This is a genomic window from Niabella drilacis (assembly GCF_900101395.1).
Taxonomy (GTDB): Bacteria; Bacteroidota; Bacteroidia; order Chitinophagales; family Chitinophagaceae; genus Niabella; species Niabella drilacis.
This window is the reverse complement of the sequence record NZ_FMZO01000013.1, coordinates 57,672-156,014: the sequence shown is the minus strand read 5'-3', so window position 1 is coordinate 156,014 and position 98,343 is coordinate 57,672. Positions and strand designations below refer to the sequence as shown.

The 98,343-nt window shown below is 44.7% G+C and carries 86 protein-coding genes, 1 tRNA gene and 1 pseudogene (1 of these 88 cut by a window edge); 33 read left to right on the top strand and 55 right to left on the bottom strand.

Annotation, left to right across the window (positions count from 1 at the left end; genetic code table 11):
- A pseudogene (locus BLS44_RS19830) lies at positions 1-233 on the top strand (hypothetical protein); the annotation flags it as partial.
- Between the two features lie 415 nt (positions 234-648).
- Here the strand turns inward: BLS44_RS19830 and BLS44_RS19825 are convergent.
- From BLS44_RS19825 to BLS44_RS19815, 3 genes are all read right to left on the bottom strand, one after another.
- Positions 649-3,351 (bottom strand): alpha-L-rhamnosidase, encoded by a 2,703-nt coding sequence (locus tag BLS44_RS19825; RefSeq protein WP_090391967.1) that lies wholly within the window; start codon positions 3,349-3,351, stop codon positions 649-651.
- A 95-nt stretch (positions 3,352-3,446) separates the two neighbouring features.
- Positions 3,447-4,457, bottom strand: a complete 1,011-nt coding sequence (obgE, locus tag BLS44_RS19820; protein WP_090391966.1) for a GTPase ObgE — start codon at positions 4,455-4,457, stop codon at positions 3,447-3,449.
- A 127-nt stretch (positions 4,458-4,584) separates the two neighbouring features.
- Positions 4,585-5,022 carry an SET domain-containing protein-lysine N-methyltransferase gene (locus BLS44_RS19815; RefSeq protein WP_090391965.1) on the bottom strand — a complete coding sequence of 146 codons (438 nt, stop codon included), beginning with the start codon at positions 5,020-5,022 and terminating at the stop codon, positions 4,585-4,587.
- A gap of 247 nt (positions 5,023-5,269) precedes the next feature.
- Between BLS44_RS19815 and pnuC the strand changes: the two genes are divergently transcribed.
- The gene (gene pnuC, locus BLS44_RS19810) at positions 5,270-5,875 is read left to right on the top strand and encodes a nicotinamide riboside transporter PnuC (RefSeq protein WP_090391964.1); all 606 of its coding nucleotides are present in this window, start codon (positions 5,270-5,272) and stop codon (positions 5,873-5,875) included.
- On the top strand, positions 5,872-6,951 hold the full coding sequence (locus BLS44_RS19805) for an acyl-CoA dehydrogenase family protein (RefSeq protein WP_245729294.1): 1,080 nt from the start codon (positions 5,872-5,874) through the stop codon (positions 6,949-6,951). The genes pnuC and BLS44_RS19805 overlap by 4 nt, the downstream gene beginning before the upstream one ends.
- 63 nt (positions 6,952-7,014) lie before the next feature.
- Here the strand turns inward: BLS44_RS19805 and BLS44_RS19800 are convergent, their stop codons facing one another.
- The gene (locus BLS44_RS19800) at positions 7,015-7,203 is read right to left on the bottom strand and encodes a hypothetical protein (protein ID WP_090391963.1); all 189 of its coding nucleotides are present in this window, start codon (positions 7,201-7,203) and stop codon (positions 7,015-7,017) included.
- Between the two features lie 111 nt (positions 7,204-7,314).
- Positions 7,315-7,815, bottom strand: coding sequence for a DinB family protein (locus BLS44_RS19795; protein WP_090391962.1), 501 nt, complete (start codon positions 7,813-7,815; stop codon positions 7,315-7,317).
- Positions 7,816-8,027: 212 nt separating this feature from the next.
- Here BLS44_RS19795 and BLS44_RS19790 point away from each other — a divergent pair, with 212 nt between their 5' ends.
- From BLS44_RS19790 to BLS44_RS19775, 4 genes are read left to right on the top strand one after another with little or no spacing between them, the layout of a single operon-like run.
- Positions 8,028-8,585 carry a thioredoxin family protein gene (locus tag BLS44_RS19790; RefSeq protein WP_090391961.1) on the top strand — a complete coding sequence of 186 codons (558 nt, stop codon included), beginning with the start codon at positions 8,028-8,030 and terminating at the stop codon, positions 8,583-8,585.
- Positions 8,586-8,638: 53 nt separating this feature from the next.
- Positions 8,639-9,229 (top strand): acyl carrier protein phosphodiesterase, encoded by a 591-nt coding sequence (locus BLS44_RS19785; protein ID WP_090391960.1) that lies wholly within the window; start codon positions 8,639-8,641, stop codon positions 9,227-9,229.
- 12 nt (positions 9,230-9,241) lie between these two features.
- Positions 9,242-9,802 (top strand): DUF2911 domain-containing protein, encoded by a 561-nt coding sequence (locus BLS44_RS19780; RefSeq protein WP_090391959.1) that lies wholly within the window; start codon positions 9,242-9,244, stop codon positions 9,800-9,802.
- A 9-nt stretch (positions 9,803-9,811) separates the two neighbouring features.
- Positions 9,812-10,450, top strand: coding sequence for a DUF2911 domain-containing protein (locus tag BLS44_RS19775; protein WP_090391958.1), 639 nt, complete (start codon positions 9,812-9,814; stop codon positions 10,448-10,450).
- A gap of 132 nt (positions 10,451-10,582) precedes the next feature.
- On the opposite strand, the gene BLS44_RS19770 is transcribed toward BLS44_RS19775, so the two are convergent.
- From BLS44_RS19770 to BLS44_RS19760, 3 genes are read right to left on the bottom strand one after another with little or no spacing between them, the layout of a single operon-like run.
- Positions 10,583-11,971 (bottom strand): RagB/SusD family nutrient uptake outer membrane protein, encoded by a 1,389-nt coding sequence (locus BLS44_RS19770; RefSeq protein WP_090391957.1) that lies wholly within the window; start codon positions 11,969-11,971, stop codon positions 10,583-10,585.
- 19 nt (positions 11,972-11,990) lie between these two features.
- On the bottom strand, positions 11,991-15,251 hold the full coding sequence (locus BLS44_RS19765) for a SusC/RagA family TonB-linked outer membrane protein (RefSeq protein ID WP_090391956.1): 3,261 nt from the start codon (positions 15,249-15,251) through the stop codon (positions 11,991-11,993).
- Between the two features lie 11 nt (positions 15,252-15,262).
- On the bottom strand, positions 15,263-16,507 hold the full coding sequence (locus tag BLS44_RS19760) for a TlpA family protein disulfide reductase (RefSeq protein ID WP_090391955.1): 1,245 nt from the start codon (positions 16,505-16,507) through the stop codon (positions 15,263-15,265).
- Positions 16,508-17,065: 558 nt separating this feature from the next.
- Here BLS44_RS19760 and BLS44_RS19755 point away from each other — a divergent pair.
- Complete coding sequence (locus tag BLS44_RS19755) at positions 17,066-17,389, top strand: hypothetical protein (protein ID WP_090391954.1); 324 nt, start codon at positions 17,066-17,068, stop codon at positions 17,387-17,389.
- Between the two features lie 287 nt (positions 17,390-17,676).
- Here BLS44_RS19755 and BLS44_RS19750 read toward each other — a convergent pair whose 3' ends face one another.
- Complete coding sequence (locus tag BLS44_RS19750; RefSeq protein WP_090391980.1) at positions 17,677-18,567, bottom strand: DMT family transporter; 891 nt, start codon at positions 18,565-18,567, stop codon at positions 17,677-17,679.
- A 95-nt stretch (positions 18,568-18,662) separates the two neighbouring features.
- On the opposite strand from BLS44_RS19750, the gene BLS44_RS19745 reads away from it, so the two are divergent.
- On the top strand, positions 18,663-20,081 hold the full coding sequence (locus BLS44_RS19745) for an aminotransferase-like domain-containing protein (RefSeq protein WP_090391953.1): 1,419 nt from the start codon (positions 18,663-18,665) through the stop codon (positions 20,079-20,081).
- A 116-nt stretch (positions 20,082-20,197) separates the two neighbouring features.
- On the opposite strand, the gene BLS44_RS19740 is transcribed toward BLS44_RS19745, so the two are convergent.
- From BLS44_RS19740 to BLS44_RS19730, 3 genes are read right to left on the bottom strand one after another with little or no spacing between them, the layout of a single operon-like run.
- A complete protein-coding gene (locus tag BLS44_RS19740) occupies positions 20,198-21,100 on the bottom strand; it encodes a hypothetical protein (protein WP_090391952.1) in 903 nt (300 codons plus the stop codon).
- A gap of 40 nt (positions 21,101-21,140) precedes the next feature.
- Entirely contained in the window at positions 21,141-21,833 is a 693-nt protein-coding gene (locus tag BLS44_RS19735) for a hypothetical protein (protein WP_090391951.1), read from the bottom strand.
- Positions 21,820-22,374 (bottom strand): RNA polymerase sigma factor, encoded by a 555-nt coding sequence (locus BLS44_RS19730; RefSeq protein WP_245729293.1) that lies wholly within the window; start codon positions 22,372-22,374, stop codon positions 21,820-21,822. Before BLS44_RS19730 ends, BLS44_RS19735 begins: the two co-directional genes overlap by 14 nt.
- Positions 22,375-22,883: 509 nt before the next feature.
- On the opposite strand from BLS44_RS19730, the gene BLS44_RS19720 reads away from it, so the two are divergent.
- Positions 22,884-23,339, top strand: coding sequence for an NAD-dependent epimerase/dehydratase family protein (locus BLS44_RS19720; RefSeq protein ID WP_218127791.1), 456 nt, complete (start codon positions 22,884-22,886; stop codon positions 23,337-23,339).
- A gap of 31 nt (positions 23,340-23,370) precedes the next feature.
- Here the strand turns inward: BLS44_RS19720 and BLS44_RS19715 are convergent, their stop codons facing one another.
- On the bottom strand, positions 23,371-24,375 hold the full coding sequence (locus tag BLS44_RS19715) for a hypothetical protein (RefSeq protein ID WP_143019860.1): 1,005 nt from the start codon (positions 24,373-24,375) through the stop codon (positions 23,371-23,373).
- A 714-nt stretch (positions 24,376-25,089) separates the two neighbouring features.
- Here BLS44_RS19715 and arr point away from each other — a divergent pair.
- A complete protein-coding gene (gene arr, locus BLS44_RS27215) occupies positions 25,090-25,494 on the top strand; it encodes an NAD(+)--rifampin ADP-ribosyltransferase (RefSeq protein WP_394332481.1) in 405 nt (134 codons plus the stop codon).
- Positions 25,495-25,571: 77 nt separating this feature from the next.
- Here the strand turns inward: arr and BLS44_RS19700 are convergent, their stop codons facing one another.
- From BLS44_RS19700 to BLS44_RS19675, 5 genes are all read right to left on the bottom strand, one after another.
- Positions 25,572-26,297 (bottom strand): hypothetical protein, encoded by a 726-nt coding sequence (locus BLS44_RS19700; RefSeq protein WP_090391946.1) that lies wholly within the window; start codon positions 26,295-26,297, stop codon positions 25,572-25,574.
- Positions 26,298-26,368: 71 nt separating this feature from the next.
- Entirely contained in the window at positions 26,369-27,184 is an 816-nt protein-coding gene (locus BLS44_RS19695) for a DUF4097 family beta strand repeat-containing protein (protein ID WP_090391945.1), read from the bottom strand.
- 20 nt (positions 27,185-27,204) lie between these two features.
- Positions 27,205-28,047, bottom strand: coding sequence for a HEAT repeat domain-containing protein (locus BLS44_RS19690; protein ID WP_090391944.1), 843 nt, complete (start codon positions 28,045-28,047; stop codon positions 27,205-27,207).
- A gap of 1 nt (position 28,048) precedes the next feature.
- A complete protein-coding gene (locus BLS44_RS19685; RefSeq protein ID WP_143019859.1) occupies positions 28,049-28,600 on the bottom strand; it encodes an RNA polymerase sigma factor in 552 nt (183 codons plus the stop codon).
- 421 nt (positions 28,601-29,021) lie between these two features.
- Positions 29,022-31,784, bottom strand: a complete 2,763-nt coding sequence (locus BLS44_RS19675) for a metallophosphoesterase family protein (protein WP_090391941.1) — start codon at positions 31,782-31,784, stop codon at positions 29,022-29,024.
- Between the two features lie 475 nt (positions 31,785-32,259).
- On the opposite strand from BLS44_RS19675, the gene BLS44_RS19670 reads away from it, so the two are divergent.
- The 3 genes from BLS44_RS19670 to BLS44_RS26655 all read left to right on the top strand — a co-directional run bounded on the left by BLS44_RS19670 (position 32,260) and on the right by BLS44_RS26655 (position 36,629).
- Positions 32,260-33,228: a hypothetical protein gene (locus BLS44_RS19670; protein ID WP_143019858.1), complete on the top strand. Its 969-nt coding sequence runs from the start codon at positions 32,260-32,262 to the stop codon at positions 33,226-33,228.
- Between the two features lie 475 nt (positions 33,229-33,703).
- Positions 33,704-35,947, top strand: coding sequence for a nitric-oxide reductase large subunit (locus BLS44_RS19665; RefSeq protein ID WP_090391939.1), 2,244 nt, complete (start codon positions 33,704-33,706; stop codon positions 35,945-35,947).
- 403 nt (positions 35,948-36,350) lie between these two features.
- On the top strand, positions 36,351-36,629 hold the full coding sequence (locus BLS44_RS26655; RefSeq protein ID WP_176954493.1) for a cyclin family protein: 279 nt from the start codon (positions 36,351-36,353) through the stop codon (positions 36,627-36,629).
- A 114-nt stretch (positions 36,630-36,743) separates the two neighbouring features.
- Here the strand turns inward: BLS44_RS26655 and BLS44_RS19655 are convergent, their stop codons facing one another.
- The 10 genes from BLS44_RS19655 to BLS44_RS19610 all read right to left on the bottom strand — a co-directional run bounded on the left by BLS44_RS19655 (position 36,744) and on the right by BLS44_RS19610 (position 54,146).
- Complete coding sequence (locus BLS44_RS19655; protein ID WP_090391938.1) at positions 36,744-37,925, bottom strand: LacI family DNA-binding transcriptional regulator; 1,182 nt, start codon at positions 37,923-37,925, stop codon at positions 36,744-36,746.
- 78 nt (positions 37,926-38,003) lie between these two features.
- On the bottom strand, positions 38,004-38,120 hold the full coding sequence (locus BLS44_RS19650) for an alpha-L-fucosidase (RefSeq protein ID WP_245729299.1): 117 nt from the start codon (positions 38,118-38,120) through the stop codon (positions 38,004-38,006).
- Positions 38,121-38,205: 85 nt separating this feature from the next.
- A complete protein-coding gene (locus tag BLS44_RS19645; protein WP_090391936.1) occupies positions 38,206-39,456 on the bottom strand; it encodes an SGNH/GDSL hydrolase family protein in 1,251 nt (416 codons plus the stop codon).
- 1 nt (position 39,457) lies between these two features.
- A complete protein-coding gene (locus tag BLS44_RS19640; protein WP_090391935.1) occupies positions 39,458-40,153 on the bottom strand; it encodes a GDSL-type esterase/lipase family protein in 696 nt (231 codons plus the stop codon).
- 4 nt (positions 40,154-40,157) lie between these two features.
- The gene (locus BLS44_RS19635; protein ID WP_090391934.1) at positions 40,158-43,118 is read right to left on the bottom strand and encodes a hypothetical protein; all 2,961 of its coding nucleotides are present in this window, start codon (positions 43,116-43,118) and stop codon (positions 40,158-40,160) included.
- Positions 43,119-43,124: 6 nt separating this feature from the next.
- Positions 43,125-45,521, bottom strand: a complete 2,397-nt coding sequence (locus tag BLS44_RS19630) for a hypothetical protein (protein ID WP_090391933.1) — start codon at positions 45,519-45,521, stop codon at positions 43,125-43,127.
- 27 nt (positions 45,522-45,548) lie between these two features.
- Entirely contained in the window at positions 45,549-47,213 is a 1,665-nt protein-coding gene (locus BLS44_RS19625) for a sodium:solute symporter family protein (RefSeq protein ID WP_090391932.1), read from the bottom strand.
- Positions 47,214-47,220: 7 nt separating this feature from the next.
- Complete coding sequence (locus BLS44_RS19620) at positions 47,221-49,491, bottom strand: FAD-dependent oxidoreductase (protein WP_090391931.1); 2,271 nt, start codon at positions 49,489-49,491, stop codon at positions 47,221-47,223.
- A gap of 33 nt (positions 49,492-49,524) precedes the next feature.
- A complete protein-coding gene (locus BLS44_RS19615; protein ID WP_090391930.1) occupies positions 49,525-51,012 on the bottom strand; it encodes a RagB/SusD family nutrient uptake outer membrane protein in 1,488 nt (495 codons plus the stop codon).
- An 11-nt stretch (positions 51,013-51,023) separates the two neighbouring features.
- Positions 51,024-54,146: a SusC/RagA family TonB-linked outer membrane protein gene (locus BLS44_RS19610; protein ID WP_090391929.1), complete on the bottom strand. Its 3,123-nt coding sequence runs from the start codon at positions 54,144-54,146 to the stop codon at positions 51,024-51,026.
- A gap of 336 nt (positions 54,147-54,482) precedes the next feature.
- Here BLS44_RS19610 and BLS44_RS19605 point away from each other — a divergent pair, with 336 nt between their 5' ends.
- From BLS44_RS19605 to BLS44_RS19580, 4 genes are all read left to right on the top strand, one after another.
- Positions 54,483-54,716, top strand: coding sequence for a hypothetical protein (locus BLS44_RS19605; protein ID WP_090391928.1), 234 nt, complete (start codon positions 54,483-54,485; stop codon positions 54,714-54,716).
- A 325-nt stretch (positions 54,717-55,041) separates the two neighbouring features.
- Positions 55,042-55,554 carry an RNA polymerase sigma factor gene (locus tag BLS44_RS19595; RefSeq protein ID WP_090391926.1) on the top strand — a complete coding sequence of 171 codons (513 nt, stop codon included), beginning with the start codon at positions 55,042-55,044 and terminating at the stop codon, positions 55,552-55,554.
- 1 nt (position 55,555) lies between these two features.
- On the top strand, positions 55,556-56,233 hold the full coding sequence (locus BLS44_RS19590; RefSeq protein ID WP_090391925.1) for a hypothetical protein: 678 nt from the start codon (positions 55,556-55,558) through the stop codon (positions 56,231-56,233).
- A gap of 561 nt (positions 56,234-56,794) precedes the next feature.
- Complete coding sequence (locus tag BLS44_RS19580) at positions 56,795-57,892, top strand: Fic family protein (protein ID WP_090391923.1); 1,098 nt, start codon at positions 56,795-56,797, stop codon at positions 57,890-57,892.
- 122 nt (positions 57,893-58,014) lie between these two features.
- Here BLS44_RS19580 and BLS44_RS19575 read toward each other — a convergent pair whose 3' ends face one another.
- From BLS44_RS19575 to BLS44_RS19550, 6 genes are all read right to left on the bottom strand, one after another.
- On the bottom strand, positions 58,015-61,032 hold the full coding sequence (locus tag BLS44_RS19575) for a DEAD/DEAH box helicase (RefSeq protein WP_218127790.1): 3,018 nt from the start codon (positions 61,030-61,032) through the stop codon (positions 58,015-58,017).
- Between the two features lie 70 nt (positions 61,033-61,102).
- Complete coding sequence (locus BLS44_RS19570; RefSeq protein WP_090391922.1) at positions 61,103-62,113, bottom strand: nucleotidyl transferase AbiEii/AbiGii toxin family protein; 1,011 nt, start codon at positions 62,111-62,113, stop codon at positions 61,103-61,105.
- A complete protein-coding gene (locus tag BLS44_RS19565; RefSeq protein ID WP_090391921.1) occupies positions 62,106-62,720 on the bottom strand; it encodes a DUF6088 family protein in 615 nt (204 codons plus the stop codon). The genes BLS44_RS19570 and BLS44_RS19565 overlap by 8 nt, the downstream gene beginning before the upstream one ends.
- A gap of 112 nt (positions 62,721-62,832) precedes the next feature.
- On the bottom strand, positions 62,833-63,411 hold the full coding sequence (locus BLS44_RS19560) for a hypothetical protein (protein WP_143019857.1): 579 nt from the start codon (positions 63,409-63,411) through the stop codon (positions 62,833-62,835).
- A gap of 13 nt (positions 63,412-63,424) precedes the next feature.
- The gene (locus BLS44_RS19555; RefSeq protein WP_090391919.1) at positions 63,425-64,354 is read right to left on the bottom strand and encodes a HEPN domain-containing protein; all 930 of its coding nucleotides are present in this window, start codon (positions 64,352-64,354) and stop codon (positions 63,425-63,427) included.
- Positions 64,306-64,764: a hypothetical protein gene (locus BLS44_RS19550; protein WP_143019856.1), complete on the bottom strand. Its 459-nt coding sequence runs from the start codon at positions 64,762-64,764 to the stop codon at positions 64,306-64,308. The genes BLS44_RS19555 and BLS44_RS19550 overlap by 49 nt, the downstream gene beginning before the upstream one ends.
- A 415-nt stretch (positions 64,765-65,179) precedes the next feature.
- Between BLS44_RS19550 and BLS44_RS19545 the strand changes: the two genes are divergently transcribed.
- The 4 genes from BLS44_RS19545 to dcd all read left to right on the top strand — a co-directional run bounded on the left by BLS44_RS19545 (position 65,180) and on the right by dcd (position 68,028).
- Positions 65,180-65,488 carry a helix-turn-helix transcriptional regulator gene (locus BLS44_RS19545; RefSeq protein WP_218127789.1) on the top strand — a complete coding sequence of 103 codons (309 nt, stop codon included), beginning with the start codon at positions 65,180-65,182 and terminating at the stop codon, positions 65,486-65,488.
- 430 nt (positions 65,489-65,918) lie between these two features.
- A complete protein-coding gene (locus BLS44_RS19540; RefSeq protein WP_090391917.1) occupies positions 65,919-66,230 on the top strand; it encodes a hypothetical protein in 312 nt (103 codons plus the stop codon).
- A gap of 18 nt (positions 66,231-66,248) precedes the next feature.
- The gene (locus tag BLS44_RS19535) at positions 66,249-67,415 is read left to right on the top strand and encodes a hypothetical protein (protein WP_090391916.1); all 1,167 of its coding nucleotides are present in this window, start codon (positions 66,249-66,251) and stop codon (positions 67,413-67,415) included.
- Between the two features lie 4 nt (positions 67,416-67,419).
- Positions 67,420-68,028, top strand: a complete 609-nt coding sequence (gene dcd, locus BLS44_RS19530; protein ID WP_090391915.1) for a dCTP deaminase — start codon at positions 67,420-67,422, stop codon at positions 68,026-68,028.
- A gap of 11 nt (positions 68,029-68,039) precedes the next feature.
- Here the strand turns inward: dcd and BLS44_RS19525 are convergent, their stop codons facing one another.
- A complete protein-coding gene (locus BLS44_RS19525; protein WP_090391914.1) occupies positions 68,040-68,945 on the bottom strand; it encodes an ImmA/IrrE family metallo-endopeptidase in 906 nt (301 codons plus the stop codon).
- Complete coding sequence (locus BLS44_RS19520) at positions 68,942-69,277, bottom strand: helix-turn-helix domain-containing protein (protein WP_090391913.1); 336 nt, start codon at positions 69,275-69,277, stop codon at positions 68,942-68,944. The genes BLS44_RS19525 and BLS44_RS19520 overlap by 4 nt, the downstream gene beginning before the upstream one ends.
- Before the next feature lie 380 nt (positions 69,278-69,657).
- On the opposite strand from BLS44_RS19520, the gene BLS44_RS19515 reads away from it, so the two are divergent.
- From BLS44_RS19515 to BLS44_RS19505, 4 genes are read left to right on the top strand one after another with little or no spacing between them, the layout of a single operon-like run.
- Positions 69,658-70,359 carry a multiubiquitin domain-containing protein gene (locus BLS44_RS19515; protein ID WP_090391912.1) on the top strand — a complete coding sequence of 234 codons (702 nt, stop codon included), beginning with the start codon at positions 69,658-69,660 and terminating at the stop codon, positions 70,357-70,359.
- On the top strand, positions 70,334-70,783 hold the full coding sequence (locus BLS44_RS26835; protein WP_218127788.1) for a DUF6791 domain-containing protein: 450 nt from the start codon (positions 70,334-70,336) through the stop codon (positions 70,781-70,783). Before BLS44_RS19515 ends, BLS44_RS26835 begins: the two co-directional genes overlap by 26 nt.
- Positions 70,784-70,785: 2 nt before the next feature.
- Positions 70,786-71,523 (top strand): ThiF family adenylyltransferase, encoded by a 738-nt coding sequence (locus BLS44_RS26830; protein ID WP_218127787.1) that lies wholly within the window; start codon positions 70,786-70,788, stop codon positions 71,521-71,523.
- Positions 71,504-71,845 carry a ubiquitination-like system serine protease family protein gene (locus BLS44_RS19505; protein ID WP_090391911.1) on the top strand — a complete coding sequence of 114 codons (342 nt, stop codon included), beginning with the start codon at positions 71,504-71,506 and terminating at the stop codon, positions 71,843-71,845. Before BLS44_RS26830 ends, BLS44_RS19505 begins: the two co-directional genes overlap by 20 nt.
- 153 nt (positions 71,846-71,998) lie before the next feature.
- Here BLS44_RS19505 and BLS44_RS27210 read toward each other — a convergent pair whose 3' ends face one another.
- Both BLS44_RS27210 and BLS44_RS26325 read right to left on the bottom strand, forming a co-directional pair.
- Entirely contained in the window at positions 71,999-72,319 is a 321-nt protein-coding gene (locus BLS44_RS27210; protein ID WP_176954492.1) for a PDDEXK nuclease domain-containing protein, read from the bottom strand.
- Between the two features lie 125 nt (positions 72,320-72,444).
- A complete protein-coding gene (locus BLS44_RS26325) occupies positions 72,445-72,756 on the bottom strand; it encodes a hypothetical protein (RefSeq protein ID WP_143019855.1) in 312 nt (103 codons plus the stop codon).
- 194 nt (positions 72,757-72,950) lie between these two features.
- Here BLS44_RS26325 and BLS44_RS19495 point away from each other — a divergent pair, with 194 nt between their 5' ends.
- Positions 72,951-73,988 carry a hypothetical protein gene (locus BLS44_RS19495; RefSeq protein ID WP_090391910.1) on the top strand — a complete coding sequence of 346 codons (1,038 nt, stop codon included), beginning with the start codon at positions 72,951-72,953 and terminating at the stop codon, positions 73,986-73,988.
- Positions 73,989-74,050: 62 nt separating this feature from the next.
- Here BLS44_RS19495 and BLS44_RS19490 read toward each other — a convergent pair whose 3' ends face one another.
- On the bottom strand, positions 74,051-74,350 hold the full coding sequence (locus tag BLS44_RS19490; RefSeq protein ID WP_090391909.1) for a helix-turn-helix domain-containing protein: 300 nt from the start codon (positions 74,348-74,350) through the stop codon (positions 74,051-74,053).
- Between the two features lie 84 nt (positions 74,351-74,434).
- On the bottom strand, positions 74,435-75,676 hold the full coding sequence (locus BLS44_RS19485) for a site-specific integrase (protein WP_090391908.1): 1,242 nt from the start codon (positions 75,674-75,676) through the stop codon (positions 74,435-74,437).
- 770 nt (positions 75,677-76,446) lie between these two features.
- On the opposite strand from BLS44_RS19485, the gene BLS44_RS19480 reads away from it, so the two are divergent.
- Both BLS44_RS19480 and BLS44_RS19475 read left to right on the top strand, forming a co-directional pair.
- Entirely contained in the window at positions 76,447-77,406 is a 960-nt protein-coding gene (locus BLS44_RS19480; RefSeq protein ID WP_176954491.1) for a tyrosine-type recombinase/integrase, read from the top strand.
- A 64-nt stretch (positions 77,407-77,470) separates the two neighbouring features.
- Positions 77,471-77,707 carry a hypothetical protein gene (locus BLS44_RS19475; protein ID WP_090391906.1) on the top strand — a complete coding sequence of 79 codons (237 nt, stop codon included), beginning with the start codon at positions 77,471-77,473 and terminating at the stop codon, positions 77,705-77,707.
- 199 nt (positions 77,708-77,906) lie between these two features.
- On the opposite strand, the gene BLS44_RS19470 is transcribed toward BLS44_RS19475, so the two are convergent.
- From BLS44_RS19470 to BLS44_RS19405, 14 genes are all read right to left on the bottom strand, one after another.
- Positions 77,907-78,479 carry an SHOCT domain-containing protein gene (locus BLS44_RS19470; protein ID WP_090391905.1) on the bottom strand — a complete coding sequence of 191 codons (573 nt, stop codon included), beginning with the start codon at positions 78,477-78,479 and terminating at the stop codon, positions 77,907-77,909.
- A 7-nt stretch (positions 78,480-78,486) separates the two neighbouring features.
- A complete protein-coding gene (locus BLS44_RS19465; protein WP_090391904.1) occupies positions 78,487-78,915 on the bottom strand; it encodes a hypothetical protein in 429 nt (142 codons plus the stop codon).
- Positions 78,916-79,217: 302 nt separating this feature from the next.
- A complete protein-coding gene (locus BLS44_RS19460; RefSeq protein WP_090391903.1) occupies positions 79,218-79,811 on the bottom strand; it encodes a hypothetical protein in 594 nt (197 codons plus the stop codon).
- A gap of 75 nt (positions 79,812-79,886) precedes the next feature.
- Positions 79,887-80,774: a hypothetical protein gene (locus BLS44_RS19455; RefSeq protein WP_090391902.1), complete on the bottom strand. Its 888-nt coding sequence runs from the start codon at positions 80,772-80,774 to the stop codon at positions 79,887-79,889.
- A gap of 168 nt (positions 80,775-80,942) precedes the next feature.
- Entirely contained in the window at positions 80,943-81,260 is a 318-nt protein-coding gene (locus BLS44_RS19450) for a helix-turn-helix domain-containing protein (RefSeq protein WP_090391901.1), read from the bottom strand.
- Positions 81,261-81,633: 373 nt separating this feature from the next.
- Positions 81,634-81,707, bottom strand: a tRNA-Asn gene (locus tag BLS44_RS19445).
- Positions 81,708-81,836: 129 nt separating this feature from the next.
- The gene (locus tag BLS44_RS19440) at positions 81,837-84,269 is read right to left on the bottom strand and encodes a TonB-dependent receptor domain-containing protein (RefSeq protein WP_176954490.1); all 2,433 of its coding nucleotides are present in this window, start codon (positions 84,267-84,269) and stop codon (positions 81,837-81,839) included.
- Positions 84,270-84,295: 26 nt separating this feature from the next.
- Complete coding sequence (locus BLS44_RS19435) at positions 84,296-85,426, bottom strand: PepSY-associated TM helix domain-containing protein (protein WP_090391899.1); 1,131 nt, start codon at positions 85,424-85,426, stop codon at positions 84,296-84,298.
- 8 nt (positions 85,427-85,434) lie between these two features.
- Positions 85,435-86,634 carry a hypothetical protein gene (locus tag BLS44_RS19430; protein ID WP_090391898.1) on the bottom strand — a complete coding sequence of 400 codons (1,200 nt, stop codon included), beginning with the start codon at positions 86,632-86,634 and terminating at the stop codon, positions 85,435-85,437.
- Positions 86,635-86,645: 11 nt separating this feature from the next.
- Positions 86,646-89,036 (bottom strand): TonB-dependent receptor, encoded by a 2,391-nt coding sequence (locus tag BLS44_RS19425; RefSeq protein WP_090391897.1) that lies wholly within the window; start codon positions 89,034-89,036, stop codon positions 86,646-86,648.
- A gap of 221 nt (positions 89,037-89,257) precedes the next feature.
- Positions 89,258-90,457 carry a hypothetical protein gene (locus tag BLS44_RS19420; RefSeq protein WP_143019854.1) on the bottom strand — a complete coding sequence of 400 codons (1,200 nt, stop codon included), beginning with the start codon at positions 90,455-90,457 and terminating at the stop codon, positions 89,258-89,260.
- A 52-nt stretch (positions 90,458-90,509) separates the two neighbouring features.
- Complete coding sequence (locus tag BLS44_RS19415; RefSeq protein ID WP_090391895.1) at positions 90,510-91,175, bottom strand: hypothetical protein; 666 nt, start codon at positions 91,173-91,175, stop codon at positions 90,510-90,512.
- A gap of 69 nt (positions 91,176-91,244) precedes the next feature.
- Positions 91,245-91,715 carry an RNA polymerase sigma-70 factor gene (locus BLS44_RS19410; protein WP_262492868.1) on the bottom strand — a complete coding sequence of 157 codons (471 nt, stop codon included), beginning with the start codon at positions 91,713-91,715 and terminating at the stop codon, positions 91,245-91,247.
- Positions 91,716-91,884: 169 nt separating this feature from the next.
- Positions 91,885-92,778, bottom strand: coding sequence for an aldo/keto reductase (locus BLS44_RS19405; protein ID WP_090391893.1), 894 nt, complete (start codon positions 92,776-92,778; stop codon positions 91,885-91,887).
- A gap of 201 nt (positions 92,779-92,979) precedes the next feature.
- On the opposite strand from BLS44_RS19405, the gene BLS44_RS19400 reads away from it, so the two are divergent.
- Both BLS44_RS19400 and BLS44_RS19395 read left to right on the top strand, forming a co-directional pair.
- Positions 92,980-93,429 (top strand): MarR family winged helix-turn-helix transcriptional regulator, encoded by a 450-nt coding sequence (locus BLS44_RS19400; RefSeq protein WP_090391977.1) that lies wholly within the window; start codon positions 92,980-92,982, stop codon positions 93,427-93,429.
- Positions 93,430-93,474: 45 nt separating this feature from the next.
- Positions 93,475-94,695, top strand: coding sequence for a glycoside hydrolase family 10-like protein (locus BLS44_RS19395; protein WP_090391892.1), 1,221 nt, complete (start codon positions 93,475-93,477; stop codon positions 94,693-94,695).
- Between the two features lie 56 nt (positions 94,696-94,751).
- On the opposite strand, the gene asnS is transcribed toward BLS44_RS19395, so the two are convergent.
- Positions 94,752-96,191, bottom strand: coding sequence for an asparagine--tRNA ligase (gene asnS, locus BLS44_RS19390; RefSeq protein WP_090391891.1), 1,440 nt, complete (start codon positions 96,189-96,191; stop codon positions 94,752-94,754).
- 298 nt (positions 96,192-96,489) lie between these two features.
- Here asnS and BLS44_RS19380 point away from each other — a divergent pair, with 298 nt between their 5' ends.
- Together BLS44_RS19380 and rho are read left to right on the top strand one after the other, a co-directional pair.
- Complete coding sequence (locus tag BLS44_RS19380; RefSeq protein ID WP_245729288.1) at positions 96,490-97,581, top strand: CapA family protein; 1,092 nt, start codon at positions 96,490-96,492, stop codon at positions 97,579-97,581.
- Between the two features lie 166 nt (positions 97,582-97,747).
- Positions 97,748-98,343: the beginning of a transcription termination factor Rho gene (rho, locus tag BLS44_RS19375; RefSeq protein WP_090391889.1), read on the top strand. 1,096 nt of this gene lie beyond the right edge of the window; 596 of the gene's 1,692 nt are visible here — the first part of the coding sequence; the start codon lies at positions 97,748-97,750; its stop codon lies off the right edge, out of view.

Genomic DNA, 98,343 nt, shown 5'->3' with positions numbered 1-98,343 from the left:
TAAATTATCTGGGAATGAAAAAAGTAAATACAAAAGGGATAGCACAGGCCAATAAATGTATGACGATGGCAGCCACTGCATACAATTTAAAGAAACTGCTCATGTATGCGGGAGGACCTAAAGTTGTAGCGAAGGCACAAGCGCTGATAACAAAGTTTGAACATTATTATTCCAATCTTTTTAAAAATATTTCTACACAACGGATATTTGCATTATGTATTATCATAATGTGAATGGGTCCAACAAATTTTTACTACGAAATTTACAGGTGCTGACCGTTCTGCTTATCTGCCGGCATTTTTAAGGTCTTGTTGTGCAACAGTCACTCAGGACAAAAGTGGAAATGATGGTTAAGGCAATTAATGATCGTTAATCAGCAGACCCTAAATAAGTTTGCCTATTATTTCCCAGACCACCTATAACGCTGTATTAAGCATACAGATTAAGCGTTGCTGGTTCTAAAGACCATGATTTTCCGGAGCTCCTAAGCCGGCGAGGCGCACTGCCCAAATTGATCAGTATTGAAACAGGCAATTGCGACAACCGTTTTTTGAGGAACATGGGAAAGCCTAAAATGCAGGAACCGATCTCCTGTCTGTTGACAGGAGGCATTGACATTATCGAATCTGATCAACAGGAACTATCCCGTTATTTGCCCGGAAACCCAAACCGGTAAGTACCCGATCCCGTTTCAATTTTCAGATAGCCATCTTCCGGTCCCAGCTGTTTGATCTCCTTTATTGAAGAAAGCGGTTTTCCGGATTCTGTAACCCCACCGGCGTCTGTAACCGGGAGGTATATTGTTGCCCGGGTATTTGCAGGTATTTCCACCTCCATCATAATTTTGCCATCGGCCACTTCCCAACCAGCCTTCGTGGTTCCATAATAGGTTTTTAACGATGCCGAAGCATTTTTAAAATCACCACCGATATGGGGCTTTACTTTTATATGCTTGTATCCAACACCATCATCCTCGGTATCCAGGCCCACCATTGTCCGGTACATCCAGTCTCCGATAGCACCATAGGCATAGTGGTTATAGGAATTCATAGACGCCGCCTGAAAACTGCCATCCGGCTTAATGCCATCCCAACGTTCCCAAATAGTGGTTGCCCCCATTTTTACCGGGTATAGCCAGGAAGGGTAGGTTTCCTGTAATAACAAAGTATACGCCATATCCGTATAACCAAAACGCGTAAGCACATGGCACAGGTACGGCGTTCCTAAAAACCCGGTGGTAAGATGGTTGTTGTAGCTTTTGATATTTTCAACCAGCCGCTCAGCAGCCTGCTTGCGCAGCGGCTCCGGCAGCATGTCAAAATGCAGTGCCAGCACGTAGGCCGTTTGTGTGCCTGATACCAACCGCCCGGACGGGGTCATATATTCTTTTACAAAGGCAGCCTTTATGTTCTTTAACAACCCGGCATATGCAGTGGCATCTTCAGTGTTGCCCAGCACGGTTGCCGCATTGATGAGCAATTGCACAGAATGGGCATAAAAACACTGGGCAATGAGGTATTTGTCGGTTACCGCTGCCCGGCCGTCATTATCATCCTGCGGGTGGTAAAACAACCAGTCGCCAAAATGAAACCCTGTATTCCAGAGGTCATTATTTGTCGTTTTGCGAACGCTCTCCACATAATTTTTCATGCTGCTGTATTGCGCTGCCAGGGTGCGTGTATCGCCATAAGCCAGGTACATCTGCCAGGGAATAATGGTAGCAACATCCGCCCAGCCCGCGCTGTTAGCCCCGTTGCCCAGGATATTGGGGATCACAAAAGGTACCCGGCCATCAATCTGGTCTGCCTCAAGATCTTTCAGCCATTTGGTAAAAAAATTGTTCACCCCCATATTAAAGGCTGCGGTGCGGAAGAAGGCCTGTGCATCACCTGTCCAGCCCAGGCGTTCGTCGCGCTGCGGGCAGTCTGTAGGCACATCCAGGAAATTTCCTTTTTGTCCCCACTGGATGTTGTGTTGCAACTGGTTGATCAGGGGGTTGGAGGTAGTAAAGGTTCCGGTAGGCTCCATATCGGAATAAAAAGCGATGGCCTCAAAGTTATCGGGCGTCAGGGTTCCCGGGTAACCCTCCACTTTTACATAGCGGAATCCCTGCCAGGTAAAATGCGGGTAAAAGGTCTCTTCTGTTCCGCCTTTGAGCACATAAGTGTTCTGTGCTTTTGCAGCTCTCAGGTTTTCTGTATAAAAGTTGCCGGCCTTGGTAAGTACTTCCGCGTGCTTCAGGGTTACTGAGTCCCCGGCCGATCCTCGTACCTTTATACGCACCCATCCTACCAGGTTTTGTCCAAAATCCAGCACCGTTTCACCCGCAGGTGTTTTTAATACTTTTACAGGTTTAAACACCTCATGCGCGGTGATCATTTCATTATAGGTCGCCAGCAGGTTCCCTTTATCAAAAGAGGCCGTTTTAACCGGCGTCCAGTCCTCATCCCGGTATCCTGCCAGCATCCAGCCGGTCCGGTCCTTTCGTGCATCGATGGTTTCCCCGTTATAAATTTCGGAATAGGTAATAGCCCCGGTAGCGGATTTCCATGAGCTATCGGAAACAATGGTTTCCTGTGTTCCGTCTGCATAGTCTACCCGCAACTGCAGCAACAGCGCAATGTCTTTACCATAAAAACCAAGCTGACCGGAAAACCCGATATGCCCCCGGTACCAGCCACTTCCCAGGGTAACCCCCAGCGCATTGGTTCCCTGTTTGAGCAGGCTGGTAATATCGTAGGTCTGGTATTGCAGTCTTTTCTTATAGGAAGTCCAGCCCGGGGTAAAATGGGCATCTCCCACACGGCTTCCGTTAATAGCCGCTTCATACATTCCGTGTGCAGTAATATAGGCCGTGGCCCGCACAACTTTTTTTGTAATGCTGAATTCTTTCCGCATCAGAGGACTGGGGCGTAGCGTGGCATCTTCCTCATAGCCGGGGGTGATCCAGGTGGCTTTCCAGTCGGATGGCTGTAGTAATGCCATTTGAAAAATCGCCGGACTGCTCCAGGAAGAAGCCTTTCCGCTGTTGTCCCAAACCCGCACCTGCCATTGATATTTTTCGCCGCTTTTTAATGCGGCGCCTTTATATGTTACATGCACGGAGGAGTCGGAGGATACTTTTCCACTGTTCCATACACCTGCTTTATCATGCGTTACCCTGATCTCATAGGCGGTCTGCATCACATTGCGTTTACCGTTTTCCAACTGCCAGCTGAACCGCGGCTGAATGATATCCAGCCCCACCGGGTCCACCCGGTTTTCAGTGCGCAGGTTCCCGACTTTTGATTGTGCTGTTACCGTTAAGGAGAAAAGAACGGCAATAAATGCCAGCGGTTTTTTCTTGTTCATGAGCAAGCTTTGTAATTGTTTATCAACAACATCGTTGCTCCGAAAATACTGTAAATAATTGGGGGAACTGTCCTGCACCTACCTGTAAGGGAATACTACTGGTTTGCTTCCGGCACAGTATTTAAGATCTCCCAGAGCTGGTCCTTTAACCGGGTCAGCCCCTGTTGTGCTACTGAAGAAATAAAAAGATGCGGAATATGATCAGGCATTTCTTTGCTGATGGCGGCTTTTAGCTCATCATCCAGCATATCGCTTTTGGAAATGGCAATCAGGAACTGTTTATGCAGCAACTCCGGGTTGTATTGTTCCAGCTCATTCATGAGCACCTCAAATTCTTTCCGGTGGTCTGCACTATCTGCCGGGATCAGGAACAGGAGCACCGGGTTGCGCTCAATATGCCTGAGAAAACGATGTCCCAGCCCGCGGCCCTCGGCAGCTCCTTCAATGATGCCGGGCATATCCGCCATACAAAAACTCCGGCCATCTCGATATTCCACAATACCAAGATTGGGTGTAAGCGTGGTAAAAGCATAATTGCCGATCTTAGGCTTTGCCGCGGTGATCACCGAAAGCAGGGTCGACTTTCCGGCATTGGGGAAACCCACCAACCCCACATCCGCCAGTACTTTTAACTCCAGTACCTTCCAGCCTTCCTCACCCGGCAGCCCCGGCTGTGCATACTCCGGCGCCTGGTTGGTAGGTGTGGCAAAATTGGCATTGCCCAACCCTCCTTTACCACCGGGCATCCAGATGATCTCCTGGCCGTCTTCCAGGATCTCTGCTTCTTTTTCCCCGGTTTCCTCATCCATGGCCACCGTACCCAGCGGTACTTCTATTACCACGTCTTTTCCGCTGCGACCGGTACAGTTATTATGCCCGCCGTTTTCTCCGTTCTCTGCCAGTATATTTTTGAAATAACGTAAATGTAATAAGGTCCATAAGTTGCGATTGCCCTTTAAAATAATATGGGCGCCTCTTCCGCCATCGCCACCATCCGGGCCACCTTTGGACGTAAATTTGTCCCGCAAAAAATGCTTGATGCCCGCACCGCCGTGTCCGCTGCGGCAAAATATCCGTATCTGGTCTACAAAATTGCTCTTTTCCATTATTCTGTAAACAAAGATAACGGCATTCCTTTAGAAGTCGGGAATTGAAAAAATATTGAAGCATTCAAACAATACCGGCCGGTATTTTATCACGGCCAGCATATACGTGCTTCGTCAGCAGGCTGGCTTATCGCCCGGATTTTTCTTTTGCAGCTTCACGGTCAAACCGGATGTTTTCCCGTACCTGCTTCCAGTACTGGGGGCCGTAGGAGACAAAAATCTCGCTTCCTGCGGGTATATCTGTTTTGGCTACCAGGTATACACGGGTGCCTTCCTCTATATACTCAGCGTTGTTCCGGATCCCTTTTACCCGCTGCAAACCCGCAGCATCATTGGCGTAGCGGCCAAAGGATTTTGGATGCCTGCTGGCATCAATAACGGCCTCATCGTTAATATGAAAAATATACCCGTTATCCGCATCATCTTCCACCTCCTTCCAGGTGAGCAGATCCCCGGTATACTCGGTAACAATCTCTTTTTTTGCAATAGCAACTTTTGTAAATAACCCTTTGCCGGCATTGGGCAGAGAGGAAGTTTTTACGAATAAACGCTTCGACGATGGCATGTAAAAAAATTAAGCGGAGCGAATATATTACAAATCATTGCGAAAGTATAAAACAGGGCCGAAATTATTTTTTGCTTACCTTCACCCCCAACAGGGGTGCCTTTCCTGCCGGTGGCGGGATGAAATCAAGGCTGAGATCATACCCATTGAGTTCTGCCGTCGGCGGACTCAGGAACCTGATCCGGGTAATGCCGGCGTAGGAAACAGCAGCTTTTCAGCCTGACCCTGTACCTGATTTTATAAAACTATGGCAAACTGGGTCACCGTTTTTGTTGAAGAGATAAAGCAAACAAGTGTGCTGGAATGGCTGGGCGCCGGTTTTGGCGCTGCAGAGGTTCTGCTGGCGAAGGCCAACAAAGTCTGGCTCTATCCCGCAGGGATCCTGTCTGTACTGATCAGCATCTATATATTTATGACATCCGGCCTGTATGCGGAAAGTGCGCTGAACCTTTATTACCTCGTCATGAGCATTTATGGATGGTGGTTCTGGGTATTTAAACGCACGTCCATTCCCCTGCCGGTAACAAGAGCTACTAAAAAGGACTGGAGCATCACAGCGGCGATCGTGCTGGGGGGCTTTGTGATCCTGTATCTGGCGCTCCGGTACCTTACAGATTCATCGGTACCGGTGATGGATGCTTTTGTAAGTGCAACTGCCTGGGCCGGAATGTGGTTACTTGCAAAGCGCAAACTGGAGAACTGGATCCTGCTCAATATCAGCAATGCTGTAGCAATACCGCTTCTATTTTATAAACAGCTTCCCCTGTACGCCCTGTTAACCCTGTTCCTGTTTATCATTGCGGTGCTGGGCTTTTTCGAGTGGAAGCGCATCCTGGAAACAGAAAAGAAATGATGGATCAACACATGGCAGCTGCATTGGCACACCCTGCAAAGGAGGCCGATGAACAAGCCCGGCTTACTCCGCAGCAACTGGACCTTATTTACCAACAGAAATGGTTCAAGCTCTTTGTTCCCCCCGAGCAGAACGGGCTGGGCCTGGGTTTACCGGAAGGGTTGAGGATGGAAGAAACGCTTGCAAGGATTGATGGCAGCCTGGGATGGACCATTACCCTTTGCAGCGGTGCCACACAGTTTACCGGGTACCTGCCGCCTGCCCTTACCGGTGAGATTTTCAAAAATGACCGGGTTTGCTTTGGAGGAAGCGGAGCCCTCTCCGGTATCGCCCGCGAAACAAAGGAGGGGTACGAGGTCAGCGGTTCCTGGAAATATGCCACGGGTGCACCCTATTGCACGCATTTTACAGCCAACTGTAAAATTGAAAAAGAAGGACGGCTTGTGACCAATGCACAGGGCGCGCCGGTTTACAGGTCTTTTTTATTTACCAGGGATGAGGTGCTCATTCATAACGACTGGGATACCATGGGGCTGAGGGCAACCGCCAGCGAAAGCTTCAGTGTTTCGGCCATACAGGTCCCTATGGAGCGGAGCTTTACCATCCTCCCGGCCGCGGCAACCCTGCCCGGCGTTATTTACCGCTATCCGTTCCTGCAGTTTGCAGAAACCACGCTTGCCGTAAACACCCTTGGGATGGCACTACATTTCCTGGAGGCGTTTCAACAGCTGGTGCAACAGAAACCCGGCAAGGGAATTTCCGGGGATGCATCCGTTTGGGCGATGCAGCAAAAAGGGCAACAGGCGGCTCAGCTTCTGCAAAAATTACGGGAGCGCTTCTACGCATCCGCCGATGAGTCCTGGAATTGTATCCAAAAAAGCGGCATCATTCCCGAAGCGCTGCTACAACAGGTTTCCCGGAACAGCCGGCTGCTTGCCCGGTTTTCGGGAAAGCTGGTTGCCGGCCTGTACCCCTTATGCGGTGTGGCCGCTACACGGAGGGGTACGGTGCTGAACCGCATCTTCCGGGATATTTTTACAGCAAGCCAGCATGCGCTGCTTAATACCCCGGCATAAAAATAAAGGCTCCCTGGCCGGGAACCTTTGTAAAGTATTAAAGGACGGTTGTTGTAACAGAGCTTAAGACGCGGACTGTGTATTTGGCTGCCCGGCCTGCTTTTTCAGATTTGACAGGCCATCTTTTAATTTATTTCCCCAATCAGATACTTTATTTTTTACATTCGACTTTTGTTCCGGGCTCATTTTATACCAGGCGGCAGCTGCGGCCAGCCCCAGTGCCAGAAGCCCGTTTCTTGTATTTCTATTCATTTTGGATAGATTTTAGATAGTTAATGAATAACAATCCATCTTTAAAAACTGTGCCATAATCCCCCTGCATTGCGCCGCCTGCAACAAATCGGTGTTAAATATCCGGCGCCGCTACGCAAACCGCTGGTCATCAGCAGAAGGACCATAGCTTCCCGGCAACGGTATATCCTGCAGCCGGTAATAAACCCCCAACTGCGCCCGGTGGTGCGCAATCTGGTTGAGCGAATGCCGGATGGCCCCGTATTTTGACCACTCAGCCAGCTTATGTCCGTTGTGGGCAATGCTCCAGTTGGGCAACAATGCATCCTCGGTTGCCCCCTCCAGCGCCTCCTTGCTGGCGCTATAATTTTTATCCAGCTCCTCCAGCAGCTGTTCTCTGGAACTGATGTCTGCAGGTTTATACGCTCCCTTGGCAAAATCCAGCGTTTCCGTTGGCAGGATAAAAGAAGCCCAGCCAAAGATCTCTGCAATATGCCCGGCAAGCTTATTTTGCTTCATGCTTTTTTCGTGCGGCGCATAATCCCCCCTGTCAGCAGGATATAATTCAAAAAATTTTTTTGTGGTACGGTACTCTTCCTCCAGCTCGGATCGCAATTGTTGCAGGGTGTCCATAATTTTAATTTTGAATAGAGGATGAAGATACGCCAATTTCTGTTTCTCTTCCCCATAAGCCTCCCTTTTTTCCGGTAAATGTTTAACAGATCACCGAGGATCCGCCGGCCAGGGCTTTTCCGTAAAACAGTACTTTTCAGAACTTTTTATGGAATTACACGTTTTATTGATACCCAACACGGTAAAAGATCATAAAAAACGGATTTAAGTATATGACTTTCGAGGAGTACTCAAATGAGTTCAGCAAAATTTTAACCGCCGCAGAACCGGCACCGCCCTATAACAATGCCGATTATTTTCAGTACACCAGGATGAACTGGTCGCGGATGAGCCGCTGGCTCAAACAAAACCCTTTAACAGATGAAACAAAAGCCCTGCTGTCCTCCATTGGCCGGAAGCAGCAATGGGTGGTTATTACCGAACCCTGGTGCGGGGATGCGGCACATATCGTTCCTGTCCTTTACCTGATGAGCCGGGAAAATGCGCACATCGGTTTCAGTATCCAGCTGCGGGACTCCGGCTCTGAAATTGAACAATACCTGACCAGCGGCAGCCGGTCCATCCCGATGCTGATTGTGCGGGATGAGAACGGAAAGGACCTGTTTCACTGGGGGCCAAGGCCAGCTGCCGCAAAAGAGGTATACGAAACCCTTAAAGAAAAAAAGGCTGATTTTGAAACAACGAAAATCGCCCTTCAGCACGCTTACAACAACGACAAGAGCATCGGTATCCAGCAGGAGGTAGGAGCGTTGCTGCAACAGCACCGCTAATTTGCCGGTGCTGCGCCCACCGCGATCTTTTTCTTTATTCCTACATTTGCGGCATGAATTTCCTGGCGCATGCATACCTCTCATTTGGTCACGAGGGCGTTCTTGTGGGCAATATGATCAGTGATTTTGTAAAGGGGAACCGCCAGTTGGATTATCCCCCGGCGATCCGCGCCGGCATCCGGCTGCACCGGGAAATAGACAGCTTTACCGACGCCCACCCCGCCACACTTGCTGCCAAACAGGTCTTCAGAACACCTTACCGGCTATACAGCGGTGCGTTCATGGATATTGTATATGATTATTTTCTGGCAAATGATGCACAGGAGTTTTCGCCGGGATCCCTCGCTGAGTTTGCACAGCATACCTACAAAACCCTCGACCGCTATTTTGAACAACTGCCGGAGCATTTCCGGCCACTCTTTCACTATATGAAACAGCAAAACTGGCTGTATCACTACAGTGAGCCTTCCGGCATCTATAAAAGTTTTGCAGGACTGGTTCGCCGGGCCCGATACCTGGATGACAGCCGGCCCGCAGAAAAACTATTTGAAGACAATATCAAACGTTTGGAGGAGCATTACCGTCTTTTTTGGGCAGACCTGAAGCCCTTTGCAGCGGAACAATTTAAAAAATTGACGAATTAAAACACGAACAGTATGACAAAGTACGTATTGACGGCTATTATTGCCTTTTCCTTCATGTTGCCGGTTCACGGGCAATCCTGGATACCGGTAGACAAATCACCTATGGACCAGATCTATTACCCGGTGGATTATCCTTCTAAAAAGATCCGGGGCACCAGCGAACCGCTGCGTATGCGGGTCATTTACAGCCGCCCTGCCAAGAACAACCGTAAAATATTTAACTCCGACATTGTTCCCTACGGCAAGGTTTGGCGCCTGGGAGCCAATGAAGCCACGGAAATCCAGTTCTTTGCCACGGCCACCATCGGTAGCAAAAAGATCCCTGCAGGACGGTATACCCTCTATTGCATCCCTACCGAAAAAGAATGGACCTTTATCGTGAATAAGGATACCGATGCCTGGGGCGCCTTTAATTATGATGCGGCAAAAGATGTGGTACGGACTTCCGTTCCGGTAGAAGAATTAAAAGATCCGATAGAATTCCTGACCATTGATTTTGAAAAAAGCGGATCAACTGTTAACTTGGCGATCGAATGGGATCAGAAAAAAGCATCCCTGCCTATTAATTTTTAATTATAACGAATGAATTGTCTAAGAGGCAGATCGTTCCTGCTTGCCGGCTTCGCCTTATTGGTTGCCTGTAATCAGCAACCCGAAACAAAGAGCAAACCGGTACCACAGGCCAATGCACCGGTGGGGATACAGCCGGCCAACACCAGCAACCCTTATGAAGCGGTGGACGTGTCGCCCCTGGACATGAGCTATTATCCCGTTCATTATCCGCTTCAAAAAATGAGCGGAAGCACCAAAGAAGGCCCCGTTATGCGCGTCCTTTACAGCCGGCCGCACCTGCAGGGCCGTTCCCTCTTCGGAACGGTGCTTCAATATGACCACCCCTGGCGGATGGGGGCGAATGAGGCTACCGAACTGGATGTTTTTAAACCGGTTTACCTTAATAATAAAAAAATAGAGCCGGGACGGTATACCCTCTACAGCATCCCACACGAAAAAAACTGGACCCTGGTATTAAACAATAACCTGGATACCTGGGGGCTTAACCAGGATAGTACAAAAGATCTCCTGCGGGTGGAAGTACCTTCTACCGATAACAACCCGGAGGTGGAATACTTTACCATGGTATTTAAACAGACGGATACGGGTGCCGACCTGTTGATTGCCTGGGGATCGACCCTGGTCAAACTTCCCTTTGTTATAAAATGACACCTTTCCGAAAAGGAGAATACGTTGTATCAGATCGGCCGGTACAAAAGGTTTACCGGCACCCCATTAAAATAAACAGGGGCTGAACATTGAGTTCAGCCCCCCAACACAATCCGATCAATCTATGGCCCTTCATTCGTCATTTTGCTGTATTTGAGCTAATTTAATAATATCCGTTGGCAATGGAAGCGCATAATAATTTGCGTTCGGTTGTAAAGTATAGGTATTACCCTCATAAACTCTTACAAGAACGATGCTTTTATTCTCTTTATTGAGCCTTTTCAAATCCATCCACCGTAGGTTCCTCGATATTAATTCTTTCCTTCGTTCTAAAAGAATTCGGTCTATAAGCCCCTCTTTAGTCAAAATTTCCAATGGCAAAAAGCTGCCGGATTTGTATCTGCTTGCTAAAAGTGTGTTCAAATCGAACAAAGCCTCTTTAATATTGTTTAATCGGGCGGCACATTCGGCTCGAATCAGAAAAATCTCATCGGTTGCTATCCCCGTAAAGTTAGTTGCATTCTGCGAGTAACTCCCTGTAAATGTATAATTCCCCTTGACCAACGAAAAGAAAGCCGTTTTTCTTAGATCATTCTCTTCATAGCTCTTGACTAAACCACTATCAATAAACATATAATTTGCAGCACTTAGAGCCGCCACCACCCATCCACTTCTTCCTGTATAATAAATTGTCTCCTTGTTGAATTTTGAAAACGGATATTTGCCCCCCAATGGCTTTACATCCTTGTCGCCGTTAAAATCCATAAGGTCACTCCTCAATTTTAAACACTCATCAGCATACTTATATGCACTGTCGTACTGCCTCATTGAAAGATAAGTGCGCGCCAGCAAACCATAAGCAGCCCACTTTGAGGGTCGGTATACATGAACGGGGAAATCAGGAAGATGTCCTACGCTTTCCATTACATCATTAACTATTTGATCATAACATTGTTTTACGCTTGACCGTTGAGAAGGAACGTTAAAATCAGAAGTTAACCGCAGCACAATCCCCAAATCTCTCGAGGATGCTTCTCTATCAAACGCCTTTGCATACTCCCAGGTCAGCAGTAAAAAATAATAAGCCCTCATGAATAAGGCGCTCCCATACACATTATCCCATTGATTTCGGTTGTCCGTCGAAGCCGGAATAGCTTTTATCATATCCAAACAATAATTGGCATTGTATATTTCCAGGTATGCTTTGGACCAATCATTTTGAAAGGAGTATTCATAAGGCCTTCGGATGTATACGTTTTTAAGTAGGGGGTTTTTATCTAAAACAGTCTTATAATCCGGATTCAGGAAATAGTCATCGGACGATGCTTCTCCATATACCGGCGTTATACTCTCGTTCAGACCCAATGCTTCATCCAACAGGGCCTGCAAATCGCTCAATTGGGTAGGGGTGGTGATTCCGTTCGTTATTTTTTTATCCAAAAATTTTCTGCATGAAACAAATGAAATCATGCAGCAAAACAGTAAAAGTATTATCCTTCTATTCAACTTATTTGTGTTCATAATATGTGTTATTGATGGATTAAAAATTGATTTTCATGCCCACGGTATATTGTTTGGTTGGGGCGTAGGAAGTTGGATAATCCGGGTCTATCTTCTGCCTATTTGCCATCCAGATGATACCAAGGTTGGAAGCATTTCCATATAACTGAACAGCTAATGGCATCTGACTGGCCTTCTTAAATAAAAATCTATATGAAACGTTTACAAACTGAAGTCTTATATTCCCGGCATTTAATACATTTGGCGAAGCGTATGAATAGAAAAAGTCCCGATAACTGTTTAATGGGTAATCCGGATAAACGAATTTTGGCACGGAAGTCCGGTTTTCATCACCTGGTTGTTTCCAACGTTCGTAATAATCTCCATACCCGATTCCATTATCGATGAGTGCCGCTGAAGTGAAAGACCTTTTTCTGAAATAATATCCCAATCTGTATGTAATATTAATAGAAACTGCCAGATTCTTCCACGCCAGGTTGTTGATCATTGAGCCAAAACAAACAGGAACAGACGGGCCCATAAAAACAATACTATTACTTTTGGATCCCTCTTGTGTAATCAGATTGATTATGCCGCGATAATCGGTACTGGCATTATCATTTAGATAGCCCTGAGGATCTCCTTCAGAGTTCAGGCCCGCCCATTTAAACGCAGAGATAGCATACAGAGGCTTTCCTACAATCGGGGTTATATATGTTCCGTCATTGGGGCCATAAATATCTTTGGAAGCATCAGCAAAGTATTTGGACGTCTTGCTCTTATTAATGTTCATAATAATCCCGGTCTCCCATTTTACGGCTCTGTTAATATTGTTTGACGTCAGGTTTATATCCCACCCTTTTCCTATCATATTAGCAACATTTTTGATTATTACATTGTTTTGCCCCCAGGTTGTATAATCATAGGGGGTTTCTCCATAAAGGTCGGTGCCTGTTTTATTGTAATATTCAACGCTACCTTTTAGCCAGTTTTCCTTTGTCTCAAATTCTATTCCTACATTTATTTGCCTGGATTTTTCCCATCTAAGCGAAGGGTTATTTAGATTTGTAATTTTCTCTACCGGTAAATTTGTTACAGGATTAGTAAAGACACCGCTAATTGGCAGCGGAGTTTTTCCAGGATCTACATTTCCGCTGACTCCAATGCTTGCCTTAATCCTCAACCGGGGAATAAAATGCAAGTGATAAAACGGTTCATTGGATAGTACCCAACTTGCTCCTGTTGACCATAACGGGTTCCATTTATCATTCGTTGTAGCGCCAAAGACATTTGAAGCGTCCTTTCGAAAACTACCACTAACGCCATACCTGCTTTTATAAGTGTATGAACCATTTGAGTAAACGCTGATATACCGAAGGTTTTTGTCTGCACTGATATTCGCCACCCCGGGGATCGTTTCAGTGTAACCACTTATTAGGGTAGGATACCTGTTATAAAAGTCTACAACGCCTTGCGATAAGGGGTCCTCCTGATAGCCATAAATAGTAAACGCCCCTGTCCCTGAGCTGCTCTTTGAATCTCTTAAATCAAAGCCCGAAAGTATATTGATCAAATGTTTACCAAGTTGTCTATTATATGAGGCCAATGCCCTGAAATTATTTGTGATAAGGTCACTTCCTGATTTGCTGAGCAGGTTCCCTTTAGGAATAGGGAATACGTCTGGCAACTTGGAATAACTGAGCTGAGTAAATCGATTAATAAGATCCCTAAGATAAAAACTGCTCATATCAGCCATTCGGGTAAAGCTCCCCCAGGCATTTTGATATTGATAATTTGCACTTACCTCCAATCCGGCGATCGGTGTATATCTAATGTCTACATTAGAAATGATATTTTGACTTTTTAAATTGGTGGCATCATGTTTATAATCTTCAAAAGGATAGTATTTCCAATCTAGCAAATGCCCTGCACCCAGTGTGTCTATAAATCCTCTTCTGTACTTGTCTATCGGCAGCGCTTCTCCTTTGACTCCCACAAATGTCTGATATGGTACGTAGCGGTTGTGTATATTATATATACTTGAAAAATCAGGCATTCCATTTTTATTTGTATTGCTGGCGTAGTAAGCATCGACGGCTATAGAGAGATTTTTTAAAAGCCGAAAACTATTCTTTAGATGTATATTGAGCTTATCAGAAAATGCGTTGTTAACGCCCAGTACTCTATTGTACCCACCTCCAAGCAGCCAAGCAATCTGATTGTTGCCGCCGCTAATATTTAATGAGTACTGTTGTGTAATACCTATACGCTGAAAGTATTTTGAATACTCTTTCCTGCTGTCAAGCTGTTTAAGTTGATTCACCATTGACAAAGAGTCTGCCACCGAAATAGCTCCACTTTTACGCTTTAATAAAATTTCCACTAACGGCGATAATGGATACCGAGCCTGTGTGTTGTTAATATCTCCGTTAAATTGGCCTCTTTCAAAAAGCTGCGCTTCTATATCTATATAATCCGAAACAGAAATTTGTGGAATTGAAGAAAGATCCGGTGGAGTTGACAAAAGATTGCTCGCATTTATTTCAACCTTTAGTTTTTTATTAAACTGACCATTCTTAGTTGTTATTACAATGACCCCATTTGCGGCCCGCGCACCCCAAATACTGGCAGCAGCGGCGTCTTTTAAAATGGTAATCGTTTCCACATCGTTTGGATTAATATCGTCAATGCTCCCATCGTATGGAAATTTATCCAATATTATCAGTGGCGCAAGAGGGCCATTTATGGTGCTCAGGCCGCGGATTGAAATTTCGCTGCCAGGATTTAATCTGCCAATATTGAACAATAAACCATTGGTTATGCCATTGAGACGCTGTAAAATATTGGTTCCGGTTTGCAGGTTTAGCATCCTACTATCTATCACTGTTACTGACCCATTGATTTCATTAGGTTTTACCTTTTGATACCCCGTATTAGCTTCAACAGTTACCTCACTATCTGTAGTTTCGTTTATCCTCAAAGTGATCCGTAGATAAACCGGCTCGCTCGGTATTTTAACTATTTTTGTTTGATAGCCTACATGAGAAATAATTAATTCATCCCCAGGCATTGCCTTTATTTCAAAAACTCCGTTTTTGTTCGAAATAGAGTGCCGCTCCTTATTCTTCAACATGACGGAAGCCCCATTTAATCCCAATCCCATACTATCCGTAATCATTCCACTGATGGAGATTCCGAATGCATTTTGCGCCTGAATATACCCCGGATATCGAAAAATCAATACGAGCAATGTTCCGGATACCAGTAAGAAGCACGCTGCTTTTATAGTTATTTTTATCATAATACAGTGTTTTAGTTTATGGTAGAGAATTCAAATACATCCAGTAACCGGGGCTCCTTCTCAATTACAAACCCCTTGCTGATAAGCCAGGCAATGAGTTGCCGCTCATCTTTAGGATTCAAACTCTCAGGAAAATTCAAATCGATCAGGGTCTCTCCCTGTCCACTTTCGTCCAGAAGCGGAATAGTTAGCTGATCCAGAAATAATACTGCCTCCTTTAACGAGTATCCCTTAATATATTTTTTACGACTATTTTTATTTAGATCCAAGGCCCGGTGTGCAGATGAGCTCAAGGATATAATATTTTGGATTCCTTTAATAATAAAGCACTCCCGGGTCTCTTTTTTGCCAACCCCTTTAAGATGAAACGTACGCCAAAGATCTTCTTTTAAATAAGGCACTATTACGGAACTATTTTTGGCGGTATTGGGTAGTATTACCTGATAACAATACTTTTGTGATTGGTTGGGAAAATTAATCAACCGGTTTAATGGCATTCCATTTATCTCATTTCCGTATGCCCGGTAAAGGATCGCCCTCAATGGCTGGTTAATGATACAATAAGAAGAACTACCAGTACTGTCATTTTTCCTAAATCCGGTTTTCAGATTAGTATATGGCTGATAACCAGTAAACATCGAGAAGCCAAGCAGATCTGCATCTTTTACCACTCCATCCCTTACAAGAGATAGAAGATCTTTAGAAAACTGTGGGGCATCTTTTACCGCCAAATGCAGCCGATCTCCCCTCACAAAATGGTCAATATTTTGTTCCGTAATCTCTTCCAGGCCTGTAATAGCAACAATTTGTTGCCTATTATTAATCCAGATATAATGCGGTACCCCAGTGTGAGGAAAATAGAGGTTCAGCAGCGTATCATTCAATGCCACCGGTAAGGAGGGGTAAAATCCTGTTCTTGTTTTAATACTCTTCAGCAATGCTATTACATCCCTTTCAAACCCTATGTCATGAGGGTTTGCGAGTATAAATTGAAGCAGATCCGAGTGTTTTTTTTGGTACTGCTCAATTTTTGGAAAAGCACCGATACAAGATGTACAATGCCGGCTCCACAGGTCAATAATAACGTTCTTATTTTTAAAGTGATAAAGATCTATTTTCCGTTGATTTCCATTTAGTATATGGCTAAATAGGATATTGGGTACGGTATCACCAATGGTTAATGCCCTGGTGTTTTCCTGGGCTGCTGCGTACAGGCATAAACCCGCCAGCACGCATGCCAGCGCAATTTTTTTCATATAAAAGCATTAAAAAGTAAAGCAATATTGTTTGGAAAAACGGGCATAGAAATAGGTATAGCACCTTAAAAGTGTTTGCGCCCAACAAATGCCGGGATTGGGGGAGGCTTAACATGAGAAAACCGCCTCCCGCCCGGCAATAAATTATACCGGCATCTTTGGCTTGCACGCAAAAAGGACCATAAATGCTATGGCATTGGCAACAATAGTGTAATATGATGTTTTAGCACTCATCCGTTTTGGGTTGGATGAGTCTCCCGGCATGCTGATCGACGCTACAAGCAATAAAAAAAGCGTGACGCTCAACTTACCGCTTTTGAGGCCCTGAGAAGCCCAGCAACGAATAAGAGAGCTCACGCCTTGACGTGAGCTATTCTACTCTTCATCTCGTTGCTACAGAAATTTCTCAGGTTTCAAAAGCGAGACTCAAAGCGAATGCTTCAAATATTTTTATGAAGTAATCGCAAAACTATATACTCTGATACAAATATAATAAAAAATCAATTAGACCTATTATAACAGGTCATAATTTTTTAAATTTTCTCCCAGCTTGCTTTGATGAAAGCGTATACAAAAGAAGAAAAGAGCAAAATCCTGTTTCAGTTTGCTGTTGGCCTCCATAAAGCCATGCTTGATGCTAAAACAAACCCTACAAGGCTGGCCCTGGACAGCGGTATTGAAAAATCGCATATGCAGCTGATCGCCAACGGAAACAAAAATGTAACGCTTACTACCCAAATGGCCCTGGCCGAGGGATTGAAAATTTCCTACACAGAGCTTGCCACCTATTATAATAACGTTTCCAAATCCGATGAAAAAAGGTTTATTGCCTACCAGGAAAAACAGCAGCAACTAAAAGCCCATAATAAGAAACAAAAATAAAACGCTGCCTTAATTATTGTTATGCCCCGGGACAAACGCACCTGATTGCAGCATTAATCAGCTCCGGGGAGCGTTGTGTTGATAGCAAATATGTCGTTTTACTCAACCGGGCTACTGCTGCAAACACAGGGCATTTACCGGCCTGGCTGCGCTCTTTTCACACAACTTAGGTATTATACCTGCCGTTCTCCGGCAACAGGGTAGCGGTTGACTATAAAAGCCACACCAGTCCTCTTTTACCAACAGCCCAGAAGCGCTGAATACGGGTAATGCCATTACTACACCCCTTAGCTGGCAAACCGCTTAGAGCCGGCCACGCAGAGGATAATGCCGGCCATTACAAGGATCATGCCCATGCTTACTGCCTCGTGCAGCAGTGATGCCGCCAGCGCCAGGCCCAAAAAGGGCTGCAGCAGCTGCAGCTGGCCCACGCTGGCAATACCGCCCTGGGCCAGGCCGCGGTACCAGAATATAAACCCGATGAACATGCTAAAGAGCGATACATAACCCAGCCCCACCCAGGCGGCGGCACTGATGGCCGCGGGTGCCGGCGGAAAATACAGCAACGCCAGCGGCAGCATAAGGGGCAGGGAAAAAACGAGCGCCCAGGATATTACCTGCCAGCCGCCCAGTGTTTTGGTAAGCCGGGCCCCCTCCGCATAGCCAAACCCGCAGAGGATAACGGCAGCAAGCATCAGCGCATCGCCCGGCAGAGAGGCCGTAACGCCCTGCGCCACTGCATAGCCGGCCACCAGCAGGCTGCCGATAACGGAAAATACCCAAAATACCGGCCGCGGCCGCTCACCGCCGCGCACAATACCAAAGATGGCGGTAGCCACCGGCAGGATGCCCAAAAAAATAATGGAATGGGCGGAGGTAATATGCTGCAGGGCCAGGGCGCTCAGCAGCGGAAAACCTACCACCACGCCAAGGGCCACCAGCAGCAGCGGCAGCACCTCCTTGCGCCGCGGAAATTTTTGCCTGAAAAGCAGCAGGGCCGCAAGCGCCAGCAGGCCTGCTACCGAGGCCCTGGCTGCCGTAAGAAAGAGGGGCCCTGTTTCCAGCACCGCTACCCGGGTGGCCGGTAGCGAGCCGCTGAACAATACCACCCCTATAAACCCGTTGAGCCAGCCCCTGGCCCTGTTTTCCGTTACTTTGCTTACACTTGCCGCTGCCATTGTTTTTACCATTTAAACCGCAAAGCTCTGTAACCCGGCTCAACAAACACAGTCACAGTTTTTGAAAAGATAAAGGACACAGTTAGTTTTGTCCTATGAAAAAGGAGTTTTTATACGCCACCCTTGCGGGCAACCTGGCCGATAAAATAAAAAGCGGGGTGCTAAAGCCGGGGGAGCGGGTACCCTCTGTAAGAATGCTGAGCACGGAGCACGGCATCAGCATCAACACCGCCAAACGGGTATTCCTGGAGCTGGAAGCCCGCTCCCTTATAGAAGCCAAACCCCAGTCCGGCTACTTTGTAAGCCCGCAGCACTATTTAAAGCTGCCGCTGCCCCTGGCCAGCCGCCCGGCGCCGGTGGCCAAAAGCACGGGGCCGGATGAGCTCATCAACGAAGTATACTCCAATATGGGGCGTAAGGACCTGACCCTGTTTTCCATCGGCATTCCCTCCGGCCATTTACTGCCGCAGGCAAAGCTCAAAAAGGAAGTAGTGCTGGCCACCCGGTCGTTAAAGGACGGGGGCACGGGCTTTGAGCCGCTGCAGGGCAATGCAACACTGCGCCGGATGGTGGCGGCCCGCTCGCTGGCCTGGAAGGGGCAGCTTAAGGAAAATGATGTGATCACCACCAGCGGCTGTATGAATGCACTGGCCCTTTGCCTGATGGCCCTAACCCGCCCCGGCGATACCCTGGCGCTGGAAAGCCCCTGCTACCCGGGCATATTGCAGATAGCCATGGGCCTGGGGTTAAAAGTGCTGGAAGTAGCCACCCACCCGGTAACCGGCATCAGCATTGAAGCGCTGCGGAAACTATTACCCAAAATAACGGTATGCCTGCTGGTGCCCAATTTTAATACCGCCCTGGGGTATTGTATGCCCGATGATAACAAAAAAGAGGTAACCCGCCTGCTGGCCCGGCACGGCATACCGCTGATAGAGGATGATACCTATGGCGACCTGCATTTTAGCGCCGAGCGCCCCGGTTGCTGCAAATCGTACGATACGGACGGGAACGTGCTGTGGTGCGGCTCTGTATCCAAAACCCTGGCCCCCGGCTACCGCGTGGGCTGGGTGGCGCCCGGAAAATATAAAGAGCAGCTGCTGAAGCTGAAGCTGGTGCACACCATTTCCTCCACCGCCCTTGTGCACGAGGCGGTGGGCAATTTTTTGCTGACGGGCGGGTACGATAAGCACCTGCGGCAGCTGCGCCAGACCCTGCAGGAAAACTACCGGCAGTACGCCGCCGCCATTGCCGACTATTTTCCTGCCGGCACCAAAATAAGCCAGCCCCGGGGCGGGCTGGCCCTGTGGGTGGAGCTCTCCAAACAAACCGATACCACGGAGCTTTACCACGATGCGCTGAAGCAACACATCAGCATTGCGCCGGGCCGCATGTTTACGCTGCAGAACCAGTTTCAAAACTGCCTGCGTCTTTGCCTGGGCCTGCCCTGGACGGAGGAGCTGCGCTTTAAAATAAAACAGCTGGGCGGCCTTGCCAAAATGATTGCGGGGTAGGGAAGGGGTTAGCCCGGTTTCTTTTTCACTGTTCACCGGCGGGTTCCAGGTTTAACATTCAATGTTCCCCGTTGGTTCCATTGACTATTGACCATTGCCAATGGTCAGATCCCGCTTCATTGCAACAGCAGGCTTCCGAGATTGCCGGAGATCTTTACCGGCACTTTACCCGAGCCGGACCGGCCGGAATATTTGCGGGTAACTAAAAAGCCAAACTGTTCTTCCGGCGTATCTTGGGTTATTTTAACCGGGCTTTGGTTGTTAAGCTTGCTGTACTTTGTTTCGATATCAAAACTGCCGCTAAAGGATGGAGGCAGGTTTAGGGCCGTAGTGCAATATGCCAGCTTAAGGTCCAGCTTTTCGAGGGCATTGGTAGCCCCCAGCTCCAGTTGCCTGCAAAGCAGGAAGTCGCCGGTAATGCTGCCCGACAATGCTTTTATGGTTACCGACGAATGGGCTATTTTAATATGTGCATTTTTTAAAGAAGCGATGGTTACATTGCCCAGTTTGGATTCGATGGTACTGGCAGCCGATAAATCCCCTGTCTTCAGATCGCCCATAAACTGCATGACCGTTACAGCCCCGCTGCGCCCCGGGATTATGATATTGCCCAAACTGTTATTGATCGTTAGCTTATTCCCCGGTGGCAGGTACACCGCGTAGTTTACCGAGATCTTCTTTTTATCTGTTTTTGTGTTTTCCTCGATGTGGGTGGCAAAGCTTACCGGGTTACCCTCTTTGCTTTCAATAATGATGGCATTAAGGATCTCCTGCGCAATGGCGGCGTCGGCAGCCCGGACCATGATGCTCACTTCTACTTTTACTTCGGCCCGGTTCCAGTTATGCACTTCCACATTGCCAAATGCGTTAAAAACAGAAACCGCCTGGTTCTGCGCCAGGGGGTAGGTTTTGCTAAACTGTTTTTCCTTTCCTGCCTGCTGTGCCCGGGCATTCAAAACCATAGCCAGTACCATAAGAACCGGTAAAAAGCACTTCTGTTTGTTTATAAAATTTTTCATGTTTCCTGGTTTTAATACTATTGAAAAACCCAGCCGGGTATCACAAAAAAGAACGCTTCTTCTGCGCCGTACTATCCTGTTTCTTTTTGTGCCCTTCCTTATAGACCTCCAGCTGGCTGCTGAGTAAATGAACCTGCATTTGCAGGTTGTTGAGCATCGCTTGCAGCAGTGCTTCTTTATCATCATGTTGTTTTAACTGCTTTTTTAGTTCTTCATAGGAAGTTTCCAGGATCGCTGCATCCTGCTCAAACGCCTGGTATAACCGCGGCTCATGTTGCGCTACTGCCTTTAGCTGGGTTTGTTTCATTGCAACCAGGCGGGTATAATGGTATAGCGCTTCATCTTCTGCATTACCCTCCTTATAGGGAGCGGCCTGTTTTTCTTTTTTGAACACCGGGGTATCCGTATATGCCGGCATGGATGCCACATCCCTGTTAAGAGCGCTATCGCCGGCAGTGGCAGGATTTGTTTTTACAACAGGCGGCTCCTCCCGGCTATGCCCCGCTTTGCCGGTGAAAAAATAAAAGACGGCGCCCCCCAGCAGCACCAGTACCGCTGCGGCGGCCCCATAATACCGGGCGCGCAAAGAAAAAACGCCCCGCGTTTTGGGTTGCCTTCCGGAATCAAGATCCCTTTTAACCCGCAGCCACAGAGCAGGCCCCGGCTCATGGGCGTTAAAAAGATCTTTATGGCCCGCAATAAACTGCTCCAGCTCGTCTTTATCCCTGTTCATTTTGTAAGATCTCCTTTATTTTAAGTTTTGCCCGGTGATAAATGGTGCGCACGTTGCCATGGCTGATCTGCAGCATTTGGGCAATATCCTCCTGCGGAATTTCATCCACGGCGTACAGGTTAAAAATGATGCGGTAATTTTCCGGTAACCGGTCAATAGCCTCCTTTACCTGCTTTCCGGAATACCGGAACCCATGATCCCCGGCCGCTGCGGACCCGTCCTGTTTTATTTCGATAGCATCTACATCAACCCAGCGTATTTTCCTTTTTTGCCGGAGCAGCTCCAGCGATTTATTAATGGAGATACGTACGAGCCAGGCCTCCAAAGAACTTTTATAAGTAAAGGTGTCTATTTTGTTAAAGGCTATTGCAAATGCTTCCTGCACCGCATCTTCTGCATCTGCTAAATGGTTTAATATGCGTATACTGCTGTTCAACATGGTTTTTGCATACCGGTGATACACTTCGTAAAACGCCTGCGCCTCTCCGCTGCGGCAGCGCGCTGCCAGATCGTCCCGTTGTATTGCATTTGTAATCTCCAAACGTATTTGCTTCTATTTTATAATGACAAAAACGCTGGAATGTTACACGCAGCCAGCCAGCCCCGGTTTAAAAAAATTTACCGGGTAGTGCTACCGGGCCTGCGGCCCCTTAAAACCTATCGTACGGGACCTGTTTTCAAAACAGACAAAGAGGTCTATCGGAACCACAACTGCGCCCAGGGCAGAGCCAGCCCCATCTTTTCATCTATAAAGAGGGCCGGTGGGCCCTGAGCAGCAATCGGGCCATAATTTTTTTTCTGCCAGATTTGGGAAACTTATTAAGGCAAAAGCCATTACCCGGCCTGGTGTATGGCCCCCTTTGCTATTTATGACGCGGCACTGATATGTGCCTTTAAATTGCAGTAAGCCGATGCCCCTCCGTTCATAAAGGGCCTGTGCAGCGGTCCTTTGCAGGTTGGCTGAATGGGGCGAAGGAGTTCTATCAACAGAGATCCTGTTACAACTTATCCCGATACGTTTACGGGGGTATTTATGCAGAACTTTGCCCTATGCAAACAATATTAGGCGCCAACGGGCAAATCGGCGAAGAACTGGCCTGGGAACTGAAAAGGAATTTTACTTCCGATATCAGGATTGTAAGCAGGCTCGCAAAAAAGGTGAATGATACCGATAAGGTTTTTTCGGCGGACCTTTCTATTAAAGAAAGAGCCATTGATGCCGTCAAAGGAAGTGAAATTGCCTATTTTACCCCGGGGCTTCCCATCAGTTCCGGTTTATGGGAAAAGCAGTTCCCGTTGATCACCGGGAATGTGATCGATACCTGTAAGATCAATGGCACAAAGCTGGTTTTTTTTGACAATACCTATATGTACCCGCAAGATGGCAGGCCCCTTACAGAAGACACCCTATTTGCTCCGGTGGGAAGGAAAGGAAAAGTGAGGAAAGAAATGGCAAAGGTTGTGATGAAAGCACTTGAAGGCCTGATGCATGAACCCGGTAGTTAATACTGCATTTTACCAAAACCAACCAGGTCCGCTATTGAACGAAAAGAGCGCTGCAGATGCCCTCTGCTGCCAAAACTACTTCCTTTTTGTTTTTCCAGTACTTGGGAATATTGTAATAGCCGGCCGGAGACTTTGTAAAGGCGTAACCGTATACATAAACATCCCCGTTATGTACAAAAATGCCGTTAGTGAAGTTTCCCGTTTCCTGTTCACTCAGTACTGTTAACTGGCCGTTTTTCCAGTACCGGGGCCTTATCAGGTATTTATCAGGCGTTGAACGGAACTCATGACCGGAGACATAGACGATACCCTTTTCCACGAATATACCGGTGGCATAACAAGATAGGAACGGATCTGTAACGGCCAGCCGGTTCAGTTCTCCGTTTTTCCAGAATACCGGCTTATTATCTGCATACCCGCTTACATATACATCCCCATTGTACACAAAAATACCGGTTGTGCGGCCCGGCGTTGTTCCTAACAAAACTTTATTCCCGTTTTTCCAATAGAAGGGAATATCCCGCTGGGGATCTTCATCCAGCACCGTTTCATAACCAGAGAGGTAAACAGCACCCTGGTCAACAAATATTCCGGAGGTCATTAAATGTTGCTTTCTTTCATTTGTTAACGGATACATAGTGCCATTATCCCAATACCAGGGCATAAAATAAGCCTGCTCCAGGTTCTCATTCCCGGCAAAAAAAACATGCTGACCGCTAACGTACAGGCCGCTGGCCCTGCTGTTATTATTGGCTGCGCTGAATATTTCCGTGCCGTTTTTCCAACATTTGACCCTGCTGTTTTCCCTGCCGGAGATGTAAACATCCTTCCCCTGCACAAAAATATATTCGCCGGTTGTTAACGGGCCTCCTTTATATACCACTTTGATGTTCCCGTTCTCCCAGTATTTTACCTGGTTGTCGTTTCCCTGTACCACCGCATAAACAGTTTGTCCGGAGTTACTATGCTCTTTTTTACAATTGCTGAAAAACAGCAGCAGCAGGTATAAGATAGCGGCGGATCGCACTTGTTGCATACGTGTAAGGTTTCAATATTTTCCCGGGCACCGAAAATAAAGAATTGTACTGAAAGCACCCGCCGTTTTTGCCGGACCCCATTTGTTCTCTTTCCCGCGCTAAAGGAGGCCCGGGACCGGTTGCGGCGGCTTTTTTCGGAAACACTTTTACCCCCGCCGGTTTCAGGTATTGCCCAAATGTAGCAGGCCTGTTCGCAAACCACAGGGCTAAAATGATCGTCTGAAGGGGTCGTTGCACATCATTGAACATTTGCCCAATGGCCTGGAATCAGCAAAAGCTACGTACATTTATGCGCCAGCATCGCTTGTAACACGGCGCCCGGCCCTCAAAAAAACAAACGGGTTTTAGATAATAAACCGGCAAAACAATTAAAAATGGAATTTTCACCGTTCAATACTATTGTTAAATACTGTCTTCAGGGTATGGAGATGGAAGAAAAAAGCAACCCTGAAGAAGCCGGCAAACTATTTCTGCAAGGCTGGAACGAAGCCACAGATGACTTTGAAAAATTTCTTGCAGCTTATTATGTAGCCCGGCATCAAAAAACGGTGACCGACAAGTTAAAATGGCTCGAAACTGCTTTGACGCATGCGTTAAAAATAAATGACGACACCGTTAAAAGTGCTTTCCCCGCGCTTCATACAGCTATTGCCCGATGTTATGAAGACCTGCAGGATCAAGAAAAGGCAAAAGAACATACGGAGCTAGCCCTTTTGTTTCACGAAAACCCCTCCGACAAAGGCCCATTTTACCATGGCACAAAAGCAGCGCTGCAGGTTGGCGATTTACTGACAGCAGGCAGCAGTTCTAATTACAAATCGGAGCTCGTAATGAATCATATTTACTTTACAGCGCTGGTGAACGGAGCAGGGCTTGCGGCGGCCCTGGCAAAGGGCGAAGGCCGCGAGCGGGTATACATTATTGTACCAACAGGCAGTTTTGAAAATGATCCCAATCTTACAGATAAAAAATTCCCCGGCAACCCAACCCGTTCCTACAGATCCCGGTCGCCATTGAAAATTGTTGGAGAAGTTACAGAGTGGATCCGGCAAACTCCCGGAGAGCTTCAAAAGTTTCGCGAAAAATTAGCGAACAACAAGGGAGCAATCATCAACTGATTTCTGAAAACCCACTTCGTGTTGCAGATGGGGCAGAGGACCTTTAATAGTAAAGACCCCTGCCTTCAAAACTGTTATTATTTTGTGTTGCGCAAATAGATATTCCCAAATTTGGAAGACAGGTCATATGCCGGTCCCCTGCCCGGAGCAGCGGTGATGGACGTATAAAATGATTTTTCTTCCTTCTTCGTTGGTTTCAGATTAAAATCGGAGTAGATCTTTCCAAACTGGTTCGTCAGTTTAATTGTTCCAACATTGGATTCCTTTAGCCTCGCATCAATCTTTCCGAACTCCGTTTGCACGGTCAGCGGGCCGGCATAGTCCTGCACTTCCACCAATCCGAATTTAGATCTGACTTGTATATACTCTTTTACAGGCAACACAACTTCAAGGTCAATAACTACATTGTTGGTCGAGTAGGAGCTGATCTTTTCATTTTTGTGCGCGGTTTTATAGTTTTCAAAATCGGCCTTGCTTTCAAAATGTTTTTTGATGCCATCCACCTCAATGTAATACTGCTGGTCGATATGCTTGAAATCAATCGTATCGGTAATATGCAATTTGCCGTCAACGGTTTGATCCCGCAATTCAAAACGGTCATTCTGCTTATTGTCGTTGATATTGACCGTTGCTTTGATATAGATCTCATCCCTGTTCCAGCTGCGGATCTTTATCTTCGGAAAACCAAACTGTAATAGTACGGGCTGGTTGGGCGCTGTTTTATATGTTTTTTCAATCACCCTTTGTGCAAACAAAACCGGTGTAATGCCTGTCAATAGCAGGCAAAGCAATGCCCTCTTCATAGCTGTATGAATTTAAAAGGAAGAAATAAAAGTTAAAAACGGCGGGTGCCTTATGATCCTGTTTATACGGTTTAATTTTTACGCAGGTAGATCTTTCCATAATTGGTCTTCAGGATCAGATCAACGCCGCCGCCATTGAGCGTTCCTTTTATATCGGAAGACCTGCTCCATTCGGTTAACCCGGTAAGATCTTCTCCATCATTGCTCTTTTTCTCCTTAGGCTGTTCCCTTTTGATATCCAGGCCATCAGCAGCATAAATATTCCCGTTTTGCGAAGAGATATTGACATTAGCTTTAAGGCCGGAAGGAATGCTCACATCAACAAACTTATAGACCGAAACCAGCGATACCGGGCCTTTTACCGTAGATACAAATTTTGCACTCAGCTCCCCGTAGATCGTTTTTGCGTTAACAGGACCTGTAATATTCTGCAGGGAAATGGCATTGTACATGGTACTGATTTCCAATTCTCCTTTGAAATCTTTTATATCCACAGGACGGTTACCGTTCATAACACCGGTTGTTGCTACCTTTACAGACATGGTGTTGGGCACTTTAATGGCAATGCGTTCCCTGTCCATTTTGCCTACATAGTCTACATCAATGGTACCGCCATTTTCCCGGACACTCAGGTTCAGACCTGTATTGTCCGTTAAACCGGAACCGGTTACCAGCTTAAGCCCTTCTGCTCTTTCGTCTTTGGCTTCCCGCTTAAGTTCCGGTGCGGAAAAAATAACTTCATTGCCATCGTACCCTTCAATTGTTACACCCGGGATATTAACCTTCAGCGTACCTGTCTTTTTAGATAATTTGAATTGCCGCTCCTGCGCACCGGCCAGGGAAACTAATGCTACAGACAAAATAATGGTTACTACTATTTTTTTCATTTTTTGATATCTTGTTATTTTTAAAAATTGGATTTTGAACGAAGCAGTGCCGCATAGGCCTCGTTGCGCACTCCATCCATATTCATCGGATCCTGTGTTATATCTAACAACTGTTGTTTGATTGTTGTAGCTTCCCCGGAAGATAAAGAAGCCAGCAATTCCATTTGCACAACCGGGTCATCCTGTTTGGACACCGATTGCAGGAGCAACTCCTTTACGGTCTCCCGGTTCTCCTGTTTTTTCAGCACATCCAGGGCAGCCAGACGCACATTGCTGTTTTCGTCACTGTTGAGGGTATTGGAGAGGGTTTGCAGATCGCTGCTGGACAACGCCGCGTTTTCTTTCCCCGAGGCCAGGATGGCTGCCAGCCGGGCGGAAGAGCTTTCGTTCTGCAGCCCCTTTCGCCAGTCGTCCGCCACGGTGTTGGACGCTGCCAGTTCTGCTTCAGCATCTATACCGGGGGTTGTATTTTTTTCTGCCACTATTCTCCTGCTCTTTTTTACAACTGCGTTTCTTTGTACCGGCTCCGCAATGGCCGCCACCATGGACTGCACTACGGGTACCGAGTCTTTTTTTCCTGCTCCCATCATGGGTTTTACGGATACCGGCGCTGTATGCGCTACGATAGAATGGTCAATTGCCTCCTTTTGGTGAAACAGCGCAGCAACTCCGATGATCACCACAATTGCTGCGGCAGCGGCCCACCAGTACCGGAACTTTATAACCTTTGCCCCGGGCACAACAACAGGTTGTTCCAACCCCAGCCTGGACTGGATCTTGCCGAGCACGTCCGAACCAGGCTCCTGGTCGTCAAAATCATCCCTGTTTTCGACTACAAATTCTTTTAAAATATCTTTCTTCATCTTATACGGCCTCTTTTTGTAATAGCGACAATATTTTCTTTTTGGCACGATGGTATTGCGTACGCACCGTTGCATGGGAAATACCCAGCAACCCGGCGATCTCTTCCTGCGGTAACCCATCCATCACATAAAGGTTAACAATGGTCCGGAACCCTTCCGGCAGGGAACTGATGGCCTTTTTCACCTCCTCCACCCGCATTTCAAAAAGACCCTCATCTTCCGCTTCCTCCTCCACAATATTTTCATGACTATCCTCAAAAACCAGCGTATACTTTTGCTTCCGCAGGAAGCTGATGGCCCTGTTAGCCGCAACACGCCTCGAAAAACCACCGAAATGCTCGATCTGCCGGTCCTTCATAATTTCCTGGTAAAGTGTAATGAACACTTCCTGCAGCAGATCCTCTGCCTCGGCAAAATTATCCACCAAACGCAGGATGGTATTAAAAACCGCCTTTTTATAACGCCGGTACAGTTCGGAAAAACAGTCCGCTTTGCCCTGCCGGCACAGCTTCATCAGCTCCTGGTCCTCTAAATCCTTCGGTAGTTGCAACACGTATACGCTGTTTTCTTTTTTTCCTGAACTATTTTATTGTCCCGGCTTCTGTATTTAGGGCGCGGGACGTTTTAAAATGTTGCATAAATTAGAAAAAAAATCAGAAATATTTTGAAAACACGCTTTTGGCGGCTTATTTCATCCGGGCCTATTACTACCGGGGAGGGGCATTCTCTGGTCCGGAGGGTCAGCATATGCTTTATAAAGGACAATCGGGAAAAGAATGAAGATCCGCGGGAAATCAGGCGTTTGATCCTGTTAAATGCCTTTTGATTCTTCTTGCCGGGTATCCCCCGGGAAAACATAAGGGGCCGCAAAACGCGACCCCTATAAACAGCTGGTTCTCAAACTAACATGGCCATTTAAACACAAATGGAAAAGAAAAAGCACCGCAATTGCTCATGAGATGCTTTTCCATTTTTTAATAGTATGCCCAATAGATCTCGTCCTTGTCCAGCCCGCGGTAAACCAGTACCCCTCCGCCAACGGTGATCCCGATCTGGGCCACAAATTTACTCCGGGCGGTATCCGTTTTAATCGTTCCGTCTTTTGTATATTCTGTGGCAGGTCTTACGGTATTGCCTCCGATCCAGGTTCCCAGGCTGTCTTTTCCGGTGCCGCTCAGCGCACACTGTGTTAAGTTGCCGTTCGATGAGGTGTACACCATGATGAAAGCGCCGCTGGCATATGCTAAACCCATCCCGCTTTCAGTATAGTGCTTCTCATCAATAGTCCCCATCTGTTGCCAGGAAATATTATTGTGATACCGGTCCGGCGCAGGCCCGGAGGGCGTGCCTACGGCCCATTTTATGACCGTACCGTCTTTTTTCCGGTAGGTCATATACAGATGATAGGCGTCGGCCGCAAGCGCCGGTGTATTGGGCGATTCCAGCACAGCGCCCTTCGTGTCCTGGAGCCTTCCAAAATCCTTCCAGTCACCCATCGAACCCGGGTTCAAATCGTAGTATGCCCAGCAAAGGTTGTTCTTGGATCCCTTCTCCCGGTACACCAGGTAGATCCGGCCCTGGAAGAAGCAGACAACAGGGGCCGCATCGCCTGTTGCTTGTCCACCTACATTTAATGATGTCCACTCGCTGCCATTTACCGCCCTGGATATTCCCTGCAGGGTACTGTTTTTATCAATATAGAATAAATAGAGGATGCTGTTGACCGCAATTATGGCCGGCGAATGCCCGGTGGTAATTTTGCGGCCCCCGGCCTGGATCGATTGCGGTCCGTTCCAGTTCGCCTTCAGTCGTTTATTTTCTAAATGAATGTCACTGATCTTTACGGAGCACAGGCTCAGCCCATCGTCCAGGTCGTTTCCATTTACATATACCATGTATAAGGTCTCGTTCCACACGGCCACCGCAGGACTATGGTTGGTGACCACCACCTTCTCTTTAACAGGTACATTTCCTATCCAGTAGGGTTTAAGGTTCATAAACGGAGCCGGTTTAATGGTTTCGGCCACCTGCGGAATTTCCTTCAATTGCGCATTGGCAGGCATTTCAACCAGCTGTGACCATGCCGGGAACTGGTAGTACTTTACGTCGATCTCCGTATCTTTTAACGACATAATGGCCCCCACATGGGAATACAGTTTTTTCTTTTCATCACTACCTGTTTGGTCAACAAGATGCTCATTCATATTGGGAGCAAACGCCACCATGGGATAATTTTTTTCATAGGGATCGTCTGCTTTGTCCGTTACCTCGTAGCTGCTGCTGCCCAGCAGGCGCCCTTTATTCAACCCCAGCAGGCCATCGTAGTACACGGCAAAAGCATGTTCGTGCCCCCAGTACCAGGCGGCAATCTGGTCTTTAAAGTAGGGACTAAAATGAGCATCCAGCCAGGTATTCTGGTATTGCGGGGATTTGTGATCGATCATCGCCTTGCGGGAAAACAGCTGGTGATGCGAGAGCATGATCGTCTTGCCGCCGAATTCGTTTAACCGGTCCTTGATCCATTTGAGTTCATTATTGCGCAATTCGGGTTCAAAAGGCCCCACAAAATCTTCGTAGGTGGTTACTACCAGGTTGGAAACCCAGGTAACCCAGTTCCAGTGGGGTAATTTGTCCAGGACCGTGCTTTTTACAAAATCGCTAAAACTTTGCAGGAAGGACAGCAGTCCGTTTCCATCGGCCTGGCCGGTGTCCATACCCAGGAACTGCCAGTGATTGTTTTCGGTACGCAGGCAAAAGAAACTGCATTGTTGCCCCTGTTTTAAATTATCGAGTAACTCGAAATATCCATACCCATAGGAATAGTATTCATGATTGCCGGGTATGGTAAAGATGGGAGGGTGCGGATCAAATTTATTGGGATCGATATCCCGGTCCTGCTGCAGCTCCGCACTCACCCGGGCAAATACATCCTGGAAGTTATAATAACATTCATAGGGTAATCCGCAATAGTAGATATCGCCGAGGTGCAGGAAAACGATCTTGCGCCCCGGGTATTGCCGGTAGGCTTGTTTCCAGAGGGCTTTTAAAAACTCCCGGGCATCGTCCATCGAAGTGCCCCAGTCCCCGATCATCACGATCTGTGCATTATCCGGGATCCGCCAGTTGATAACGCCATAATTTTTATAGGCGGAGTCCCCTGCATCCCGGTACTGCATTTCGGTAAGGCCGTAGTGAGGCTGATCCCAGAAAGCCTGGACCTTATCCCGCTGCTCCTGTGTTAGTTTGGACGAGTTCAGAAGGCTGTTGAGCAGGGCTTCTTCGAGCCTGCTCAAATTTTCCGGGCCACCCAGCATCCAGATATATACCAGCACGCACAATGCAAAACCGATCAAGTCATCGGTACTAAAATCTACGGTATTGTCCACACTATGACAGAGTTCCAGACCCGCTATATACAGCTCATATATTTCATCCCGGGAATTTTCTTTGTACGCAGCACCGGTTACTGCAACATCAAAGAACGCCTGGGAATAATACGCCGCCCGGGCGATACTCAGCGCATTGCCCGTTTCTTTTGCAGCTGCCTGGTCCGGTGGTTTTGGCACCCGTTTTTTTTGTTTCAACTGGTCCAGGTGTTCAAATACGCCCTGCATGAAGGGCAGTTGCCGGATCTCCCGGATGCTGAGATCGGGATGTTGCCTGCGCAGGTACGATTCGGTGGCGGAGGCCCATAAGGCGGCAAGAGGGTTCCTGGGATTTTGAAAGCTTGAAGACATTGTGGTTTATTTTTGAGGGTTTTAAAATAAATGTTCCGCACATCAATATTCAAACAACATTGACCATCCGCTAAAAAGATTGTTTTTTGAACATTTTTTAAAGGGGTTGAACAGGCAACTACAGTAAAGAGGCTCCCTAAGCACATCGTCTCATTCAGGCGGCAATTGGCAACAATCATTCCGGTCAGAGGTTTAAATCCATCGCTAATATACATAAAACTTTTTAAAACAAAGTGTTAGGAGGCAGATCAGCTTTTGCAGAAGAAGAAAACAAGACGTATTTTAAAGACAGCGCCCACCTGCAAGCGGATGATGGTTAGCTGCGGGAGCCCGTTACGGACCCGGCTTAAAAATTACGGCAGGAACGAAAACGCTTATCTTCAAGCTGCTGTTTTGCTTTATCATCAACCCCTGAATTTTATGTATATTTAGCAGACCGGGTACCGAACTCCGTCGGAACGTTCTATCCCTATTTATGACAGTGAAACAACTTACCTGCACCCTGGTGGTCCTGGCCGCTATTGCCGGCTTCAAACCGCCGCACGGGCCTGCCCGGCACTACCCCGGCGGCTCCCTGGCGGCACAATATCCTAATGACAGGGGTATTGAGCAGGATCCCGATGTACTTTATGCAGAAAAATTCAGCGATGGTATGTCCAATATACTGGCCCGGTATACCGATGTTGTCAACAGCGGAGGAATGAGCCTGGATAGCGTTGATGTTCCGGCCAAAGGCTGCATTGCTCTTAAAATGACCAACCAGGGAGGAAAAAACGACGGAGGGCATTTATTCCGGATGTTTGACCCGGGGTTCGATAGTGTCCTCTACATAAGGTATTATGTGAAATACCCCTCCGGTTCGAAAGGATACATTCACCATGAATCGGTTTGGATCGGCGGCTATCGCCCCGCCACCCGGTATCCTAATCCCCGGGCCGGTACCTGCGCGCTTGGAGATCAGCGGATTTCCATAGCCTATGAACCCGTTGGCCCCCTGGATGATATGGACACCTATCTTTACTGGGGCGATATGCGGGCAGGCGCCCGGGGCAAATGCTATGGCAATGATATGATAAACGGCAGCCCGCAGTCGAAAAAGATTCCCTGGGATCAATGGATGTGCGTGGAACTGATGATCCGCCTCAACCACCCCGCAACCGCATCAAACGGGGAGCTGCAGGTTTGGCAGGATGGCGCGGTAGTGGGGCATTGGGGCCCCGGTTTTCCAAACGGGAAGTGGCTGGCCGATTCCTGGATGAACGACAAAACAGGCCCGCCCTTTGAGGGATTTCGCTGGAGAACCAATGAAAAATTAAATCTCAATTATATCTGGATCGAGTTTTACGACGATACCACGCCCGAAGGGGCCTCCCATCATATCAAATTTTCCAACCTCGTCATTGCAAAAAGATACATCGGGCCCATTAAAAGCGGAAAAGGGTGAAGGGACCGGCATAGCATCTTTTTCCTTCAATGCGCTGTATCGTTGTCTTGTACACTCATCTGCGCGCTAAAGCTCCCGGCGAATATTCATTGCAATGACTTTGACATCAGAAGAAAGCAACAGGAAATACTTACAGGGCAAGGGGCCTTTGCCGGACCCTGAACAACAGGACTGTGCTGACTGCCTTATCAATAAGCCAACCAGGAATACGCCCCACAAATACAACGGATGTTATATCTTTTTTTTAACTTAGTACCCTGTAAACGGAATTAACAAAGGGTGAAGAGGATCGTTCGCTCTTATACAAGCCTTATATTGATGTTAAACATTCCGAGCGGTTGTACTCGTGCTGAATTTGTTAAAGGTTGCAAATACGTGGTTTGACTATAAATAGTTTGCACCCATTTATGTGAAATGATGCCTGGTTCTCTGGGAAGAAAAGATATTAAGTTCATCATATAAAAATTCAAATGCCATGACGCCCAAAAAACTCTGGATGGGATTAGCTGCTGTTATTATTGGTTCTTTTACGATTCTCATCTTTTTTGGAACCGAAATCTATAGAACAGCGCCTCCTGTTCCAGAGCGGATTGTATCCACAGATGGTACCGTTTTGGCAACAGGCCAGGATATCAGGGAGGGTCAAAACGTATGGCAATCAATTGGCGGACAAACTGTTGGCAGTGTTTGGGGACATGGCGCCTATATAGCACCCGATTGGACGGCGGACTATCTTCACCGGGAATCCCTTCTTTTACTGGAAGAACTGGCAAAAAAAGAGGGCAGGGTCTATAAGGATCTTAGCGATGAAGAACAGGCGCGCTATCTGGTACGTTTAAAGTCAGCACTTCGGACAAATACGTTCGACGAGTCCAAGAATGAGATTTCATTTAGCGCTGAAAGAGCGCGCGTATATAATGCCCTTGGCCGGTACTATGCCAGCCTGTTCATGAATGACCCCCAAATGGCCCAGCTCCGCAACCAGTACGCAATTGCTGAAAATACCGTAAAGGACACGGCCCGTATGGCCAAGATGAGTGCTTTTTTCGCCTGGGCCTCCTGGGTTTGTATTACGGAACGTCCGGGTAGTAAAGTGACCTATACCAATAACTGGCCCCACGATGAGCTTATAGGGAATATTCCGTCTCCATCCTTACACTTATGGTCAGGATTCAGCGTATTACTGCTGCTGACCTGTGTAGGGCTGCTGGTATTCTATCATGCAAGAAATAAAGAAGAGGAAATAAGTGAACAGATGCCGAAGGAAGATCCACTGCGTAATATGAAGCCGACTCCTTCTATGAGGGCTACTTTAAAATATATCTGGATCGTTGCTTTTCTTATTTTAATACAAATGCTTTCCGGTGTCATTACCGCCCACTATGGTGTGGAGGGGAGCGCTTTTTATGGGATACCCCTGGATAAGGTATTGCCCCAGGCCGTTTCCAGGAGCTGGCATGTGCAGCTGGCAATATTCTGGATTGCAACTTCCTGGCTGGCAACCGGGCTGTATATTGCCCCGGCCGTTTCCGGGCATGAGCCTAAATTCCAGAAGCTGGGGGTAAATATCCTGTTTATTGCTTTGCTGATCGTGGTGTTGGGGTCGTTAGCAGGCCAATGGCTGGGCGTGATGCAAAAGCTGGGACTGACAGAAAACTTTCTTTGGGGGCATCAGGGATATGAATATGTTGAGCTGGGACGGGTATGGCAGATCCTTTTATTGATTGGCCTGGTTCTGTGGCTGATCCTTATGATACGGGCATTACTTCCGGCATTAAAAAGAAAAGACGGGGACCGGCATTTACTACTATTGTTCGTTCTATCATCTGTTGCTATTGCTTTGTTCTACGGTGCAGGCTTAATGTACGGGCAGCAAACAAATATGGCCATTGCAGAATACTGGCGCTGGTGGGTGGTCCATCTTTGGGTTGAAGGCTTTTTTGAAGTATTTGCTACGGTTGTGGCTGCATTTCTGTTTACCCGGCTGGGGCTGTTGAGGCTCAAAACTGCAACAACAGCCGTGCTTTTTTCAACAATCATTTTTCTTTCAGGGGGCATTGTGGGCACTTTTCATCATTTGTATTTTAGCGCTACCCCCACTGCGGTTTTAGCATTAGGTGCCACCTTTAGCGCTCTGGAAATTGTGCCACTAGTACTGATCGGATATGAAGCCTATCAAAATTACCAGCTTAGCAAATCCACCAAATGGATTAAAGCATATAAGTGGCCTATTTACTGCTTTATAGCAATGTCCTTCTGGAATTTCCTGGGAGCAGGTATCTTTGGCTTTGCGATCAATCCGCCGATAGCGCTCTATTACATACAGGGCTTAAATACTACAGCTGTTCACGGTCATGCGGCACTTTTCGGTGTATATGGCATTCTGGGAATGGGGCTGATGCTATTCGTCCTGCGGGGATTATACCCCGAGCGGCAATGGAATGACCGGTTAATCGGATGGGCCTTCTGGCTGATCAATATCGGGTTATTAGTGATGGTAACCGTTAGCATGCTGCCCATCGGTATCATGCAGGCGGTAGCTTCCATACAGGAAGGATACTGGTATGCCCGCTCCGCTGAATTTATGCATACCGATATAATGCAGGTGTTAAGATGGCTGCGTGTTCCGGGTGATGCCATACTTGCTGTGGGAGAGTTGTTACTGGTAGTTTTCATTGTAGGGTTAAAAACCGGTTGGTCCTTAAAAGAACAACGTTAAGTAGCCGTATTTGAAAAGAATATTTTTTCTTTTTTAAACCACATTCAATGAATGATAACAGGTACAGCGGGCATTGCTTCCGTTTGGTCCGTAATTTTCACTGGGGAACTTGCTTTCATACTCTCAACCGCTTAACAGGTTATTGTTAAAACCAATAAAAAATCGAAACCCTTTGCCACACGAGGATTATGTGATATTGACGGATGGGAAAATCCTCCTGTTTACGGATCATATTGGGCCCGTAAAAGCTCGGGAGGAACCGCGCTTCCTGTTATTTCCAGTTTTCAGTTGTGTTAAGCCACAGATAACAAATGCGTTATTCATGAAAGAAAAAAGTATAACATGCCGGGCTGTTTGAAGTACCCGCCCGGGCTATAATCACCGTAGATTCTAATACCACAGCATGTTAAATAGAACTTTTGCACCTTGTCCAATTTTGAAAATGGAAAGGCTTACTCTCAGACAACTGGCAATTAATGACGAACAAGAAATTTTCATCCTGTCCCATACGGTTTTTATGCTCAAACCCTTTGAACGCTTGCACTCCCGCAAAATAGCTCCGGTTAAAACCGCAGTGATGTACCTGGTAACGAAGTGCTGCCCCGATGATAAAAAGCTCAGCAACAAATATTTTTATCATAGCCCTTGTGGACTTACGGCTGGCATTTTCTCAAATCTGTAATAGAAAAAGCTACCATTGACTATTTTGTTACTATAGTCAATTCCAGGTATTGTTATTGACCATCACTATCGGACCCGGAACTACCTTCGGAAAAAACTCCGGCCAGGGATTACTTTAGCTTTTTGAGTGCCTGTCCTTTGAGGAAGAAGCCCGCTGAATCAGCTGGGTTTTTAAAACAGTTGAAGAAGGAATAATAAATGCCGGATTGCTAATTTTACTGGTCAGCAAATGAATGCAGGACTCTGCCATCTTTCCAATAGGCTGTTCGAGCGTTGTCAGCGGAGGGTCGATTATCGCGGAACGGGAATCGTTACTAAAGCCCACAATGCCCAGCCCCCGGCCTATTTTAATCGCTCTTTTCTTTGCTTCAATTATTACCTGGATTGCAGCGGGATCATTCACTGCAAAAACAGCATCGGGCCTTTCTTTCTGATCGAGCAATTGCACGGCACATTTTTTTGCGCCCTCATCGCTCAGGTCATGATAGAAAACCCATTCCGGGTTAAACGTTAAATTGTGTTTATGCAAAGCATCTACATACCCTCTTAACCGGTTTTTGCTTATTTGTAAATGTTGCGGACCGGCAATATGTGCTATTTTATAATAGCCGTTTTTTATTAAATGTTCTACACCAGTAAAAGCTCCGTCATGATCGTCAACCAATACTTTGGGCAGGCCCGGTTTATTAAGAACACGATTAAATAATATAACAGGAATGCCTGCGCGCGAAAAGGCAGTTAAGTGATCCAGGTTTTTTGTTTCGCTTGTTACGGATAATAGTATACCATCGACCTGGTAGGCAAAAAGCCTCTTGATAATATCTACTTCATTACTATAACATTCATTGGAATGACAGATAACCACCTCATAACCCGCAAGGGCAGCAGCATTTTGTGCTGCAATAATAAACTGTGGAAAGAAGTTCGTGATCAGTTCAGGAACCACAATGCCAATAGAATGGCTTTTCTTTTTTACAAGCGCCGAAGCAAAATGATTAGGTACGTAGTTGAGTTCTTTAGCCAGCGATAAGACGGCTTCCCTGGTTTCCTTTTTTATATCAATGCTGTTCCTGAGTGCCCTTGATACTGTAGACTTTGAGATTTTTAGTTGACGGGCAATATCTATAATAGTCGCATGATGCCTTGGATTATTATTATTATTATCGGTATTACCAACTTCATGCCGGGGAATTGTAAAATAATAATCACAGTGGCGGCAATGATAACGTTGCCTCCCTCTTAGTTTACCAGATTTGGAAATGCCGCTTACTTCGTTACATTTTATGCACTTGATCATCGATAATCAGTAGTTCCCTAAATTAACGATAATTTTGGTACAGAACAAGTGTTACTGGTTATACCTCCCCCGTTAAAATTAAATGCCCCAGTGTATAAATATCCCAAACTTGGCATCCCTGAACCATTGCGGAGTTGAGCGCTGATCTAATGAAGCCCAATTGGCCTGGTAAGATTGGGCCTTTGTATAGGGCATAGCCATACAGGTCATACAGCATGTAATTACAAAAATTCGAAATACAGATCTGCGATTCATCATAACAATGGTCGTATATAGATAATTAGTATAAAAGAGCTCCTGCATAAAGAACCTCGTTTTTATAAGGGCTCCAGTCTTTAATATTGTTGTTTCTTGTTTTTAAGATCCCGGCCTTATTCAACCGTCCTTTAACCAGTCTTATTTTGGCGGTATGCTTGCCGGGGGATAATCCCGGGATTATGAAAAAGTTTAACCGATAGTACGTACTGAAAGCATCAAACCGGTCAATAATTTTTGGAGGTTGATTGTCGATGGTAATTTCAACGGCCGCAGTTCCGGGTCCCATAATATCGGCCATACCAAATCGGGTACCGTTAAATGTTGCAATGATAACCGCATTGGTGTCGTTTGTTACATATACCTGGGGAAGGAGGGAGTAGTATTCTTTTCCTTTAGTTACGGAATCTGTGGTTGCCCAATGCCCCGAGAATTGAACATTTTTTCCAAGGGATAACATCCCGGCATCGCTCCAGTTTTTCGCTTCCAAAGGTATCCGGAGCCTATGTTTGCCCGCTTTGCCGGAAGTAGCCAATCTTCCCAGGTTTTTTAAAAGAACGCTGGTATAAACACGGTGCCCGGTTTCTGGCAGCGGGTGTACGCCATCATAAGAAAATAATGGCCTGCTATCCGTTTCATCTTTTTTGCCCATGATCAGCATGCGGCCTTTGCTGATCTCGTCTACCACCGTCAGGCCCATATGAATACTGGGTATTCCGTAATGCCCGGCTACGGCTTCCATTGCGGATACCGAAGGAGGAAATAATCCTTTTTGCAGCGTAGAAAGATTTTCACTGGAAAAAGTATAGATAAAACAAATATCTGTGGCTGCATTTGCCTTCCATGTTTTGCGAACGATGCCCTCCATGGTTTCTCTTACCAGCTTCATAAGCATTTTATTATCATTTACCGCAAACTCCACAAAAAGAAGGTCGGGATGATGTCGGATCACATGATCGTCTACACGGCAGGCGCCAAAATCGGAACCGGTTCCACTTACCGCGGCCATGATCTCTGTAATTGTGTTGGATGGATTTTGTTCACGTATGGATTTTAATAGCTGGTCGCGGTAGCCGTTACCGGCCCTGGTGATGCTTCCGCCCAGGAAGGCGATCTTTACTGGTTTTCCTGCTTTCAGCTTTTTATAAAAATTGGGCAACCCAGCCCTGACCGTCATTTCCCGGGCAGGCAGCAAAGAGTCTGTTTGGGCAAAAGAGGAAATACTGATACCTGAAAAGCATATAAAAGCTGCAAGGATCATGTTCAACTTATTCATATCAGTTTTTGTGTTTTTTGATGGCGGTAAACCAGTTTTTTGCAATGTGGATCGCTCCGGCGGCATTGGGATGTACGTTGTCCGATATCGTATACCGGGTCCAGTCCCAGTCCTTTTGCTGATTAACGAATATAATACGGGAATTACGCCGGGATATTACCATGTTTTTTATTTCCCTGTTAAGCCGGGGTATATAAGAATACTTCGGAAGCTTGCCGCTGGTAATAACAGCTGCCACAAAAATGATCGCGTCAGGATTCTTTTGCGTAATAACATCAATGATCTTATTTTGAGCAGCAATAATCCCTTTAACGGGCTGCTCCTCCGCAAAGTGATTGTGACCGGAGTGCAGCAATACGATATCTGCCGGAAAAGCTGTATAGATACTGTCTATTTGCTTGGCAATGTATTCGGCGGTTTTGCCGCTAAACCCGGCATGGTGTAGCGTTTTGTTATTGCGGGTCGTTTGCCTGGGACCGGTAAAAACTACTGGGTATCCTGCTGCTTTTAGCATAGAATCCAGCGGAAAAAGATAGCTGTCAAATCCCGGGCCGCCTTCCGTTATAGAGTCGCCCAACCCTAAGATCGTGATCTTTTGGGGAGAGGTTGTTTTTGCAGACCAGGATGAACCGGCACATGCGGGCAAAAAAAACAACAGGAAGAACCAGTAACAGGAGGTTTGAAATTGTTTGTTCATGCGCTTATGGCTTATTAATTTGTTGTACAGGGAATGTTACTGCATTCCCTTTTTGATCGGTACCTGTCAGCTCAAAGCTGATTACATCGGAAACCCGTGGCAGTTCCACATCAAATTCAAATGGATAGCTGTAATCTGTTTTGGAGATCCAGTTTTGTTCGTTGTTGATGCGATAACGCAAACGGCATTGCCTCCAGTTCTTTTCTGTCTGATTGCTGTACAAATAAAATACCGCCACCTGGTTTGTTGGCTGAATAATCATTGCGGTAGCTTTAGCCTGGCTATCTGATACTGCGGCATACCGGATAAATCTGTTTTGTGGCACAGGCTGGTTGGAATGAAGGGTGCCGGGGTCTTTGCCCAGCCCGGCTATTTGTATACACACCAGCCCATTGGCGGGCACTGTTATCATGAATTTTCCATCTTTCATAATGCTGGTTTGCTTTGTTTGGGAACCTTGCCGGAGGATCGCATACCGGTGCTGCCGGTTGTAGGCGATGACTTCAGAATTGAGCTGAAACGTTTCTTTTATGCTTGTTTTTGAAGTATTGGCAAAGGCTATAAAAAGCCCTTCCTTATTGTATCCCATTAAATAATTACAGGCAATACCATCAGATTGCAGCGCGTTGCGTGGCATCCAGAGCCTTATATTTTTATGCCCCATCATTTCACCTGTTTTGGCACCGTAAACGTTACTGGTCAAAAATGCGTAGCCCGGCGCATAGGTTGCGGGAAAGTCAATGGCTCCCTTAGAGCGGTAATAAAAGTCGCTTACCAGGAAGTCGAAAAGCAAGGCCAGGTGCGGCCACACGTGGTTATAAAAAATGGCGTTGTACTTCACCTGCTCATAGGGATGATTGGAGTAGCCGGCCTGCTGGTATACATTTGTATGCAGCGAGGTAAAGTAGTAACCCGGAAAGTTGGCGTATCTGCCTATAACACTATTGTATGCCGCATTCCTCAACAGTGTATCTCCGGTGTATTTTGCTAATCGCAGCAACCAGGCCGCATGATGGGCCAGCATAACCGGGCCAAAGGCATAGGTGTTGGGTGCTTCGGGAACAAGACCGTTTAACGACGTTCTCCAGGCTGGTATCATTTCCTGTTTTACATCACTGACCACATTCATGGGTACAAAACCAGCGCCTTCAATACCGCTGGTCCTTCTCCCCGGAAAGATACCTGGTACAGAGCCTCCTTTATTTACAATGATATTTCCGGCGGGAGGTAAGGGAGTGCTTCTTGTCCAGAGCAGGAACTGTTGGGCTCCGGCTGTAGCTGCCTGCAGGTACCGCGCAATTTTTGTCTGCTCGTATAACTCCAGTAAATCATAAATGCGGAGACCATAGTCGGTAGTAAAGCCTGCGCCTTTGTCTCTGAGCCCGGGGCTGTCAAAAAATGTATGCGAATACTGGTCGTAAACTAATGCCAGGTATGCATTCGCTCCCTGAACAGCTTTTTTCAGATCGCCGGAATCATGAAGCATGCGGAACCGGGCAAGGTAATCCTGCCAGCTGCCGCCGCCTGTTTCCGTATTCATATTTAGCTTACGGCTTACACCAAAAATGCGGGAGGCCTCCTGTATAAAGGCCGGCGTTTGATGATGGGTCAGTTCGTTCAGCCCGGCCAACTCGCCAATATCCACGCAGGGCCCGTTTAGCAAACGGGATGGCGCCTGCGCCTGGTGCGGTGTATCGCTCGTGGTGTACAGGAACTTCTCCCGGCTCATTACATATTCGATCATTGGGATCGCCCTTCTTTTTAATATATCGGGGTCGCCGGTCACCAGCGCAATACTTAGCGGGTGCAACGCAGAAACATTTTTTACGGTGCCCGGAACATCAAACTGGTAGTTGGAGGCCTTGAGTTCAGCATTCCATCCGCTATAAAGATCGTTCATTGCAAATTGCAGCATATTGTTGATGGTTCCATTTAAAGAGGTGGTGGCATTTTCCCGTTCATTCTTATACTTAAATACAGAAGGCAGTAGCCGGGCCACACCATCCTGCCAGTTTCCCGGGTAAAGGAAGTATACTAAAGAGCACCGGTAGTTTTGCCCCTGCTGCATAGCGGAAGGCATTGTACCCGGGAGCGGTGCGTAGATCCTGGGTTGTGCCTTACCCTCAGGATTCCTGATCGCCATGCCAAACAGGCTGTTACCTTTGGGGCCATTGGAAGGAAACACAGACCAGAAAGCATTTTTAGGATCTCCGGAATTGTTCCATTGGGCAGACAGTGCATACCGGTAGGGGATAGCTGCAGGAGACACGGCAAGCCCCTCCGTGATATGATGATGGTTGGTAAACACCGCCGCTGTATTGGCAAATGCCTCCTCGGTTAAAGCAAATTTTGTGGGGAACCGCTTCCAGGTCCAGGTTAAAGGCTGGTATACGAAGTCGATGTCGGAAGTATCTATCTTCGGCATACCGGTAAATCCTAAGGAATAATGCCCAGGCATCCGGGCTGTCATCGACATGGTTAGTATGGGTTCCGTTTGTTGCGGCAGCAGCTTAACCACCAGCGAAACGTTTGCCCGCGGCGTTGGCTTAAAAAGAAATTCGATCTGGTTTTTGCCGACCCTGTAGGATGAGGCTACCCGCTGTTCCGATCCTAATTCCCCGATATCGGTTGTGCTGCCTTGCGCCGTTTCCCATTGTACAATGCCCGGTTGACCATCCATTAAGGTACTAGTAATTTTAGGCTGCAGGGCTGCATAAATGAGCTGCAGGGTCGGAGTTAACCGCCTTTGGGTATGCGAAGCTTTATGTTCAATGATAAATGCAGGGCTTGTTTCAAAATCAGCAGCAGGACGAATACGGTAAACGGGGTTTTCAATATATGTTTGTGACTGGCCCTGCAGCGTTGCTAAACAGATCAGGAGCAGCACGATGCAGGACACCTTTGGGGCTTGCTTTCCTGTTATCCCAAATGACCGTTCTTTATTATTGTAGGGTTGGATCATCATTTCATTTTATTTTCCGGTGTCGGCTTCAATTTCGATCAATTTCATACCGTAGGCATCCAGGTTAACGGTTAAAGACAGATCGTCTTTTGAAGAAGCGGTAATCACCGTTGATGTCTTGTTGATTTGATTCAATGTTGCTGCTTCGGCGAGCGAGAAATTTTTTGTATAACGGTCGGCTCCCCTTGTCAATGGTAAGGTCTGGTATTTGTCCTGTGATAATATACCGGTAAAAACAGGATCATTGGGAGTGCTATACCATTGCGTGACCCTCAGTTTCTTTTTTTGAAAACTAACGGGCAGTTTTTTTAAAGAGATATTGATTGTTTTATATTCCAGCGGTGCCGCCTGCTCATAAAAGATAGAAGGAGCGGCGGCGGATACGAGTATGCTTATTTTTTGATCCGTTTTTGTAGCTACTGCATGAAGCCCGAATCCCTGGTCATCCTGCGGACCTGCTTTCACAGGTATCTTCATATCGCCCAGTCTGTTCCTTAAAACCATACCTTTAGTGTAGGCAGAAAGTATGTTTTGCTGCCCATAAGTTAATAATGCAAAATGCCAGCCGGCCCCGCTAATGGGTATAAAAGGCCCTTTTTCTTTTTCATAGTAATCCTGCAAAATGGCTGAATAGCTGGCCATTGCCGCTTCTTTTTTCATCGCACCACTTAAATCACTCAGGTCTTCAATAGTTGATGGTTCTGCTAATCCCATTTCATCCACTATCACTTTTAGTTTTTGATCTGATTTGTATTTTGTTAATAGTTTTTGCAGGCTATCATTTACGCCTTTCATCATCGACGGATAATTGCCGGGGAACAGGTACGTATGCCAGGTTATATAATCCAGTTGCTTATCAGGATCATGATCCTGGCTATAGCGGCGTAAAAAGCCCTCAATAAAGTCCCACCTGCTGTTGGCGTTATTGGCGCCTAATCCTGCAACAAGAAGTTGCTGACCGGCCGGCAACTCTTTGTTAAGCACGGCCACCGCTTTATATAAACATTTATAAAACCGGTAATGTGCATCGCTGTGCACTTCGGTATGGGCAATATTATCCAGCTCGTAGGGCATTTGCACAATCTTCAGGTTGGGGCAAACCTGCCGGGCGAATCGTAAAGCAGTAATATAGCCCTGTGTTATTTTACTCCACTCTGCGCCGGGTATGCCTTCCGGCGGAAGCGCTGATTGTCCCATTTTGCTGTATTGCTTATATAGCTTGATAACGGGTGATAGCTGGAAGTCGAGCATTACCGTATCCGCAAAATTATTGGCGGTTGTTAACCATTGTTCCAGGTAAGGTATTTGCGTGCTGTCTAACGTTGATGGATCTTCGGCGCGCCAGGGCAGATAATGGTGCTGGTACCTGAACAGGGAGAAGCGCCGGCCCAGGGCTTTTGTTACAGCTGCAGCTATTTCAGGGATCTGTTGTGCAGGTGCCCCATATTGAAAATCTTTTACAGGATTTCCGGAATAAGCCATTACCCTCAGTTCGCCTCTGTTACGTGGCATCCCGGGCCCGCTGCAAAACACTTCAATGGTTGCCTTTTGCTGCAATTGCTGAGATAGGGCTGCTGTTGTTTTTCTCCAGTTCTCCAGCTTTTGTGCGTGATGCTGCCGGGCTTCCCGGAAAAAGATATCTGCGGGCTGGTAATTGTTTTGAAGCGGATAAGGGCTTGGTAGTGGTTGATGATTGAAAATTGAACCTAATACCAGGGAAGACTCTACATCCATGTGTTGGGTAGTGGAACTAAAAATAAATTCCATCCGATCACCATAGTTAAGCAGGGTGGGATATACGCGAACATGCAACAGCCCTATTGCCGTTATAATGGGTTTTGTACCTGTTGGCTCGGATAGCTTCAGCGTGATAAAGTTGGCCTTTATCATACCTCCGGTAAAGGCCGCCTGTGCTTTTGGTTGTAATTTACAGACCAGGGTTTCCTCTGTTTTTCCCTTAACGGTTAAGGCAAAAGAAATATTTTCCTCTGAGCCGATGGTATACATATAGGGGATCAGGAAGGAAACCGGTTCACCTGCTTTGCTATAAGGAACTATTGAACTGATGCATTTAACCTGCCGGGCATAAGGAGAACCTCCCCTGAATAGTAATTGTACCCCGTGTGTGATGCTGCTATCCCAGGACTTATAGGCCTGCGACCAAAGTGTGCCATCGTACCAGCCATAGATACCTCTTCCGGCATCCTCCTGTGCGGCCGGTGATCCGGATGGAAAGGGGAATTCGCTATAGCCAAAGCGCCAGTTAAACAATACCTGTTCGTCGCCCCGTAAAAAAACAAGCTCAGGAGGTTGAGCGGTACCCGTAATGCTATAGACAGATAACAGTGACAAAAGTACTTGCCTGGCCAGGAAATAGAAAGTATCAGCTTTTTTGAGCAGAAGCATTTCTTACTGTTTTATTAAAAAAACCCGTCAGGAGGTACCTGCCACCGCGGCAGCCCTTTTTTGACGGATTAAAATTAAGGCTGAAATAATGACGATGCCTGCGCCAACAACAACGGCAACACTTCCGTTTTCGGCCAGAAATCCTAAAAGGCTGATGCCAACGCCCACAAACCCCGCACTCCAGGCAATTACCCTGGTGCCGAATATATTTTGTTTTGCAGATTCAATATCCGGCGACAGCCCGCTTTCTCCTGCTTCGGTGATAAAATAAGGTACTTTTATTCCTTTTATTGCAGCATATAATTCAAAAAAAGCAAGCAGTACCAGGGGCAGGCCAACACCGAGGATCGTTTCTACCGTCCGGGAAAGTTTAATGTCCAGCAGGGAAGGAGCCAGTGCTTTAAAGAAAAGACTTACAACAACCGAGACGATTGAAATAACGATGAGGGAACTTTCTGTTTGACGCCTGGAGAACAATGAAAATATGACCGGCCCAAACAAACTGCCACCGGCAATAGCGGCCGTGCTCAATACTACTTCTACAATACCACCTGCAGCGGGAACAAGAATAGCCAGAAATACTGTAGCAGCGCCGAAAAGTATAGTAAAAATGCGGGCTACCAGTATTTGCTTTTTATCAGAGGTGTGCTTAAAGAAAACGCCTTTATAAATATCCTGCGCAAAGATGATTGCAGCGGTATTAATGGTTGTATTTGCTTTGCTTGATGTGGCAGCAATCATACCTGAAAGTACCAGGCCTATTAAACCGGCCGGCAATACTTTTTGGCATAACATCATATAAGCACCTTCTGCTCCGGCGCCATCCAGGCCCGGGTTGATGACCCGGTAGATCATCGGTGGAAGCATCCAGATAATGGGCGCTACCAGGTAAAGCCCGGAGAAGAGCCAGGCTACTTTTTTGGCATTCCTGGCAGAAGATACGGAAGTGTAACGTTGTACATAGCTCCAGTTGCCGGCTATATAAACTACCTGGTATATAAAGAAGGAGCACATAAAGCCGAATGTGTATTCATCATTTACGGGGTCAAAGAACCGGTCGGGTGTTTTTTGCAGAAACTGCGTCATACCGCCCACTTCACTTAAAGAAAGAGGAATAATAATGATGACGGCAGCCGAAAGAATTACAAATTGTACCACATCTGTAACCAATACCCCCCAAAGGCCACCGCCTGTTGTGTACACAATGATCGTGATGCCAATGGCGATAATACAGGTTTCTAAAGAAAACGGGGTGGCTACATACACAATCTTTCCCACTGCATAGAGTATGGCTGCTGTACTAACCAGGCTATATAACAGTACCATATAGCTAAAGTACTGTTTGGCCGATTTCCCGTATCGTTTGCCCAGGTATTCGGCGGCTGTTGTGGCGCCTGTTTTTTTCCACCGGCCTGCTATCCACAGGGCGGTTACGATGCCACTTAAACACATGGTAAATTGTATGGTATTGGCTACCAGGCCATGTTTATAGGCAATGGACCCCCATACTACAAAGGTTGCTGCAGAGAAATAGGAAATAAATAAGGACAGGCCATTGATCCACCAGGGCGTACTGCCGCCCGCCTCAAAAAAGGATTTGGAGCTTTTACTGCTTTGAGCTGTAAACACCAGCCCGATGATGACCATTAAAATGGCAAAAACGCAAATTACTATAAAGTCAAGTTTACTCATAATGGTCTTAATAGCATCTGATTTCAAAAATAGCGGCCGGAACCTGTTCGTTTGGATGTGCTGCTTCAATAACCAGTCGGTCGGTTACAAGAGGCGCTTCTAATTTAATGATATTTCTTGTCTGGTAATTACCGCTAACTTTTTGTACCAGGTTGCTTTTACCATCCAGTATTTTATAGCTGCGTATACAGAACGGCATAACCGTTTCCGGGTGCTGCATAAGCACCGATTCCATAGGATGATCGAAGTCTGTATCAAAGCTTAACAGGATGGTGCGGATGGTGACCGTTTTTTCCCATTGCAGCGTAATGCGGGGCGCTGCATCTTCTTTTTTAGCTACCCATGCATTGGGGATGATAAAGGGCCTTGCATAACCGTTCTTTATACTTTCTGCCCTGAAAGAGTAGACAGGAGCGGCAAATGCAAAAGCCATATTCTGGCCGGAAGGCCTTCTTTGTGGTGTCCAAAATTCAAAGCTATCCATTCCGATATCTGCCGGAGGAGTTTGTACCCCGCTATTGGATACTGCTTTATTCTCTGCCTGGAAGAGTGATAATACCCCCGTCAGCCTTTCGTCAGATAACACGATTTTAATGTGAGGGTTTTTCCTGAAGATGAGAAAAATATATCCGTTGCTTCCAGGATCGGTGTTGAATTGTAAACTTAGCGTACTGCTCCCCTCCGCTACTGCCAGTGTTTTTTCTTCCAGCACGATATCCGGCGTAAAATTACCGTTGCGCGAGGATACGGCCAGTTGTACAACAAGGCTGGTAGATGCAGTTGCAACAACAGCCAGTTCCATTACCGGAAGCAAACCCGCAACAGCCGGGATCATTTGCGCCATCCCTATTTCCAGGTGATGCAACTGATCGCTTTGCGATAAGGCTTTCAGTTCGTATTCGCTGCTGGCGGTAATGCAGGCTAACTGGACCAGGTCCTGCTCATCCCGCGCCTTTACACCGGGAATAAACTGGCCTGTTTTCATCAGGCTTTGCTGCAGTTCCGTGATGTGATCATTGACCTGCCGGGCAGATATTCCATATTTTACAGCCAGTACGGCAGCCATAGCTACCGCCTGCGCGCTATTGGCGGATGTAGCCATTACCCTGGTAGAGCCAAAAGCCACATGTGAAGCGCTGATGATGCGCCCGGCAAGAAACAGGTTAGAGATGCTATTGCTGTACAGACTTCGGTAGGGGATCTGGTAAATACCCTTACTATGCCATTGGTTACAACCGGGCAGTTCGCTAAATACGCCATCGGCAGGATGAAGGTCAATAGACCATCCTCCGTAAGATACGGCGTCCGTATGCATCCGTTGTTCAACAATGTCCTGCTGTATGAGCATATAATCGCCGTTGAAACGCCGGCTTTCTCTTTTACCCGGAATGGTACCAACCCATTCAAGTGTATAATCAGCCGCCTCGGGAAAGTTACCGGAATTTTTGATATAGTCCCATACACCATACACTACCTGCCAAAGCTGCCATTTGATGGTTTCGGTTTCGTGCACGGTGTCCAGCCGTCCTCCATATTCAATCCACCATAGCTTGCATCCCTGATCCTTTACATTAAACATTTTGTACCGGGGAATGGACGCAATATCAGCAATCGCAAAGGAAGGCGGCACAAAGCGTACCGGTTTGCCTGTATCTTTTGAGTAGAAGTAGATACTATGCCCCAGCAATTCACCATATTGTTGAGAAGGGGCAAATCTTTCACCAAACTCTGCTTTAGATTCAGCGCCCATTCTAAAGGGAGCACCGGCTAAAAAGGCCACCACGCCATCGCCCGAAGCATCACAGAAATAGGGCGCCGTAAACGTATAGAGCGTCTGGTTCTGGCTGCAAAATGCATTTACCGTTTGTATGGTATCGCTATCACCTTTTATCACTTCATGAACAGCTGTATTGAGGAAAAGCCGGATGTTGGCCTCCTGCATTACTTTTTCCAAAAGGACGGTGTCAAAAATTACCGGGTTGCCTTCCGGATTGCGATAGATATTTTCTACAAGCAGCTCATCCATTACACCACCCTCGCGGGACCACCGGTTGTTATTACCCATATGTGAAGTAGCACCGAGTATCCAAAGCCTCACTTCGCTTGACGCGTTGCCACCCAATACCGGGCGGTCCTGCACCAGCGCTACCTGTACCCCTTCACGCGCTGCAGTAATAGCACAGCATACACCGCTTATACCACCACCAATAATTACCAGGTCAGCGTGGACGGTATGGCTGGGAAAGTTTCTGGCATGACCGCCTTTGTCTTCTATCATAAAATATATATCTGCAAAATTTTTGAATAGCGTTTATTTCCAATCCGGGTTTTGTTCCAGTTTGGGGTTTGCATTAATTTCTACCTGCGGTATCGGGAAGTATTTATTCCTGGCCGTTACTGTTCTTTCCGGGTAATCTGCGTTTACAGCCGTAGATATTACGGTAAGGAATTTACCGGTGCGTGTGAGGTCATACCAGCGGTCGCCTTCTCCATAAAACTCTTTCGATCGCTCCACCAACACCGAATCAATAAAGGCCTCTTTGCCCAGGCCCTCAGTAAGATTCGGCAGGCCGGCTCTTGTTCTGATAGCGTTTACATTGGTATACGCACTGGTAGATGGCCCGGTAGCACGTGCTTCCGCTTCTGCGGCAATCAGATAGGCATCGGCCAGTCTTAACAGGTACAGATTATTGCTGGCATAGGCACCTACAGAATTAGGATCTTTGTATTTACCCATCAGTACAAGGTCTTTGGTTGCCAGCCTTGTATCAATATTTGCCTGCGGCACTACCACGCCGCTGCCATTGGTATAGCTGGTAGCCAATAGTTGCTTCCTGGCATCATTTGCGGCGAACGAATTATAAAAGGCACTGAATACATAAATACCACCGGCGCCGCCTTTATTGTAGTCCGACACTCCTAAAGGCGCATAGAAATAATGTACCTGCGATTGCCGGATGGGGTTGGTCGTATTGTTCAGCTCCACATCAAATAAAACCTCCTGGCGCGCCTGGTCTTTTTTTGCCGCGGTAAAAAGATCAACGAAGGAAGGCATCAGCGTATATTTCCCTGAATTGATTACAGCCTGGGCGCTCTTCTGGGCCTCATCCCATCGTTCATTGTACAAGGCTGCTTTAGCATGAAGTAATTGTGCGGATTGCTTAGATACACGGCCCTTTACAAAAGAAGCGCTGTAGTCGGACAATAGCCTTTCTGCTGTTGACAGGTCTGATATGATCTGGTTATACACTTCGCTGATCGGACTGCTTCCTACAAAAGCGCCATCAATAGAATTGGTGGGCGCCGTTTTTACAACGATACTACCGAAGTTTTTAGTCAACATCCAGTGATAGAACCCACGGAGAAAATAGGCCTCTCCCACAATGCTGTTACGTCTCACGGTGTCCATTGTAATGGCCGGTACTTTGTCGATTACCCAGTTAGCGCTTTCGATCCCCTGGTAAGCTCTTTTCCATATTTCCATCGGGGATTCATTAGATCTGCCGAAACTGGTTTGTACAGAGTAGGGCGCATCATAGGTAAACATGGGCAGACTATTCCTGCCGACCACATTACGGGGGAAGGTTTGGTCGGCCGACCAGTCTGAAGCAAACAGGGGCGCGCCACTGCTGTACATCACATAAAGGCTGCCATATGCGGCCGAGATGGCAGCTTCTGCGTCGCCGGCGCTTTTATAAAAGTCCTGTGTATAAATAGCCGAAAAAGCCTTTTCATCGAGTGATCTTTTACAGGCTGTAAAAGATGCTAATAATAGTATAAGATAACTAAAGCGTTTCATATATGCCGTTTTTAGAAAGTAATTTGTACGCCACCAAGAATAGAGCGAGAAAGAGGGTAAACAATATTGTCAACACCAAACTGAGTATTCGAATTACCAAAAGAGCCAACCTCCGGATCAAACCCGGTATACTTGGTTATGGTAAACAGGTTATTCCCGCTTACATATGCCCTTATGTTGTTAAACCCTTTCGGCTTAAAAGTGTAGCCCAATGAAATGTTTTTACAACGCAGGAAGGATCCGTCTTCAAGATAACGATCCGATAAAGGGAGCCGGCCTCCCTGGCTTCCTACGGCCACCTGGTATTGCCCGCCGGTATTGGTAGTGGTCCACCTGTCGGCCAGTCCTGCCAGCACATTGCGCCCGCCTACGGGATTTTCGAGTGACCATCTGGCCAGGTTGAAGATCTTGTTGCCCTGCACACCGGAGAAAAAGGCATTCAGGTCAAACTTGTAAATGTTCAGCGTGGTGGAAAAACCATAAATGAACTTGGGGTTGGCGTTGCCGGTTATAACCCTGTCCGCATCAGATATCTTACCATCTCCATTCACATCCTTCACACGCTGGGCGCCAGGGCGGGGAGCGGTCACCGGCTGACCGGGAATGATGACATCACCTTCCTGGAACTGACCATCATATACATAGGTTTTGAACAAGCCCAGAGGTTCTCCAATTTTAAGGATATTGTAGTTATTAATGGCCACTTCCCTGGTAGAATCACCCGCCAGTGCCAGTAACTTATTGCGGTTAATGGTAAGATTGGCATTCAGGTTCCACCGGATATCATTTGACCGGATGATGTCTCCGCCTAATGATAGTTCGATCCCTTTGTTCAGGATGGATGCGAAGTTGCCGGTAACCGTTTCATAGCCGGAAGATAACGGCAGGTTTTTCTTAAAGATGAGATCTGTAGTCTTTTTATTATAAACATCTGCTACGAAATTCAGCCGGCTATCAAACAGGTCAAGCTCCAATCCTATATTTGATTGAACAGATGTCTCCCATCTTAAGTCAGGATTAGGTACGCCCACAGGTAAAATAGCTTTAGTAAGCGCATTGTTGAAAATATAATCATTCCCGGCTGATACAATAGCAAGCGACTGGTAAGGATCAACAGCCGCCTGGTTTCCTGTTTTTCCAATACTCGCTCTAAGACGTAAATTGGAGATGGCCTCCTGGTTCGCCAGGAAGCTTTCGCGCGATACGTTCCAGGCAATAGCCGCGGCCGGGAAAAAACCATACTTATTGTTAGCGCCAAACTTACTGCTGCCATCCGCCCTGGCCGTCAGATCGAGAAAATACTTACCCCTGAAATTATAGTTGATCCTCCCGAGGTAAGAGATGAGGTTGTCTTTTGTTCTGCCCGAGTTGACCGAAAAATTTCTTGCTAACTGTAATGCTTCATTCGTAGTAGCATCATTGGCAAAACCATAGCCGATGGCATAATTGTAATTGTTATTATTTTCCAAAGCGCTGAAAACACCGGTGAATTTGAAAGCATGATCTTCTGCAAATGTTTTATCATAAGTAAGAATGCTTTCGTGCATCAGCCTGATAAAATTGGTATTCATCTTCATGCCGTAGCCACCAAGACCTCCTGCCACTGAAATTTCGCCCGCAGTAAAAGCAGAAGCCGGGAAATAATAATCATTTAAGGCGTTATTGGTATTGGCGCTTAGGTTCATTCGGTATTTAAGCCCCTTTAAAATGGACAGGTCTATGTAGAAATTACTTAATAACATGTTGGTTCTGGTCACATCCATGGTTTGCAGGCCCTGAACCGGGTTTCTCAGCTCACTATAAAACGAACCATAAGGCTGCTCGCGCCACATATATACACTCCCGTCGGTATGATAGGGCTTCAATGTAGGCGGTGCACTTAAAGCAGCGCCAATCAACGATTGGGTAAGGCCCCCTCCATCGTTATTGATAGAGCCGGTTTGTACACGGTCATTTACAGAGCGTGAAAACGTAGTCGTAGTTCCTACTTTCAGCCAGCTTTTAACAGCATGGTCAATATTGAGCCGAACAGAATAGCGGTCAAATTTAGACTTCTGTACAATACCCTCCTGGCCAAAATAGTTCAGGGCCATTAATACCTGGGTTTTATCAGTACCTCCGGAAAAGCTAAGCTGGTGGTTTTGGATAGACGCTGTTCTGAAAAGAACATCCTGCCAGTCGGTTCCTACTCCAAAAGAATCGGGCTGGGTAAAACGATTGGTTTTATAGATTTCGTTCTCGATTTTTGCAAACTCGGCAGCATTCAGAACAGGAATCGTTTTAGTGATGTTTTGCACCCCATAATAACCGTCATAGTTAATCAAAGAAGATCCTGCCTTACCTTTTTTTGTGGTGATGATAATTACCCCGTTGGCAGCCTGTGAACCATAGATTGCGGCTGCAGAAGCGTCCTTCAAAACCTGTATCGATTCAATGTCATTAGGATTCAGAAATGAAAGGGAACTCACCTGGTTGGCAAATCCACCTACACCACTGATGTTACCTAAAGTAGGAGGACCTGTAACACCGCTTGCTGTTGAGTTCTGGATTTGTACTCCATCTACAATATACAATGGCTCTGACGATCCATTAATAGAATTGGTACCCCGGAGACGTACACTAATGCTGCCACCCGGCGCGGCATTGTTTTGTGTAATTTGTAATCCCGGCACCCTGCCTTGTAAACCCTGAGCCAGGTTAGCAATAGGCGTTTGTGTGAGCTCGGAGGCTTTCACAGACGTGATGGCCCCGGTAATCTCACTTTTTTTACGGGAACCATAACCAACCACCATGACTTCATCCAAACTGATATTGGCCCTTTGTAGCTGAATAGACGTTATTCCGGCGCTTTCAGCATTGACCTCTTTTTCCAGGTATCCTGAATAGCTGATCAATAATACGCTTCCCGGGGAAACGTTATTTAAAGTAAAAGAGCCATCGCTCTCAGACAGGAGGCCTATTGATGTTCCCTTTACCCGGATTGTAGCGCCACTAATAGGCAGGGCATTTTCATCGATAATCTTTCCTTTTATGGTCTGGTCTTGACCATAGGAGGCTGCTGCCAGAAAAACAACCAGTAAGGTTGATAATACGGCACGGAAAATGCCCGGCAAGTTTAAGTTTGTTCTTTTCATAAACAAAATCGTTATATACTTTAGGTTTCGTTGTTATCACAACTAAAAGCAATTTAGTTGGAATTAGTATGCAAATTTGCTAACCAATAAACAAGATGTATCGGGAACGTTGCCGAAACCGTTCCCGGAACGAAAAGTACACAAGAGCAGACCGGCTGATGGAATTCTTTCCTGTAAACAGCAAAGAAGATTCTTTAAAATAGTATACTTTAATGTGAAGTATGATTCATGCTCGTTATAGCAGGTTTTTCCTGGCAGTTTGAACCAGCAAAAACACAATCCATTCGACAACATATATTGGCCGGTTGTGACGTGGATATGATTTTTGATCACATAATGGCTGAATTAAGTTATGATGTAACAGCCACGGACAACTCGGGTTACGGAATGACGGAAGTACATCAGAAAGACGTAACTTACGATAACCGGGTACATTCATTTGCCGCCCTTGTACATATAGCAACAAAACGGGATTATAAAAAGTCGATATGCTATGAATTCCTGGGCGAATTGAATAGCCTGAAAGGACTACGATACCCGTTAAAAGAGCGGAAAGCGGTGTATATTTAATCGTTATGTGCATGCGCAGGACCGGCCCTGACACACATCAGGACAGTCGCTTGAAAAATATTTTTTGCGGACTGTGATATTTTGACCACTTGTGCGAATAATTAGGAAAATAGAAAGTTGAGCATCCAATTATTTAATCAAATGGGTAGCAGAAAAAACAGCGCCTTTGTAATCGCAATTATCTCGACACTGACCCTGGCAACAGGATGTGGAATAACCATCACAAGAAACCACTACTATGCTTATCCGGATCAAAGTGTAAAAAAATCAAACAAGAAAGAAGCACAAATCAACGGCTTTGTTAATACACCCATAGATAACAAGAATGGACGAAACTGATAAATCCGACATATTTCTCTCCGTTGTTCAATCTAATAAAGGGATCCTTTACAAGATAGCAAACTCGTATTGCAAAAATGCTGAAGACCGAAAAGACCTCGTTCAGGAAATCATTGTTCAATTATGGAAATCGTTTGACGATTATGACGACCATTTCAGGTATTCAACCTGGATATATCGAATTTCATTGAACGTTGCTATATCATTTTACCGAAAAGAGAATAGCAGGAAGAAAATAGCAACTCCTTTAACAGACGGAATTATCAATTTCCCGGACAATGACGGTTTTGGAGATAAAGAAACTGATTTGGGTGTTTTACAACGGATGATTTCCCAACTAAAAGATTTGGATAAAGCATTAATGCTCCTTTATTTGGAAGAAAAGAGTCACAAAGAAATTTCCCAAATCATAGGTATTTCAGAAACCAATGTTGCCACCAAAATAAACCGCATCAAAAGCAGCTTCAGACAAAAATTTATGCACCTTAAAAATCAATAAAATGGAAAATACAGAATTGATTAACATTTGGAAACAACAAAATGCCAAAATCGAAAAAATAGTAGCCATTAATGAGTTTCTATTGAAAGAAGCCATTAATGACAAAGCCCGGACTTCTTTGACGTCATTGATAAAATTAAAAACAGCAGGAATTATTGCTTTTGCACTTTACCTACTTCTTTTAAGTTACGCATTGGTTTATGCTTTGTTCCACTATTCCTCTGCCTGGAATTATTTTATTGTTTCCATTTCAGTAATCACTTTAGTGAACATAAAAGGCTTTGCAGACTACGTTAAACATCTTGTTTGGGCTAACCATATCAATTATAATGGCAGCATAATAGAAATTCAGCAACAATTATCACGATTGCAATTATCCATAATCAGCCACGCAAAAACAATGTGTTTTCAGTTCCCCTTTTACACCACGTTCTATTTAACCAATAAATGGTTTCCGCAGGAAGTCGGATTGGGATACATAGTTTTTCAGGCAGTCCTGACAGGCTCCTTTATTTATTTCAGCTTTTGGTTATACAAAAACCACAAACCGGAAAACTTAGACAAAAAATGGTTCAGGGATCTGATTGCAGGTTCGGGCGGTAAATCAGTAATAAAAGCAATGACATTTTATAAGGAAATGGAAGCGTATAATAGCGATGATAAGAACGCCGGCAGATAATAAGGTATTGCCGAAAGCGGGGATAAGGGCACGATTAACAGGCATGAAATCGCAAATAAAATAAGAGCGCTCTTTATACATGACTTAGAGTTGGAAGAAAGTACATGGGCAAGAGAAGCAAAATTTGGTTGATTCTGGAGCAAGAATTATTAGACGCAAAGTATTAAACAGAAGTTAACCCCCACTCAGCCCCATAAAATCTCGAAATTTTATTCACAAAAGTCAACATGTCTCAAATGAAAAAAGCAGCTACACTTTAATATGTAACTGCTTGATTTTTTGCTCCCCCTGCTGAGGAAACATTCTCTCTGATAATCAAAAACTTATGAAAAACTGGCCAATAATTCAATTTCTGCCAAAATTGCGGAAAAATGGGGATGAACCAGGCAGTTTGAACCAGTGAAAATACGTCCCTTTTGGCGGGCAATCTGCTAAATTTTCCGAAGATATTTTCTTTAGGTGGTATTTTCAAATTCAACACCTGCGGAGATTAGCTACTCTATTCTCCGCAAATTTGCGGAGAATAATTAGTATATTTGCCGCATCACCATTCTATCAAGCGTGGCAAAATATATTTATCAGCACAAGAACTGGACAAACTTTACCTGGAAGGATGAAGTAATCAACCCAGTATTTGGTGAAGTACGCCATTTGCAAGGGAAGATATCCGGACAGATGAGCGGTCTTGGATTCTCTTCAAAAGAGGAGGCAGCACTCACTACGCTTACACTTGATGTGGTAAAATCCTCGGAAATTGAAGGGGAGCAACTGAATTATGAACAGGTTCGATCTTCCATCGCAAGACGATTGGGCATAAATGCAGCCGGGCTTGTTCCTTCCAGCAGAAGTGTTGAAGGTGTTGTAGAGATGATGCTGGATGCCAGCCAGAACTATAAAAAACCAATGACCGAAGAACGATTATTTGGCTGGCATGCGGCCCTATTCCCAACAGGTTATAGTGGTATGTACAGGATTGAGGCCGGGAAATATCGTACAGAAGAAATGCAGGTAGTTTCGGGGGCAATGGGTAAGGAAAAAATTCACTATGAAGCAGTGGCGGCCAACCTGGTAAAACCGGAAATGGATAAATTCATTCAATGGTTTAACGATGATACGGCCACTGACCCGGTACTGAAGGCGGCAATCGCCCATTTTTGGTTTATCATCATTCACCCATTTGATGATGGCAACGGAAGAATAGCAAGAGCTATTACAGATATGTTCCTGGCCCGTGCAGAAAATAGCGCTGAACGATTCTATAGTATGTCAAGTCAGATAATGATCGAAAGAAAACAATATTATGCAGTATTACAAAAAGTTCAGCACAGCAGCGGAGACATTACGGAATGGTTAAGCTGGTTTCTTCATTGTCTCAAAAATGCGTTGTCAGCTACGGAAAAAACAACACAAAAAATTCTGCAGAAAGCTACGTTTTGGAAAGTACACGAGCATATCAGCTTAAATGAAAGACAGCGCCTTGTATTGAACAAGCTCCTGGATGGGTTTGATGGAAAATTAAAATCTTCCAAATGGGCTAAAATAGCAAAATGCTCTCCGGATACCGCTTTACGGGATATAAAGGACCTAATAGAAAAAGGAATTTTACAGCAAGAGCAGGGAGGTGGCCGCAGTACAAATTACGAACTGGCAGCATTTTAAGCATTGATCTTCCTGCTAAACATTACAGGCAAAAACCTGTAAATCAATTAAAGCCCCTGTAAAACGATTAAAACCCAACGATTTTACGGTAAAATGTTTAATTTATAAACATTCGCGACCATTTAAACCAACTGCTCTTCCAACGCATGTTTCCAAAGGACAAATCCCTTTTGCTCATCAGCATAATCATGCAATACCCGGCTGAAATTTTCCGGCGGAGCCGTCAAAAATCCCTGTCGCCCTTGCTTCCGGATAATATCCAGGTTTCTATCGATCTCTGTTAGTCGTTGTGGTAATTCCGAAACGCTTTTTGGAAAATGCCAAAGATAACTTGCCTCTTCTGTATCCAGTGTTTCCAGGATCATATGAAATTGCTCCATACCTTCCAAAAGAAATACAAAGGAGAATGGCTGCAATACAAACCGGATCTTTACCAAATGTCCCGCGTGATTATCGGCAAGGTACCGAAGATGCTTATGGTGTTTGTATTGAGTATATTTTAATGCATCGTCCAGCAGCTCTTCGCCTGATTCGTATAAAGGATGTTTCGTTTGTAACTGCTGCCCTAACCCATTTTTATTATCCGGGTTTGCTTTTCCAAAAAGTGGTTTAGCAATGAATTGAAATCGAACACCATCAATAATTTGCCGGTTTATCTTTTGAAGATCATCTGAAGATGCCAATTGTGCTACCAGTTGTCCTTTTTCTATCTCTGCGTAAATAGCCACTCTAATATGTTTTGACTTCAGCGCTTTTTCAAAATAGGGCTTCAGCACTTCAAATTCAGGTCGAATATCATCATGCGGTATTTCCAACTCCATTTTTATAGCTGCATCGGTTGTATATGAGAAAGCAATGCTTCCATATCTGAATTCCAGCGACTCAATCGGCACACTTATTTCCTTGTCGATCGTCACCAATTCACTTTTTTGGGGAACAGGAGCTTCGTCCTCTACCGGATCATCAAACAAAGTTGACTGGCGGATTAATTTCCTGTAATAAGTATTCCGCTTCAGGAACATTCTGTTCAGGTAGTCAATTTTAATATCACGATAATCGTATACGATTGGCGTAAGTTCTGATCGTTGCACCCGGCCTATATACTGTATCAATTTCCCTTCAAAAGAAAAAGGGTACACCAGGAATAAGCAGTTCGCATTCTGGAGGTCCGTTCCTTCACCGAAGAATTGCCCGGTTGTTATCAAAGCCTGATAACTACCGGCATTTAATAGTTTCCATTTCGCGGCGCGACTGCTTTCCATATCGTCACCACTTAATGTAACAACTTCGTAAGATTGCTTCAGGTATTGCTCTAAAGAATCAATATGTTCTTTTCGCTCTGTAAGAATAACTACCTTCTTGCCTGTGTTCAATTCACTGGTAATATCCTGTAAAACCAGTTTGTTCCGGGCAGAATCATGTACCAGGATTCTGGACAGCGTTTCAAACCGGTCTGTTTTTGAATTGAAGGGCACGTCCAGATCTGTATTTCGCACAATAATGGTGGCATGTTTGTGTTTGCCCGTTTGTTGTGCAGTTATTTCTGCAATAATTTCTCCCAGGTGAATAAAAATTAATCGACCATCATTGTATTTTCTAAAAGGAGTTGCTGTAAATCCATACAAGTAATAGCTATTGAATTGTTGGATGGTATTTCGGTAGGTCTCGGCAGGAATATGATGACACTCATCTATAAGTATTGTGCCAAATGCGTCTTTAATTTCGGCACTTTCATTTTTCGCTAATTCTTTAGCAAGACTTTGAATAGTAGCAACTGTCACATGTTCTCCAATTTTCAATTTCCCCTGGCCAATTTTCCCGATTTTTTGCCTTGAGATACCAAGAAATGCTTCAATCCGATCCATCCATTGATCCATCAATTGTTTCCGGTGCACAACGATTAAAGCCGGTTGCTGCTTGTCTGCAATGATCTTTAATCCCATAATTGTTTTGCCTGCGCCAGGAGGAGCCACAATTACGCCCATATCTTTTTTGTCAGCAGCTTCCACGGCCGGAGCCTGGTAATTTCTTAACTCCGCTTGAAAGTTGAATTGTAAGGATGCTTTCTTTTCTCTACGGTCTTCAAAACTAAAAGTAATGCCGGCATTTCTGCAAAACCGCAATAACCTGCCAGCAAATCCCTTTGGTACAATAACATCGTTTTCTGTTTCTTCAATAAACCGAAAATACCGCTCCGTGCCAAATGTATTCTTGCCGATCTTCTTTTTGATGAGAAATGCCGTGTTCGTAAAATTCAATTCTTCTTTAAGAAAGTTGATAAGTGAAAGTGGTATTGCTGATCGGTTCAATTGCAGCGTATTGTTTAGAGATATGGTTAAATGATCAGTTGCTTCTTTTTTAATAATAGTTGTATCAGCGGGTTTTCCAGCAGATATCGAATGATAGATTTCATCCAGCGTTTCACTATCCACTTTTTGAATCCCTGACAAAAAACTCCATTGATCAGGAAATGGCAACAAGGTCTGCGGATCAATAAAGCAACTGTTTCCCTGATCCCAAGCGGTCTTATGTAACGGCAATGCTATCAGGTTACCCAATCCTTTCCCCGAAAGCGTATCCTGGTTTGGGAATAACCGGTCAAAGCTTGAGTTTTTATCAAAAACAGAAACCGCGCCCGATTCATTGAGGAGCAACAGGAATATCTTTCTGCCTTTGATGGCAGGATAAGGCTCCTTGAAAAATATCCATACATGCCCGCCCTTTCCTGAGCGGGAACGCTCCAGGTAGACCGGTATTTTTTTTGCTTTGCAGCATTCCAAAAATTTTTTACTATCGGCTATCCAGTTCTGTTCATCAAAGTCCGCAGCAATAAACCAGGAGGTGTTGTTTTGCAATAAAGGGTATATTCCAATAAGTTGCTCTCCGTTTAAATGTTTAGTAAGCTGATCATCTGTAAGCTGCAAATATTTTTTATCTGCGTAATTTTGAAAAGTGCCGCCTTTCATTTTATGCGCCCGATACCGATAGGGGTCATATAAATAAGCGGGCATGTAACCACTTTTGACTTCATCGCCTGGTGAACGGGCTGGGATCTCCCAACGAGTTGCAAATACATCATCCCGACCTTTAAAAAGGGAACGGAATAATGCAATTTTTTTATTGATCTCCTGTTCAGACAAATTCAGTGATGCATTTTTAATCAACCTTTATAGAACTTGTACACGGCTTATACACTCCCTTGTGTATAAGTTAGCCTATCTCATTTATTCTTTTTTGCAATTGGATAAGTCGTTTTATGAGTTCATCAAAGCGTAACGGATTATCGTAAATCATTGTCTGAGTCATTGTTCCATAATCCCGCTCCCAATGTTTTATTATTTCCGTGGGTGGAATAAAGTTGATTTTATCCGGCGAATGATTGGCATAGTCAATTCCTGAAATTGGTGTAAATTTACTACGATGCACAACTATTGTATTATATAGTTCCGCGTTTTGCAAAGCAATTTCAGCATATTCCGTCCTGCTTAGTTTCTCAATATCGTAAAGGTGTCTGCTTAACCGTTCCACGCGTATTTTATCGGGTGCTTTCTGAAATTCTTCATGCAGCAAAAATATCTTTTCCAAAAATGTTCGTTCAGGATTTACAACAGGAATAGTTATCGGCATATCCGAAAAAGGCCGATCAGCAAATACTTCTGAAACGATGGTACCAAAACTTCTTTTTGAAAACGGCTCTTTCAGAGACCGACTACCTAATTCCACTAATACCGCGGGTTTTAAATAGCTGTCTTTTGCAATTACCGTAGGATAATAAATTTCAATAATCAATGGATCCTGGTCATGATTCTCTACCTCCCGGTATTTTATCAAAACATTGTCAAAACCCAATTCAGCAAACTTTTCTTTCAGTTCTTCAGTAAAAGTTTCTGTTATGAACTCATAGGATTTTCTCCTTAGCTTTTTGATATCACCCTTGCTCAATTTGCCTGTAAAGCCAAGAAATTCCCTATCCAGCGCCAAATCAATATCTTCCGAAAAACGTTGTATTAAATTCCACCCTTTGCTCAACGATGTGCCGCCTTTAAAAACCAAAACATTGGCATAGCTCATTGAAAAGATCATGGATAATGTTTGCACCACCCACCAATCTTTTTCTATTGCTGCTGCGGACAATCCCTTTTGTGTTGCCGATTCTTCAAAAATATCCTGACGATCTTGCTCCGATAACTGAAGCCAATATGATATTTTATTTCTATCCATCCACTAACTGTTTTAGAACAGGTAACATTATTTCTCTAATCCAGGCTGGTGCAAGGCGTATATCGTGCTCAAGCCGTGTTGGTTTTTCTTTTTTCAATAGATGCTGGATGTGTTTTATCTCCGCGTCAAGAACATTATCTTTTCCGATTGCTTTTAATGCCTGAATGGCCAAACCGCTTATTTCACCAACAGCGGCCACATTTTTGGGGCTTGCCTTTTTGAATAAGATGCTTCGCTTGCCGATTTTTATTTTTCGTGCAGAGCCGTCTGTAAGATAAACAACGTTCATAGGTACTTGTGTGGAAATCCCTAACCGGTTGAGTGCATACGCGCCTGTCGGAACAATTCTTGCCCTATCCCGCCTGGCAATAGCAATCGCAACCGATTCAAGATTTGGTGTTAATTTTCCTATCAAATCGTTCGTTGCGGGACGATAATAAATTCCCATAGCAAGGCGTTCTAATTCTCCCGTATTCACCAATCGTTCCAATGCTTTATTGGCTGATTTTGCATTTGCTATGTTGACAAAATTTTCCACGAAAAACAGCGAACCCCTCTTGGCTTTTTTTATTTTATCAAGTATTTGTATTTCAATACTTTCAGGCATTATTCTATTATATTGTTGTCGCAAATTTAGTAAAAATTTGCGACAACTTAAAAAACGCACGGATCGATGGTTTGCTTATGCATTGACTATAAAGCATAATAATTTAATACTTTTATACCTTCCTTTTATGTTTACAAGAGCCATACGCCAGCCTTACTAAACAATGCAAATGCTCATAGAATAGTACCAGGTTTCCTTTATATACTTCTTTATATCCCTTATAGGTAATCACCGCGTCCAGCATATCCAGCAGTTCCATTTGCACATATGACTGGCGAAAGGTTTTGCAAAATTGGGTAATGACTTGCCCCGGATCTTTCTTTTCATTGGCGGTCAGTAAAACCGGAGTGCTCATTTTAGCAATCATTTGCCGCGCCTCTTTTGACAATCCTTTTTGCTGCCTGCGCTTTTTGCCGGAATTTTTACATTCATTCAATATATAATAGGCTTCAATAAGCCGGAGCAGGTGCCGGATAAAATCCATCAGGTCTTCCCTTGCGCCCTCTTCACTATACGCACTATTGTCATTACATAAAGCACACTGCTGCCAGCATTGAAGCTCATCCCGCAGTTCATCCAGGTGATAATTATAAAATACTTCCCATAGGATGCGCAACGGCCGTTTACCTCCCTGGTTAAGAAAATGCCAGGATTTGTAAAAACGCTGTCTGCCGGTGGTGTTGGCTTTCATAAATTGGGTGTTTTTATTGGGAAGTATTTTGTAATTCAGACTGTAACGGTGCATTTTTAAAGCAGTTTCTGGCATCGGATAACAACTCATGTACGCACCGGACCTTTCCGGTAAGGGTCAACAATTCTTCATCCGTAATTTTATAATCTTCCTTATACCGCGTGTCTATATAAGCTTTTTGCAAAAGATTAAACAGGCGCTTGTCCTGCTCCGTTTGCCGGGGAAATATTTCCGGCAGTTGATGCGCCACCAGGCTGCTATAACGGAGCAGCCGGTCAATACTATGCGTATTTGCATGGTAACCGGTTCCCGCTTTCAGCAGCGCCCGTAATGCCTGCTCCGCCGATTGATGCAGCATAAAAGCCGCCATTTTATGCTGTTTGCGCACTCGGTATAGTTCTGCCCCCGCCAAAAACTCCCTGGCTTTTGATAATCCATCCTCCCATTGTTTAATCGCGTCCTTATTACTGATGGGGGCTTTCAGCTCCGGGATATCCTCCCGGCAAATGTGCCCAGTATCATACAGCACAGGGGCGTGTCGCCATACGGACAGAGCAAAGGGCAGACAGGCCTGCAGCCACTCCACAAAAGTGGGTGTAGCCAATACAAGTGTGGTAACCGGCAGAATGGCGCCGCAATGGTTTTCTATTTTATCCTGCCATTCATGCAGCTCTTTATTGGCAAGGTTGGGCAGCAAAATGAGGAGAGTACAATCAGACAGTTGCTGGCTGTATGGGGCCGATTCATTAAATATGCTTTCGCTTCTTTTACGGTGCAGCATTGCTCCCAGCAAAAAGATCATATCCGGAGTAGTAGTTTTTATGATCACATCCGTAAGCTGCTGTTGAAAACGGGGAAATCCCTCCGGGCACAGGTGGTAAATGCTAAACGGGTTCATTGCGCCTCCTTTTTTAATGGTGTATGCCTGGGTTTGCGGTACCATTTTTTAAACCACCAGTTTTGGTGCTTATCCCGCCATTTAGCGTACCGGTCTACCATTTTACCATTGCTTTCTCGTGGAAACAGCAGGCCAACGGCATCCATTTCCTTAAAAATTTGGCGAATGTTGGCTTCTGTATAATGCTCCTGTCCGTAACCGTGTGCAATAAAATAATTGATGAGGTGTTCTTTGGCTGAGTCCCGGCCCTTACGGTTCCAACTGCCGCAGGACAGGTTATCCATAAAATCGGTTAAAGCCTCCCGGGGCGTTACGTCCATCAGGCGGCAGAGCAGCAGGAATTGATATGGGAGAATGAAGTTGAAATCAGCAAAACGCTCATAGGCACCGGTTTGCCATTTTAGTTCCGGCTTGGGCTTGTGTTGTTTTTGTTTGCGGGTGGATGTCTTTTGCATGGCGGAAAGCATTTAAAGGTGAAGAATATGCATACAGACCAACCAAACATGCATAAAAAAGACGTGGGTTGGTCCTTAATGATTCTGAGGGTTACGACACCCTTGATCTCAAATAAGAACGCCCACGCCTGAACCTTAAAAATAAGGAAAACGCGAGCGATTTACCTTATCCTCCCGAGATCAATGATTTGTCGTAATTTCAGAATCGGGAATAAAGCAAATACGCTTTTATACGTTATTGTATAATTTTCTATGTCATAAAAAAGTTTTTATAAAATTGTTATGCAATATAACACAATTGTTACACAATAACAATTTTATTTTTCACAACAACTCTTTTAGTTAAAAATCAATTTGTTACAATCTTGTAAATTGTGTTCCATAAGAACAATTTATTTACCCGATGAGTAAAATAATGACCCCTAAAAGAAAATCTGCCCATCTGGTCATGAACAGGCTGGCTGTTGTTTTAAAAGAGGAACGAGTATCTAACAAGGATCTTGCAGAAGCGTTAGGTTATGAGCCGGCAACCGTATCAAAATGGGCTACAAATACCATACAACCCCCACTTGCTACCTTCTTCCGCATTGCGCTTACCATCAACCGGGATCTGAAGGACTTTTTTATTTCCTCTAAAGACATCGAGGGCGAGGAAAAGAAAAAACTGCTTAAAGAGTTGGCGGTAATTGCTGAAAAGGGAAAGAGGACGGGGAAGAAAAATTGATATGTTAGAAAATCTGATCAGGCATTACTAAAAAAGCGGCTGTAGCGTTCTATGAAAACTCAATACAACTAAAACCAGACAATCGGGAATCAATCGACAAAGTGGATGTCTTAAGACAAAAGGATAATTCATTATACCCACAATCTACTTTTCTTAAACTCAAAAAAACTTTTGGGCGTGCCTATTCAGCTGTTTACATATGTTCATCAAATTAGGAACAATAGCTAAATATATGAAATACTGCTACATATACAAGTTATTAACACCTGTTAATTATTTTGCGTTATTTATTCTCCTATATTTGATTATTAATTATAACTTAACATCAATCTTGTGTACTGTGCCAATTTAATAGCCACTACTGAAACCAAATTTGGCGTTTATAATCTTATTGCTCTTTCTAAGTTATTTAATCTGAAAAATAAGCGTTATGTTGTATTCGCATAATCAAGAAAACGAAAAACTTAAACTGTTTACTATTTTTCTTACCCATGCTGTGGAGGGAAATATTAACTATGCTTCTGCTGTTAATGATGTAATTCATGAAACGCATCAATATACAGTCGGGGAGAAGAGCTTATATGATATCAATAGAGATGCCATTAATATTATTTTATTATTGACAGACCTAGACAAATCATACTTTCAGCAATTATCGATTAGTCCTCACGATTACAATAAACAAACATATTCTAAAGTGTTAGATATTATAGCTAGCTCAAAAGAAGCTACTTATTATTAATGCGTAATAGAATTGCCAATGCTACCAAAACTATTTGAGCTTCACTTTTCGCAGCTTCTTGCCGAGTGGAAAACATCAAAATACAATAGCTATTCGGACGTTAGAAAAAAGGAATATCATGATAATCTCGCTATAATTATACAAAAACTAGAACTCGAAGATTTTTCGAGCATGACTGGAAGCGAATTAAGTCAAAGGTTTTACATAATCAACTTTGTCTTCAAAAGCTTAGAGTTTCTTAACCATAGTACAACATCAACAATTCCTTTCGAGCTAGTTTATGTATTAGAGCTGGCATTAAATGACTGGTCGTCATCAGATCAATACCTCATTGTCACTTCCTTAGTTAATGAATTAAATGGATTCAGCTTTGATAATACTTTAACTTCTGCTGACCTTCTTTATAAAGTTATTGAATTATTGTATGGAGTGACGTTCAAACAAAAACTAATACAAATAAATCTTCCTAAAACAATATCTAAAGACTACTTAGCTAACGTAGTGTTGTATCATGAACTTGGTCATTTTATAGAAAAGACGTATGTTATCGGTAGAGTAATTTATCTAGAATTGCTTAAGGCTATGAAAAGCGGACTACCTCCTAACGATGAGAGGGATGTTATCCAATATTTTCCATATCTAAGCGATCCTGATCTTGTAGATGAGCTTGAAAAAAACTATGGACCAGGAAATATCTTTGCAATGCACATATGCGAATATTTTTGTGACCTTTTTGCCAGCCAATACATCAAGGATTGCGCTAACTATTATCTCGAATACATAACCTTAAACAGTGTCAAATATAGCTCTTCACACCCATCAACTGTAAATCGGATTATATTTATTAATAACCACTTAACTGGCAAGTCAGGATATGTCATAAATGAGTACAAACGAATAATAAAAGACATAACAGGCCGGGAAATTGAAAACAGAAGCAAAGATTTTTCTTCACAAAATTTTGAAAAATTGATTCCTTTCGATGTAACAGATCCCCAAGAGCTTCATGGTTTGTTTATATATGGGTGGAAGGTTTGGCTTGATGATTGGAAGAACATCAACTCCGCTTCTGGAATAAAATTTTCTTTATCAAGCTTTAATGTATATGAGGTAATAAACAATCTGATAGAAAAATCGATTGGTAATTTTATCATTACCAAAGAATGGAACAGCATACCAAAATAAGTTTATGACATTGACAAAAACACAAATTAAGGCGCTTATAAAAAGTGAAAACTTGTCAATAAGCCCTCTATTAGAGGAAGATCAAATCGGCGATTTAACTATCGATTTTCGAATTGGCACAGATTTTTTAGTTACCATTAATGGAAGTAACCCGTTTATTGATGCCTCGTTGAACAATAATGACAAATTTCCAATTAAGAATAGCTTTCAAGAAACTCGGAGAAAACTGGGAGAAACTTTTCTACTCCACCCAAATCAAACAGTTTTAGTCAGTAGCTTAGAATACATAAAATTGCCATCAAACACATATGCCGAACTAACTCTTCGCAGTTCATATCTAAGACTAGGCCTAACAATTTCAGCAATTGTACAACCCGGCTATTGCGGGTGTATTTCAATGGAGTTAACCAATATAAATAAAGTCCCCATTAATCTAACAGTGGGCGCCGCGATAATTCAAGCAAGATTGTTCGAAATAAGCGAATCGATTAATTACTTTGAAAAAAAGAGAAAGTATATGTGCCAAGTTCGACCTGTAATGTCGGCGGTTGCAGCAGACAGTGACTTGAAACGTTTACAGTCAATTTGGAAGCAAAATAATTATGTTACTTAAATCTGTCCGACTTATACTTTTCCTACAGAAGAACTTTCAGTAATAATGATGTTTGTTCTTGATCTCTGTTTTTCTCCATTAGGATACAAAAGAACAAATCCGTTATATGAGTTGTTAAAAAATTGATAATTAAATTCTGTATTACCATTTAATGTTTGCAACTTTATACTATCGGAAAGAACGCCCTTCCTACCAATCAAATAAGAACTGGCAAAAGCCCATTTAAAATCAAATGTAGCGGGCCAATCTATATCGCCAAAGGTTTCGATAAATTTAGTAGAGGCGAAAAAAGCTTTTTTAAAACAACCCCGATTCGAATTCAACGATGATTTGTTTTCCAAAACTAATAAAGCGCACCTTTTAGGAGAGCATTGAATATACCTTCTCAAGGTCGCATGTATAGAACCTCCAAACAATTTCGCAAGTTGCATGTTGGACTCCATACTTAAATTCAGTTTCTTAAGTTCTTCTATGAAGATATCATGCTGAAATAAAGTTACGGAAGCGAAATAGTTTGCTTCTGCTTCAAACTCATCAATAACATAAGGGCTTAAGCTATCATCGTCGTCGTCCAGTACGTCATGCACTTTCGCTTGCCAAGGCAGAATACCATGTCCCACTTCATGAAGTTTTACAAAATTTCTCCGTGTCGGAAGCTGAGACAAATCTAAGTAAATTGTTTTTTTTCTTCTATCTAGTAAACCACGCACCTTTGACAGCGCTTTGAATAATGCATTAGTAGCTTTGCTCAAATAACTATCGTGAATCCTTGAGATATCAACCTGATTATTGACGATCAACTCAGAATAATCCACAATAGTATCTATTGGCGTCGGAAAAACCCCAAGCCCCTTGCAGCTTTTTAAAATATCATATGATATTTTCTCGATGTCTTTAGAGGAATGAAGCTCCGTCATTTTTTACTAAATCTTAGATACTTCAAATAATCTAATAAAGCTTGCTCCTCGTCATTTGTTAATTTTTCCGCCGACAGTGCTATTGTATTCAATAGCTTATTTTTTTGGGGGGATTCTTGCTCGATTATTCCGGCTGCATAAAGAAGACTATCCAGCTCAACATTATACAAGCTTGCTAATTTATATAAAACATTGGCGGACGGTTTCTTAATCTTGTCATTCTCCAATTGACTTAAATAGGCATTTGAAATACCAGTAGCTTCTTCAACTTGCCTTAATGTAAGAGAAATCAATTCGCGAGAATCCTTTAAGGTTTTTCCTAACGATTTCATGGAATTAATTTTTCGCAAAAATACACACTTCTGCGTTACAAAGCAAATATTGCTAAGTTTTTGGTAAATTTATCTATCTTTGCTTGATATATTTAGATTTTTGTTTTACTTTTGTTCTGTTCTCAATAGAAAATAGTATGCCGATCAGAAATAAAAACCCCAATCAACTGATACAGTGGTTGATTGGGGTTAAATAAGGGACTAAAGTTTTAGCGGACTCATCTCAGGCTGATCACCTGATTCTCCCCTTTTATTCGATTGCGAAAGTATAAGTTTCTTTTTATTATACCATACATCGAATTATTGCTGTATCGATGATTTAATAACTCCCATTAAGTTCATCGCGGTTTTATTGGAGAAAAAACAAAAAAATAATTAAAATGAAAAAAGAGACTTTTGAAAATGAAAAAGGGCATAATGTAGGCCTCCCCCCACTTCAACTAGTAATTGAAGCAAAAGGCTATAGCTGGAGCAAGCAGTATATAACTGGTGTAGAATTGAAACAACTGGCAGGAATCCCGTTGGATACGGATTTGTATTTGTCAGTTCAAAAGCCATACAGTGACGAACTGATCGAGAATGAAAAGCAGGTAAACCTTGCTCGGCCGGAGATAGAGCATTTCTTTGTTAAAAAGAAGCTTCAGTTCTTTATAAATCATCAGCCTTTCACCTGGTACAAGCAGTATATCAAGGGAAGTGAAATCCGGGAATTAGGTAATATTCCTCCGGAACATGAAATTTTCCTAGATATCAAAGAAGGTTGGCAGGATGACCCGATAACGGATGATGAAGTAGTGGATTTAGCTCGACCAGGTAAAGAGCGCTTTTATTCTAAAGAAAAACAGACTGAGGTTACTATTATTATTAACGGAACTCCACACAAATGGGATAAAAAACAAATAAGCTTTGTAGAAATCATTGTATTGGCATATAATGGTTACGTTGATAAGCCCACAATGGTTTATACAGTTGCCTATGAGGATGGACCAAAAGAAAACCCCGAAGGGTCTATGATTAAAGGTCAAAATGTCGTTGTAAAAAATAAAATGATTTTCCATGCAACAGCAACTGATAAATCTTAACCCCGACCTAAAGCAACTTTGGGACGAAGGCTATGACCTGGAAATATGCGGTGGACATTTACTTGTCCATCGCATCCCTTTCGTCAATTCTGATAAGCAAATTAAATATGGCATATTCGTTTGTGCTTTAACGTTAGCCAGTTCCACTAGAGTTGGTCGACCACAAGACCATACCGTATATTTTTGTGGAGAGACTCCCTGTAATATAAACGGCGTTCCGTTGACTGCTATTATTAATAACAGTACGACCCAGAGATTAACTGAGACCATTACCGTTAATCATTATTTCTCAAGCAAACCCCCTTCGGGCTACTACAACAACTACTATGATAAAATAAGAACCTATGCAGAAATATTAAGTGCGCAAGCAAAAAGCATAGACGGTGGTGTAACAGCAAGGCCCAAAAGGATAAAAGCAGCATAATTATGAAAAAGGAAATATTTAAATATCCCGACACGAATTCATCTCGGGCAAACATTGAATATCTTAATAGAAAATTTAGAGATCAAAAAATCGCAATTATTGGCATGGGAGGCACCGGTGGGTATATTCTGGATCAGGTAGCCAAAACGCCAGTTAAAGAGATTCATATTTTTGATGCAGATTATTTTCAGCTACACAACGCCTTCAGAGCACCAGGTGCAATATCCGCAGCAATGCTGGATTTGCCGGGCGGACTGAAAAAGGTAGACTATTACTATGGAGAATATTCTCGTATGCATAATGGAATAATAACGCACGATGAGTTTGTCTCAGAAAGCAATACGAACCTATTTCGAGAATTTGATTATGTATTTATCAGCGTTGATAAAAATAAAACCCGGCATCTGTTATCACAAACCTTTTCGAGCATGGGAATTAGTTTTATTGACGTGGGTTTGGGTGTAAATATGCTTGAAGACAACCTTATCGGTACGCTAAGGGTTACTACGGTTACGAAATCAAAGCAAGATCATATTGGCAATAGAATCGGATCGGAAGAGTTTGATGAAAACGATTATAGTACCAATATTCAGATCGCCGATTTAAACGCTCTTAATGCAATGCTGGCGGTGATCAAATGGAAGAAACTTAGCGGATTTTACCAGGATTTAAAGAAGGAGCATAATACCCTTTATTTTATCAATACCAGTAAATTGTTAAATGAAGACTATCCAATATAAATTTGTTGAATTCATTCCTAATACAATACAAGAAGAAGTATTGTACATTTCAATGGAGTACCGAACCGCAGTACATAATTGTGTTTGCGGCTGCGGTAATAAAGTTGTAACGCCGCTTACGCCTACTGACTGGAAGCTGATTTTTGATGGCAAAACGGTTTCCCTTTGGCCATCCATTGGCAATTGGAGTTTTGAATGTCAAAGTCATTATTGGATAATTAATAATGAAGTAAAATTTGCAAATAAATGGAGTAAAAAGAAAATCAAAAACGGAAGAAAAAAGGATAAAATATCTAAGGATAGATACTACAAAAGAAAATAGAAATTCTAAATAGGTTGATTTAAAAGTATTTCGGAGATTCGGAGACCAACATCTGGTTCACCAGCCCAATGAGCAAATTAAAAATATTTTGCAGTAGCAAGAAACAAAAAAGGAAGTAAAATGAAAAAAATTGCTGCACCATCTGTCCATTAATTAATAATAGCGCTGCCTAACATTACAGGCTGCTGATTTTATGTAAACGAGTGTCTTTGGGCTTAACAGCAAATAATGTTTGCGGGCCTTTCTTTTGTATGCGATTTTTCGGAATGTTAATATGACGCAATGCAAATTCTGCTTCAATATTATTTTTATCCCGGCATATTCAGGAATAAACTTTGTATTTTTTAGCTCTATAACCACGTAGCATTTAAGGTGGGTATGGTAAAACAACAGGTCAATATAATAATCAGTTTCCCCAACGGGTACCAGGGATTGACGACCGACAAAAGCAAATCCTTTCCCCTGTTCCGGCATAAATTCTGCATCCTTATTTTCCGGCGGCTACTGCTGCTCTTGCAGTTTAAAAGTCTTCGGGTTTTTCATATTTCGCCTGGTGTTACTTCACAGGATGTGCTGATTTTCTTTTGGACTTTCTATCGCTAAATGCCAAAACCCGGTTTTCTACTACGTCCATACCAACGGAACAAAAATTTAATTGTCAGCAATTGTACCTCTTGCTGAACGCGCTTACCTGTGTTCGCAATAGTTACTGCACTGACAAAAAAGCCGACACCGGAGGCTTTTTGCCACGCCCGCTCCGAAGGCGTGGAATTATAGTTGTGCACAACTACACATCTTGCTGAATGCGTTGAAGCGCGTTCGAAAACGCTGCCAGAACCATAAAGAGGAACAGTTACCGCATATCTTGTCATAATGGCAGCAATAGAGTCTTTTTTAAGGGTTATTTCCATTGCTAATTTTCCGGGGTTTATTTTCGCTCAACAGGGTTTTATTCCGGCCGGGTTAGTTTACCATTAGGGATATTTGTTGTTGTTGTTGTTGTTATCTATTATGTGCTTCCTGCATCCGGGTAAATAGTTCTGCGGTTGTTTCTAAATTTGATAATAAATTCGCAATTATATTAGTAAAAGTATTCAGCATTTCTATGAAACATTCCGTATTTATAGCAGCAGCGCACCAATATCAATCTCCGGAAAAGATATCGGGCTTTACAGTTGGTAATAATAAAATACTGGCTATTACTAAGGACAAACCCGAGATCATTGCGCTCAATAATGATCTTACATTTCTTTGGAAGCGTAATTTTTTATTGCATTGGGGTAAATATGTTCCGCCACGCATTACCATTAGCCCGGATGATTTATTAATCGGAATTGCGGAAATAAATGCCATACGTTTGGCCACCATTGACGGAACTGTACTCTTCCGGCAGGAGCACGAGGCCTGGGATGCTTTCCTGGGAGGCGATCTGTTTTTTACGGAAAACCATGTGCTATTTGTAACTCCCGGACCGGAAAAAGACCGGCTGACAATGATGGAGCTTTCCAATTTTAAAATTATTTCCACCATTGAGCTTCCAGGTAGGCAGGAAAACAATTATACATTCCATCGCACGCCACATCCTGAAATGATATTGCTGGAAGCTGCCGCTGGGCAGGATGATTGTACACTGTTTCTTATTAAACAATCCACGGGGAATATAACAATTGAGGAACTGAAGGTGTGCAATGACCGGATCATGGGCGGCTTTTCCCCTGATGGAGGCCTGTTTGTTACTGCCCCACATTATGATGAAGGAATTGAATGGTTTTCCTTTCCATTGGTAAACCGTGCAGGAGAAATTTCCCAGTCCGAGATCTTTAATAATGTAGATCCGCTGCCGGCAGAAGAACCTGATTCATTAAATTACCAAACCCTTTTTATTGCAGATAAGATAATCGCGGTTTTAACAAGATTTGGCCGGATACTGCTAATAAATATCGACACCGGAAAGATTGTAACAGAATTAACCCTGCAGGAATTGGAACCAAAAGGTTATGATGAAGGCGGACAAGAAACCCGGGATCCTGAAAAAATTTATGATTATGCATCGGATCTTACAGAATTAAAATTTGTTGCTCCCAACCGCTTACTGGCGCGCCACAGCTCCGGAAAACTGTTGTCGTATTCCTTATCATTATAGGGGAAATCTTCAACCACTATACTGCTAAAGAAAGAAATTTGTTCAAAATAAAAGATGGATCGCTAACGAATATCCGGATCAGTAAAATACCTTTTTACTTCCGTGGCAAGCACATATAAATGCCTGCTTTTCTTCACCGTCTTTATTTTGTTTTCAGCAATCAGCTCATATAATTTGCTTTTTTTAATGCCCACGGCTTTCATAAATTCCGTAGCAAGGATATAATCGGCAGTAATTCCTGGTTCTTTATATTGTTCCCTTTGATGGCGCAGTTCTTCCCGGATTTGCTGCAGCAGATCCTTCTGGGCCTGCCATTCTTCCGCAGGGATCATGACCAATGTATAAGGCTTTACCGGGTTCATCTTTAGGTTTGCATTTAAACCCGCAAACTATTCCCTGTCAAATGTTAAAACGGTGAGATACTGTTATGTGGGAATTTTGATCATTTATATACCCAGCGCAGCAAAGCTTACATTTTCGGTTCCTGCGATTACCTCTGCAATATTTACCTTATAATAGTTTTCGGTAGTGGCTTCTTTTTCATGTCCGGCCATTTTAGAAACCACCGGCCGCTTAGCACCCAGGCGTATCCACATTTGTATATTGGTGTGGCGCGCAATTTTATTGGAGATCTCTCTGTTAATTCCCGCCGCCTTTGCGATCACCTTTACGTTCCGGTTATACACCTGTGGGTCTACAAAGATGTTTCTTCGGAACCAATACTCGCTTTCGGTATTGGGATCCATAAATTCTTCCAGCGTGGCAACTCCATCCGGAAATTTCCACAGCGGGATGATGGTGGCGTTCCCGTTTTTATCCCGCTCCCCAATGATATAATACCCGTGTTCGAAATCCTTTCTTACATGCTTTCGCTTAAGCGTTTTCAGGTCGTTATAGTAGTATCCGGTATAAATTTGGAAAAGAAATAGTTTTTGATCTCGTTTTTGCGCCGGGTATTGCTTATCTGTTACCACTTTTTTGAAGGCCTGGATCTCGGTGATCTCCAGATGCAGCCCTTCTTCCTTATCCGGCACTGAAATTTTTACATCTTCAAAGAAAGACTCTACCTGTTTAATATCCAACATTCCATCCCTCTTGGCGGCATATTCCAGCACCACTTTAAACTTGTCGAAGTAAGATTTGATAGTAGCAGGGGCCAGGAGCTCATTTTTCCGTCCGCGCTGCTCAGCCAGGTAATTGCGGATGCGGGCGACCATTTCCCAATCAATTTCATCAAAGCGCAGGGCAGGGTTGAACTTATCCAGATGCTTAATAAACGCGTCATACTTTTCCCAGGTGATATCGGTAAGAACCACCGTTGGTGGCGGTTTTCTCATATAGTTTTTGAAATAATCGTTGAAAATTTCCCGGTTTCCTTTAAAACCCAGTGCCTTATCAACATGATAAAAAGAGAGCTTCCTTTTCTGGGAATACAGGCTTCGGTGGATATCGATGATCCTGGTGCGGGTTTGATTAATGGCTTCGTTGATTTCAAGGTTATACGGATTGGTTTCGGCCACCCAGAAAAGGTCATTGCCGGTCCAGTCTTCCATGCTGACCTTTACGGGAAGAGGTACCGGATAATACCTGTGCACGTTGTCAATCGTAACACGCATATGGACAGGGTAGAGCCCTTTCTTGTTTTTCCGATTCCGATAGTTAATTATAATACCGATAGATACTGCCATGATGTCCTCCCTTTTGGTTCACAATCGCTGATATTACTCCAGCATTTTCCTGACAGGGAGTATCAAAACCCGTGCAAATGGCAAACAAAATGGCAAATAAAAGTGCAAACAAACCAACGGAAATGGGCGGATTTCGGCGGAAATTACATCGGGTGTCAAAATGACGAAACCCGCTATAGTAGCGGGTTTCAGCGTTCATTGACGTCTTTTCGATTCGTCTTCAGCTCCCCCTGCTGGACTTGAACCAGCGACCCTCTGATTAACAGTCGGAAAATAGCGCATAAAAATTCATAAATAAAAATACACAAAACATAGGCCGGTGCCCGTAATACCAGTATTTTCAATACTTTCAGGACAATCCATTTTTATACATTTTTACCTCCTTTTATAATTTTTGTTTGCAATTTGTTTGCAAGTGACCTAAATTGCAAACAAATTCAGCTATGGCAGTCGCAAAAATCATTTTGGACAAACGTTATGAAAGTCCGGACGGCGGGTATGTGGTTAAACTCCGGGTCACAGATGATCGGAAAAGCAAATATTTCTCAACCGGCCACAAAAAGGACGCATTAAAAGGGAATAAAATCGCTGACACCCTCGAATTGAACCGGAAGTTCACCCAAAGAGAATTTGAGGCCATAATGAACGGAAAACGCCTTACGGACAAACAAAAAGAATACCGGCAGGCATTTGCCAGCTTTGAAGCAAAGGCCGTCGAATGCATCAATGCTTTGCCGGTTTTCAGCTTTGAAGGATTTGAAAAACTATACATGATCAACCGGGGGGCCAAAGATTCTTTGAAGATCGCTTTTGACGAAAAGGCAAAAGAGTTGCGGGCAGGCGGAAAAGTAAGCAGCGCGGTAAATTTTGAATGCTGCATTAGAAGCATTGAAAAACACAAAAAAGGATTGAGGCTCGCGGATGTTACGCCGGCATTTCTGAAGACATACGAAAGGCACATGTTGGATAACGGAAAAAGCAAAAGTACCATCGGCATTTACCTTCGTTCTTTACGGGTGATAATGAATGAAACTATAGCCGACGGGCGGCTTGACAAATCATTGTACCCATTCCGAAAAGCGAAATCAGAAAAGGGAAAGTATACAATCCCTACAAGTCGGAATATTAAAAAGGCTATGTCCGCAGAAGACCTGTCGAAATTGTTCTACTATCGAAGCGAAATAAAAGCGATACAGCAGGCTGCCGATTTTTGGAAGTTATCATTCCTTTGCAATGGTATGAACATAAAAGACCTTTTGACCCTTAAATGGAAAAACGTTGATGGAGACTTTATAAAATTTGAACGTTCCAAAACCAGCGACACCAAGGATGTTTCTGAACCTATTATAGCCCACCTAAAACCTGAAGCAATGGCGATCATTCGCAAATACGGCGTTAAAAGCCTGTCGCCTGAAAGCCTTGTATTCCCTGTCCTTTCTGATAAAATGGATGCCGAAAGACAATACATGAAAATTCAAAATTTCGTTCACCATATCAATAAAAATCTTGCGAAGATTTGTAAGGACTTGAAGATTCCCAAAATCACAACATACGCGGCGCGGCATTCATTTGCAACGCGCCTTATGCAAAACGGGGCCAATGTCGCGTTCATACAAAAGTCATTGGGGCATACTTCAAGCAAAACAACCGCGGCCTATTTGGGCAGCTTTGAAAACGACGCAATTAAAGATCTAACAGACAAAATAATTCCAATACGCGAGGTGAAATAAAGCATCTCACGGCATCACAAACATCGCATTGCGATAAATGCGACAACCTAATTCAACTTTATTTATGAAAATAAACCTTACTAAAGAAATTATAGCCCGGATTAACAAGGCTGATAATACAGGTCATTTAAGAAGTATGACAGTCGAAGAACTGGAAGTTGCCATTCGCCGCGGCCTCGATTTGTTCCATGCAAACGGGGGAGCATGGGATAATCTGGACCCAACAGGTAAAGCTGATTGTCTGGCGTTGGGCGCCCTTACTTTGTATAACTTGGTGTCTGATGAAAAGAACTACAAATAAAAACCGCTTCAAATGAAGCGGTTGAAAAATCAATCTTATTGTAAATTATGTTGGTTGTTTTTTGCGGCTTCTGTTATCTACAACTTTCAAACCAACCCTGCCAGACCTTATCCATCCAAGCCCCGCCCAACCAAAACACACCGCACCAAATATCTGAATACTTTCAGACATCTCAAAGATACACTTACTTTTGAGACATTCACTTTTTAGGATCCAATAATTTTTTCTTTGCCGCTTTGTATTCGTCTTCTGAAAGAGCACCGTCATCATATAACTTTTTCAACTTAATAAGTTCAGCCGAAAGAGATTTTTCGTCGTCAACTTTTGAATCGGCTTTAGTCTCTTTTTCCAAAGGAGAATCAGCTACCTTTTCATTTTTATAAATTATCGTTATAGCACTCTTCAGCGAATTTTCAAAATCGCGGGAAAGTATTTTCCATGCGGCATCTACACGGGGATTATAACCGGACCACGCCGCTGTCAAACCACCTACTTCTTCGGTTGCTGAAAGAAACTGATCATCTTTTGAATAGAAAAGTATCTTGGCGTAAATGTTTGGCTTTACCTTGAATGACATAGCAGTTTTTGCTTTTTGATAAACAAATCGTGCTTTAATGTCTGCCTTTGTTGAATCTTGGACAACAATAAAATTTAGTTCACCTATTTTCTTTTCAATTGAACCTTTTGGCTTTTGATCTTCACAATCGACATATATCTTTTGTGCAAACACTTGGTTTGATATAAGGGCTAAAAATATAAAGAAGTATCTCATGATTTTTTTATTTTGGTCTTGCGGTAAAGGTTAAATTCTCCAAACTAAATTCCAGAATTCCGCTGTTATTTCGGTAGACATTTACGGTCTGCCCCTTAATAAACAATTTTGGGAAATCGATTGAGTACGGCAACGAAATTGCATCTTCATCGTATGGAAAGCCAACAGCGCCGCTTGAAGAAAAATAAGTTTTGTAAGTCTTCCCATCATTGTTAAATACGATAGCTGTATGACGCTCCTTTTGACTTGCGGGAACGATCACAACCCCATTGAAAGTAAGACCCGGGTCCGTATAACTGTATTTGTTAGAAATAAAAGCAGACGATTGAAGTTCCATCGTGTTACGTTCTTTTTCAGATGGTCCAAGGTTTTCGTTTTTGCTACATGAGAGAAACAGCGTGATAACTAAGCTGAACAGTAATAGCGAATTTTTCATTTTAAAAATTTTGGTTGCTCCAGTCCCAAAAGCATTTAGTTGAAAATTAAAAAAGCGTGGGACATATAGCCAATGGTAAAAAGGCACTGGTATGCCTGCACCCCAAAAGACTAAAGCCCACGCAGAGCGTGAGCGTTTAGCTATGACACTTTGGGGTGCTAAAAATTACCAGTTTCTTTTACCCAATATCAGCTAACGCTTAATATTTTATTGGCCAAAAATAAGCTAAAGAAATGAAAAGCCACCCTGTAGGGGCGGCTTTAAGTCAAAAGAAATAGTTTCTATTTCCTCGTTATTTCTGTTTAAGAGTTTTGTGGTTTCAAGTGTTTCATCAATTCAAGCAGTACGTCGATTGGAATTGCATCGGGATCAAATTTAAACTTTTCTTCACCGTCGGGGTTGGATTCTGCGATCTTCGTTACATATTCGCCGCTTAGTTTTGAAAGTTCAGAAATATAGTCTTTTAACATCCTTCTCAATTCGTTCTGAATCTGTATTGGTACCTGAAACTTTCCCTCGGGGCTATGGCTGTTGAAAGTCTTTGTGTGAATGATAAAAGTAAACGCTTGGTCACCCCGAAGTTGTGCCTCCATTTTTCGGATTTCTGAAGCATACCAATCAATTTTTCCATCCCGGCTTATCAATGCATCATATGTCTTCTCTGAAGCTACGGCGATTGTCGTTTTTTCGATCGCAGACTGTTGGAGGGATGCCCATTCTTTATAAAATTGATCGTGTAAATTAAGGCTTCGCGATTTGTCTATTCTAAAATCGGTTTTCAAAAGCCGCCAAAAGTTGGTTTTTTTATGTGCTGCCTTGTCGCCAGCATTGAGCAAATCAAATAAGCGTTGCCTAAACTGTTCGTTCGTAATGCGTGTATTTTTCCGCTGCTCCATAAATAATTATTTTATTGATAGGGTATGCTGATACCCCCTTTTACGGCTATTATTACAAGCCGTATTTTCGACTTTTCAGTTTGTCAATAATTCCATAAATTTTTGCTTAATAGAAGTCTCCAAATCAGAAACAAAATTGTTTTTTTGGGCTTCCATTATTCGTTTAAAAATCGGACGGTATTTCTTAAATGCTTCACGATGATTAAGTCTGAAGTTTTCCCGCAAATCATCATTCATCATAACGCCCAATACCTTTTTTTCCTCTGCGGTCAATCCACTAAGATTCACGCCTTCCAGCTTTATCGAATTTTTCAATTGCTCGACTGAAGATTGTGCCATGATTTTTAAATTTTGCAGTTTAAATAAATCTGAAACCTTAATCGGTAACGGTAGTGACCGCGCAAAAAATTGCATTGAATGAATTTGGCTTTCCCAGCGAAATAGAGGCTTTGAAATAGCAAGGCCATCAACTTTTTGGGCAACAAAACTTTTGTTGTAGCCCTTAAGTGAATACCTTTGAAAATCGCATCGCGATCCGTAGGCTTTTCCCTTATAGGTCATTGGCTGAAATGGTTTTGCTTTATAGCTTTTCAAAACCGATACTGCTTTTACAGGGTCACATTCAACATTTACACCGATTTCGAGCGCCTTTACTTCCGCTCTTGACCAATCGACCTGCGTCACCTCTGAAATGTTTTGAATCACGGTCGGTATTTCGCTACAATAAAAATCATCGGAGTTGCCGCCACGGTGTGCGTACTTGTGAAGCGAGTTTTTCAAAACCATTCTTTCGGGATAAGCGAATAATTTCAAGTTATTCAACGATGTTTCGTATCGAGTTAATGTTCCTCGCGCATAATGGGGTACCCAAAGTATCCCCCGATCTTCAACCACTCGCCCGTCAGCCCGCAAAACTGAAAGGGGTGGGGGTTCCGCCAGCATCAAATTAATGTTGTCGAGCATTTTTTTAGAGATGCTGGTCTAAAAAACGTGCTTGTCCCCAAAGAGACCTATCAATTGTCGATAGGGTCGAAAGCACATACCAAAAATTTGAAGCTGCAATTTTGGAACAGACATGCCGTGTCCTTCTCCAAAGGAATTAACGGCATTGATGCATATACTCATGCCGTTTTATTTTTTGTGTGACGCAATAGCGGAATCGACCACTGTCTGAATTTCAAAGGAGTTTTTTGCCCGTGAAGATCGCACCCACGCTAATAGTTCACTTTCAAAAAAGAAAAGCTTGCCACCTTTTTTATATCGGGGTATTTCAGTTTTCTGGTAAATGGTTTGCTTAGCAAGACCGAGTATCTCGGCAGCACGTTGAATGTTTATCGGAGATTCCTGCTGTGACGTGTCAACTGGCTCTTTGGAAAGAATAAAATTGATTTTTTGGTTGATGTCTGCCAAAATTGACGGCAAGGCATCAAATGACAATGTCGGTGTCATACTGTGAATTAAAATTGCGCACCCGTGCGTGCTATTAGAAAATTTTTAATTCACTTCGTTTTTGCAGCCCGCTTCATACATTGCAACACCTAATTTTCCGCACGGGGAATAGTTTTTGCACCTAAGAAGTCTCTGCAACACCGAGGCGACCTACAATTCATGACCACCGTAACAAGGCCGTTTGCCATGACGCAACGAACTTAATTCGTCATTTCGGTATGCAATTTTAGATTTTTATAAAGCTTTATAAAAATCTTTATATCCACATCTTGTGGAAACTTCGGAAGCCGTTATTTGGTTGATGTTTGCAAATTGTTTGCAAGCGTTAAATTAAAAAAGCAGTTACGTTAACGTAACTGCTTGATTATCATCGCTCCCCCTGCTGGACTTGAACCAGCGACCCTCTGATTAACAGTCAGATGCTCTAACCAACTGAGCTAAGGAGGAATATATTCCTAACAGCATGGTACTATTAAGGGTTGCAAAAATAAGGGCCTTTTTGGTTTTATCAAAGTTTTTTGCCCCTTTTTTTATTTTATACCGCTCCTTTATCTGCTGACGCTCACTGTTTCAGCATTACCGGATACGGCTTTGAATGTCCTCACTGCCGGTTTTGCGCCCGGCGCCCGTCTGCTGCCCGCCAAAACGATACGTAAAGGAAAGAATGGCCCCACGACTGTCCAGCCAGATCTTACTGCTCATGTTGATATTCTGATAACGCGTCTCATTGCGGAATTGCTGTGATTGAAAAAGATCGTTCACCGCCAGCTTCAGACTCCCTTTTTCTTTGAGTACGGTTTTTTGAAAGGCGGCCGACAGTACGTAATAGGCCTTCTCTGTTAGAATACCATATACCGCCTTTGAGTAATAAGCGCCATTACACTCCGCACTAAACCCCCGGCCTAGCATAAAGGTGTGCTGCATCGTAGTACTGAAGCTGGTCATGCTGTTCCTGGAATCCGGCAACTGGTATTCGTTGCGGAACAGGTTTGCAAAATGGGTGGCAGACCACCAGGAGGTATAATTGAGCTGTGCAGTAACACTGATGCCATAATTGACCAGCGCCTGCAGGTTGAGGGGATGCTCATACGTGGTATTAGTGGCGTCCTGCTGACCCGTTACCCAGGTGATGACATCAGTGGTCTTACTGTAGTTAAGTGCCGTTGTGTACCGGTTCTTCAGCACATGACTCAATGTAATATGCTGTGTAAGCTCCGGTTTTAAATAGGGATTGCCCTCGTAATACAGGGAAGGATCCCGGAACAGCCGGAAGGGATTCAGCAACCCGTAATTGGGGCGCTCGATCCTCCGGCTATAGGCGGCTTGCAGCTGGTGTGTTTCATTGATCTTTTGGCTCAATGCCAGGCTGGGAAAGAGCTGGAAATAATCCCTGTTGAAGACCTGTCCTGTGGTAAGCTGGTTGCCGGTGGTCTTTGTCAGCTCCCCCCGGATGCCGGCCTGCAAACTGGTTTTTCCCCGCTCAAAAATCCCGTTAAGATACCCCGCATGAATCTGCTCCTCGTATTTAAAATGATTACTGGCCGTGGCATCCTGCTGCCACTCGTCCGCGATCCGGTTCTCATACTTCAAATTGTTGTCGGCCTGTGTAAAAGAGCTTTTTACACCTAGCTCCCATTTTACTTTTTCGTTGATGCGGTCCGTATAATCTCCTTTTGCCACATACACGTCTGTTTGGGAAGGAATATTCCCTCTCCGCTGCTCCAGGCTGCCGCTTGGGTAATCGGTATTGGGCTGCGTATACGTGTCCAGCGTCAGATCGGAGCGGAAGCGGTTGGGCACAACGTCCAGGTCCAACGTTAATTCCCTTCCTTTTTTGGCAAACCGCCGCGCATAGTTGAGGTTATAAATAAGGCTGGACCAGTATTGCCGGTCTTTATTCTGTGTAAAGGCATTGCTGAGCAATCCCTCCGCAGCTGTGAGCAAATTGGTGGTTTGACTGTGATGCCGGTAATCACCCACATTGCCGTTTACCAGCACCCCAATACTGTTCATACTGTCCGGTGCAAAATCAATCCCCGCGCTGAACTGCTGCGTGTGAAGCGGCTCATCTGTTTCTGTACGCTGTACAGAAGTACGGCCCGCACGGCCGTTCTCATAAAAATACCTTACAAAATCGAGGTACTCGGTTTCTCCCCTGAAGGCATAATTATAGTTACCGTAGATATTGAATTTTTCCGTCCGGTAATTCAGGTTGAGCCCCGCACCATAACGGGCTTTACGGCCGGCTCCGGCATCTGCTGTAACCGTTCCGTTCAGGCCTTTCTGCACGTTTTTTTTCATTACGATGTTAATGATGCCAGCATTACCAGCTGCATCGTATCTGGCAGAAGGATTAGAAATGATCTCAATTTTAGAAACCGATGAAGCGCTGGTTGCCTTTAATAAAATGGCCAGCTCCGATGCAGAGAGATACGTACGTTTTCCATTGAGCATAACAGATACCCCGGGTTTCCCCTTAAGCGATATTTTACCTTCTGCATCTACTTTTACCCCGGGCGCACGCTCCAGCAGTTCCAGCGCGGTATTTCCTGCTGATAGAATGCTGTTCTCCACATTCAATGTCATTTTATCAATGCCCTGCTCAACGATCCTCCTCTTACTGCGTACCACAACACCTTCCAGCTGATGGTTCGCTTCCAGCTTTACAACCAGCGGAGACGTTGTAAGTGTATTTCTGCTTACATTGAAGGCCGGGATCTGCTTTTTGTTGTAACCAGAACCGGATACGGTTAATTGATAGGAGCCATCCGCAAGCGCAGCAAGAATAAATATACCAACCGAGTCTGCCATTAACTCCATGATCCCCGTTCCATCCTTCTGCATCACATTTATGGATGCATAAGGCACGGGATCTCCCGATTCAGATTGTACAAGGCCCTGTACCTGGGCTTTGACGCAGCCGCACCAGATCCCCATACTGAAAACAGCACAAAAAACGGCTCCCTTAATGGCATTGGCTGCCACTAACCACTTATAAATCGTTATCATAACCGGATGCTTTATGGATATCCGCCCTAAGAGGCCGGAACGGATCTTGTTTTCCTTTTTGATTTTTTTCGTTTCCCCCACCAGATGTAAAACCCGGTAATGGGCAAACTGGCGCATATTAAGCTGGCCAGGAAATAGATGCTTTTACTGAACATTCCTGCAAAAGCACCTACATGCAATGTGTAATTCATCTTTCGCACTTTATCTGCAAAGGAAAGATCCTTTAATGCAGGGCGTGTGCTGTTTGTAAATGTACGGTCGGTCTGTTTAAAATAAAGATCACGCCAGTGCCCGTTGATCATATCCGTACAGGCATAAATAGGTTTTGTTTCGTCTTCGGGGAACGAAACAATAATTTCATTCCTGTGATACAGGGCAATATCATCCTGCACCATACGCCATACTTTATCCACATTTTCCAGCATGGGCGTTTTTGAGGCCTCCAGTACCTCTTCTCTCGGGCGCTGCTGTACCGGTTGTGTATTGCCTCCGGTAAGCCAGTACACGCCTTTATTAAACCAGGAAAAACTCATGATCAACCCGGTAATAGCCATCAACAGAGCGAGCAATAGCGTATAAAACCCCAACACATTGTGCAGGTCGTAGTTTACCCGCTTCCACCGGGCACTCCATTTTATTTTAAAGCTCTTGTTCATGTTGGCCCTTTTTAAATTTTTGGGCCACCAAAGAATAAGGCCGGTGATCAGCAGCAAAAAGAAAATAAAGGTTGCCCAACCGATAATGGGCTTTCCGATATGATCGGGCAACCAAAGATGCCGATGTCCCTCATCAATAAAATGAAAGAAATCTTCATGATCTACCATGGCCATAATGGCCGCAGTATAGGGATTTACATATACCATCGAATCGGAGTCCAGGCTGAAATGCGCGGTACGCTCCGCCCCATGATACCATACGGAATGAATTTCCTTTCCGGGCAATGCTTTTTTTACAGCCTGGTATAGGACTGATGGTGGCAGATAATCCCCACTGGCGGGCTTTTCCACATGCAGCCAGGAGGAGGTAATACTTTTGATTTCCTGCTCAAACACTAAAATACAACCGGTAATGCCCAAGATTACTACCACGATCCCCGAGGAGAGCCCTAACCACAAATGCAACCAGGCATTGATCTTTTTCAGTTGTTTTTTCAGCATAAGATGGATCAGTTATATTTTGCCAGTCTGCTTACCGTACTGGCTCCTTCCAGTTTGGCTCCCTTTGTAATAACTCCTGTTGCGGCATTGTACACGTATATAAAATAGCCCTCCTGTGTTAGTGCGGCAATTTGCGCGGTATTTCCATCGGTTAAGATATCAAACGCATAGGGCGAGGGAATGGCCGCGGGGATATTTAATTTGGTCTTTGTTTTGTTTACCACATCTACCACATAATAGCTGGCAATATACTTGCCGCTGTAGTCCTGCCAGGTTGCGATCTGCGTTTTATCAAAGATCTTGATAATGGCTTTTCCATTGCCCAGGTAAAACATATTTGAAGCTTCTTCCTTTGTTCTGTCTGTAAGTTCAAACTCATAGGTTTTATCAATTGCTGTTTCACCGGTTTTTACACGGTAAATGGAAAAAGAGCCCCCGGTTTCGCCGGCGATCCAGATTAACGGGGAGTTCAGAAAATATACATAGCCATTATCGACAAAGGTAGCCGGACCACTGAGGTTATAGTGCGCAGGTTGGTTAAACCGGGTGTCTTCCGTAAGTGTTACATTATCCGCATCGGGGAAATTCATCGTAGCCAGGTAGGTTTTACCCACGGGCAAACTTGTTGTTGCATTGGTTAAATTAAAGGACAGGTATAATTTATCACCGGCAAATGCAACACTGTTACCCCAATAATAATGATCTGCTGCCGGGGCGGGGATGTTAATGCTCTTGCGCTCACCAACCGCCATTGTTTCTACATTCACAGAAACAAAATCGAATCGCAACCCATCATTCATGCTGAATAAAACCAGCGTTTTATCATCTTTCCACGCAAAAAAGCTGGCGTAGCTGGCCCAGGAGATCTGCTTAAACGGAACCTCTTTTACAATCGTGTTTACTTTATTGCTGGAGGTAAATTTTACCAGGTTGCCTGCATCATTGATGCCGTAGAAGAATGTTCCCCGCTGCGTAATAATGCCGATGTTGGTTTCCGCCCCGTTATTTGCGGTGGTTAAGGCCCCCTGGTTCAGGTCAGAAGTATTGAGGATATAGGTTGCCGCCGGCGTACCCGCACTTACCACTACGCCATAATTTTTTTCGGCCTCTGGTTCCGGCTGGGGAGCATCGTCTTTGGAGCAGGAAACCAATCCCAGCAGTGCCGCTGCCATCAATAATACGCGTTGTTTTTTTATTGCGTTTAACATGTTTTGAATTTTTATTTTATGAAGTATCTGAATTTTATAAATACGGCTCGTCCCGGCTTTTGCAGCCGGAAATTGTCATAGGCCAGCGCGTTGGTAAAATTGTTGGCCTCTACTGCCACATTGTACCGGCCATCATCCAGCGCATAGGAAAGCGCGGCGTTATGTACCAGCTGGGTAGGTATCTTATTTTTTGATTCCACACTGCCCCGGCTTTCCCAGTTCAGATAAAACCAGTTTACAAACTGACTGGACAGCGTTAGCTGGAGGCGCGTTTTGCTGGTAAATACATCATTGTACCCCATGGAGAGCCCGGCATTAGCGTAAAACCAGGGCTGATTGGGAATACGGTCTCCATAGGTCATATCTGCTATTTGCGTACCGGGTTCATATTTTTGACGGCTAACGGCATTTTGATAGGTGGCATTGACCATAAAGTTGAGCAGGCTGCTATACCCATACCGCAATTCCATTTCTGCTCCGCTTATACGCGCTCCCGATAAATTATCATAGACAGAATATACGCCGCCACTGGGCATAAAGTAGATAAAGTCTTTGGCGTTCCTGTAAAACCAGGAGCCTTCCACATCGATCCGGTGTTTATCATTTACCGGTAAATGATAATACCCTCCAATATTGATATTGTTGCTGTTCTCCGGCTTCAGGTAGATGTTGGATGTGATATCCAGCCCATTGCCAAACAGCTCTTCTCCTTCCTGTAAGCGGTAGGCATTTTCAAAAGAAAATTTAATGCCGGCGGCATCACTCAGCCGGAACCGCGATGCGATACCATACCCATAATAGCTGTTTGATATTTCAGCATCTTTTTTAATATAGGTTTGATTTTGTGAAAACACCGCCTCGCGCACAAAAGCATTGTAGTTATAAAACTTTCCAAACAGGGTAGTGGTCAGTCTTTTGTCCAATGCATTGTTTTGATAGGCCAGCCCTGCTACGTGCTTACCAATGGTATTGGGCAGATCAAAGGAATTGGTTTTTATAATGCCCAGATCTTCCGTGGCGGTTCTTCCAAAATGACTGTAATTGTAATTTGCGTTGATACTGTTGTTTTCATTGATATCGTAGCTAAAGTTGGCTCTTGCCAGGCTTGCTGTATTACGATAATGATAAATGGTCTTTACCCCGTAAAGTTCTCCGGCTGTGGGTTCAGCCCGTCCTCTTCCGCTCCAGGAGTACACATAATTAGCCGTATCCGGCACGTAAGACCGCTGGATGGAAGTAGCCGCAAATAACGTGGCAGTAAGCCCCCTGATCAGAAAGTGCTGCTTTTTGTATTTTATGGAGGGCATAAAATACGTTTCGTTATTGGTAACCTCCCCGATTACTTTATTCTGCGTAGCACCGGTCTGTATTTCCCTGTACATATCAGAATACAGTACATTCAGCTCAATTTTATCGGCCCAGCTTTTATTGGCCAAACCAATACCCGCCTGGCCCATGGTAGAACGGTAGGCGCTGTGAAAGCGGCGTACGTCTTTTTCAACCAGCTCGCCATGCTCTTCCACCTTTATGGCCGCATCGTATTTAGGATTGCTGCGCATGAGGTAGTTATTATCCGAATAATTGTTGTACCCGTTCAGACTGAAGATAAGGCCGGTTTTTTTATCGGTGTACCGGCCGGAGAGGGCGGCCCTGCTGGTATTAAAGGATCCGTAGCTGAAGCTGGCGTCCAGGTAGCGCGGCGTTTGCTGATTGGTAATAATATTTACCGCCCCTCCCAAAGCATCCGCGCCCAATGCCACGGGCACCACACCCTTGTATACCTCGATCCGCTCTGCCAGGTTTACCGGAATATTATTCAGGCCCATAGAAGTACCAAAAGACTCCATGGGCACGCCGTCAATAAAAAACCGGACCTGGCGGCCGGAAAGCCCATTCAGTGAAAAATTGAAATCGGAGCCCAGACCACCCTGCTCTCTTACTTTTACACCCACGCTGCGGTTTAAGATCTGGTTCAGGTCGGCCGTTGTATTTTGCAGGCTTTTCAGGTCGATGGCGTTTACCGCATACCCCGATTCGCGCAATTCCGCTACCGCTGTTCTGCTTTTGATCACCACCCGCTCAAGATCTGTTACCCCGGCGCCGAGGGTGAACTGCAGTTCCAAGATCTGGTTTTCTTCCAGGGTAACAGCCTCACTCACCGGCTGAAACCCGACAGAAGAGATCTCAATAATGTAGCGCCCCGGAGAAACATTTTTTATATCAAACCGGCCATTTTTGTCTGTTTTGGTCCCTTTTTTTGTGCTTTCTATAGTTACAGACGCGCCCTGAATGACGGTGTTACCATCCGTCACCGTACCCGTTAGCTGCGCCATATGCTGTGCCCGGCCCCAAAAGAAGGCGCCCAGGAAGCCCGTCAATAAAAATAGTTTAAACCGGATCATTCTTGTGCTGTTACGCTTTATTGAGTAGTAGCATAAGAAACGGTTTACCGAAGGTGGTCCGAAAAATTTTTTTTCCCGGTCTGAAGACGGTCTTTTAAGCGGAATTTCTATGGCGTCCGGGGCATTTTATGCCGCCACATCTATAAAACGATTTCTCACCGTGGCTGGCTAAAAGCTGGCCCAGCAGGAAGGGATCTGTATAATAGTCTGTACGAAACGGCTTACCGGGTACCGGGCTGCAAACGATCTATGCGCAGGATAAAATCGGTGACGCCGGAAAGCTGTAGCCCTTTGGAGAGCCGGTCGTTCTGTATATCGTATTTCCAGATGTAATTTCCGGAGTCCGGGTTGTTTACAGCAATGTAGGCCGTGTTGCCGTTTACCAGCACGCATTCCTTCCGGGTTCCTTTGTCCAGCGGCAGCGGCAATTTTTTGATGACCTGCTGTTTTTCGATATCCAGCAGGTAAAACTCAAAATGCGGCACACTGTAGTGGTCCGATAACCCGGTGAACAGATCCTTTCGCTCCGCACGAACCAGCGCCCTTCCATTGCCCAGGTACCAAAGCCCGTAAGCATGGTTGTGAATTACAGATGCGGAAAGATTAAAGAAATAGTTCTTGTCGGTTCCCATGCTGTTGGCTGGTATGCGCAGGATGGCCGTTGGTGCGGTAGGGTGGTGGCCCATGGCAATGCCGGGGCAGGTCATAAAATAAAAATTGCCCTGCTCGTCTGTAAAGTCATTGCGTTGAATGGTGTTGATGCCCCCGGGGTAGGTAGACCGCCATTCTTTTTCAACAGCGATCCGCTCCATGGAAGGAAACTTTAATGTAGCGACATACATAGTATCGCTTGTTGTATAGGTTCCGTTCTCCATTGCCGGATGAAACGTGTAACCGACCAGCAAGCGGTCCTTTCTTTTTGTTACAAAACCAATAGAGGCAGACTTATAAATACCCTCGGGCCGGGTAATATCAAAAGCGCCGGAAGCGATCACGGTCATTTTTTGCGTGTTCAGCAGGTAATAGCGTCCGGCATCAGACGCGGTATTTAGTCCGCTTAGCAACAGGCTGTCTTTACCCACCCACAGGTAATTTTCTTCTCCGTAATCGTTTAGGGGTATGGCCGCTATTGCTTTCAGCTGCCCATTCTGCAATTGGTACCTGGTAAATATTTTTGACCGGCGCCGCAGGTGGTAATAATATCCGTCCCTTATAATAATGTTCCGGGAAACAGAGTCCGGCAGCATTTCGGTGACCTGTTCCGGGTAAATAATGCCGCTGTCCAGGTTATCCACACCAATGATATACTCCTGGTTATTTTTATCCAGCAGGTGCAGGCTATAGGGTAATGACCGCTGTTTTTTATCCGGCGCATGATGGCAAGCAGCTACGCCAAACCCCATACCGATCCAGACAATCACCTTCCACCAACTTTTTTGTATACCGAAGCTCAGAAGGTGTTGCTGCTTTTTTTTAGATACCAAACTGATGAATAATTTTTTTCTGAATTCCGGGGGGTAAATTAATAAGATTTTTTTCATTTACCACAATCAATCCCAGGTTTCCGGATTTGCTGTTGAGGATAATATAGGTCTGCGCTTTTTTAAGTCTTATGGTTTGGGTACTGCCCTCAAAATGCAGTTCCATATCTTTTTTAGGAGATATTAAAATACTTCCGCTCAGATCAATAGCACCGCTTTGGGCATCAACAAGGGCGGTGGTTTCCGGGCCAACAGCCAGGTTATAGGTTTGGGCGCTGATATGGCTTACTCTGGAATCGGAATTGTTTTGAAAAGCCTGAAGCCCCTGCTCCGGGTCTGCAGCGGGGCGCAGATACATGTATGCAGCTCCCAACAAGGCCAATAGCAGTGTAGCAGCTACGGCTCCTCTCCAAAAGGCATAAACCGTTGCGCTTCTTTTTGGAGCGGGTTGTACCGGGGGCTCCGTTGTATCCGCTTCCGGAAGAATGGAAGCGATCTCGTTCCACATATCGTCCCTTGCAGATTGCGCACGTTCCTGGCTATGCAGGATCAGCGGATCTGTTTCATTGTTGAACAGCCATTCATTCACCGCCTGCTCTTCCTCAGGAGTGCATGTGTTTAAATGATACCGTTTTAACAAATCTGCGTTGACCTTCATCCGTATGCTGTACTATAGAACAAATGTAGTAAAATTATATGCTCTCCCTGAAAACAGGTTGACCCTGTTTTACAGATCCGCCAGTTTTAATCTTAAAGAGCTCAACGCTTTTGAAATATGCAGCTCTACCGCCCGTTCAGAGATCATCAGCTCCCGGGCAATATCTTTATTCCGCATACCGTGTTCACGGCTCATTTTATATACCCGCCGGCACTGGCAGGGCAGATCATCCACAGCCCGGTTTACTTTTGAACAGAGCTCATTATATAAGACCCGCTCTTCTGTACAGTTGGATGCATACGGACAAACCTGCATGGTTCGTTCACCTACCTTTTGCTGGATCGCCTTGTTTCTGAAATACTCAAAGGTTTTAAACTTTGCAGCACGGATCAGGTAATGTTCGGCATTGTTCATCACCAGTTCTGCCCTGCGCTCCCAAAGTGATTTAAAAATATCCTGCACCATTTCCTTTGCTACTTCCGCTTCCCGGATGTTATTGTAACAAACAGCATATACCTGCTCCCAATAGCGGTTATACAGTGCCTTAAAGGTATCCCTGTCAATAACAGTAGTTATCTGCTGCTCTTTATTTAGGTTGTAAGACAGTTATTCGTCATTTTGAACAAAAATAACCATTCCTTCAGGCCAACGCTGCGGTCTTATGTCAGTTTTAGGTCAAAACTTCTGATATACATACATATAGCATCTCTTACCGGTGCTGTTCATAAAACGTTGCAGGCACCTTTTTCCGCAGTGCATCTGTAAGTTCTTTATCTGAACCTTCCATTGCGGCAAGGAGCTGTTGCAGCTGTTCCGCGGTTCTGATACCGGCCACTACCGTAGTTACCGCCGGGTTGCTCCATACATAATGTAAGGCCAGTTGTTCCGGCGTATGGTTGTTTGCCGCCAGCTCTTTTATCAGCATCTGTATTTCTTTAACTTCCCCGGTTGTATGCCCTGTATATTCTTTTGCCGGTTTGTTGATCAGCAACCCCTGCGCCAGGGCCCCGCGCACCAAAACACCTTTATTGTACTCTTTTAATAAGGGCAGTACCGTTTCTTCCGGCCGCCGGTCCAGCAGGCTGTATTGCAGCATTACGGATTCAATGGAAGAGCGGTCTACATACTCCCGGATCACATTGGGACGGATGCTGCTGATACCATAGTGCCGGATCTTTCCCTGCTGTTTCAGCAGCTCAAATGCCTCTATGGTTTCGTCGATATTGTCTTCAATAGTGCCTCCATGCAGCTGGTACAGATCAATATAGTCGGTGCCCAGCCGTTTCAGGCTCTGTTCTGCACAGGCTAAAATATAGTCGCGGCGTGGGTTCCAGTCCCAGCCGGAGCCATCTGCCCGCCATTGATTGCCCGCCTTGGTAGCCAGGAAAACATTCTTACGGTTAGGCTTTAATGCCTGTCCCACCAGTTTTTCGTTCTCCCCCTTTTCATACAGGTCAGCTGTATCAAAAAAATTAATGCCCCCGGCTATTGCTTCCTGTATCAGTCTCACGCTTTCCTCTTTTGCGCTGCCGGCTAACGACATACAACCAAAACCAAGCGCCGATACCGACAGGCCGGTACCCCCTAAAATACGATACTCCATAACAATAATTTTAAAAGATCAGGATACAGCTGCTGCCTGGAAACAGGAACAATGCAAAGTTTCCTTAAAATGCGCTACGTGTGCTTGTTTGTATCCTTTTTTTCTATAATTTCCATGGTAAAGTTAAGCAGGAAACTATTGCTGTACCTGCTTAACCCGACAATGCCTCTCCCGGGAGGAAACAAACTAAACATGGAATCTATGTCCATTGAAGAAAAAATAAACCAACGACAATTTAGGAGTAGCTATCATAAGCTTGCATTAAACCTGATCTATACTGCCAGCAACCTGCAGGCTTTTTTAAAGGCAGGATTTAAAAAGGAAGACCTGACCGTACAACAATACAATATCCTGAGGATCTTAAGAGGAAACTACCCTGATCCACTCTCCACACTGCAGATAAGAACAAGAATGATGGATAAAATGAGCGATACCAGTCGCATTGTAGACCGCCTGGTATTGAAGAGCCTGGTTACCAAATGTACCAACAGTGTTGACAACCGGCTGGTGGATATCATTATTACCCCCCAGGGACTAGAAAAACTGGCCCTGCTGGACAAAACCGAAGACCGTATTGCAGAGTTTTTTAGCCAGGTTACTACAGAGGAAGCGGAAAACATCAGCCTCATGCTGGATAAACTACATCCCTGATACCCCGGTTTTTTATTACACCCTGTTGGGCTACATTTGCAGGCTATGAAATCGATCCGTTTTTTCCTCTTTGCTCTTTGCCTTTTCTTCCTGGGTGGTACCGGCATTGCCCAGCAACCCCAATATGAATTCCGTGGTGTGTGGATCGCTACGGTACTGGGTATTGACTGGCCTCCGCAGAATGCCAGTGTGGAACAACAAAAGGCTGAATTCATCCGGCAGCTGGACCTCCATAAGCGCAATGGAATGAACGCCATTATTGCCCAGGTGCGGCCCAGCGGCGATGCTTTTTACCCATCCCCCTACGAGCCCTGGAGCCAGTGGCTGACCGGCGTGCAAGGCAGAGCACCGGTGCCGTTTTATGATCCCCTGGCCTTTATGATACAGGAAACACATAAACGCGGAATGGAGTTCCATGCATGGCTGAATCCTTATCGTGCAGAGTTTACGATCGGAAAGTCCTCTGTTGCTTCAGATAATATGATCCGCAAACGGCCGGATTGGTTTGTTACCTACGGCACCACCCGTTATTTTAATCCGTCCAATAAGCAGGTACAGCAGTTTGTGATCGACGTGGTAAGGGATATTGTACGCCGCTACGATATCGACGGCATCCACATGGATGATTACTTTTACCCTTATCCCATAGGCTCCAAACCATTTCCGGATGACTATGCCTATAAAAAATCAGGAACCACCCTTAGCAAGGCAGATTGGAGGAGAAGCAATGTGGATTCTATGATCCGGAATCTGAATATTGCCATAAAAGGCCTGAAACCCTGGTGCAAGTTTGGCATCAGTCCTTTTGCCGTTTGGAGAAATGCATCACAGGATCCGATGGGCAGCAATTCCAAAGCGGGAATGACCAACTACGATGATCTGTATGCCGACATCCTGCTGTGGCTGAAAATGGGATGGATCGACTATGTGACCCCGCAACTATACCGGGAGATCGGCGACCACCTGATCCCTTATGAAACGCTGGTGGACTGGTGGGGTAAACACAGTTATGGACGTCACGTATACATCGGGCATGGCATTTACCGGTATTATGAAACCAATACCAACTGGAAAAAACCTTCCCAGATCCCGGAACAGATACGGATATTGCGGAAGGATCCGAAGATCCAGGGCAGCGTTTATTTCAGCAGTAAAAGCTTTGACAGGAATCCTGCAGGATGGAATGATTCGCTGCGTAATAATTATTACCGGCTTCCGGCAAAAATCCCACCGATGCCCTGGCTTCCCCAAAAACCAGGTAATTAAATTAAAAAAGGCAAGTTATAGATAAACTTGCCTTTTTTATATCGGATATAAAATAATTAAAACTCTGCACTCTTGGGTGTCCGCGGAAAAGCGATCACATCCCGGATATTGCTCATACCGGTCACAAACTGGATCATCCGCTCAAACCCAAGTCCAAACCCTGCATGCGGAACGGTTCCGAAACGCCGGGTATCCAGGTACCACCAAAGTTCTTCCTCGGGTATCCCCATCTTTTCCATTTTCTCCAGCAACACATCCAGCCGTTCTTCCCGCTGAGAGCCACCCACGATCTCGCCAATGCCCGGAGCCAGGATGTCCATAGCAGCCACCGTTTTCCCATCCTCATTAATGCGCATATAAAACGCTTTAATAGAAGCGGGATAGTTCATCAGGATGACCGGTTTTTTAAAATGTTTTTCCACCAGGTAGCGCTCATGTTCGCTTTGCAGATCCATACCCCATCCGGTAACGGGATACTGGAATTTCTTTTTCTTGTTATAATTGCTCTCCCGCAGAATATCGATGGCCTCTGTGTAAGACAGGCGCTGGAAATCGTTGTTCAATACAAACTCCAGCTTTTCGATCAGTCCCATCTCACTGCGCTTATCCTGGGGCAGTTGCTTTTCTTCATCGGCCAGGCGCTGGGCCAGGAAATCAAGATCCTCACGGTTGTTTTCCAGCACATACCGGATAATATACTTAATAAATGCTTCAGCAAGATTGGCATTATCTTCCAGGTCATAAAAGGCCATCTCCGGCTCGATCATCCAGAATTCAGCCAGGTGCCGGGCGGTATTGCTGTTTTCCGCACGGAATGTGGGTCCAAAGGTATAGATCTCACCAAATGCGGTAGCCCCAAGTTCCCCCTCTAATTGGCCGCTTACGGTTAAATTAGTCGATTTTCCAAAGAAATCTTCTTTAAAATTGATCGATCCATCGTCGTTTCTGGGTGTATCTTCAAACGGGAGCGTGGTTACCCGGAACATTTCACCGGCGCCTTCAGCGTCACTGGCTGTAATAATAGGGGTATGTAAATACACAAAACCCTTCTCGTTAAAAAATTTGTGTACAGCAAACGCCAGGGCATGTCGTACACGAAAAACAGACCCGAATGTATTGGTCCGGAAACGCAGGTGCGCCTTTTCTCTCAGAAATTCCAGGGAGTGTTTCTTGGGTTGCAATGGATATGCTTCCGCATCGGAATCGCCCAGGATCTCTATTGTTTCTGCCTTTACCTCCAGCTTCTGACCCTTTCCCACAGAAGGAACAACTGTACCGGTTATTTTCAGCGATGCCGATGTAGTGATCCGTTTCAATAAGGATTCTTCGAACATCCCCAAAGTGGCCACCACCTGCAAATTGGTATTGGTAGATCCGTCATTCAACGCGATAAACTGGTTATTTCTGAACGTACGTACCCATCCCATTACGGTTACTTGCTGTGCTGCCGGCTCCTGCTGCAGGAGTTCTTTGATTTTGATCCTTTTGTTAAACATATTACTATTTCTTGAGCGGCAAAGATAATCACAAGATGTGTTTTCTCCGCAGTTAGAGGCCGGGTGCACCGGAGAGGCATATCTGAAAATTTCAGTTATCTAAAAACTGGTATATGTAAAAGCCGTTTTTTAATCCTATATATTTCTTTTGCCGGAATTGTTGTTCAGCTGCTGAGCCGGATCCCCTGGCGCTCCGATAAAGGGCTTCCGCAGAAAAGGCAATTCTTAAAAGATCCATTAAGATGTGCTGCCCCGGTGCCTTTGCATTACGCAATCTATTCTCGCTATCTTTGTATCAATGATGCGACTGCTTTTTGTTATTACCGCTAACCTTTTGATCATTGGGTGCAATGATCCGCGGCCTACGCCCGCTGCACCTGTTACCGCTCAAAAGGAGTTGCCCGCAAAAAAAGAGCTGGTAACCATTACCGCCGTAGGTGATATGATGCTGGGCTCCGATTATCCCAATACTTTACGAATGCCCAAAAGGAATATCCTGCTACCCCTGGCTGATTCCTTAAGATCCGGCGATTTCCTTATCGGCAACCTGGAAGGAGTGATCACCGGTGCCGCTGTTCCCGAAAAAAAATGCAGCAATCCAAAGAACTGTTATGCCTTCCGGATGCCGCCGGGCACTGAAAAATATTTTAAAGACGCTGGCTTTGATTTTCTGAGCCTGGCCAACAACCATTCCGGCGACTTTGGCAACCCCGGGCTAAACCAGACCATGTCCCTGCTGAAAAAAACGGGGATCGGGTTTGCCGGGGTTAAGCACCACCAGGCACACCAGATCATTCACAAAAACGGTATCCGCTATGGTATCATAACAGCTGGCTTTGGCTGGCGGCACTTACACATAAGCAACCCACAGCAGGTAACGCAGCATATCAGCAGGATCAAAGACAGTACTGACCTGGTGATCATCTACTTCCATGGCGGCGCAGAAGGCGATGGCATGGATCATGTACTGAAGCGTAAGGAGCTTTTTCACGGGGAGGACAGGGGAGATGTTCACGCTTTTGCGCGGGCCTGTATAGACGCCGGGGCAGACCTGGTTCTGGGAAGCGGTCCCCATGTTGCCCGGGGTATTGAACTGTACCGGAATAAGCTGATCGCTTATAGCCTTGGAAACTATGCCACCTATGGATCTATAAGCCTTAAAGGGCCCATGGGCGTTGCTCCTATACTCAAAATACAGCTGAATAAAAATGGAGACTTTGCCGGCGGAAGGATCATTTCAACTATTCAGTTACCCGCAAATGACCGGACCCCGCACCTGGACCCGGCAAAAACCGTGGCAATCCGGATGCAGGAACTGAGCCGGATGGATTTTCCGCACAGCCCGTTAAGAATTACCCAAAAAGGGGAGATAATTATTAAAAATTTTTGATTTTACTGAAAAGACATTAATTTTGTTGGAGAAATGACCCTATAACATATGATCATCTCTGCTGAATGATAATATCAATTATCATTTGTCAATCCAAAAAACTTGAATTCTTTACCAAATTATTACCATATTTAAGATTTAATCTTTTGATTAATCCCGCACATTTATGTATGACATTTTACAATTGAACGATATGCTCGTTCCTGAACTGTTAGACATTGCCGAACAGTTAAAGATTCCTAATGCCAAAAAATTGAACAAACAGGACCTGGTTTACAAAATCCTGGACAGTCAGGCTGTAACAGGGTCCAAAGCTTCCGCCGAAGAACGCCCCAAAAGAAAACGCATTGTAAAAGCTACTACTTCTATTGGTACGGAAGAAGCCTTTGTTGAAGAAGAAGGTAAGGAAGAAGAACCTGCTGAAAAAACAGCAAAAGCACCAGCTAAAAAAGTGGCAGCTAAAAAGGCAGCTCCTAAAAAGAAAGCAGCTAAAGCACCGGTAAAGAAAGAGGAAACTCCTTCAGCAAAGGAAGCTCCTGCCACCAGTAACAATGAAGAAGCAACAGAAGAAGAAACGGTGTTTAAAACAGATGCAGCTACGGAGGCCTTTATACTACAGGCTTTGAAGGCAACAGAGAAATATGATGCACCGGCACCGGCAATTGTAGAGGACAATGATTTTCCTGTAGAGAACAAGGTATATGCCTCAAAAAAAGATCCGAATCCTTCTTTCAATGTAGAATTTGATGGGATGGTGCTGAG

Excerpts from the sequence above, each read along its gene's own strand:
- BLS44_RS19475 (WP_090391906.1), top strand. The coding sequence starts at position 77,471 with ATGAAAATAAACCTTACTAAAGAAATTATAGCCCGGATTAACAAGGCT.
- BLS44_RS19490 (WP_090391909.1), bottom strand. The coding sequence starts at position 74,350 with ATGAACCCGGTAAAGCCTTATACATTGGTCATGATCCCTGCGGAAGAA.
- BLS44_RS19455 (WP_090391902.1), bottom strand. The coding sequence starts at position 80,774 with ATGCTCGACAACATTAATTTGATGCTGGCGGAACCCCCACCCCTTTCA.
- BLS44_RS19505 (WP_090391911.1), top strand. The coding sequence starts at position 71,504 with ATGAAGACTATCCAATATAAATTTGTTGAATTCATTCCTAATACAATA.
- BLS44_RS19805 (WP_245729294.1), top strand. The coding sequence starts at position 5,872 with ATGATGGATCAACACATGGCAGCTGCATTGGCACACCCTGCAAAGGAG.
- BLS44_RS19775 (WP_090391958.1), top strand. The coding sequence starts at position 9,812 with ATGAATTGTCTAAGAGGCAGATCGTTCCTGCTTGCCGGCTTCGCCTTA.
- BLS44_RS19670 (WP_143019858.1), top strand. The coding sequence starts at position 32,260 with ATGACAGTGAAACAACTTACCTGCACCCTGGTGGTCCTGGCCGCTATT.
- BLS44_RS19625 (WP_090391932.1), bottom strand. The coding sequence starts at position 47,213 with ATGAGTAAACTTGACTTTATAGTAATTTGCGTTTTTGCCATTTTAATG.
- BLS44_RS19525 (WP_090391914.1), bottom strand. The coding sequence starts at position 68,945 with ATGACGGAGCTTCATTCCTCTAAAGACATCGAGAAAATATCATATGAT.
- BLS44_RS19400 (WP_090391977.1), top strand. The coding sequence starts at position 92,980 with ATGTCCATTGAAGAAAAAATAAACCAACGACAATTTAGGAGTAGCTAT.
- BLS44_RS19520 (WP_090391913.1), bottom strand. The coding sequence starts at position 69,277 with ATGAAATCGTTAGGAAAAACCTTAAAGGATTCTCGCGAATTGATTTCT.
- BLS44_RS19515 (WP_090391912.1), top strand. The coding sequence starts at position 69,658 with ATGAAAAAAGAGACTTTTGAAAATGAAAAAGGGCATAATGTAGGCCTC.
- BLS44_RS19700 (WP_090391946.1), bottom strand. The coding sequence starts at position 26,297 with ATGAAGAGGGCATTGCTTTGCCTGCTATTGACAGGCATTACACCGGTT.
- BLS44_RS19650 (WP_245729299.1), bottom strand. The coding sequence starts at position 38,120 with ATGCCCTATACAAAGGCCCAATCTTACCAGGCCAATTGGGCTTCATTA.
- BLS44_RS19605 (WP_090391928.1), top strand. The coding sequence starts at position 54,483 with ATGGCTGAATTAAGTTATGATGTAACAGCCACGGACAACTCGGGTTAC.
- BLS44_RS19565 (WP_090391921.1), bottom strand. The coding sequence starts at position 62,720 with ATGCCTGAAAGTATTGAAATACAAATACTTGATAAAATAAAAAAAGCC.
- BLS44_RS19750 (WP_090391980.1), bottom strand. The coding sequence starts at position 18,567 with ATGGCAGCGGCAAGTGTAAGCAAAGTAACGGAAAACAGGGCCAGGGGC.
- BLS44_RS19425 (WP_090391897.1), bottom strand. The coding sequence starts at position 89,036 with ATGATCCGGTTTAAACTATTTTTATTGACGGGCTTCCTGGGCGCCTTC.
- BLS44_RS19610 (WP_090391929.1), bottom strand. The coding sequence starts at position 54,146 with ATGAAAAGAACAAACTTAAACTTGCCGGGCATTTTCCGTGCCGTATTA.
- BLS44_RS19450 (WP_090391901.1), bottom strand. The coding sequence starts at position 81,260 with ATGACACCGACATTGTCATTTGATGCCTTGCCGTCAATTTTGGCAGAC.
- BLS44_RS19690 (WP_090391944.1), bottom strand. The coding sequence starts at position 28,047 with ATGAAGAAAGATATTTTAAAAGAATTTGTAGTCGAAAACAGGGATGAT.
- asnS (WP_090391891.1), bottom strand. The coding sequence starts at position 96,191 with ATGTTTAACAAAAGGATCAAAATCAAAGAACTCCTGCAGCAGGAGCCG.
- BLS44_RS19715 (WP_143019860.1), bottom strand. The coding sequence starts at position 24,375 with ATGCAACAAGTGCGATCCGCCGCTATCTTATACCTGCTGCTGCTGTTT.
- BLS44_RS19645 (WP_090391936.1), bottom strand. The coding sequence starts at position 39,456 with ATGAATAAGTTGAACATGATCCTTGCAGCTTTTATATGCTTTTCAGGT.
- BLS44_RS19635 (WP_090391934.1), bottom strand. The coding sequence starts at position 43,118 with ATGATGATCCAACCCTACAATAATAAAGAACGGTCATTTGGGATAACA.
- BLS44_RS19755 (WP_090391954.1), top strand. The coding sequence starts at position 17,066 with ATGAAAGCGTATACAAAAGAAGAAAAGAGCAAAATCCTGTTTCAGTTT.
- BLS44_RS19745 (WP_090391953.1), top strand. The coding sequence starts at position 18,663 with ATGAAAAAGGAGTTTTTATACGCCACCCTTGCGGGCAACCTGGCCGAT.
- BLS44_RS19595 (WP_090391926.1), top strand. The coding sequence starts at position 55,042 with ATGGACGAAACTGATAAATCCGACATATTTCTCTCCGTTGTTCAATCT.
- BLS44_RS19720 (WP_218127791.1), top strand. The coding sequence starts at position 22,884 with ATGCAAACAATATTAGGCGCCAACGGGCAAATCGGCGAAGAACTGGCC.
- BLS44_RS19380 (WP_245729288.1), top strand. The coding sequence starts at position 96,490 with ATGATGCGACTGCTTTTTGTTATTACCGCTAACCTTTTGATCATTGGG.
- BLS44_RS19640 (WP_090391935.1), bottom strand. The coding sequence starts at position 40,153 with ATGAACAAACAATTTCAAACCTCCTGTTACTGGTTCTTCCTGTTGTTT.
- BLS44_RS19735 (WP_090391951.1), bottom strand. The coding sequence starts at position 21,833 with ATGAACAGGGATAAAGACGAGCTGGAGCAGTTTATTGCGGGCCATAAA.
- BLS44_RS19780 (WP_090391959.1), top strand. The coding sequence starts at position 9,242 with ATGACAAAGTACGTATTGACGGCTATTATTGCCTTTTCCTTCATGTTG.
- BLS44_RS19550 (WP_143019856.1), bottom strand. The coding sequence starts at position 64,764 with ATGCAAAAGACATCCACCCGCAAACAAAAACAACACAAGCCCAAGCCG.
- dcd (WP_090391915.1), top strand. The coding sequence starts at position 67,420 with ATGACATTGACAAAAACACAAATTAAGGCGCTTATAAAAAGTGAAAAC.
- BLS44_RS19470 (WP_090391905.1), bottom strand. The coding sequence starts at position 78,479 with ATGAGATACTTCTTTATATTTTTAGCCCTTATATCAAACCAAGTGTTT.
- BLS44_RS19815 (WP_090391965.1), bottom strand. The coding sequence starts at position 5,022 with ATGCCATCGTCGAAGCGTTTATTCGTAAAAACTTCCTCTCTGCCCAAT.
- BLS44_RS19555 (WP_090391919.1), bottom strand. The coding sequence starts at position 64,354 with ATGGTACCGCAAACCCAGGCATACACCATTAAAAAAGGAGGCGCAATG.
- BLS44_RS19695 (WP_090391945.1), bottom strand. The coding sequence starts at position 27,184 with ATGAAAAAAATAGTAGTAACCATTATTTTGTCTGTAGCATTAGTTTCC.
- BLS44_RS19675 (WP_090391941.1), bottom strand. The coding sequence starts at position 31,784 with ATGTCTTCAAGCTTTCAAAATCCCAGGAACCCTCTTGCCGCCTTATGG.
- BLS44_RS19770 (WP_090391957.1), bottom strand. The coding sequence starts at position 11,971 with ATGAACACAAATAAGTTGAATAGAAGGATAATACTTTTACTGTTTTGC.
- BLS44_RS19630 (WP_090391933.1), bottom strand. The coding sequence starts at position 45,521 with ATGCTTCTGCTCAAAAAAGCTGATACTTTCTATTTCCTGGCCAGGCAA.
- BLS44_RS19765 (WP_090391956.1), bottom strand. The coding sequence starts at position 15,251 with ATGATAAAAATAACTATAAAAGCAGCGTGCTTCTTACTGGTATCCGGA.
- BLS44_RS19460 (WP_090391903.1), bottom strand. The coding sequence starts at position 79,811 with ATGGAGCAGCGGAAAAATACACGCATTACGAACGAACAGTTTAGGCAA.
- BLS44_RS19800 (WP_090391963.1), bottom strand. The coding sequence starts at position 7,203 with ATGAATAGAAATACAAGAAACGGGCTTCTGGCACTGGGGCTGGCCGCA.
- BLS44_RS19590 (WP_090391925.1), top strand. The coding sequence starts at position 55,556 with ATGGAAAATACAGAATTGATTAACATTTGGAAACAACAAAATGCCAAA.
- obgE (WP_090391966.1), bottom strand. The coding sequence starts at position 4,457 with ATGGAAAAGAGCAATTTTGTAGACCAGATACGGATATTTTGCCGCAGC.
- BLS44_RS19540 (WP_090391917.1), top strand. The coding sequence starts at position 65,919 with ATGTTGTATTCGCATAATCAAGAAAACGAAAAACTTAAACTGTTTACT.
- BLS44_RS19395 (WP_090391892.1), top strand. The coding sequence starts at position 93,475 with ATGAAATCGATCCGTTTTTTCCTCTTTGCTCTTTGCCTTTTCTTCCTG.
- BLS44_RS19615 (WP_090391930.1), bottom strand. The coding sequence starts at position 51,012 with ATGAAACGCTTTAGTTATCTTATACTATTATTAGCATCTTTTACAGCC.
- BLS44_RS19415 (WP_090391895.1), bottom strand. The coding sequence starts at position 91,175 with ATGAAGGTCAACGCAGATTTGTTAAAACGGTATCATTTAAACACATGC.
- BLS44_RS19570 (WP_090391922.1), bottom strand. The coding sequence starts at position 62,113 with ATGGATAGAAATAAAATATCATATTGGCTTCAGTTATCGGAGCAAGAT.
- pnuC (WP_090391964.1), top strand. The coding sequence starts at position 5,270 with ATGGCAAACTGGGTCACCGTTTTTGTTGAAGAGATAAAGCAAACAAGT.
- BLS44_RS19480 (WP_176954491.1), top strand. The coding sequence starts at position 76,447 with ATGATCAACCGGGGGGCCAAAGATTCTTTGAAGATCGCTTTTGACGAA.
- BLS44_RS19785 (WP_090391960.1), top strand. The coding sequence starts at position 8,639 with ATGAATTTCCTGGCGCATGCATACCTCTCATTTGGTCACGAGGGCGTT.
- BLS44_RS26835 (WP_218127788.1), top strand. The coding sequence starts at position 70,334 with ATGCAACAGCAACTGATAAATCTTAACCCCGACCTAAAGCAACTTTGG.
- BLS44_RS19465 (WP_090391904.1), bottom strand. The coding sequence starts at position 78,915 with ATGAAAAATTCGCTATTACTGTTCAGCTTAGTTATCACGCTGTTTCTC.
- BLS44_RS19665 (WP_090391939.1), top strand. The coding sequence starts at position 33,704 with ATGACGCCCAAAAAACTCTGGATGGGATTAGCTGCTGTTATTATTGGT.
- BLS44_RS19825 (WP_090391967.1), bottom strand. The coding sequence starts at position 3,351 with ATGAACAAGAAAAAACCGCTGGCATTTATTGCCGTTCTTTTCTCCTTA.
- BLS44_RS26655 (WP_176954493.1), top strand. The coding sequence starts at position 36,351 with ATGTTAAATAGAACTTTTGCACCTTGTCCAATTTTGAAAATGGAAAGG.
- BLS44_RS19655 (WP_090391938.1), bottom strand. The coding sequence starts at position 37,925 with ATGATCAAGTGCATAAAATGTAACGAAGTAAGCGGCATTTCCAAATCT.
- BLS44_RS19405 (WP_090391893.1), bottom strand. The coding sequence starts at position 92,778 with ATGGAGTATCGTATTTTAGGGGGTACCGGCCTGTCGGTATCGGCGCTT.
- BLS44_RS26830 (WP_218127787.1), top strand. The coding sequence starts at position 70,786 with ATGAAAAAGGAAATATTTAAATATCCCGACACGAATTCATCTCGGGCA.
- BLS44_RS19760 (WP_090391955.1), bottom strand. The coding sequence starts at position 16,507 with ATGAAAAAAATTGCGCTGGCATGCGTGCTGGCGGGTTTATGCCTGTAC.
- BLS44_RS19560 (WP_143019857.1), bottom strand. The coding sequence starts at position 63,411 with ATGAAAGCCAACACCACCGGCAGACAGCGTTTTTACAAATCCTGGCAT.
- BLS44_RS19740 (WP_090391952.1), bottom strand. The coding sequence starts at position 21,100 with ATGAAAAATTTTATAAACAAACAGAAGTGCTTTTTACCGGTTCTTATG.
- BLS44_RS19495 (WP_090391910.1), top strand. The coding sequence starts at position 72,951 with ATGAAACATTCCGTATTTATAGCAGCAGCGCACCAATATCAATCTCCG.
- BLS44_RS19545 (WP_218127789.1), top strand. The coding sequence starts at position 65,180 with ATGACCCCTAAAAGAAAATCTGCCCATCTGGTCATGAACAGGCTGGCT.
- BLS44_RS19620 (WP_090391931.1), bottom strand. The coding sequence starts at position 49,491 with ATGATAGAAGACAAAGGCGGTCATGCCAGAAACTTTCCCAGCCATACC.
- BLS44_RS19795 (WP_090391962.1), bottom strand. The coding sequence starts at position 7,815 with ATGGACACCCTGCAACAATTGCGATCCGAGCTGGAGGAAGAGTACCGT.
- BLS44_RS19430 (WP_090391898.1), bottom strand. The coding sequence starts at position 86,634 with ATGTTAAACGCAATAAAAAAACAACGCGTATTATTGATGGCAGCGGCA.
- BLS44_RS19790 (WP_090391961.1), top strand. The coding sequence starts at position 8,028 with ATGACTTTCGAGGAGTACTCAAATGAGTTCAGCAAAATTTTAACCGCC.
- BLS44_RS19435 (WP_090391899.1), bottom strand. The coding sequence starts at position 85,426 with ATGCTGAAAAAACAACTGAAAAAGATCAATGCCTGGTTGCATTTGTGG.
- BLS44_RS19440 (WP_176954490.1), bottom strand. The coding sequence starts at position 84,269 with ATGATAACGATTTATAAGTGGTTAGTGGCAGCCAATGCCATTAAGGGA.
- BLS44_RS26325 (WP_143019855.1), bottom strand. The coding sequence starts at position 72,756 with ATGGAAATAACCCTTAAAAAAGACTCTATTGCTGCCATTATGACAAGA.
- BLS44_RS19485 (WP_090391908.1), bottom strand. The coding sequence starts at position 75,676 with ATGGCAGTATCTATCGGTATTATAATTAACTATCGGAATCGGAAAAAC.
- BLS44_RS19535 (WP_090391916.1), top strand. The coding sequence starts at position 66,249 with ATGCTACCAAAACTATTTGAGCTTCACTTTTCGCAGCTTCTTGCCGAG.
- BLS44_RS27210 (WP_176954492.1), bottom strand. The coding sequence starts at position 72,319 with ATGCCGGAACAGGGGAAAGGATTTGCTTTTGTCGGTCGTCAATCCCTG.